The organism is Pseudomonas sp. AC255 (genome assembly GCF_979258175.1).
On sequence record NZ_OZ409841.1, the window covers coordinates 1,651,718 to 1,762,702 of the forward strand.

A 110,985-nucleotide genomic window follows, 5' to 3' on the forward strand; every position below is an offset into this window, starting at 1 on the left:
CATGCGCGCCAGCGGCACCGTCCTGGTGCCGGTGGTCATTTCGATTGTCTGCGTGGTCGGCGTGCAGTTGCCGGCGGCGTACTGGCTCGATGGGCAGTTCGGTTTGCAGGGTGTGTGGATGGCTTTTCCGGTTGCCTATCTGGGGATGCTGATACTGCAGACGCTCTATTACAAACTGGTCTGGAAACACCAGAAGATCGAGCGGTTGATTTAGGCACGGCGGACAAACATTTCTCTGTCCCCCGAGACGAAAGCATCGTAGCGTATGCGCCCACAACAATAAGGGAATGACGAGGGTTCAAGTGGGAGCTTTTCGACTGCTGTTGGCGGTGTTGGTCGCTGTATCTCATATGGGCAAAAAGTTCGCCGGACTGAATCCTGGTGTGATCGCCGTCATCTCGTTCCTGATCATCAGTGGATTCGTCATGGCTTCGCTCATCGAGCGAAACTACCGGGAGCCGAGGAAGATCGGTCTGTTCTATATCGACAGGGCTCTGAGGTTGTATCCGCAATTTCTGGTCTACTTCGTCGCCTCGTGTCTGGTTATTCATTTTCTGTTGCCCGGTACGCCCCAAGCGGCTGAGCTGACATGGAAGACCCTGTCCACCAGTTTGCTCATGCTACCGCTTGGCTATTACATGTTCGGCGTCGGCGGGACCGAGATCCTGCCACCGGGCTGGTCGCTGGGGCTGGAAATGAGTTTCTACATGCTGATTCCATTTCTGCTGATTTGCAAGGCGCAGGGTGTCGCCTTTGCTGTCTCGGTCGGGGTTTTTCTGCTGGCCTGCCTGGGCTTCATCAATACCGATGTCTATGGATATCGTCTGTTGCCGGGTGTGTTGTTCATCTTCCTGTGCGGCTGTTATCTATACCAACGCAATATCAGAGCAATGGTCGTTGTCACCGGCACAGCCGTTGCGGCGGGACTGCTGTTTCTAGCGATCATGGTCGGATGGATTGAGCGTCGTCCGTTCAATGCCGAAGTCACTCTGGGTATCGCCGTGGGCATTCCCTTGGTCTACCTGTTGACCAAACTCAAGTTCCACCGGATGGACGAGTTCCTGGGCAATATCAGTTATGGCGTGTTTCTTAACCACTTTGTGGTGATGTATCTACTGCGGGGTTTTTGGCCCGTCGCGTATGACGCCTACGTTGTCGGAGCGGTGCTGGCGTTGTCATTTTTCTGCAGTGGCCTGACGTATTACTGCGTCGAGCGACCGGCGCTGAAGTTGCGTCACCACCTGCGCGGCAGGGCGAAGGAAAGGCCGGTTCAACCGGGGAGCGCCGAGAAAATTGTATCCCCTTTGGGTGAGCGTGAACTGGCATAACGCTCGGCTGTTTGCTTAAGTCAACCAAGGCCCTCGACGACACACGCCGCCCGGAGAATTCCATGACGTCGCGATTGCTGCTGGTTGCCGCGTTTACATCCTTTGTCATGGCCTGTGCGCAGGCGGCTGAATATAACCGGGTCAACACCAGCGCCAGCCAGATCAGTTTCACCTACAACCAGATGGGCTCGCGAATGTACGGCACCTTTGGCAAGTTCGAGGCGGCTCTGGATTTAGATACCGAAAACCTTGCCAACGCCCGCACCACCTTGCATATCGACCTGAGCAGCATTGACGCCGGCAGCGAAGACGCCAATACCGAGCTGGTGAAACCCGCCTGGTTCGATACTGAAAAATTCCCGCTCGCGGTATTCGAGTCCCGTCGTTTCACCCAGGTGGCCGAGCATCGTTACCAGGTCGCCGGTCAGCTCACGCTCAAAGGCATCACTCGCGATGTCGAGGTGCCGGTAGAGCTGAAACCGGACAACGCCATTGGCATTTTCGATGGCGAGCTGGTGCTCAACCGTGAGGAGTTCGGCCTCGGCGCAGGCGAGTGGGCTGACAGCGTGGTGTCGAGGGACATCAACATCAAATTCAGGGTGGTGGCGCCACAACAGTGACGGTTCGATAGATTCGGCGCGGTATGATGTCGCGGTTCGTCGACGGCTCTGATCATCGGCAACGTTTTTTATCGCCGGAGTTTGCCCATGCCACGCATCACCCACTACACCTCCCCATGCCCGGAAAGCGTCAACAGCCAGATCCTGCAAATGGTCGTCGACTACCTGACCGACATCAGTGCGGTCGGCCTCGGCCCGAGCAATCTGCTGTACAACGTTTATCAGTACGCGGTGGGTTATGAGGTGCATCTGTACCTCGAGGCGTTGAACGGCCAGAAGGGCACCGAGGTGGAATTGCTGGTGGCCACTGACGATGAGGATCCAGAGCAAGTCATCGGATTTCTCATCTGTCTGCCGGTGCAGGGCGATTGGGAGGCGTGCAGCGTCGCGTACATGGCGGTGCGTGAAGGTCATCGGCGTCAGGGTGTGGCGCGGGCGATGCTCGCGGACATGGTCGGGCGCTATCCGCATGCGGAACTGGCCTGCAGCATTGGCAAGGTGCCGTATTTCGAGGCGCTGGGTTTCGAAGTGATCGGCCAGCGCGAAACGCAGGTGCTGATGAGCACGCGGCATTACCGCAGCAACGGCCTGCGCGGGTTCATCGACACCACGCCGATCTATCGCTCGCTGGAAGTGCAGCAGATTCACACCTATCTGCTGCAGAAGAACGGCAAGCGCGCGATGCTCGATGCGGAGAAACAACGCGATCGTCATCTGGATCAGACCAGCCGCCACGTAGAAGAATTTGTCCGTCAGCGCCTGACTCTGCACTGACCCGGCCAATAAAAAGCCCTTGCTGCGCATTGCGCAACGAGGGCTTTTTTGTGCCTGCAATCTCAACCGATCTTGACGTTCATGGTGATGCGCGCGGTGAAGACTTTTTTGCCCTCGGTATCGTGAATGTCGACGTTGACCACCTTGTCGCCATCGCTTTGCCAATCCACACCTTCGGCGCTGGCCACGGCGGTGACGTCGGTTTTCGCCTTGGCCAGGTATTCCACGGTCATGCCCTTTGGAATCCAGCGCGCGCCGGACGGGATCGAGACGTCGGTCATCATTCCGCCGGCCAGTTCCGCCGCGTTGCACAGGGCGATCGCATGCACCGTGCCAAGGTGATTGGTAATTTCCTTGCGAAACGGCACTTGTACGGTGGCGGCGTTCGGGCGCAATTCGCTGATCAGCGGATTGATGGTGCTGAAGTACGGGGCGAACTGACAGGCCATTTTGCTGAATGCATCCGCGCCGACGCTGTTGAACATGCTGAGAGATTGACTCATGGAAGCCTCACTGGGTGGTTTGCAGAATGATGTTCCGTTACAGAATAATGTTCTGTAACGGAACGGTATTCTGTTCGCGGCAAATCTGTCAACCTAGGCGCGATTTGTTCACGGGCACGTGACGCCTTTATCAACCTCCGTTTTTGGACCCGAGCAGCATGGACACCGCCGATCTACTGGAACGCAGCTACCCCGGCCGCCGCGCCGAACTCAAACGCGATATCTTTCGCAAGGCCCTGAGCCTGTTCAATGAACAGGGGATCGAAGCCACCACCATCGAAATGATCCGTGCCGAGTGCGACACCAGCGTTGGCGCGATCTACCACCATTTCGGCAACAAGGAAGGGCTGGTCGCGGCGCTGTTTTTCACCGCGCTGGAGGATCAGGCGTGTCTGCGTGATGCGTATCTGGACGCGGCCAATACCACTGAAGAAGGCGTGCAGGCGCTGGTCTTCAGCTATGTCGACTGGGTCGAGCAGCAGCCGCAGTGGGCGCGTTTTCAGTACCACGCACGATTCGCAGTGACCAAAGGCCCGTTCAAGGAAGAGCTGGCCGAGCGCAACAAGACGCGCAACCTGCGCTTGGGCCAGTGGTTGGCCGAATCGGGTCGCGCCGCTGAGCTTAAGGATTTGCCTGCGGAGTTGCTGCCATCGCTGATCATCGGCCAGGCGGACAGTTACTGCCGGGCCTGGCTGGCAGGGCGAGTTAAGGGCAGTCCGATGGCTTATCGCGAAGTGCTTGCGCAGGCGGCATGGCGGTCGATTCGCGCCGAAGGTCTCGCCGAGAACTGAAATACGCAGACAAAAAAAGAGCCTCCAAGCTCTTTGATGGGGAGGAAGTAGAGCCCGTGAGGCTCAAGAGGCGTGTGAAGCAGAACTTGGGCTTGATTGGGAGTCAGTACACCCACGCCTACGCAGCGCCGGATCAATCCAGGCACCGCGTAGCTTCATCCTGGGAGCGTGCAATGGACGACTCAAGTACCGCCAGTCGTCCCTGCACAATGCCGGTTCATGCCGGACGCGATCCCGGCCAACCGGATTTTTTCAGCGCCGCCAGAAGCGTCTGCGCATCCAGGCCCGGCACCGAATGGCCGTTGCCCTCGCTGCTGTCGCTGGCGAGCAGGGCATTGATGATCGCTTCTTCAACGGCTTCGGTCGCGGCCAGAAACAGCTCGCTGATGTGGTCGTTGTTGACCATGCGCAAGCCGTCGCAGGTGGCTGCGCGTTTAGCCTCATAAGCGGCGGGCGGGACGTGATCATTGCCGGTGGCGAAGGCAATGAAGATGTCGCCGCTGTGGTCTTCGTTACCGCCGCCGGTACGCGCCAGGCCCAGGCTGGCACGCTGTGCCAGGCGCGTGCATTGATGGGGCAGCAGCGGCGCATCAGTCGCCAGGCAAACGACGATCGAGCCCATGCCCGGGTGCGGCAGCGCTGCCCGCAGGAACGGTGAATCCTTCTGTTCCATATAGCGCCCGACCGGGTAACCATCGACGCGTAGTTCACTGCGAATGCCGTGGTTGGCCTGCACGATCGCGCCAACGGTCCAGCCACCCTGGGCAGCACTCAAACGGCGCGATGCGGTGCCGATACCGCCCTTGAATTCATGGCAGATCATGCCGCTGCCACCACCCACCGCACCTTCGACTACCGGCCCATCCACGGCGCCGTTCAGTGCCTCGGCGACATGCTCGGGCTTAACGTGAAAGCCGTTGATGTCATTGAGCAGTCCATCGAAGGTTTCCAGCACCACCGGCATATTCCAGTAAAGCCGCCCATCATCCGGCTGTTGCTCACGGTCCAGCACAATCAGCGCATCCCGCACCACACCCAGGCTGTGGGTGTTGGTAAAGGCAATCGGACTGGTCAGCAGACCGGCCTCGCGAATCCATTCCAGGCCGGTCGCATCACCGTTGCCATTGAGTACATGCACGCCGGCAAAGCACGGTTGCTGGCTGGTCGAGCCGGGGCGCGGCTCGATCAGCGTGACGCCGGTGCAGATGTCACGGCCGCTGCTGCTGCGACCGCGTACATTGCTGTGACCGACGCGCACGCCCGGCACATCGGTGATGGCATTGAGCGGGCCGGGTTGCATCTGGCCAATCAGGATATCGAGATCACGGGCACGCGGATTCATAAGGTTCAGTCTCTTGATTCAAAAGGTCGGGCGGCTTACCGCTCGGATTAGGCAGGCAGATTTCTCGCGCGGACTACTGGCCGTTCTTGACCTTGCTCCACACCCGCGTACGCACGCGTTCGGCGGCTTTGGGCAAGGGTTCGAGGGTGTAGAGGGTGGCCATGGCGGCAGGGGACGGGTAGACCGCCGGGTTGTCGCGAGTTGCTGCTGCCACCAGCGTTGTCGCGGCGCGATTGCCATTCGGGTACGACAGGTGATCACTGACCGGCGCGATCACCTCCGGCCGCAGCAGGTAATCGATAAACGCCAGGCCCTGGGCGCGATTGGGCGCGTCCTTGAGCAATACCAGAGTGTCGAACCACACCGGCGCGCCTTCCTTTGGCAGGCTGTAGGCGATCTTTACGCCATTATTGGCCTGCTCGGCGTTGGTCTTGGCTTCGAGCATCGCCCCGGACCAGCCAACCGCCACGCAGATATTGCCGTTGGACAGATCGCTGATGAACTTCGAAGAGTTGAAGTAGGCGATGTGCGGGCGCAGCCTGAGCAGCAGTGCTTCGGCTTTTTTGTAGTCCTCGGGATCGGTACTGTTGGGCGGCAAGCCCAGGTAATGCAGGGCGACCGGCAGCATTTCCGACGGCGAATCGAGCATCGCCACGCCGCACTCGGCCAGTTTGGCCAGATTGGCTTCGTTGAACAGCAACTCCCAGGAGTCCACCGGCGCTTTGTCACCCAACACGGCGCGGACTTTGTCGACGTTGTAGCCGATGCCGTTGGTGCCCCACAGGTAAGGCACGGCGTACTGATTACCCGGATCGTTGACCGCGAGTTTTTTCAACAGCTCGGGGTCGAGATTCTGCCAGCCTGGCAGTTGATCGCGAGGCAAGGGGGCGAGGGCGCCGGCCTTGATCAGGGTCGGCAGGCTGAAGTTGCTCGCCACGACAACGTCGTAGCCGCTGCGGCTGGTCATCAGTTTGCCTTCGAGCACTTCGGCGCTGTCGAAGGTGTCGTACACCGGCCGGATGCCGCTGTCGCGCTGGAAATCGTGCAGCGTGTTCGGCCCGATGTAGTCGTACCAGTTGTAGACATGCACGCTCGGTACGTCTGCCGCCATGGCGACCGAGGAGAGACAAAAACAGGCCAGCAGGCCCGGGTTGATAGATCCACGGTGACGACGCATGATGCGGCACTCCTGGCCTGTCGCAGGCCGGTGAGGAACTGGAGTGGTCAGGCTAACGGGCCGGTCACACCAGCCCCATTCCCATCATGGGTTACTCGAAAGGGGTAGTGCGTGGACGCGTTGTTGCAGGAATTGCCGGTGCATCAGAGTCTGGCGCGGGTATTTTCCCACCTCGGGCAGGAGGGTTTCTGGCGGGCGCTGGTAGACACTCTGCGCCTGCTGGTGCCGCTGGACAATGCCCTCGTCGCCCTGATGCAGCCCGGCCAGCCGCCGCGTTTGCTGATCGACTTCGACAGCAAGGGGGCGTGGACGACCAGCAGGAGCTGGCCGGTTATACCGCCGGCATGTACCTGCTCGATCCGTTCTATCAAGCCGCCGTCAGCGGGATCAGCGACGGCCTGCACAGCCTGGCCTCTGTTGCGCCGGATCAGTTTCTGCACAGCGAGTATTACCAGAGCTACTTTCGTGCCGTGGTGGGCGAGGATGAATTGCAGTTTCTGATCAACGTCGAAGGCGCGGTACTCGGCTTGTCACTGGGCCGCTCGACCGCGTTTGGCATGGCCGAGCAGGGCCGACTGTTGTGCATTCGTGATTGGGTATTGGCGGCGATGCATCGCCACATGCAGTTGCTGCCGCCGCAAGGGCCGGTGGCTGACGCGGTGGTAGGTGATCTGGCGACGCTGCTGGACCGTTTCGATGCCCGGCTGACCGCGCGCGAGATCGACACGGCGCGCCTGATCCTGCAGGGCTTTTCCAGCAAGGCGATGGCCCAGCAGATGGGGATTTCACCGGAGACCGTGAAGGTGCATCGACGCAATCTCTATCACAAGCTCAACGTCACCGGGCATGGTGAGTTGTTTGCGCTGGTGCTGCGGCCGACGTCTTTGTGACCAACGCAGAATTTGTGTGGGAGTGAGCCTGCTCGCGAAAGCGGTGTATCAGTCAACAAAATTGTTATCTGACACTGCGCTTTCGCGAGCAGGCTCGCTCCCACAGGTGAACTTACGCTGTGTTAGTGGCTGCGCTGGAAGACCAGGGCTTTCAGGCCGCTCTCTGGATCGATATCGGGAAACTCCGGCGGGTTGTCCAGCCGATGATCGAAGCGCAGGCTCGGCGCTTCCTGGGTCACGCCATCAATGAGAAAGTCGGAACCGAACGACGGATCGTTCATGCACGCCAGCACTGTGCCTTGCGCAGTCAACAGTTCCGGCAAGCGGCGCAATACGCGTTGATAGTCCTTGGTCAGCAAAAAGCTGCCTTTCTGAAACGACGGCGGGTCGATGATCACCAGATCGTACGGGCCGCTGTTGATCACTTTGCCCCAGGATTTGAACAGGTCGTGGCCGAGAAAGCTGACCTTGCTCAGGTCGTGGCCGTTCAAACGGTGATTGTCGCGACCTCGGCTCAGCGCGGCGCGGGACATGTCGAGGTTGACCACATGGCTGGCGCCGCCCTCGATTGCCGCCACGGAAAAGCCGCAGGTGTAGGCGAACAGGTTCAACACCCGCTTGCCCGCTGCCTGTTCGCGCACCCAGTTGCGGCCGTAACGCATGTCGAGAAACAGTCCGGTGTTCTGCTTGCGTCCCAGGTCGACGCGGTACTGCAAGCCGCCCTCGACGATGGTCATTTCTTCGATTTCCTCACCGATCAGCCATTCGGCCGTGCTTTGCGGCAGGTAACGGTGCTGGATCAGCAAACTGTGCGCGCCGGACTGCTGCCACTCGGCCGAGGCGGCGAGGTGCAATAGCCAATCCCGCAGATCTTGCAGCTGCTCAGGCGCCGGTTCCTTGAACAGCGACACCAGCACCACGCCCTGCAACCAGTCCACGGTCAGTTGCTCCAGCCCCGGCCAGCAGCGTCCGCGCCCGTGAAACAAACGGCGGGTTTCGCTGGGCGCCGTTGCCAGTGCGGGCAGCAAATGAGCGTGGAGGGTAGCGAGGGCTTCAGGGTTCATGGATCAGGATCGGACAGTCAAAGGGCCGGCATTTTAACCACAAATGAGGGGATTCGATGGGCGCCGCGCTTCGAAAAACAACACCTTGGCGAAATCCTCTGTATCAAAAATGAATTTCTACAGGGCGCGCTGCTCATACCAGATAAGCAGCGGATTCAAAACCGCTTATCAAAAATGTAATTCGGGGGAGTGCTGTTCATGTGCCCTACACCTACGTCGAGCGCGCACCTTCCTGGCGGGTTGATTCTGGTTGTCGAGGACGATCCGTTGATTCTGGAGTTTCTTTGCGAAATTCTTCAGGAGGAAGGGTTCAAGGTCGAACCGCAAACCAGCGCCGACGCCGCCTCACTGTATCTGGAAGAACACGCGGCGAACGTCGCGCTATTGCTGACCGACATCACCATGCCCGGCACGCTTAACGGCGCCGACCTGGCGAATCTGGTCGGCGATCGCTGGCCGGAAAAACCGGTGATGGTCATGTCCGGCTATGAAACGCCGGAGACCTCCGGGGTCAAGCATTCGGTGGCGTTCATCAAGAAGCCGTGGGCGATCGGTCAATTGCTCGACTGTGTGGAAAGTGCGTTCAAATCCAAGGCCCCGCAGTTGCACTGACAAGTGCTACATTGCCGGGCCAGGCTGTCCGGCCAACTGTCAGAGGATTTGTTCTTTTGTCTGCACAAGCATCGGTTTTTGATCGCGCATTCGGCGCGTTCCTGTTCGACATGGACGGCACCGTCCTCAATTCCATCGCCGCCGCCGAGCGCATCTGGTCAGCGTGGGCGGTGCGCCATGGCGTGGAGGTCGAGACGTTTTTGCCGACCATCCATGGCGCACGGGCGATCGACACCATCACCCGGCTGAATCTACCGGGCGTGGATGCCGAGGAACAAGCGGCGTTCATCACCGCAGCGGAAATCAATGACGTTGAAGGCATTGTCGAGATCCCTGCGGCGGCGGCATTTCTCAATGCTCTGCCGAAAGATCGCTGGGCAATGGTGACGTCTGCGCCTCGCGATCTGGCGTTGCGGCGGATGGCGGCGGCGGGTATCCCCGAGCCGGCGGTCATGATCACGGCGGAAGATGTAAAGGCTGGCAAACCTGATCCTGCGGGGTATCTGCTGGCGGCAAAAAAGCTCGGTGTCGAGCCAGCGGATTGCCTCATTTTTGAAGACGCCACGGTTGGCATTCAGGCTGCGGAAGCGGCGGGCGCTGCACTGATGATCATCACCACCACGCACCAGCACCCGATCGAAACGGCGCATGCGACGTTGGCCAGTTACGATGCGATCGGCGTCAGCGTCGGCGCCGATGGTCTGCTTCGTCTGACGGAAATATGATCTGTTCCGAAATGCCCCTCACCCTAGCCCTCTCCCGGAAGGAGAGGGGACTGACCGGGGGATATTCAGGTAATACGCCGACGTGAAAAGTCTTCTCTGAATCCATAATCGCTATGGTCTTTCAGGTCGAGGGCAAACTCAGCACAACTCGATCGGTTCCTTCTCCCCCGGGAGAGGGCTAGGGTGAGGGGCTACGGTCTGCCAGACACAGGGGATCGTCGATCAAACAACATCCCCGTCACCGGTCGGCAGCTCAACCATGCCGGCAATATCGCAACTACGCTGATCCATGCTTGTGAAATCGTCGCCAAAGTCGAGCGCGGTGGAACTCCTTGCTAATGAGGTAAACGCATGAAGATCGATCTGAGTGGAAAACTGGCCATCGTCAGCGGCAGTACCGGCGGCATCGGTCTGGGCATCAGCCAGTCGCTGGCCGAAGCCGGGGCGACGGTGGTGGTCATCGGTCGCGACACGGCTAAGGTCGAGCAGGCGCTGGCGAGCATACGCCAAGCGGTGCCCAGCGCGCAGTTGCGCGGTCTGACCGCTGATCTGGGCACGGCCGAGGGCGCGGAAAAGCTGTTCGCCGCCGAACCGCGCGCGGACATTCTGGTGAACAACCTCGGCATCTTCAACGACGTCGATTTCTTCGAGACTCCCGACAGTGAGTGGACGCGCTTCTACGAGGTCAACGTGATTTCCGGCGTGCGCCTGGCGCGGCATTATGTGCCGGCGATGGTTGAGCAGGGCTGGGGCCGGGTGATCTTTCTGTCATCGGAATCCGGCGTGGCGACGCCGGCGGACATGCTCAATTACGGCGTGACCAAAAGCGCCAACCTGGCGGTGTCCCACGGCCTGGCCAAACGTCTGGCTGGTACCGGTGTCACGGTCAATGCAATCCTGCCGGGACCGACCTTCACCGACGGCCTGCAAGACATGCTCAGAGACGCGGCCGCCGAATCGGGGCGCGAGCTGCGCGACGAAGCCGACGCCTTTGTACGCAAGGCCCGTCCGACTTCGATCATCCAGCGCGTGGCGGATGTTTCGGAAGTGGCGCATCTGGTCACGTACATTGCTTCACCACTGTCCTCGGCCACCACGGGCGCAGCCTTGCGCGTCGATGGCGGTGTGGTCGACAGCCTGACGATCTGAATTTTCCAAAAGAGAGGTTTTATGCCAACTGCATCTGCAACCATCGACATCCCGGCCTCGGCCGATCAGGTCTGGCAGTTGATCGGCGGCTTCAACACGCTGCCGGACTGGCTGCCGTTGATCACCAACAGTGAACTGAGCGAAGGCGGGCGAGTGCGCACCCTGCACACCGCTGACGGCGGCGTAGTGGTCGAACGTCTGCAGACTTTCGACAACGCTGCCCGAACGTACAGCTATTCGATCGAACAGGCACCGTTTCCGGCCAGCGATTACCTGGCGACGATCAAGGTTGAAGCCCAGGGGCAGGGGGCGCGGGTGACGTGGTCGGGGCGCTTCAATGCGGTCGGCGTGAGCGATGAAGAAGTGGTGGCGCTGTTCAACGGCATCTACCAGGGCGGGCTCGAAGCCTTGCGGGCGAATTACCCGACCTGAGACGCAGATCGTTCCCACGCTCTGCGTGGGAACGATCGGCGCGAGACGTCAGGCCTGACTGATCAAACTCTGCCGACAATCCAGCACCAGTTTCGCCCCACCCAGATCACTGCTGCCGACTTCAAGACTGAAGCCGTGCAAGCTGACAATCGCCGCGACAATCGACAGCCCCAGACCAAAGCCACTCTGCGGCTGGCCACCCTCGGTGCGATAAAACCGCTGGAACACCGCCTCACGTTCCGCCTCGGGAATCCCCGGCCCTGAATCGTGCACCTCGATCCGCGTCTCCCCACCGGCATTGACCCCACGCAACATCACCGTGCCGCCGGGCGGGGTGAATTTGATCGAGTTGCTCAGCAGGTTCGCCAACGCTTCGAACAGCAGCGCGCGGTCGCCGTTGAGCGGCGGCAGCGTCTCCGGCATGTTCAACTGGAAACGCAGATCGCCTTCCTCGGCCAGCGGCAGATAGAACTCGTGCAACTCCTCCAGCAAACGCACCGGATCAAGTTCGACGAAACCTGAACGGCGCTGGCGATCCTCCAGCTCGGAAATCCGCAACAAACCGCGAAAGCGCGCCATCAGCGTATCCGCTTCAGCCAGTACCAAGTCCAGTTGCGCCGCTTCTTGCGAACCTTCGCCGGCCTGTTGCTGCATGCGATACAACTGCGCGCGCAGGCGGGTCAGCGGCGTGCGCAAATCGTGGGCGATGTTGTCGCAGACGCCCTTGACCTCGTTCATCAAGCGCTCGATGCGCTCGAGCATGGCGTTGACGATGGCGGCGAGCATGTCCAGTTCATCGCGGCGATTGGACAGCGGCAAGCGGTGCGTCAGGTCACCGGCGACGATGGCTTGGGCGCTGTTCTGAATCGCGCGGATGCGCTGCAACGGTCGACGCCGCAGCAGATGCCAACCGGCGACCCCGGGAATAATCGTCAACGACACACCCCAGAACAGCGCGTGCAAAATGATCCGCGTCACCGCGAACAGCGAGCCATTGTCACGCAGCAGCACCAGCCAGCGCCCGTCACGGGTTTGCGTGGCCACGGCATCGCAGCTGTCGCTCGGCAGGGTCGGGTCATCGGAATCGGCGCACTCGGCGAGCATATGGATCTTGCCATCCAGCGGCAGTCCTTCGGGAATTTGCTGGAGTGCGCCGCCCAGGTAAACACCGTCAGCGCTGAACAGACCATAGGCGTCGATACCGCGAATATCGAAGGTCATGCTGGCCGCGAGGGCGTCTTCGAGTTGCTCGCCGCGAAAATGCGAGAACAGGTGCTGACGTTGCATCAACGAATGTTTGGCCAGTTTGTCGAGGTAGCCGGACACCTCGTAATACATGACCCCCATGAGGATCGCGCTCCACGCCACGAACAGCGAACTGTACAGTGCCAGCAAGCGGCTGCTGGAGGAGCGCCAGCCGTCAGACGGGTTCGGCAATGACATAGCCCGAGCCCCGTACCGTGCGGATCAGCGGAACGTTGCCGGCTGCGTCGATCTTCTTGCGCAGACGGCCGATGTGCACGTCGATGAGGTTGGTGCCCGGGTCGAAGTGATAACCCCAGACCTCTTCGAAAATCATCATCCGCGAGAGAATCTGGCCGCTGTTGCGCATCAGAAACTCGAGCAGTTTGTATTCGGTGGGCAACAGCGTCAGCACCTGCTCGGCGCGGCGGGCTTCGTGGCTGATCAGGTCGAGTTCGAGGTCGGCGACTTTCAGCGTTGTGGCCTGGGTGGCGACGCTGTTCTGCCGGCGCAGCAACACTTCAACCCGCGCGGCCATTTCATCGGTGGCGAACGGCTTGGTCAGGTAGTCATCGCCACCCGCGCGCAAGCCGCGCACGCGCTCATCGACGTCGGAGAGGGCGCTGATCATCAGAATCGGCGTCGCCACGCCCATGGTGCGCAGGGTGGTGACGATGGCCAGACCATCAAGCTCGGGCAACATGCGGTCGAGGGTAATCAGGTCGTAGTTGCCGCTCACGGCGCGGTCGAGGCCTTCGCGGCCATTGTCGACCCAGTCGACGTCCAGCCCGTGGCTGCTCAGTTCGGCAACGATTTCCCGCGCGGTCACGGCGTCGTCTTCGATGGTCAAGATACGAGTCATAGGCAGGCCTGCTGATCGGTTCAAACGGAATGGCAGCATTTTGCCAAGAATTTGCCGTGACGCTTTAAATTAACTTTCATCTTCATCGCCTGTTGAATCAGAACTGATCGGATTTGCCACGCTTTGGTTAATGCAGAAAACCCGCAATCGTATGCGCTTTATTGCAAGTTGCACGGTCCGAGGAAGTTCAAGTTTTGTAACTCATTGAAAGAAAAGGAGTTATTAAAAGTGCTTGACTGGCACGGTCACTGCAATTCCTCACACGACGACTTGTAACACCATTTTTCATGCCTGGAGCACTACAACAATGAATAGATCCCCTGATGGCTATTATCCTGCCTTGGAAGAGTCGAGCAGCGTGTCAGGCGTGTCCTGGGGCGCGATCTTCGCCGGTGCTGCGGCTGCCGCCGCGCTGTCGATGATTCTGGTGCTGCTCGGGTTTGGCCTGGGCTTTTCGGCTGTATCACCGTGGGCCGGAGAAGGCGTCAGCGCCAAGGGCCTGGGCATTTCAACGATCGTCTGGCTGGCGGTGACGCAGATCATCGCTTCCGGCATGGGCGGCTACATTGCCGGCCGTCTGCGCGTTAAGTGGGCCAACATGCACGGTGACGAAGTCTACTTCCGCGACACCGCCCATGGTTTCCTCGCTTGGTGCGTCGCTACTTTGGTGACCGCTGTGCTGGTGGTCGGTTCGGTCAGCAGCGTCGTCAGTGGCGGTGTGCAGGCGGGTGCCAACGTCGTCGGCGGTGCTGCCGGTGCGATGAGCCAGGCCGCCGGCTCTGCCGCGGCCAATACTGACAGCGATCAGTACGGCTACTTCGTCGACAGCCTGTTCCGCGATGATCGTCCTGCTGCCGTCAGCGATGACGCTGCACGCGGCACTGTGACCCGCATCTTCACGCAAAGCCTGGCCAACGGTCAGCTCAGCGCCGAAGATCGCACCTACCTTGCACAACTGGTATCGCAACGTACCAACCTGAGCCAGGCCGATGCTGAACGTCGTGTCGACGAAATCTACGCCAACACCCAGAAAGCCATCGCTGACGCCAAACTGAAAGCTCAGCAAGCGGCCGATACCGCCGCCAAAGTCGCTGCCTACACCTCGCTGTGGATGTTCGTCGCGCTGCTGGCCGGTGCGTTCTTCGCCAGCCTGGCAGCCACCTTCGGCGGTCGTCGTCGCGATGCAGTCGAGTACGTTGAAGTCGACACCTACACCACTACCACTCCGGTCCGTTAAAAAGGAGAGTCACCATGCGCTCATTACTGCTGTTTTTCCTCGGCGTACCGATCCCGATCATCATCCTGATCGCCCTGTTCGTACACTGATCCCTCTGAGGCAGGATGCCTCTGCCGCTTTCATCTTCGGGTGAAAGCGGCTTTTTCATTTATGGCTCACAGGGTCATGAATATGGCTCGCAAGGTAATCACGACTAGTATTTTTGACAGGTGGCGTCGCGGGCCTAAAGTGCTGGAATCGGGGCAGGAATGAACACAACGTTTGTTCGGATTTGCCTCGAGGGACTGGACGTGAATACGCGATTGAAATTTGAAAACGCAGGAACGTTTGATCCGGCTTTTGCTGATGCGGGGCTCTTGAGCTTTCCAGTGAACGGATTGCCTGGATTTGACGCAGCAGCTGTATTGGCAGTGTCTGGAAAAAAGACCCTTGTCGGATTTTATCCATCGGTAATTTATGGACCGGCAACCGTTGCACGTTTCCATGAGGACGGAGCGCTGGACACTGACTTCGGGAAGGAGGGTGTTGTAGAGATCGCTTTGGAAAACGCAACCATGGCGCATGTTCTGACGCTCAGCGCGCTGAACGATGGTGCCTGGTTGTTGCAGGGCACCTATGAGCAGGAAGGCTATGTAGAAGGTATTGCGCTGGTACGTTGTCTCCCTGACGGGCAGCAAGATCAGTCTTTCGGTGAGAAAGGTGTTCGTTACCTTCGTTTCGATCAAATGGACAAACCTGAGCCATATGAACCCGGCAACGCGAAGCCAGCCTTGCGACATGTGCAAAGAGCCTTTTCTTCGGGTGCGGCTGCGGGCTCCGGCATGTCCATGGTTGAGCAATCCGACGGCAAGTTGGTCGTGATCTTCCACGTCTATAACGATGAGTCCGAAAAGTCGCGTGGCATCGTGCTGCGACTGAACGCGGACGGGAGTAGCGACAAGACGTTCAACGATCACGGATTCGCCCTGATCGACTTCGACAACAGTTCCAATCATGCGTTGGGTGTTGCCGTTCAGTCAGACGGCAAGATCCTTGTCTGCGGTCGATACCATGACCAGACGCCGGGCCTTCAAGGCGGTTATCTGGTGCGTTTCGATGCATTCGGGCGTATCGATACCACGTTCAATGGCGGTGAGGTTTTCAAGTTGAAAACTCGCTATGAGGAATTCAACGCGGTATCGGTAAGAGAAAGCGATGGGCTCATCGTCGTCGCCGGCGCTGCCGCCCCGCAGGGCGCACTGCAAGGTGCACTGGTCGTTTTGAACGCCAATGGCAGCTATAACCTGGTCTTTAACCAAGGGAAACCTTTGTATTCGCCTTTGCTGAAGTCGGGCATTCATTGGAAAAATTGCGTAGTCCAGACCGACGGGTCGATTGTAGTAGGCGGGCATGGCAGCGGCGCATACATCAACGGTAGCGATTTGTACGTGGCTGCGCGTTTTCTGGCTGATGGATCTCTGGACAAGGCATTCAATAATGTAGGCTTTGCCATTTTCGGAGTTGAAGGAAAGCAGTGTTATTACAAGAGCATGAGCTTGATGGACGATGGACGAATCATTGCGTGCGGTTATCAGGCGCTCGAATACGGTTGGGGGCTGGTGACCGGTGGGTGGGTCATACGCTTTCTGGTTTGACAGAGCGCAAAGCTGAATGTCTGCTTTGGCCGCTTACACCTCGGTGAAGGCGCTTTTTGCTTCCTGCCAGCCAACAAGGCAAGAGTCCGCGCCGGAGGCGGATCGGCCGCTTCTCGCTGTGCCATTTTCACTGGCCTGGATCAATATTTCGTCTGGCGATATCGCCTACCGTAAATGATCCAGGCCTTTGCTGAGGTATGAGCTACAGTGCTTGTCGCGCACCTTGTTGCGCTGACGAAGTATCCGCGTCGACGTTGAAAACACAGCAATAAAAAGCGTCGACGAGGCGTAGTGCGGCAAGGAGCTGACACAACCTCAACTGAATCTTCACGGACGAACACCGTAATGAACTGCCTAGAAAGAACCTTCGATATCCAGCCCTTGGTGCAGGCGGACATGACCGTGCACATCAATGGCCAAGCGGTCAGCGCCGCCATCGGCGAAACCGTCCTCAGCGTCATCCAGTCCCTCGGCGTGCGCCAGATCGCACGCAACGATCACGATCAAATCAGCGGCGCCTATTGCGGCATGGGCGTGTGCCAGTGCTGCCTGGTGAAAATCAACGGTCGGCACAAGCGCCGCGCCTGCCAGACCGTGGTGCGCGACGGCATGCTGATTGAAACCCAAGTCAACCGCGTCGTCGGGCAGGAGGTTGTATGAGCCTGCAACCGTTGATTGTCGGCGGCGGGCCGGCGGGAATGGCGGCGGCCATCGAACTGGCGCGCCACGGCGTGCGCTGCACCTTGCTCGAAGAGGCTTCGCGCCTCGGCGGCGTGGTCTATCGCGGGCCGCTGCGTGATGGTGTGCAACTGGATTATCTCGGCCCGCGTTATTCCGAAGCACTGGACAAACTGCACGGCGAATTTCAGCAGCAATCGGGGCTGATTGACTTGCGCCTCATCCATCGGGTGGTCGGCGCCGAAGGCACCCGCGCAGTGGTGGTGCTCGACGGTGATGAGCAACTGCACGAGATCGCTTATCCGCAACTGCTGTTGGCCGCTGGATGTCACGAACGCAGCGTGCCGTTTCCCGGCTGGACGTTGCCGGGAGTGATTCTGCTCGGTGGTCTTCAATTGCAGATCAAGAGTGGCGTGGTCAAGCCGCAAGGGCCGGTGATCATCGCCGGCACCGGGCCGTTGCTGCCGCTGGTTGCGACCCAGTTGCATGCCTCTGGCGTGCGCGTCGCTGGCGTCTACGAGGCGTGTGCGTTCGGCAAGATCGCCCGCGAGAGTCTGGCGCTGCTGAACAAGCCGCAGCTGTTCCTCGACGGCTTGAGCATGCTCGCTTACCTCAAGTTGCACGGCATCCCGATGAAGTATGGTTGGGGCGTGGTTGAAGCCCATGGCGACGGCGAGCTGAAAAGCGTTAGCGTCGCGCCGTATTCGCCGACGTGGGAGGCAGATCTGTCGCGGGTCGAGCGTTTCGAAGCGCAGACGCTGGCGGTCGGTTACGGTTTTATTCCGCGCACGCAATTGAGCCAGCAGATGGGCCTTGATCACGGCTTCAGCGACGATGGCTACCTGCGTGCGCACGCCAATGTCTGGCAGCAAAGCAGCGTGGCGCATGTGCATCTGGCCGGCGACATGGGCGGGATCCGCGGCGGTGAAGCGGCGATGCTGGCGGGCAAGATCGCCGCCACTTCGATCCTGCTGCAACGCGGTGTGCTCGACGCCGAGCTGGCCCGGGTGCGCCGCGATCGTTACGCGAGCAAGCTCAGAGCCATCGTGCGCTTTCGTGCGGCGGTGGATCGCTACACCGAGCGCGGCGTTGGTCAGATCGCTTTGCCCGCAGCCGACACGGTGATCTGCCGCTGCGAACATGCGACCCGCGCCGACATCGATCTGGCGCTGGAGCAGGGTGTGCAAGACATCGCCAGCCTGAAAATGCGCACCCGCGTGAGCATGGGCGATTGCCAGGGGCGGATGTGCGTCGGTTATTGCAGCGATCGCCTGCGCCAGGCCACCGGACGTCAGGATGTCGGCTGGTTGCGCCCGCGCTTCCCGATTGATCCGGTGCCGTTTTCCGCGTTCCAGTCCCTCGGCAAGGAGGGCGCTTGCCATGAGTAAGTTCTACGACGTGGTCATTGCCGGTGGCGGAGTGATCGGCGCCTCCTGCGCCTACCAATTGTCCAAGCGCAAAAATCTGAAAGTTGCGCTGATCGACGCCAAGCGCCCCGGCAACGCGACCCGCGCTTCGGCTGGCGGTTTGTGGGCGATCGGCGAGTCGGTCGGCCTCGGCTGCGGGGTGATTTTCTTTCGCATGATGTCGGCCAACCGCAAGCGCGAAACCCAGGGCGCAGCGGTGGCGGTGGACGCCAGTACGCCGCATATCTTGCCGGCGTCGTTTTTCGATTTTGCCTTGCAGTCCAACGCGCTGTACCCGGCGCTGCACCGCGAGCTGAAAGACAATCACGGCATGGATTGCAAGTTCGAGAAGACCGGGCTGAAATTCGTGATCTATGACGATGAAGACCGGCTCTACGCCGAGCACATCGTCGGCTGCATTCCGCATCTGGCCGATCAGGTGCGCTGGCTCGATCAGGCGGCGTTGCGCGCGGCGGAACCGAGCGTCAGCCATGAGGCGCGCGGGGCGCTGGAGTTTCTCTGCGATCATCAGGTCAGCCCGTTCCGCCTCGCTGATGCCTATATGGAAGGCGCGCGGCAGAACGGCGTCGACCTCTTCGTCAATACCAACGTCACCGGCGTGCTGCATCACGGCACTCGCGTGACCGGAGTGCAGACGGCGGAGGCGGGGGTGTTCCACTGCAAGACGCTGATCAACGCCGCCGGCGCCTGGGCGGCGGATCTGAGTGAGTGGGCCACGGGGATTCGCATTCCGGTGAAACCGGTGAAAGGGCAGATTCTGCTGACCGAACGCATGCCGAAAATCCTCAACGGCTGCCTGACCACCAGCGATTGCTACGTGGCGCAAAAGGACAACGGCGAAATCCTTATCGGCAGCACCACCGAAGACAAAGGCTTCGACGTCACCACCACCTACCCGGAAATCGCCGGGCTGGTGCAGGGCGCGGTGCGCTGTCTGCCGGAGCTGGCGGACGTCAACCTCAAGCGCACCTGGGCGGGATTGCGCCCGGGCTCGCCGGATGAGTTGCCGATCCTCGGCCCGATGCGTGGGGTCGAGGGTTATCTGAATGCTTGCGGGCACTTCCGCACCGGCATTCTGACCTCGGCGATTACCGGGGTGTTGCTGGATAAACTGGTGAATGACGAACCGCTGCCGCTGGATATCACGCCGTTTCTGGCGGATCGGTTTGCAGTCGCGCCGGTCGAGCCCGCCCCCGCGCTGGAACGGGCTTGACCCAATCCCTGTGGGAGCGAGCCTGCTCGCGAATGCAATCTGTCAGTGAAGTATTGGGTGACTGACACGACGCTTTCGCGAGCAGGCTCGCTCCCACAGTTGGATCTGCGCAAGGCACGATCAGGACTTGCGCGCTTCCTCTTCGAGCTGATCCGATTCAAACAGTTTGGCCAGTTCCGCCCGGGCTTCCTGGGCGGTCTGCAGGACTTTGGCGGCATCGTCGTAGACGGCGTGTTGCGCCTCCAGCACCTGTTCGTCGTGATGCTTGAAACGCTTGATCCGCGCATCGGCCTGGGCTTGGGTCAGACCGAGGCCGACCAGCGTGCGCCGGCTCATTTCCAGACTCGAATAATAGGTCTCACGAATCGCTTCCGCGCCGACATCCACCAGGCGATGCACGTGCTGACGGTTACGCGCGCGGGCGATGATTTTCATGTGCGGATAGAGCTTGTGTACCACTTCGGCAGTCTTGATGTTGGTCTCCGGATCGTCCGTGGCAATCACGAAATACTCCGCTTCGCCAACCTTCGCCGCGTGAAGGATTTCCGGGCGCATCGGGTCGCCGTAGAACACCGGTACGCCGCCGAAGCTGCGTGACAGTTCGATGGTTTCCACCGAGGTGTCCAGCGCGACGAACTTGATGTTCTGCGCGCGCAGAATCCGCGCCACGATCTGGCCCATCCGGCCCATGCCGGCAATCACCACGCGCGGTGCTTCGGTGTCGATTTCGCGGAATTTCTCCGGCACTTCCACCGGCTGCACTTTCGGGCTGACCAGACGCGCGCAGATCAACAGCAACAACGGCGTCAGCGCCATTGACAGGGTGATGGTCAGCACCAGCAGGTCGTACAGACGCGGCTCGAACAGGCCCTGATCGCGACCGATCTTGAACACCACGAACGCAAACTCACCGCCGGCAGCGAGGACGATGCCGAGGCGAATTGCGCTGATTTTGTTCAATCCTCCTGCCAGGCGCCCAACCACGAACAGCAGCGGCAACTTCAGACCGATCAGCAGCAGGGTCAGGCCCAACACGGTGATCGGCGCGCTCAACAACAGGCTGAGATTGGCGCCCATGCCGACGCTGATGAAAAACAGTCCGAGCAGCAGGCCCTTGAACGGTTCGATCTGCGCTTCCAGCTCATGCCGGTATTCCGAATCCGCCAGCAGCAGACCAGCGAGAAACGCACCCAGCGCCATCGACACACCGACCAGATCCATCAGCCACGCTGTGCCGATCACCACAAGCAACGCGGTGGCGGTGGACACTTCCGGCAGCCCGGTTTTTGCCACTACGCGGAACACCGGACGCAGCAGATAACGCCCGCCGATAACCACCACGGCAATGCCGCCGAGCACCTGCAAGCTGTGACGAATATCGTCGGCGGTGCTGGTGTGGTGATCGACGCCGGCGAGCATCGGCACCAGGGCGATCAATGGAATCGCGGCGATGTCCTGGAACAGCAGAATCGCAAACGCCAGCCGCCCGTGGGGACTGGTCAGTTCCTTGCGTTCGGCAAGGCTTTGCAAGCCAAAGGCCGTGGAGGAGAGCGCCAGACCGAGGCCCAGCACAATGGCGCTGTTCAGCGGCTGGCCGAACACCGACAGCGCCAGCACGCCGATCACCGATGCGGTCAACAGCACCTGCGCCAGACCGACGCCGAACACGGATTTACGCATCACCCACAAGCGGCGAGGCGAAAGCTCCAGGCCGATGATGAACAGCAGCAACACCACGCCCAGCTCGGAGATATGCGCAACGCTTTGCGGGTTGCCGATCAGGCCGAGCACCGACGGGCCGATGATCACCCCGGCAAACAGATAACCGAGCACCGCGCCCAGTTGCAGACGTTTGGCCAAAGGCACGGTGAGCACGGCCGCGAACAGAAACACGACAGCGGCTTGCAACAGATTGCCTTCATGGGGCATGGAACGACTCCTGACTACGGCTACGGCGGGGGCGACAAGGATAAGGGTTGACCCGATTTCAGATCCACCAACAACCCTTGTAGGAGCTGTCGAGTGCAACGAGGCTGCGATCTTTTGATCTTGCTTTTGCCTGCAGAGAATCAAGATCAAAAGATCGCAGCCTGCGGCAGCTCCTACAAGGGATCTTCATGTGCTCTGTAATAATTTGCATCAACTGGTTACATTTATAACCCCTGCGCATCAATTTCCGGAAACGCCATGGCCATCAACTTCGACCTAAACGACCTGCAAGCCTTTCGCGCGGTGGTCGAGCAGGGCAGTTTTCGCAAGGCTGCCGACACCGTGCGCCTGTCGCAACCGGCGCTGAGTCGGCGCATCGAAAAGCTCGAAGACGCCCTCGGCGTGAAACTGTTCGAGCGCACCACGCGCAAGGTCAGCCTGACCCAGGCCGGGCGCGGTTTCATGCCCAGCGTCGAGCGCTTGCTGGATGATCTCGACATTGCCTTGCTCGGCATCAGCGAAGTCGCCTCGACCCGTCTGGGCCATGTCACCGTCGCCTGCGTGCCCTCGGCGGCCTACTACTTCATGCCCCGCGTGGTCGCGCGCTATCACCAGCAGTTTCCGCGGATCAAGGTCAAAGTCCTCGATTCCAGCGCTCACGATGTGTTGAGTGCGGTGGTCAATGGCGAGGCGGATTTCGGTTTGAGTTTTCTCGGCACGCAGGATGCCAAAGTCGAGTTCGAACCGCTTGTGCAGGAGTGCTACGTTGTCGCCTGTCGTCGCGATCATCCGCTGGCCGGGCGCAGCAGCGTCAGTTGGGACGAGTTCTATCAGCAGGATTACATCGCGCTGGACAAGACCTCGGGTAATCGCTTTCTGCTCGATCAGGCCTTGGGCGGGGTGGTGCCGCATCGTCAGAGCATCTGCGAGACGCGGCATGTGACAACGATGATCGGTCTGGTAGAGGCGGGTCTGGGCGTGGCAGCGGTGCCATTGATGGCGATGCCCGGCCCGGATCATCCGATCCTGACGCGGGTGCCGCTGATTGAGCCGCAGGTGATGCGCAGTGTCGGCATCATCAAGCGCCGGGATCGCACGTTGACCCCGGCGGCACTGGAGCTGGAGCGGCTGGTCGTGGAGATGCGCGTCCAGCCGCCAACGATCAACGCTTGACCGAATCCAGCCCGGTGGCCTGTACGTCAGCCTGAGCGGCCGGTGCAGCGAGGTAGGCGAGCAGGGCCTTGGCCTCTTCCGGATGCTCCGCCTTGACCGGAATCCCAGCGGCGAAACGCGTCACCGACTGCACCGATTCCGGAATCTTCGCGACGAAGCTTACGCCCGGCACCGGCAGCAATTCGCTGACCTGCTGGAAGCCCAACTGATAGTCGCCAGTGGCAACCACCGAACCGACCGGGATCCTGGCAATCATTTTCGCCTTCGGTTTCAGCTGGTCTTCGATGCCGAGTTTCTTGAACAGCTGCTGCTCGATGTACACGCCGCTGGCGCTGTCGGAGTAGGCCACCGACTGCGCATCAAGCAGGGTTTTCTTCAGGCCATCGACGCTGCTGATGTCCGGTTTCGCCGCGCCTTCACGCACCACCATGCCGATCCGCGAATCTGCCAGTTCAACGCGGGAGGCCGGGTCGACCTTGCCTTGTTTGATCAGCTCATCGAGGGCGTAACCGACCATGATCACCACATCGGCGTGCTCGCCGCGTGCCAGACGATTGGGAATCGCTTCCGGCGCCTTGCCCATCGACGGGCCGAGGCTGGTGGTGAGCGTGTTGCCCGTTGCGGCGGCGAATTTCGGCCCGAGGATCTTGTAGGCGGCGGTGAAGCCACCGGAGGTCATCACGCTGAGTTCTTCGGCCTGGGCCGCGAAGTTGAAGGCGAGACCGGCGAGCAGGGCGGTGACAGTAAAAAGTTTTTTCATGGCGAGTTTTTCCTCAGGCCGCGACAGGTTGCAGACGACCACCGGCACGGCGGTACAGATAAAGCGTGGCGCACAGCGCGCACAGGGCACCGATGCTCATCCAGTAACCTGGCGCGGCTTTGTCGCCGGTGTACTGGATCAGGAAGGTCGACATCGCCGGGGTGAAACCGCCAAAGATCGCGGTGGCCAGGCTGTAAGCCAGAGAGAAACCGGCGACGCGCACTTCAACCGGCATGATTTCGGTCAGCGCCGGAATCATCGCGCCGTTGTACAAGCCGTAAATGAAGGACAACCACAGCAGCGACAGCAGCATGTTGGTGAAGCTCGGCGCCTGCACCAGGAACGACAGCGCCGGATAAGTCGTGGCCAGTGCCAGCACGGCCATGCCGATCAGCACCGGACGACGGCCGATACGGTCGGACAACGCGCCGCCAATCGGCAGCCAGAAGAAGTTCGACACGCCCACCAACAGCGTTACCAGCAACGCGTCGGAAGTGCTCAGGTGCAGCACGGTCTTACCGAAGGTCGGTGCGTACACGGTGATCAGGTAGAACGCGGTGGTGGTCAGCGCGACCATCAACATTCCGCCGAGTACCACGCCCCAGTTCTGGCCGAGGGTGCGGAACACTTCGCGCATGCTTGGACGGTGTTTGCGCGCGGCGAACTCTTCGGTTTCCGCCAGGTTGCGGCGCAGGAAGAAGATGAACGGGACGATCATGCAGCCGACGAAAAACGGAATGCGCCAGCCCCAGGCGGCCACGGCTTGCGGCTCCATCCACTGGTTCAGACCGTAGCCCAGCGCGGCCGCGACGATGATCGCCACTTGCTGACTGGCCGACTGCCAAGCGGTGAAAAAGCCTTTGCGGCCCGGCGTAGCGATTTCGGACAGATACACCGAGACACCGCCCAATTCCGCACCGGCCGAGAAGCCTTGCAGCAGCCGCCCGATCAACACCAGCGCCGGGGCGAACAGGCCAATGGTTTCGTAGCCGGGCACCAGCACGATCAATATCGTGCCGCTGGCCATGATCGACAGGGTGACGATCAGACCTTTGCGCCGGCCGACGTCATCGATGTAGGCGCCGAGCACAATGGCGCCCAGCGGACGCATCAGGAAGCCTGCGCCGAACACCGCGAACGTCATCATCAGCGAGGCGAACTCGCTGCTCGCCGGGAAGAACACCGCCGCGATCTGCGTGGCGTAGAAGCCGAACAGAAAGAAGTCGAACTGTTCGAGGAAGTTGCCCGAGGTCACCCGGAAGATGGCACCGGCCCGCGAGCCGTTGGTTGGGATTGAGGCTGTCATTGAAAAGTACTCCACCGCTTTTATGACGTGCGCTACGGAGAGGCGGCGCACGGTTTTTATTGAGGTGGATGGTGGCGCAGATGTAACAATCTGTTAATTGCATTGTTGGCATGGATTGATGCGTGGGGCGGATCAATGGTTTCGGTGTTTGGCGCATTTGTGGGAGCAAGCCTGCGTCGCGTCGGGCGATGATTTGTTCTGGCTGACCGGGTACATATCCGTTGCTGCGGTCATGGCCGCTTAGGGTTTCGCCCTTACGGCGACTCACTTTTTTACAAACGCCTAAAAAAGTAAGCAAAAAAACGCTTGCTCCTGCGTTCGGCCCTCGCAGGCTCGGGTTCCTTCGCTGCGGGATCGATCCGGGCGCAGCGGCTACGGTTTGCTTCGCTGCACCTCCTTCCGCTGTGTCTGGCTGCGCCAGACGGTCGCTGCGCTCCCACCCCCGGATCAATCCCTCCACTCAGCCTTCCGACGTCGCCGGTGGATCAAAAGCAGGATCAAAAGCACTCGAGCTTGCGCTCATTGTTGAGTGGGGCGGCTTCGCCGCGGGCAGCTGCGCTGCTTTGCTTTTCTGGTGGGGGCGAGCCTGATCGCGACGACGGCCTGCAGGTGAACCCGTTTCCATCGAATTCACGCGATCCAACTGTAGGAGCTGCCGAAGGCTGCGATCTTTTGATCTTGCTTTGCTTTGCTTGGTTTTGTAGGAGAGGACCGGAGCTCAGGTCAATAATTGCGCTGTAATACAAAACCCTGCGGGAGCTGGCTTGCCAGCGATGGCGGTCTGATGGGCAAAGCCTTCTAACGGCCACATCCGGCAAAAAACAAGGAATGTTTCCCGCGCCACGCAGTCGGAGTTCAGGTACTACCCATCTGAAAGAGGTTCACCGATGAACAGCAAAACCCTAATCGCCAGCCTGGCCCTCGTTGCCGGCATTGCCGGGATCACGCCCGTTGTTCAAGCGGCGCAAACCTCCAGCGAACCCGCCGTGCAATCGCCGACCAGCGACCGCCAGTTGAAGGTCAACGACCGCGCACCGGAAATGTACCAGCGCGAAGACAAGGCGTTGAAGAACTGGAAAGCCAAAGGTCTGAAAGCGCCGATCGAGCAGGCGCAGTGGGTGCAGATCAATGACAAGTACGTGATGGTGATGATCACCAACGGCACGATTGTCGAGATGCAGCCGGTCGAGCGATAGGCCCGGTTTTACAATTGGCCACGGATGGCTGATTGCATTCAAACGCCGTTCCGGTAAAACAGCGGACGTCTGGATGAGGAATAAGGGATTGGACAAGAAACCGCTCTACCGCAGAGTGAACACTCGTACGTGGGGTGTTCGTCGCCATGAATCAGTTGCGCATTATCGCGATCAGCGCAACAGCAAAGCTGCAAGCCGTGACGAAGGCATGCGAAGTTCGATGCACGCAGGCAAACAATACGGGCGAGATTACACGCCATTGTTTCGCTTCCTGCTCTCTCGGGTTGGCGGTTCTTGGGATGCCATTTTCAGCGAAGCTGTGGCGCGACTGGATCAATCAGCGCCGGTGTTCTGGATGGTTGCCATCCATGAGAAGGATCGCGAAGAAGTCGTGCGACTGGGTGAGTCCAGTTATTACAACGGGCTGTACGTCGACGAGCAAAATTTCCTGCAAATGGTCAATCCGAACCTGAAGGCGCAGGACATGACGCCGAGCTGCGAGTGCTGTACGCACACGTTCAACGGTGTCGTATTCGGCCAGACCGCGGGCTTTGGCCCGCGCACATCGTCAGTTGGCGACGCAGAAGAGCCGCCAGCGTGAATCAGAGCAGCTCCCCCTTGTCCCAAAGCTGCACCAGCTCCCCAGGCGCCCGATCCTCTGGCACCTTCAACACCATTTCCCCTGACGGGTAGCGCACCTCAATCTGGTAGAAGCGCTGATCCCCACGGCCGGATTCGCTGCTGTCCAGTGGCAGGCAACCCTCAAGCACCGAGCATATTCTCGAACGCTGACTGATGTCGCATTGCGCGAATTCGATTTCCCGTGGGCGGCTCAGGCTGTGAATCGCTGCAACGCCACCCTGGCGAGATACGCGCAAAACGGAATCTTTATCCAGCTCGGGTAGCGTTTTCATACGGTCTCCTCAGATTATTCGATACCGACCTGTGCCCAGGCTTGCTGCACCGTGTCGGCTGCTTCGGCGCCGAAGCGCTGGCCAGCATGGTCGATCGTCAGTTTCGCGAACGCGTCGAACGTTGCGTCCTGTTTCAAACGGTCATCACACAGCGTGTCGTACCAGATGTGTCCGGCCTTTTCCCAAGCGAAGCCGCCAAACGCTCGCGCTGCCAGGTAAAACGCGCGGTTGGGAATGCCGGAGTTGATGTGCACGCCGCCATTGTCTTCGCTGGTGATGACGAACTTGCGCATGTGATCCGGTTGCGGATCCTTGCCCAGCATCGGGTCGTCGTATGCCGTGCCGGGGTGCGACATCGAGCGCAGGCCCTTGCCTTGGATCTGTGGCATCAGCAGGTCGGCACCGATCAGCCAGTCTGCCTGCTCGGCGGTTTGGCCGAGGATGTATTGCTTGATCAACACGCCGAATACATCCGAGAGCGACTCGTTCAGCGCGCCGGACTGGTTGGCATAAATCAGCCCGGCTTCGCTTTCGGTGACGCCGTGGGCCAGTTCATGGCCGATGACGTCTAGCGAGCGGGTGAAGCGCTGGAAGATCTCGCCATCGCCGTCACCGAAGACCATCTGCGCGCCGTTCCAGAATGCGTTCTCGTAGCCTTGGCCATAATGCACGCTGCCGATCAGCGCGAATCCCTGATTGTCGATCGAGTCGCGACCAAGCACCTTCCAAAAGAAATCATAGCTGGCGCCCAGCGCATCGTAGGCCTCGTCGACCGCCGGATCCCCCGACGCCGGCTGGCCCTCGAGGCGCACCGGCATGCCCGGCAAGAGCATTTTGTTCTGCGCATCATGCACACTGCGCCGCGCCAGGCCAGGCTTGCTCGCTTCCGGCAGAATCGCCCGCGCCGGCGGCTGCGAAGGGCGGCCGGGGTTGGGTAGCAGGCTGCGCACATGGTTGAGCGTCTGCATCGCGGCGTTGCGCTGCGGCTCGGAACCGTGGGCGATGATGCGGTTGAGGATGTAGGGCGGGATGAAACTGCGCAGCAATCGAGAGTCGGTCATCTAAGCATCCTTGTCGTCATACGATGTCGATACACATGTGAGCGGCTAGGCGTGTTTTCGGTTCCATGGATTGCCATCGACGCCGGATTCTGCGAAAAACGCCGCCTGCGAACATCTCGAGAGCCAACGACATGACAGACGAACTGCAAATCATCGACCTGCAACCGGGCGACGGCAAAGCCGCGGTGAAAGGCGCGCTGATCACCACCCAATACACCGGCTGGCTGGAAGACGGCACTGAATTCGATTCGTCCTGGAGCCGGGGCAAACCGTTTCAGTGCGTGATCGGCACTGGCCGCGTGATCAAAGGCTGGGATCAGGGGCTGATGGGCATGCAGGTCGGCGGCAAACGCAAATTGCTGGTACCGGCGCATCTGGGCTACGGCGAGCGGACCATGGGCAAGATTCCGCCGAATTCGAATCTGGTGTTTGAAATTGAGTTGCTGGAGGTTTTGACGCGGGAGGATTGAAGGGGAGGAATCATCCAGCGGAACTCCTGTGCAGCTGGATGATGTCGATGGTTAACCGCGAAGTTGAATGCTATTCAACTCCCTCGATTTCAAAACTCGGAATGCAGGGTGGACATTGCCACGCAGAGCCAGTGTCAGGCCCATTGCAACGGGCCTGACGGAAAGCAAATGTCCACCTCCAGCCTTGCAGCAGCTGACAGGTTGACCAATGCATCGAGCGAGAATTTGTCGATTTTCCCGTTGAGTACATCATTGAGGCGTGGCTGCGAGATTCCCAATCTTTGTGCCGCGTCCTTTTGAGGAAGCTCCCACGCTCGAATGGTCTCGCAAAGCGAACGCATGAGCTTGGCTCGCAGACGCATGTTGGCAGCTTCCTGAGGCGTGTCCTCCAATGCATCCCATACACTGGAAAATCGTTGGGATGAGTCTTGATGTTCCTTCATGGCTTAACCTATTTCCTGATATCTGGCCCGGGCCAGTTCGATGTCTCTAATTTCCGTTTTACGTGTGGTTTTGTGCATGGCGTGAAGCACATAGATTGCTTCAGGTCGATTGACTACATAAAACACGCGAAACGCCCCTGAGTCCTCGGTGATCCTGATTTCGTTAACACCGCGTCCTACGGTTTTCATAGGGCGCCAATCGAGTGGGGCATCACCCTGTTGCAACAGGTCCAGCTCAAACCCCGCCGCTCTTCGGGCATCAACCGGGAACGCTTTGAGATCTTTCAACGCGCTTCCCACGAACACCACATCCTTGTGTTTCGGCATCGGCTTGTCCTGTGTCAAAAGGAAAAGCGTAATAGCTGAACGTAAGCGGCGACGGTGAGTTTTATTGCAAGAAATGCCAGTGCCCGTTTGATTTTCAGGTTATATCAGAATCAATATAAAGCAAGCCGCATTTTCCGTTTCACAATTTTCACCGCGAGCGTTTCTGCCGGCCTCGCCGTCAACGTCAGCGCTTAAAACGCTGCGGGATGGAGCGAAAGCTTGTTGCTTCGCCAAACCGCTCCCGATAAACCGACGGCGGTACGCCCACCACGCTGCGGAACGCCACACGAAAACTTTCCACCGAGCGATAGCCGCAGCGCTGCGCGATTTGCTCGGTGTGTTGATGGGTGCTCTCGAGCAGCTCCCGCGCTCGCGCCAGGCGTTCATGTTGCAGCCATGCCTTGGGCGTTTGCCCGCTGGCTTCGGTGAAGCGCCGCAAAAACGTGCGCTCGCTCATTGCCGCTTCACTGGCCAGGTCGCGCACTTCCAGTGGTTCGTGCAGGCGTTCGCGGGCCCATTGCATGACGCGCGACAGGTCGCTGCGGGGCGTCGGGCTGACCGGGGTGGGGATGAACTGGGCCTGGCCGCCGGTGCGTTGTGGCGACATGACCAGTCGCCGCGCGACGGCGTTGGCGACCTGCGTGCCGAAGTCACGTGTCACCAGATGCAGGCAGGCGTCGATGCCGGCGGCGCTTCCGGCGGAGGTGATCAGTTGGCCCGCGTCGACGTAGAGCACGTCCGGATCGACCTCGATGGCCGGGTAGCGTTGCGCCAGTTCGCTGGTATAGCGCCAGTGAGTGGTGGCGCGGTGGCCGTCGAGCAGGCCGCTGGCGGCGAGGACGAACACCCCGGAGCAGATCGACAGCAACCGCGCGCCTCGGTCATGCGCCCGACGCAACGCGTCGATCAGCGCAGGCGGTACCGAGGCGTTGCGGTCGCGCCAGCCGGGAATGACGATGGTGCGCGCTGCGGCGAGCAATTCCAGGCCACCATCGGCAAGTACCTGAATGCCACCCATGGCGCGCATCGGGCCTGGATCGACTGCGGCAATCGCGTGTTCGTACCAAGGGAAGTCGAACTCTGGCCGGGCCAGGCCGAAGATCTCCACGGCAATGCCGAACTCGAATGTGCAGAGGCCGTCGTAGGCCAGAATGGCAACCAGATTGGGCTGAGTGAGCATTTGGCGGAAATCTCCCGGTCGGTGTCTTGCGCGCCACTGTAGCGGCAAGCGCCGTCTCGATAAAGTCTGTTCATCGCCCACAGACAAAGGAGCAACACAACATGACCAGCCTGGTTCGCGAAATTCCCGCCGCCCCTTCGGCGATTGCCCTGATGCATTTCAGCAATCGTCTGACCTTCGAAACCGATTGTTCCGACGTGTTCAGTAGCCAAGAGGCCGGTGAGGTCGACTTCGTTCTGGTGGATGTGCGCGGCCCATTGGCGTTCGAGCGCGGCCATGTACCCAGCGCGATCAATATTCCGACACGCTTGCTCACGGCGGATCGCTTGGCCGATTACCCGAAAAGCACGTTGTTCGTGGTCTATTGCGCCGGGCCGCATTGCAATGGGGCGAACAAGGCTGCGGTGAAGCTGGCGGCATTGGGCTATCCGGTCAAGGAGATGATCGGCGGCGTCACCGGATGGCTCGATGAAGGTTTCGAACTGAGCGCGGCGTCAGTCGCCAATACACCTGTCGCCTGCGAATGCTGACGTTTCTGTAGGAGCCGCCGGAGGCTGCGATCCTCTGATCTTGATCTCAAAAAAACAAGATCAAAAGATCGCAGCCTCCAGCAGCTCTACGGGGGATCGGCGTTTCTTGCTCTGAAAACAGTCTTGTTCTACATCCTTCGCACCAACACGGCGCACGCGTTTACTCTCGTCAAAGTGATCGCCGATGTTCTGTAAGTATTTGTCGCTTAAAAACAATTGCCTCCGTGCGCGCCGCCATAGACTGCCGGCCACTTCGGTTTTTGCCGTTAGAACGCCATGACCGAACGCTGACTCGAAAGCTGCCAATAAAAGCCTCCGCACGGGAGTAATAAATGAAAAAGCTAGTGATGTTCGGTGCCCTGGCACTGTCGATGTTGTCCCTGACCGCTGTGGCCGAAGACGCCAAGCCGATCCGCATCGGTATCGAAGCCGGGTACCCGCCATTCTCGATGAAAACCGCTGACGGCAAACTCACTGGTTTTGACGTGGACATCGGTGACGCACTGTGCACGCAGATGAAAGTCAAATGCACGTGGGTCGAGCAAGAGTTCGATGGCCTGATCCCGGCGCTGAAAGTGAAGAAGATCGACGCGATCCTGTCGTCGATGACCATCACTGACGATCGCAAGAAAAACGTCGATTTCACCATCAAGTACTACCACACCCCGGCGCGCTTCGTGATGAAGGAAGGCTCGGGCGTGAAAGACCCGCTGACCGAACTCAAGGGCAAGAAAGTCGGCGTGCTGCGTGCCAGTACCCATGACCGCTACGCGACCGAAGTGCTGGTTCCGGCCGGGATCGAACTGGTGCGCTACGGCTCGCAGCAGGAAGCCAACCTCGACATGGTTTCCGGGCGTATCGACGCGATGCTCGCTGACTCGGTCAACCTCAGCGATGGTTTCCTGAAAACCGACGCCGGCAAAGGCTTCGAATTCGTCGGCCCGACCTACGAAGACGCCAAATACTTCGGCGGCGGCGCTGGCATTGCCGTGCGCAAGGGCGATACCGCACTGGCTGAGCAATTCAACAAAGCCATCACCGAAATCCGCGCCAATGGCGAGTACAAGAAAGTCCAGGACAAGTACTTCGACTTTGACGTGTACGGCCATTAATACGCCGTGAAAAAAGTGGCCCCGTTTGCGCGGTGGCCACTTTTTTATGCTTTTTATTGATGGAAATTCTCTGTGGGAGCGAGCCTGCTCGCGAATGCGGTCTGACATTCGACATCGTCATCGTCTGACCTGACGCATTCGCGAGCAGGCTCGCTCCCACAGGGTTTTACGTAACCCAGCTATTCAGGAGTTTTTCATGCAACGCATCGACCACGTTCTGCCCTGGAGCCATTTGGGCAGCGAGCGCTCCCTCAGCGTTTTCCGCTACGGCGCCGGCAGCCGCAAGGTGTATATCCAGGCCAGCCTGCACGCCGATGAATTGCCGGGCATGCGCACCGCATGGGAACTCAAGCTGCGCTTGAATGAACTGGAACAGCAGGGCCGTTTGCAAGGCGTTATCGAGCTGGTGCCGGTGGCCAATCCGATCGGCCTTGATCAACATCTGCAAGGCAATCACATGGGCCGCTTCGAATTGGGCAGTGGCAAGAACTTCAACCGCGCGTTCGTCGAGCTCAGCGCCCCGGTGGCGGCACTGGTTGGCGAGTGTCTGGGCGCGGATGCCGAGGCCAACGTCGCGCTGATTCGCCAGGCCATGGCTCAAGTCTTCGAAGAATTGCCGGCGCCGGCCTCGCAACTGGAGGCCTTGCACCGCTTGTTGCTGCGCCACGCCTGCGACGCCGACATCACCCTCGATCTGCATTGCGACTTCGACGCTGCGATTCACCTCTATGCGCTGCCGCAACACTGGCCGCAGTGGCAATCGCTGGCGGCGCGGCTGAAGGCGGGCGTGGCATTGCTCTGCGAGGACTCCGGTGGCAGCTCGTTCGATGAGTCCTGCTCGACGCCATGGTTGCGTCTGGCCAAAGCATTCCCGAACGCGGCGATTCCGGCGGCGAATCTGGCGACGACGCTGGAGCTGGGCAGCATGGGCGACACCCGCGTCGATCAGGCTCAGGCCAATTGCGAAGCGATTCTGGGCTTTCTCGCCGAGCAGGGTTTCATCAGCGGCGAATGGCCGGCGGCGCCGAGCGAATGTTGTGAAGGTCTGCCGTTTGAAGGCACCGAATACCTGTTCGCCCCGCACCACGGCGTGGTCAGTTTCTTGCGCAATGCCGGCGAGTGGATAGAGCAGGGCGATGCGCTGTTCGAGGTCGTTGACCCGTTGCAGGATCGCGTGACCACCGTGCGCGCCGGCACCAGCGGGGTGCTGTTCGCGATTGATCGCGGGCGTTATACCGAGCCGGGGATCTGGCAGGCGAAAGTGGCGGGGCGAGTGCCGTTTCGTACCGGCAAGCTGACCAACGACTGATGGCTCTTCGCTGAATTTGCTGACCCCATCGCTGGCAAGCCAGCTCCCACAGGGTTGCGGTTGATCCCAGATTTTGTAGACGCCGTAATTCTTGTGGGAGCTGGCTTGCCAGCGATAGCGGCATCAGCCACTCCACAAAATTTGGATCCTCAGCCGAGAATGTTAGGCTCCCCCGCGAACCCGACACTCTGTGAAGGAACGCTGCAATGCTGAAATTGTTCGCCCTGCTGACCCTGCTCGCATCCACCGCCGTTCACGCGCAAACCACCCTGCAATCCGATCTGCCACTCAAGTACCTCGAACAGGTCCACGCCGACGCTGAACCACGTCCGCTGGTGATTTTCCTGCACGGTTACGGCAGTAACGAGGCCGATCTGATCGGCATGAAATTTCAGCTGCCGGCGCAGTACAACTACCTTTCCGTGCGCGCGCCGATGACGTTGGGTGAAGGACGTTTCCAGTGGTTTCGCAAGAAAGGTGAAGGCGCCTACAACGGCGAGACCGATGATCTGAAGGTCAGCGGCCAGAAGCTGCGCGACTTTATCGCCCAGGCGGCGAAGAAATATCACGCCGCGCCGGACAAGGTGTACCTGATCGGCTTCAGCCAGGGCGCGATGATGAGCTACGAAGTGGGCCTGCGCGCGCCAGCGGTCGTGGGCGGGTTTGCCGCGTTGAGCGGGCGCTTGTTGCCGGTGCTCAAAGCCGAACTCAAGCCTGGGCAAGCGCCGCTGCCGCTGCGCATTTTTATCGGCCATGGCACCGCTGATGATCCGGTGCCTTACCGTCACGGCACCGAGGCCAACGCGCTATTGCAGAAACTCGATTACCAGCCCGAGTTTCACGCTTATCCGGGCGTCGGCCACAGCATCAGTGCGGCCGAATTGCGCGATCTGAATGGCTGGTTGCAGCGACTCAATCCTTGACGATGGCTTTGATCAAGGCATCGTGAGCTTTCTTGTCGCTGGCGCGGGAAATCACCTGCACCAGCGCCATCTTCGTCCCCGAGCCGGCCAGCAGCGTGGTGTTCAGGGTTTGGCCACCGCCCTGAGTGGCGGTGCTGTCAACCTGACGCAGCCCCAGGCCGGTGCCTTTCTGGGTCAGGCTTTTCTCGCTGAGCTTGTTGAAGTCCGGCAGGGCCTTGCGCTGATCGTCGATGAAACTCGACACGCTGCCGTCGAGAAACTCACCGTCGTTGTCCTTGACGTTCTGCCCTGCGGGAATCTGGTTTTCGGCGGCGATGACCACGGTCTTGGTGGTCTGGTTGGTGTACATCGTGCCCTTGGCACCGCTCGGGCTGGCGGGCAGCGGGTCGGCGGCAAAGCCTTTGGGCAGGACAAAGGCAAACTTACCGTCGAGCAGCGAGACCTTCTCGGTTTTGACTTTTTCCTTGGCGGCGTGCGCGTTGATCGCGGCGAAACCAGCGATGGCCGCCAGCATCAGGACGACGGCTTTTTTGCTCAACAATGACATGTGAATCTCCGGTGAATGGTCGCGCGAGGCGGGCGATCATCCCACGGAGCGTGCCGGGCGTTCCAGCGCGATTCGTCCAGGCGGTTATTGTGCTTGCGCCTTGGCCCTTGGCCGAGCCAGCAGCCGCCGGGTCACCCCGAGCATGGCCACCGACACTGCCACTCCCACTGCGAAGCCGCTGAGGCCCATGGTCGGCAGCGTCAAGGCCGACACCAGGCAGAACGCCGAGAACGAATACATGCCGGTTGCCGTTGCGCGCAATAACGCAGCGGTAAACGCAGGGCCGCGGGTTTGTTGCGAGAACACCGCCATGACGCTGCCAAGCACCGGGAACACCGCGAGAAGGCCGCTCCAGCGTTCGCCGACGGTGCTGGCGAGCATCGTCACCACCAGCGTCAGCGCCGCACCGGCGATCATCCGCCAGATCAGTTTGTCCGACTTCGGTGCTGGCCCGTTCAATACTGGATGCACCTCAGGGAACAGATAAGGCGAAGCGAGCAGTGCCACCGCTGCCGCAATCACCGAGAACGGCAAGGACGCCGGGATCACCGACAAGACTGCCGCCAGCGCGGCCCACACCGCCAGTGAAATGGTCAACGCCCACGGCCAGTTCGCCCGCTGCGCCACCTGCGCATAGGTGATGCAGAAAGCGATCATCGCGAACATTGCCGACAGCGCCGCGACCGCTGATTGCGCGGCAAACTGCGGCCCTTGTTCGATCGCCAGAAAAAACAGAATCGGCCCGACCACCACCGGCAATCCCGACAGCCACCCGGCCACGCTCGGCCCCCAACGTTTGCCCGCCAGGGAAATCAGCAGGAGAAAACCGGGAATCAGCAGCAATTTCAGGATCAGCACGCGGGTGTCTCCATCGGGTCAGGATGAGCCACGTTAGCACTGCCGATTGAAGATTGCTGCCTATGTTCGCAATTTTTGTATACAAAAATTCAGGCACGAATCCGGCTATGCTTTGATCATCAGAATGCAGCGGAGACGATACGGCGATGAACAGAACACCCAAGCTCGTACGTGGCTGTTGTGGCATCGGTTTATGGGCACTGTTGCTGACGCCGACGTGGGCCAATTGGCAGGACGCAGTGCCAGGGGCGCAAATCATCGGCAGTGGCGATTTCAGCGTGTTCGGCTTCGATGTTTACAGCGCGCGCTTGTGGAGTGCCGCGCGGCCTCTGGCGGACGGCCAGCCGTTTGCCCTGGAGCTGATCTACCGGCGCAACATCTCGCGAGACGATCTGGTCAGCACCAGCGTCGATGAGATCAAACGCCTGGCCGGTCCCCGGGTCACTTCAGCGCAATTGGCCGGCTGGCAGAAGCAGATGCAGCAATCGTTTGTCGACGTTCAGGCCGGCACGCGGATTACCGGCGTGTATCTGCCGGGGCAGGGCGCGCGGTTTTTTGTCGGCCAGAAGCTGCAGCATGAGATTGAGGACCCACAGTTTGCCAAGGCGTTTTTCGATATCTGGCTGGATCCGCGAACACGCAGTCCCGAGTTGCGCGAGCAGTTGTTGGGGGTGAACCCATAGGTTCAGTGATCTTTGCGCTTCAAGGCATCAGGCGAAACGACTAAGCTGCCGGGCTCCCGTTTTTGTTTCTGGATGTGTGCGTGAAATTCAGTCTGCCCAAAATCGCCACCGCGCCGTTTTGCCCGCCGGAAGTGGCTGGCAGTGTTGCGGTTGATCCGACTGCCTCGTTCTTCAAACGTGTGCTGCGTTTCGCCGGTCCCGGTTTGCTGGTGTCGATCGGCTACATGGACCCGGGCAACTGGGCGACCGCGATCGAGGCCGGTTCGCGTTTTGGCTACAACCTGTTGTTCGTCGTGTTGCTGGCCAGTCTGGCCGGTATGGTGGTGCAGTGCCTGTGCTCGCGGTTGGGCATCGCCACCGGGCGCGATCTGGCGCAGCTGTCCCGCGAGCGCTACAGCACGCCGACCGCGCGCCTGCAATGGATACTGGCGGAGATCTCGATCATCGCCACCGACCTCGCCGAAGTGCTTGGCTGCGCTCTCGCATTTCACTTGCTGCTCGGTTGCTCGCTGACCTTCGGCATCGCTCTGACGGCTTTCGACACGCTGCTGGTGCTGGCCCTGCAGAACCGGGGATTCCGTCGTCTCGAAGCGATCATGCTGGTGCTGGTCGCGACCATCGGTGTTTGTTTTTTCGTCGAATTGTTGTTGATCAAACCGTACTGGCCAGACGTGGCGCTGGGCTTCAAACCCTCGCTGTCCGCCATCAGCGATGCCGCGCCGCTGTATCTGGCCATTGGCATCCTCGGCGCCACAGTGATGCCGCATAACCTTTACCTGCACACCTCGATCGTGCAGACGCGGATGATCGGCAAGGACCTGGCGAGCAAGCAGGACGCGGTGAAACTCGCGCGTATCGACACCATTGGTTCGCTGGCCCTGGCGCTGCTGGTCAACGCGGCGATCCTGATTCTCGCGGCGGCGGCGTTTCACCAGTCCGGACACACCGATGTGGTCGATATTCAGGACGCGTATCACCTGCTCGACCCGCTGGTTGGCGGTGCGCTGGCCAGTGTGCTGTTCGGCGTGGCGCTACTCGCGTCGGGGCAAAGTTCGACCTTCACCGGGACCATCGCCGGGCAGGTCATCATGGAGGGCTATCTGAACCTGCGCATCCCGTGCTGGCAGCGGCGTTTGATCACTCGCGGGCTGGCGCTGATTCCGGCGTTCATCGGCGTCTGGCTCATGGGCGATAACGCGATCGGCAAGTTGCTGGTGTTGAGCCAGGTGGTGTTGAGTCTGCAGTTGCCGTTTGCCCTGTTCCCACTGATCCGCATGACCAACGACAAACGGCTGATGGGGCCGTTTGTGAATCGCTGGCCCACGCGGGTGCTGGCCTGGGGGCTGTTCGTGTTGATCAGCGGGGCGAACAGCTGGTTGATATTGCAGTGGGCGGTTTGATCGCTGAGTTGCGGTGACTGGCAGGGCCTCTTCGCGAGCAGGCTCGCTCCCACAGGTTTTCGCGGGCGGCCACAATTCAGCTGGCCAGCCGACGAGGGGTCATCCATCAACTTGTTTCGCGGCGGGCGAGCCTATACTGTATATGCACACAGTAAAGAGTCCGTGCCATGCAAATCATCGACAAGCTCAGCATCCTCGCCGACGCCGCCAAGTACGACGCCTCCTGCGCCAGCAGTGGTGCGCCCAAGCGCAGCTCCGAGGGCAAGAGCGGGCTCGGTTCGACGGATGGCATGGGCATCTGTCACAGCTACACGCCGGACGGGCGCTGTGTGTCGTTGCTGAAAATCCTGCTGACTAACTTCTGCCTTTACGATTGCCAGTATTGCGTCAACCGCCGTTCCAGCGATGTGCCGCGTGCGCGCTTCACCCCGGAAGAAGTCGTGACGCTGACCATGGATTTCTACCGCCGCAACTGCGTCAGCGGCCTGTTTCTCAGCTCCGGGATCATTCGCTCGGCGGACTACACCATGGAGCAACTGGTGCGGGTGGCGAAGTTGCTCCGTGAAGAGCACGAATTTCGCGGCTACATCCATTTGAAGACCATTCCGGAAGCCGATCCGGCCTTGATAGAGGAGGCCGGGCGTTATGCCGACCGCCTCAGCGTCAACATCGAACTGCCCACCGATGCCAGTCTGCAGACGCTGGCGCCGGAGAAGGACATCACCTCGATCAAGCAAGCGATGAACACCATCTACACCGGCGTGCAAACAGTGTTGAACGAGCCGCGCTCGGCGAAATTCGCCCCGGCCGGGCAAAGCACGCAGTTGATCGTCGGTGCCGATGACACCGACGACAGCACCATCCTCCACAGCGCCCAGTCGCTGTACGGCAACTTCCGTTTGCGCCGGGTCTATTACTCGGCGTTCAGCCCGATCCCCGACAGCCCGAAAAGCGTACCGCTCGCCGCGCCGCCGCTGATGCGCGAGCACCGTTTGTATCAGGCTGATTTCCTCCTGCGCAGCTACGGCTACAGCGCTGACGAACTGCTCAAAGGCCCGGGTAATCTGGCGCTCGATATCGACCCGAAGCTGGCCTGGGCGCTGGAAAATCGCGAAGTGTTTCCGCTGGACCTGAACCGTGCCGACGCGACGTTGATCGCGCGCATCCCCGGCATCGGCTTGCGCACCACCGAGCGCCTGGTCGAGTTGCGTCGCCAGCGCCGCATCCGTTACGAAGACGTGGCGCGGATGCGCTGCGTGCTGGCCAAGGCGAAGCCTTTCATCATCACCAGCGATTACCACCCGCAACAGGCGGAAGTCACCAGCCACATGCTCTATCAGCAATTGCGCGACCGACCGATGCCGCAGCAGATGGGGTTGTGGGGATGATCAGTCTTGATTGCGATGACCTGTTCGACACATGGCGTCAGCAGGCGCGCTGGTTGCTCAGCCATGAAATCGATCCGAGTCTGGTGAGCTGGGCGGCGGAAGGGGTGGGCGATCTGTTTGCCAGTGATGAGCACGTGCCCGAAGGGCAGGGGCCGTTTCAGGCGCGTATTCCCCGAGCGCTGCTCGCCACCCTCGAGCAAGCGGCGCGCTATCGCGGCGAACAGCGCTGGAGCCTGTTGTATGAAGTGCTCTGGCGCGTCAGTCACGGCGACCGCACGGCGATGATGGCAGGCGACAAACTCGGCAGCGAGTTGCAGCGGCGCATCAAACAGGTCAGCCGCGAGGCCCATCATCTGCATGCATTCGTGCGTTTCATCGAGCGGTCGAAGGATTTGCCCGGTCCACAATACGTGGCGTGGCACGAGCCGGCGCATGACATTCTGCACAGCGCCAGCGAGCACTTTATCGGGCGCATGGGCCAGCATCGCTGGTTGATCGCCACACCGCGTGACGGCGTTTATTACGACGGTGAGCAATTGATTCACGAGCGGCAGTGCCCGATTGAGTGGCAGCAACTGGCGCAGAACGTCGACGATCCCCACGGCGATTTGTGGTTGACCTACTACAGCCACATCTTCAACCCGGCGCGGTTGAACCCGAAGGTCATGCAAGGGCATCTGCCGGTGCGGTTCTGGAAGAATCTGCCGGAGGGGGAGTTGATACCGGGATTGATCACCCAGGCGCGGATGGGCAAGCAGCAGAATGGGCAGGCGAGCGGGATTGCTGATCGACTTGGTAAACGGATTGCCTTGAAGAGCGAAAAGCCTACCCTCACCCCAGCCCTCTCCCGGAGGGAGAGGGAGCCGACCGAGGTGTTCTTGCGAACTCCATCGACCTGAATGGCCGAGGTGAACGCGATTTTTGAAAAGCGCGCAAGTCGGCTCCCTTTCCCCCTCGCCCCCTTGGGGGAGAGGGCTGGGGTGAGGGGGAAAAGATCTCCAGCCCTACACAAAAAAACCAACAACCACCATCAAAAAAGCCCCCCACCAATCACTCGGTGGAGGGCTTTTGAGCATCAGCAGTCGTCAGATCAAACCTTGACGATCCAGCCCGCTGGCGCTTCGATGTCGCCGGTCTGCACGCCAGTCAGCTCTTTGTAGAGCTGCTGGGTTACCGGGCCTACCTCGGTTTCGCTGTGGAACACATGCAGGTGGTCGTTGTAGCTGATGCCGCCAATCGGCGTGATCACCGCAGCGGTACCGCAGGCACCGGCTTCCTTGAAGTCCGACAGCTTGTCGATCAGCACGTCGCCTTCAACCACTTCCAGGCCCAGACGCGATTTGGCCAGTTCGATCAACGACAGGCGGGTGATGCCTGGCAGGACCGATGGCGAGTTCGGGGTGACGAACTTGTTGTCGTGGGTGATCCCGAAGAAGTTGGCCGAACCGACTTCCTCGATCTTGGTGTGGGTCATCGGATCGAGGTAGATCGCGTCGGCGAAGTTGGCTTTCTTGGCTTTCGAGCCCGGCATCAGGCTGGCAGCGTAGTTGCCACCGACCTTGGCCGCACCGGTGCCTTGCGGGGCCGCGCGGTCGTAGCTGGAGATCTGGAAGTTGTGCGGGGTCAGGCCACCCTTGAAGTAGGCGCCGACCGGGATGCAGAAGATCGAGAAAATGAATTCGGGGGCGGTGCGCACGCCGATGTTGTCACCGACGCCGATCACGAACGGGCGCAGGTACAGCGCGCCGCCAGTGCCGTACGGCGGGATGAAACGCTCGTTGGCGCGGACCACGGCTTTGCAGGCTTCGATGAACTGCTCGGTGTCGACCGTCGGCATCAGCAGACGCGCGCAGCTGCGTTGCATGCGCAGGGCGTTCTGGTCCGGGCGGAACAGGTTGATCGAGCCGTCCTTGCAGCGATAGGCCTTCATGCCTTCGAAGCACTGCTGACCATAGTGAAGGGCGGTGGAGCCTTCGCTGATGTGCAGGACGTTATCTTCGGTCAGGGTGCCTTTGTCCCACTCGCCATCGCGAAAGTACGACAGATAGCGCTTGTCGGTCTTGATGTAGTCAAAACCCAGCTTGTCCCAATTGATGCTTTCGTTACCCATGACACCCTCTATCACTGAACAACCGCCGAAACGGTTCAAGGCTTCTGACGTTTTTTTGGATGGGCACAACAATACTTCATTCTTGAGCGGTTTCGCAGCCGGAATTCGCTCCGCTGATCGTTCCCACGCTCTGCGTGGGAATGCCTCATCGGACGCTCCGCGTTCGGCTGTTGGGACGCAGAGCGTCCCGGGCTGCATTCCCACGCGGAGCGTGGGAACGATCAATTTGACGGATTTACAGATGCAGCGCATGCCCCAGCGCCCGCAACGCCGCTTCCTGCACCGCCTCACCCAAGGTCGGGTGGGCATGGATGGTGCCGCCGATGTCTTCCAGTCTCGCGCCCATTTCCAGGCTCTGCGCAAACGCCGTCGACAATTCGGAAACACCGACACCGACCGCTTGCCAGCCGACAATCAGATGATTATCCCGACGTGCGACCACGCGCACGAAGCCGCTTTTCGATTCCAGGGTCATCGCCCGGCCGTTGGCGGCGAACGGGAAGCTGGAAACGATGCAGTCCATCCCCGCAGCCTTGGCCTCATCCGGAGTTTTGCCGACCACCACCAGTTCCGGGTCGGTAAAGCACACGGCGGCGATGGCGGTCGGGTTGAATTCGCGGCGCTTGCCGCTGATCAGCTCGGCGACCATCTCGCCCTGAGCCATGGCGCGGTGGGCCAGCATCGGTTCGCCGCTCACGTCGCCAATGGCGTAGACGTTGCGCATGCTGGTCTGGCAGCGGCTGTCGATCTTGATCGCCGAACCGTTCATGTCCAGATTCAGCGCTTCGAGATTAAATCCCTGCGTATTGGGTTTGCGGCCGACGGCAACCAGTACCTGATCGGTTTCCAGATTGAGGGTTTCGCCTTCGGGATCGCGCACCTGCAACGTGCCGTCGAAACCGAGCACGCTGTGCTTGAGGTACAGCTTCACGCCCAACTGCTTCAGCGCGTCGTGGACCGGTTGTGTCAGCTCCGCGTCATAGGCCGGCAGGATGCGGTCCTGTGCTTCGACCACGCTGACTTCGGCGCCGAGCTTGCGATAAGCGATGCCCAGCTCCAGGCCGATGTAACCACCGCCGACCACCACCAGACGTTTCGGCACAGCCGTTGGCGCCAGCGCTTCGGTGGAGGAAATGATCGGCCCGCCAATCGGCAGGATCGGCAGATTGACGCTGGTCGAACCGGTGGCCAGCACAAGATGTTCGCACTGGATGCGCGTATCGCCGACTTCCACGGTTTTGCCGTCGATGACTTTCGCCCAGCCGTTGATGACCTGAACCTTGTTCTTCTTCAACAGCGCGGCGACGCCAGTGGTCAGGCGATCAACGATGCCATCCTTCCACTCGACGCTTTTGCTGATATCCAGGGTCGGCGCGGCAACGCTGATGCCCAACGCCGAATGCTGGCTGTGATGTTGCGTCTGATGAAACTGCTCAGCCACATGAATCAGCGCTTTCGACGGAATGCAGCCGATATTCAGGCAGGTGCCGCCCAACGACTGGCCTTCGACCAAAATGGTCGGAATACCCAATTGCCCGGCGCGGATCGCGGTCACGTAACCGCCGGGGCCGCCGCCGATAATCAGCAGCGTGGTGTTCAGAGATTGCATTCGGGCTTACTCCACAAACAAGGTAGCGGGTTGTTCGAGCAAGCCACGAATGGCCTGAATGAAGAGCGCCGCGTCCATGCCGTCGACCACGCGGTGATCGAAGGAGCTGGAGAGGTTCATCATCTTGCGGATCACCACTTGGCCTTTGACCACCATTGGCCGTTCGACAATTTTGTTCACGCCGACAATGGCCACTTCCGGCAGGTTCAGCACCGGCGTGCTGACAATGCCGCCCAATGCGCCGAGGCTGGTCAGAGTGATGGTCGAACCGGACAGCTCATCGCGGCTGGCCTTGCCATTGCGCGCGGCGTTGGCCAAACGCGAAATTTCCGCGGCGCTGTCCCACAGGCTGCGCGCTTCGGCGTGACGCACCACGGGCACCATCAGGCCGACATCGCTTTGCGTGGCGACGCCGACATGCACCGCACCGAGGCGAGTGATGACTTGCGCTTCGTCATCGTAACGGGCGTTCATCTGCGGGAAGTCGCGCAGGGCGACGACCAGCGCGCGAACGAGGAACGGCAACAAGGTCAACTTGCCACGGCTGGCGCCATGTTTTTCATTCAGATGCGCGCGCAGTTCTTCGATTGCGGTGACGTCGATTTCCTCGACATAACTGAAGTGCGCGGCACGCTGAGTAGCATCCTGCATGCGCTGAGCGATCTTGCGGCGCATGCCGATCACTTGAATCTGTTCTTCGTCGTGGCGCTGGGCATAAGCGGCAGCGGCCGGCGCCGAAGCGTTCGACTGACCTTGCGCCAGATAGGCCTCCAGGTCGTCATGCAACACACGACCGGCCGGGCCGGTGCCGCGAACCAGACGCAATTGAATACCCAGATCCAGGGCATGTTTGCGCACGGCTGGCGAGGCTAGCGGGCGTTCATCCGCTTCGCGAGCGACCATCGGGCCCTGGCAAACGGCAGCCGGACGTGGTGCGGCGGCTGCGGCGGGCTTGCTTTCGACAGCAGTCTCAACGTTCGGCGCAACCGGTGCTTCTTTGACATGCGCGGGTGCGGCGGACTCTTTAAGGTTGCCAGCACCTTCAACCTCGATGCTGATCAACACACTGCCAACCGCCATGACTTCACCCGGCTGACCACCGAGCGCAATCACTTTCCCGTGCACCGGCGACGGAATATCGACCATCGCCTTGTCGGTCATCACATCCGCCAGCACCTGGTCTTCAACCACCAGATCGCCAACCTTGACGTGCCACTGCGACAGTTCTACTTCTGCGATGCCTTCGCCGATGTCCGGCATCTTGATAACGTGCGTGCCCATTCAGACCTCCATGACCCGTTTCAACGCCGCGCCCACGCGGGACGGCCCTGGGAAATACGCCCACTCCTGCGCGTGCGGGTAGGGCGTGTCCCAACCGGTGACGCGTTCGATCGGCGCTTCCAGGTGATGGAAGCAATGCTCTTGCACCAGCGACACCAGCTCGGCGCCGAAACCGCAGGTACGGGTGGCTTCGTGAACCACCACGCAGCGGCCGGTTTTCTTCACCGACTTGACGATGGTTTCCAGGTCCAGCGGCCACAGGCTGCGCAGGTCGATGACTTCGGCATCGACGCCGGATTCTTCGGCAGCGACTTGCGAGACGTAGACGGTGGTGCCGTAGGTCAGCACGGTCACGTCCTTGCCCGGGCGAGTGATCGCGGCAACGTCCAGCGGCACGGTGTAGTAACCGTCCGGCACCTGGGCTTGCGGATGTTTCGACCACGGGGTTACCGGGCGGTCGTGATGGCCATCGAACGGGCCGTTGTACAGGCGTTTCGGCTCGAGGAAGATCACCGGGTCATCGTTTTCGATGGAGGCGATCAGCAGGCCTTTGGCGTCGTACGGGTTGGACGGCATCACCGTACGCAGACCGCAGACCTGAGTGAACATCGCCTCGATGCTCTGGCTGTGGGTCTGGCCGCCGTAGATACCGCCGCCGCAAGGCATGCGCAGGGTCATCGGTGCGGTGAATTCGCCGGCCGAGCGATAACGCAGACGCGCTGCTTCGGAGATGATCTGGTCGGAGGCGGGGTAGACGTAGTCGGCGAACTGGATTTCGGCGACCGGACGCAGTCCGTAGGCGCCCATGCCGACGGCCGCGCCGACGATGCCGCTTTCCGAAATCGGCGCGTCGAACACCCGCGAGGTGCCGTACTTGGTCTGCAGGCCTTCGGTGCAGCGGAACACACCGCCGAAGTAACCGACGTCCTGGCCGAAGACGACGACGTTGTCATCGCGCTCAAGCATCACATCCATGGCCGAGCGCAGGGCCTGGATCATGGTCATGGTGGTCGTGGTCATGGCGGTTTCCAACTGAATATTGTTGTTGTGATCGTTCATGTCAGATCCCCAACTGCTGACGCTGGCGCTTCAAATGCTCCGGCATCTCTTTGTAGACGTCTTCGAACATGGTCGCGGCGCTTGGAATCTGACCGCCGGCGAGGGTGCCGTACTGTTCGGCCTGTTTCTGCGCGGCAATCACTTCGGCTTCAAGTTCAGCGCTGACGGCGGCGTGCTCTTCCTCCGACCAGTGGCCGACCTTGATCAGGTGCTGTTTCAGACGCGCGATCGGATCGCCGAGCGGGAAGTGGCTCCAGTCATCGGCAGGGCGGTATTTCGATGGATCGTCGGAGGTCGAGTGCGGGCCGGCGCGGTAGGTGACCCATTCGATCATGGTCGGGCCGAGGTTACGCCGGGCGCGTTCGGCAGCCCAGGCGGAAGCGGCGTAGACCGCATAGAAATCGTTGCCGTCGACACGCAGCGAGGCGATGCCGCAACCGACGCCGCGTCCGGCGAAAGTCGTGGCTTCACCGCCGGCGATGGCCTGGAAGGTGGAAATCGCCCACTGGTTGTTGACCACGTTGAGGATCACCGGCGCGCGATAAACGTGGGCGAAGGTGAGGGCGGTGTGGAAGTCCGATTCGGCGGTGGCGCCGTCCCCGATCCATGCCGAGGCGATTTTGGTGTCGCCCTTGATCGCCGAGGCCATCCCCCAGCCAACGCCCTGGATGAATTGAGTGGCGAGGTTGCCGGAGATGGTGAAGAAACCGGCGTCCTTGACCGAGTACATGATCGGCAACTGGCGGCCCTTGAGCGGATCGCGCTCGTTGGACAGCAACTGGCAGATCAGGTCGACCAGCGGTACATCGCGGGCCATGAGGATGCTTTGCTGGCGATAGGTCGGGAAGCACATGTCATCGATGTTCAGCGCCAATGCCTGGGCGCTGCCGATGGCTTCTTCGCCAAGGCTCTGCATGTAGAACGACATCTTTTTCTGCCGCTGGGCGACGACCATGCGGTTGTCGTAGATGCGCGTCTTGAGCATCGCGCGCATGCCTTTGCGCAGGATCTCGACCGGCACGTTTTCGGCCCACGGGCCGAGGGCGTTGCCCTGATCGTCAAGCACGCGAATCAGGCCACGGGCGAGGTCGGCGGTATCGGCAGGTTCTACATCGACAGGGGTTTGCGCACCGTACCGGCATCGGTCAGATGCAGGTAGGAAAAATCGGTTTTGCAGCCGGGACGGCCCGAGGGTTCAGGGACGTGCAGGCGCAGCGGTTCATACGCTTGGGTCATGGCTTCTACGCTCGATCTTGTGAATTTCTTGTAGTGAGCTGGCAGTCATTCCCGGGTAGGGGAAATCTTGTCCTACAACAATCATAGGCGTGGCCAAGAAGAATATTTCTCTGTGTTTCGTTGCGCTGGCGACCATTTGCAGATAGAAATTCTGCATAAACATAAAAAACAGGTGGTTTTGTCTCATGCGCAAACTGGACCGTACCGACATCGGCATTCTCAACAGCCTTCAAGAGAACGCGCGGATCACCAATGCCGACCTCGCCCGTTCGGTGAACCTGTCGCCGACGCCATGCTTCAACCGGGTCAAGGCCATGGAAGAATTGGGCTTGATTCGCGAGCAGGTCACGCTGCTGGATGCCGATCTGCTGGGGCTGCATGTGAATGTGTTCATTCACGTCAGCCTGGAAAAGCAGGTGGAGGAAGCGCTGCAGCACTTCGAGGAGGCGATTTCTGATCGGCCGGAGGTGATGGAGTGCTATCTGATGGCCGGCGATCCGGATTATCTGATCCGTGTGCTGGTGCCAAGCATTCAGTCGCTGGAACGCTTCATGATGGATTTTTTGACCAAGGTGCCGGGGGTGGCGAACATCCGCTCCAGCTTTGCGCTGAAGCAGGTGCGTTATAAGACCGCGTTGCCGTTGCCGGCTAATGGATTGACGTTGGGAACCTGAAGATCAAAGATCGCAGCCTTCGGCAGCTCCTACAGTTGCACCGTATTCCAAATGTAGGAGCTGCCGAAGGCTGCGATCTTTTGACGTTAAAGTTTGTTGAGCGGAATCTTCAGGTAAACCACGCCGTTGTCCTCAGGCGCCGGCATATTCCCCGCCCGCACGTTCACCTGAATCGCCGGCAGCAGCAACGTCGGCATGCCTAACCCACCGTCACGTGTCGTGCGCATCTCGACGAACGCCGCTTCATCGATCCCGTCATGCACATGAATATTGCTTTTGCGCTGTTCGCCGACCGTGGTCTGGCACTGCGAGGCGCGGCCCTCGGGCGGGTAATCGTGGCAAACGTAAAGCTTCACGCTGGCCGGAAACGCCAACAGCTTCTGGATCGACTTGAACAAGTGCTGCGCATTGCCACCGGGGAAATCACAGCGCGCGGTGCCAACATCGGGCATGAACAGCGTGTCGCCGACGAGGATCTGTTCGCCGTCGATCAGGTAGGCCATGTCCGCTGGCGTATGGCCGGGGACGTGCAGGGCGGTGGCCTTGAGGGTGCCGATCATGAACGACTCGTTCGGCGCGAACAGGTGATCGAACTGCGAGCCATCGACGCAAAATTCCGGCTCCAGATTGAACAGCGCCTTGAACACATTCTGCACTTTGCTGATCGATTCACCGATGGCGATCTTGCCGCCCAGTTCTCGACGCAGGTGCGGCGCGGCGGAGAGGTGGTCGGCGTGGGCGTGGGTTTCCAGCAGCCATTGCACTTGCAGCCGGTGCGCACGCACGAAAGCGATGATCTTGTCCGCTTGCGCGGTGCCGGTGCGCCCGGCGGCGCCATCGTAATCGAGCACCGGGTCGACGATCGCGCACTGGCCGCCGTCGGCTTCGTAGACCACGTAGCTGTAGGTCGAGGAGGCGGGGTCGAGGAACGCTTCAATCAGGGCGGGCATGGCGAAAACCTGTGCTGGGTAATTTCGGGTTGCAACACTTTATGTAAAAACATAATGTTCGCAGCTTAAGTGACCTTCAAGGCCTCGTGCAAATGCAATCCAGTCTGACCGAATGTGAAGTCGCCCAACTGCGCGCCTCGGCGTCCAAAGCCTGCGCCTTGCTCAAAGCCCTGGCCAATGAGGATCGCCTGTTGATCCTCTGTCAACTGACCCAGGGCGAACGCAACGTCGGCGAACTGGAAAAAATGACCGGCGTACGCCAGCCGACGCTGTCCCAGCAACTGGGCATCTTGCGCGATGAAGGCCTGGTCGCGACCCGCCGCGAAGGCAAATACATTTTCTATGGCCTGGCCAGTCACGAAGTGATCCAGGTGATGAAAACCCTTTCGGGGCTGTATTGCGGAGCGGTACTCAAGAGCTGGGAACAGCCATAAATGCCAGCCCTAACACTTACTTACCCTGTGGGAGCTGGCTTGCCAGCGATGAGGACTTATCAGCGAACATTTATGTGACTGACACACCGCTATCGCTGGCAAGCCAGCTCCCACAGGTTCTTTGGTTTGACCCGAACAAATCCTTGCGTGCAGCAAAAGGAACAAGCAATGAACGATCAACACTGGGGCCTATCCATCAGTGCGGACATCGTGGTCATCGGCGGTGGCACGGCCGGCATCGGTTTTGTCGCCAGCCTGCTCAAGCGTGACCCGCAGCTCCAAGTCACCGTGATCGAACCGAGTTCGCAGCATTACTATCAACCGGCGTGGACGCTGGTCGGCGGTGGCGCGTTTGACGTGAAGGACACGGTCAGGCCGATGAGCAAAGTCATGCCGCGTCAGGCGACGTGGATTCAGGCCAGTGTCAGCGCCATCGACCCGCAAAGCCGCCAACTCACCCTCGACGACCAGCGCACCGTCAGCTATCGAAACCTGATCGTCTGCCCCGGCCTGCGCCTGGCCTGGGAGAAAATCGAAGGCTTGCAGGAAAGCCTCGGTCAGCACGGCGTCACTTCCAACTACAGCTATCAACACGCCCCGTACACCTGGGATCAAGTGCAGAAACTGCGCGATGGCCGGGCGCTGTTCACCCAGCCGGCGATGCCGATCAAATGCGCCGGCGCGCCGCAAAAAGCCCTGTACCTGTCTTGCGATCACTGGCGCAAATCCGCCGTGCTGAAAGACATCAAGGTTGAATTCAATCTCGCTGGCGCTGCGCTGTTTGGCGTGCCGACCTTCGTGCCGCCGTTGATGAAGTACATCGAACAGTACGACGCGCAACTGGCGTTCAACTCGAATCTGGTCAAGGTCGACGGCCCGGCAAAAACCGCGTGGTTTGAAGTCAAGGACGCCGACGGCAATGTCAGCCGGGTCGCGAAAACCTTCGACCTGCTGCACGTCGTGCCGCCACAAGTCGCGCCGGATTTCATCGCACAGAGTCCGCTGGCCGATGCCGGCGGTTGGTGCGAAGTCGATCCACACAGCTTGCAGCATCCGCGCTATCCCGAGGTGTTCGCACTGGGCGATATCTGCGGCACCAGCAATGCGAAAACTGCCGCAGCGGTGCGCAAGCAGGTTGTCGTCGTTGCGCAGAACCTGCTGGCCGCGCGCAAACAACAGCCGCTGCCGCTCAAGTACGACGGCTACGGTTCCTGCCCGCTGACGGTGGAGAAGGGCAAGGTGATCCTCGCCGAGTTCGGCTATGGCGGCAAACTGCTGCCGACCTTCCCGCTGGACCCGACCGTGGCCCGCCGTTCGGCATGGTGGCTGAAGGCGACGCTGCTGCCGTGGTTCTACTGGCACGGCATGCTCAAGGGCCGCGAGTGGCTGACGCGTCTGTCCAGGGTCGACTGAGAAAACTCCTATGTTGCTGGCAAGTCTGTTTGGCGTGGTGATGGGTTTGGTCCTCGGCCTGACCGGCGCGGGCGGCGGGATTCTCGCGGTGCCGGCGCTGGTGCTCGGGCTCGGCTGGACGATGACGCAAGCGGCGCCGGTGGCCTTGTTTGCGGTCGGCAGCGCGGCAGCGGTCGGGGCGATCGACGGTTTGCGCCATGGCCTGGTACGTTACCGCGCGGCGCTGTTGATCGCCGCGTTGGGCGCGGTGTTTTCGCCGCTGGGGATCTACTTCGCGCATCAGTTGCCGGAAAAGATTCTGATGATGCTGTTCAGTCTGCTGATGGTCCTGGTCGCCTGGCGAATGTTCAGAAAGGACCGTCAGCAAGCGGGGCCGAGCGATCACGGCCACGCCAGTTGGGGCCAGAAAAACTGCATGCTCAACGAGCAGACCGGGCGCTTCGACTGGACCGCCAAATGCACCGCTACCCTGGCTGCATTGGGCGCGATCACCGGTGTGGTCTCGGGCTTGCTCGGCGTCGGCGGCGGCTTTCTGATCGTGCCGGCGTTCAAGCAACTGACCGATGTGCAGATGCGCGGCATCGTTGCGACGTCGTTGATGGTGATCAGTCTGATTTCCGCGATCGGGGTGATCGGCGCGTTTCATGCGGGGGTGCGTATCGACAGTCAGGGCGCGGCGTTCATCGTTGCCAGCATCGTTGGCATGATCGTCGGTCGCAGGCTGTGCGCGCAGGTGCCGGCGCGGGCGTTGCAGGTGGGGTTTGCCAGTGTCTGTCTGGTGGTGGCGGGGTACATGTTGGTGCGGGCGTGAAGATCAACAGATCGCAGCCTCGTTGCACTCGACAGCTCCTACAGGGGTATGCGATTCCTGCAGGAGCTGCGATCTTTTCAGCGGGTTACAACACCAGGTGCGGCAGCCACAGCGAAATCGCTGGAACGTAGGTCACCAGCAGCAACACCAGGAACAGCACGCCATAGAACGGCAGCAGCGCTTTTACGGTGCTTTCGATACTGACCTTGCCCACCGCCGAGCCGACGAAGAGCACGGCGCCTACCGGCGGTGTTATCAATCCGATCCCCAGGTTGACCAGCATGATCATGCCGAACTGCACCGGATCGACACCGATGCCCATGATCACGGGCATCAGGATCGGCGTGAGGATCAGGATCAGCGGCGCCATGTCCATCACTGTGCCCAACAGCAGCAACATCACGTTGATGCACATCAGGATCACGTAGCGGTTGTCCGACAGGGTCAGGAACAGCGTGGTGATCTTCGCCGGGATCTGCATCAGGGTCATGATGTAGCCGAAGCTGGCGGCGAAACCGATCAGGATCATCACGATGGAGATGGTGCGCACCGTGCGGTGCATCAGCTTGGGCAGCTCGCTCCATTTGTAGTCGCGGTAGATGAACATGGTCACGAAGAATGACCACAGCACCGCGATGGCCGCCGATTCAGTGGCGGTGAAAATACCCGAGAGAATGCCGCCGAGGATGATCACCATCGCCATCATGCCCCACAGGGCTTCGCCGACGATCTTCAGCGCCTGGCGCATCGGGATCACTTCGCCCTTGGGGTAGTTGCGCTTTTTCGCGAAGATCAGGCACAGCACCATCAGGCAGGCGCTCATCAGCAGGCCCGGGACGATGCCGGCCATGAACAGCGAAGCGATCGACACCGTACCGCCTGCAGCCAGGGAGTAGAGCACCGAGTTATGGCTTGGCGGGGTCAGCAGGGCTTGCACCGAACCGCTGACGGTCACGGCGGTGGAGAAGTCGCGCGGATAACCCTTGCGCTCCATCTCCGGAATCAGCACCGAACCCACCGATGCCGTGTCGGCCACTGACGAACCGGAGATCGCACCGAAGAAAGTCGAGGCAACAATGTTGACCAGCGACAGGCCACCGCGCACGAAACCCACCAGCACCCCGGCACACGCCACCAACCGCCGTGACATGCCGCCCTCGGCCATGATCGCACCGGCGAGGACGAAGAACGGAATGGCCAGCAGCGAGAATTTGTTCACCCCCGAGGCGACCTGGATCATCACCGCCTGGAAGGGAATGTCGATCCACCATGCGCCGATCAGCGCAGCGGCGCCCAACGCGTAGGCGACCGGCATGCCGATCAGGATCAATACGATAAAACTGCCCAGCAGAATCAGAGCGTCCATTAAGCGGCACCTTCACTTTCTTCAACCAGGTCGAACTGCACGACCCGACGTTTGCTCTGGTCACCGAGCAAGAGTTTTTCCACGACAAAAATCAGCGTCAGCAAACCGCCCACGGGGATCGGCAGATAGGTCACGCCAACGCGCAGATCGGGCAGGGCGGCCATGAACTGGTTCCAGGTGGAGATGCACAGCTTGGTGCCCCAGATGGTCATGAAGATGCAGATTGCCGCCATCAGCAGTTGCGAAAAAATCGCTGCTGCGGATTTCAGCTGCGGTGGCATGCGGTCGGTGAGCATGGCCACGGCCATGTGCGCACCGGCGCGGTAACTGGCGGCGGCGCCGATGAAGGTGAACACCATCATCAGCAGGATCGCCGTGGGCTCAGGCCAGCTCGAACCGGTGCCGAGCACGTAGCGGGCGAAGACGCCCCAGGGAATCATCAGGGAAATCGCCAGGACGGAAAGGCCGGCGACCCAGATGCACGTCATGTAGATCTTGTCGTTGATACGCAGCAGCAGATTCTTCATCGGGTTCCACCGTAACCGGGCGCGCCTGAACCGCTGGCGCGCCGGGCCTTTTTCATGAGTACGGAGCGGGAGGTGTTACTGAACGGCTTCGATCTTTTTGATCAGATCTGCGTACTTCGCACCGTACTTTTCACGTACCGGAGCGGTGGCGTCGTAGAAGGGTTTCTTGTCAACGGTGATGAACTCGACGCCGGCGGCCTTGAGTTTTTCTTCACTGGCGGCGGACTTCTTGTCCCACAACACGCGTTCTTCAGCCTGGGCAGCCTTGGCCGCCGTTTTCACCATCTTCTGTTGATCCGGAGTGAGTCTTTCCCAGGTGATTTTCGACATCACGATCGGCTCTGGCAGGATCAGGTGACCGGTCAGGCTGTAGAACTTGGCGTTCTGGAAGTGGTTGTGTTCGAGCAGGGTCGGCGGGTTGTTTTCCGCGCCGTCGATCACGCCGGTTTGCAGGGCGCTGAAGATTTCGCCGGTGTCCATGGCGATGCCGTTACCGCCCATGGCGTTCATCATGTCGATGAACATCGGGTTGCCTTGTACGCGGATTTTCATGCCCTTGAGGTCTTCGAGCTTGCGCACCGGTTTCTTGGTGTAGATGTTGCGCGTGCCGCCGTCCATCCACGCCAGGGCCACCAATTTGAATTCGGAGTTGGTGATCTTGTCGAGAATCTCATCGCCCACCGGGCCATCGATGACGTTACGCATGTGTTGCTGGTCCCGGAAAATGAACGGCATGTTGAACACGTTCACATCCGGCACCACGGGGCCGACGATACCCAGGCTGACCCGGGACATCTGTATCGCGCCGACTTGCATCTGCTCGATGACTTCCTTCTCGGAACCGAGCACTCCGCCCGGGAAGTACTGGAACGTCAGCTCGCCGTTGGTTTCCTTTTCAAGCGTTTTGCCCATGCTCTTTTCGGCCACCACAGTTGGGTAACCGTCTGGATGAATATCAGCGAATTTGAGTTTCATATCTGCCTGAGCGCCACCTGCAAAGGTAAACATCAGCGGAAGTGCAGCGGCGAGCAAGGTGCGTTTGAAGTTCATGAGGGGTGAGTCTCCAGTCTTGTTATTTTTGTGTTCAAGGCGCAGCGGTGCAGCAGAGGGTCTAAAGCAAATCGTTGAATTGCGGTTCGGCGAGGCCCTTGACGCCTGGCTTCAGGGCGAACACGCCGCCGGCCAGGGATTGCGGGTCGTGGTCATCGCCGGGGCGAATCGAGGCGACAAACAAGGTATCCAGGTTGCTGCCGCCGAAAGCGCACATGGTCGGTTTCTTCACCGGTACTTCCAGCGAGAAATCCAGTCGGCCATCCGGGGCGAAGCGGTGGATCAGGCCGGCGTCGTTGGCGCAGATCCAGTAGCAGCCTTCGGCATCCACGGCAGCGCCATCGGGGCGGCCGGGGAAATGATTCATGTCGACGAAGATTCGGCGATTCGATGGCGTGCCGGTCTCGGTGTCGTAATCGAAGGCCCAGATCAGTTGCACGTTGGGGTGCGAATCCGACAGGTACATGGTTTTGCCGTCGGGGCTGAAGGCGAGGCCGTTGGGTACGATGAAGCCATCCAGCTGCGCTTCGATCACGCCAGTCTGCCCGGCGCCGTAGCGATAGAGCCGGCCTTCAGGCGCGTTCTGGCCCATATTCAGCACCATGCTGCCCGCCCAGAAACGCCCTTGGCGATCACAGCGACCGTCGTTGAGGCGCATGTCCGCGCGGCTGTGCCCGACGGTGGCGAGCAATTCGCTGTCGAGGCTGCCGTCGCTGTGCGGGTGCAGGCGATAGAAACCGCTTTCCATGCCGGCGACCCAGCCGCCACTGCGGTGGCGGCTGATGCAGGCGAGCATTTGCGGGGCTTTCCACGAGGCGACGTGCCCGGTGTCAGCGCTCCAGCGTTGCAGCCCGCCGTTGGGAATATCGACCCAGTACAGGGCGTTTTCCTGCGGCACCCAGACCGGGCTTTCACCGACCGCGTTGCGGGCGTCGACGATCAATTCGGCTTGCATACTCATTCCCATGGTTTTTATTGGAGGGGGATCAAGTCGAACGGTCAGTCGCCGAACGGGCCTGCTGCGACGAAGGCGCCGCCCTGATAGATCCGCGCCGGATCATCGTCGGCTGGCATCGGTTGCGCTTCGACCTTTTCGCGGAAGATTTCCGAGGTGTCCTTGGCTTCGAAACCGAGGTGGTTGGCGTAGCGGTTGTCCCACCAGACGTCTTTGTTGGCGGACATGCCGTAGACCACGGTGTGGCCGACGTTCGGTGTGTACAGCGAGCGTTCGAGCAGTTGCGTGAGGTCGTCGAAGCTCAGCCAGGTGTGCATCATCCGGCGGTTCTGCGGCTCGGGGAACGAGGAGCCGATGCGGATGCTGACGGTTTCGATGCCGTAGCGATCGAAGTAGAAACTGGCCATGTCTTCGCCGTAGGACTTGGACAAGCCGTAGTAACCGTCGGGGCGGCGTGGAGATATGGCGTCGAGTTTCTCGTCCTGTTTGTAGAAACCGATGACGTGGTTGGAACTGGCGAAGATCACCCGTTTCACACCGTGCTTGCGTGCCGCTTCGTAAATGTGGAACACGCCGCTGATATTGGCGCCGAGGATTTCTTCGAACGGCCGCTCGACCGAAACGCCGCCGAAATGCAGGATCGCATCGACTCCTTCGACCAGTTGATGCACGGCTTGCTTGTCGGCGAGGTCGCAGAGCACGACTTCTTCGTGGTCATCGACGGCCGGGGCGAGGGCGGCGATGTCGGACAGGCGCAGCACATTGGCGTAAGGGCGCAGGCGTTCGCGCAGGACTTTGCCCAGGCCTCCGGCGGCACCGGTCAGCAGCAGGCGGTTGAAAGGAGCGCGGGGGTAGAAATAGACGTCATGGCAATCCCTGAACACATTGTTATTAGGTTTGTTGTAGGTTGTCGTATGACTGCGCTGAAGTATCGGTAGGGTTTCCGGATCTTGTCAACGCGACTTTTGGTGTAGATGACGGAAGGGGCGATTCATTTTTTCAACACCCGATACCTGCCTTGCAATGCAATCCCCTTGTGGGAGCGAGCCTGCTCGCGAAGGCGTTGTGCCAGTCAGAACAAGTCGACTGGTCCGGCGCTTTCGCGAGCAGGCTCGCTCCCACAGGGCAAACCGCCAACCCTTACAACAACGAAATCGGATAGCTGATAAAAATCCGGTTCTCGTCAAATTCGTTGGTGCTGAAGTCCCGGCGAATGGTCGCGTTGCGCCATTTCACGTTGAGGTTCTTCAGCGGGCCGCTCTGCACGGTGTAGGCCAGTTCCGATTCGCGGCCCCATTCCTTGCCGTCGTTGGTGGTGGCGGTGTGTACGTTATCGCCGCTGATATAGCGGTTCATCAGGGTCAGGCCAGGCACGCCCAGCGCAACGAAGTTGTAGTCGTGACGCACCTGCCAGGAGCGCTCTTTGGCGTTGTCATAACTGGCGTTGTAACTGTCGTTGGCCAGGGTGCCGCCACTGGTGCCGTTGACGCGCATCCAGGCATCGTCGCCGGTGAGTTTCTGCAGGCCGACGTAGAAGGTATTGCCGCCATACTTGGCCGAGAGCAGGGCGAACGCGGTCTTGTTGTCGAGATCGCCGGCCTGAGCGCTGCCGTCTTCCTTGCCGGTGAAGAAACCGAGGTTGGCGCCCAGCGTCCAGTCGCCCATCGGCTGGCTGTGGCTGAGGTTGAAATACTGCTGCTGATAGATGTCGGTGAGCTCGGCGTACCACACGCCGACCATGGTGCGTTTTTCGTTGAAGCTGTATTCGCCGCCGCCGAAGTTGAAGCGATCGGAGGTGAATGCACCGCGGCCGTTCATCGACATGTCTTCCATGCTCGCGTCGTTGCGCGGGCTGTTGCCACGGAACTGGCCGCCGTAGACGGTCAGGCCGTTGATCTCGGTGGACGTGATCTGCCCGCCGCGAAAGGTCTGCGGCAGGGAGCGGCCGTCGTCGGAGCGCAGGATCGGCAATACAGGCATCCATTCACCGACCTTCAATTCGGTCTTCGAGACTTTGGCTTTCAGCGCCACGCCGAGGCGACCGAAATTGTCGGCCGGGCGACCGTCATCATGAATCGGCAACAGTTGCGTGCCGCCAGTGCCTTTGCCGCCATCAAGCTTCTGCGAATACAGCCCGAGCACATCGAGGCCGAAGCCCACCGTGCCTTGGGTGAAACCGGATTTGGCGTCGAGAATGAAGCTCTGCGTCCACTCTTCAGCCTTGCCCTGCGGATAGGCCGGGTTGACGAAGTTGCGGTTGAAGTAGGCGTTGCGCAGGTTCAGCGTGGCTTTGCTGTCGTCGAGGAAGCCTTCGGCATCAGCGCTCATGGGCAGGGCCAGGGCTAGGCTGCTGCAACCGATCAGGCTGAGGGTCGAACGCGGCTTGAAATGGGCAAAACGTGAAGGGCGGACGGAATTGCGGGCGAGTGGGCTCACTGTGACGCTCCCTGGATCATTTGTTGTTTTTATTATTTGTCATACGTCGTCGTACAACATCGATGCGGATATTTCCCAGATTTTCAGGGATTGTCAACTGGAAGTTATACGATGACCTCCCATGCGACGCCGAACCCATGTGGGAGCGAGCCTGCTCGCGAATGCGGACTTTCAATCAATGAAGTTGTCGACTGACACAGCGCTTTCGCGAGCAGGCTCGCTCCCACAGGGTTCCTTGGTGTCTGTCGAGTCGTGTATTGCCCGTCAAATTGCGGCAAACTTCCTTCACCCCCAGCACCAGGCCGATTCATGGATAAATACGCCCCGCGCAACTGGCAACCCCACGAAAAGCCCAGCCTGCCCGGTTCTCCGTCGACACCGCTGCACTCCACGCCCAAGCGCCTGGCGTACGCGGCGGTTGGCGTGCTGGTGGCGGTGACCGGTGGGTTGGGCAACTCGCTGGTGGTTGCCAACCTGCCTTACCTGCAAGGCTCGCTCGGCGCGACCACGGCGGAGATGGCCTGGCTGCCGGCGGCGTATGTGATGACCAACGTGTCGATGAACCTGCTGCTGGTGAAGTTTCGCCAGCAATTCGGCTTGCGCGCGTTCACCGAAGTGTTTCTGGTGCTGTATGCGCTGGTGACCTTCGGCCATTTGTTCGTCAACGATCTCAACTCGGCAGTGGCGGTGCGGGCTGCCCACGGCATGGTCGGTGCGGCGCTGAGCTCGCTGGGTCTGTATTACATGGTGCAGGCGTTCCCGGCGAAGTGGCGGCTCAAAGCGTTGGTGCTCGGCCTCGGCACGTCGCAACTGGCGTTACCGCTGGCGCGGCTGTTTTCCGAAGACCTGTTGCAGATCGCCGAATGGCGCGGTCTGTACCTGTTCGAATTGGGCATGGCCCTGCTGTCACTCGGCTGTGTGTTGCTGCTGAAGTTGCCGCCCGGTGACCGCTTCAAGACCTTTGAAAAACTCGACTTCCTGACCTTCGCCATTCTCGCCACCGGTGTGGCGTTGTTGTGCGCGGTGCTGTCGCTGGGGCGCATCGACTGGTGGCTGGAGGCGGACTGGATCGGCGTGGCGCTGGCCTGTTCGATCGCGCTGATCATTATGGGCCTGGCCATTGAGCACAATCGCAGCAACCCGATGTTGATGACCCGCTGGCTGGGCAGCGGAACGATGATTCGCCTGGCGCTGGCGGTGACCCTGATTCGCATGGTCACCTCGGAGCAATCCACCGGCGCGGTCGGTTTCATGCAGAACCTCAACATGGGCTATGAGCAGTTGCACAGTCTGTACGTGGTGATGCTGATCGGCAGTATCGCCGGGCTTGCCACCAGCGCACTGACCATCGACCCCAAACACTTGCTGATGCCGTTGATCATCTCGCTGGCGCTGATGGCCACCGGTTCGGTGATGGACAGTTTTTCCAACAACCTGACCCGCCCGCAAAATCTCTACTTCAGCCAGTTCCTGCTGGCATTCGGCAGTACGTTTTTTCTCGGCCCGACCATGGTCTTCGGCACGCGCAACGTGCTGACCAATCCGCGCAACCTGGTGAGTTTTTCCGTGCTGTTCGGGATCTGCAACAACCTCGGCGGGCTGCTCGGCGCGGCGTTGCTTGGCACTTTTCAGATCGTGCGGGAGAAGTACCACTCCAGCCACATCGTCGATCATCTGGTGATGTCCGATCCGTTGGTGGCGGCGCGCGTGCAGAGTGGCGGTTCGGCCTACGGCGGTTTGCTCGCCGACCCGAGCCTGCGCAATCTGGCCGGCATTCGCAGCCTCGCCAATGCGGCAACACGCGAAGCGAACGTGCTGGCCTATAACGATGTCTTCATGCTGATCGCGGTCATTGCCGTCCTGACCATGATCTGGCTTTCGATTCGTGCGTTGTGGCTGATGAGCACCACCAAAGCCATTGAGCCGACACCTTCCGTACCACCCAGCGGTGCCACTTCTTCATGACCGAACCGACCACCACAACCACCAATGCCATCGCCGCCACGCCTGAAGGGGAAGCGCCGCCATCGTCGCCGAACACTGCGCCGCGTTCGCTGCGGGTGCGGATCATATCTTCGCTGGGCTTTGCCGCAATCGCCATCGTCGGCGTGCTGATCGTGCTGTATGCGTGGCAACTGCCGCCGTTCAGCAGTGCGGTCGAAACCACCGAAAACGCCTTGGTGCGCGGGCAGGTGACGATCATCGGCCCGCAGCTCAGCGGCTATGTGTTCGAGGTGCCGGTGCAGGACTTCCAGTACGTCAAGGCCGGGGATCTGCTGGTGCGTCTGGACGACCGCATTTATCAGCAACGCCTCGACCAGTCCCTGGCACAACTGGCGGTGCAGAAGGCCGGGCTGGCCAACGTCGTGCAGCAACGCAACAGCGCCGAGGCAACGATCAAATTGCGTCAGGCGGTGCTCGCCGACAGCCAGGCGCAGTTGCGCAAGAGCGAGGCCGATCTGCGGCGTAATCAGGAACTGGTGCGCGACGGCTCGGTGTCCAAGCGCGAATTCGACGTGACCCTTGCTGCCAACGCGCAGAGCACGGCTTCTGTGGCGCAGGCCAAGGCCAATCTGGAAATCGCCCGGCAGGATCTGCAAACGGTGATCGTCAATCGCGGCTCGCTGGAGGCCGCCGTGGCCAGTGCCGAAGCGGCGGTGCAACTGGCGCGCATCGATCTGTCGAACACGCGAATTGTCGCCCCGCGCGACGGCCAGCTCGGGCAGATCGGCGTGCGCTTGGGCGCCTACGTCAACTCCGGCGCGCAGTTGATGGCGCTGGTCCCGGACCAGAAGTGGGTGATCGCCAACATGAAGGAAACCCAGATGGCCAACGTACGTGTCGGGCAACCGGTGCGCTTCACCGTCGACGCCTTGAACCACCGCAGATTCACCGGCCATGTGCAGCATATTTCGCCGGGCACCGGCTCGGAATTTGCCTTGCTGCAGGCCGACAACGCCACCGGCAACTTCGTCAAGATCGCCCAGCGCGTGCCGGTGCGCATCACCATCGATCCCGATCAGCAGGAAGCAGAACGCTTGCGGCCGGGGATGTCAGTTGTTGTCAGCATCGACACCGCCGCCGGCGACACCCAACCCCACTGATCAATGCATAACCCTGTGGGAGCGAGCCTGCTCGCTCCCACAGGATTAGTGCTCACGGGGCACTATTCATTCGGGCGAGGGGGTGACCCGGCAACTTTTGCGGTTGCGAATCTGCTCGTCGCTGGGCCTCTCGCGGACGAATTCGAAGCGCGGTTCGCCTTCGCTGTAATGCACCAGCCAGCCCCATTCCAGTTCGCTTTCTTCCTGTCCGGGATGTGGTGGCCGGGCCCACCAGGGTTCTTTGCTGAGGATCTCGCGCATGGCAGCCTCCGGTTGATGGCAATCCCTGAACTATAGCTTCCTGTCGCGAGTCGTCAGCACAGGCTGTGTAGAATCGGCGCGATCATGACGATATGGGGGCAGGGCGATGATGGATGAAGTGCGCAGGCAGGAACCGTCGAAACGGCTGTTTTTCGCTTTGGATTGCCCGCCGGCGCAGCGCAAGGCAATCGCCCAGTGGCGCGCGGAGCTGGGCCTGCGCAGCGGCAAACCGGTGCCGGCGGATAACTTTCATCTGACTCTGCTGTTCCTCGGTGCGGTGCCGTTGGCGCAGATTCACGGCGTCTGCGAAGCAGCGGGCAGTGTGCGTATTCCGGGCGAAACGTTGCGTATTGAGCTGGATCGCTTGCAGGTCTGGCATCGCGCCGGTGTGCTGTCGCTGGCGCCCGAGCAGGCACCGCCGGCGCTGTTGCGCCTGGTCTACGCGCTGGAGCAGGCGATGCTGCCGTTCGGTTTTGAACAACCCACCCACGAGTTCCGGCCGCACTTGACGCTGGCCCGCGAGTACCGCGCGCCGGAGCCGGAAGCGCGCACGCCGCCGGAGTTCTTTCTGCGTGCTGAACGCTTCGCTCTGTTCGAATCGCACAAGGGTCGCTATCGAGTTGTGCAGGACTGGTCGCTGATCTGAACGGACAAAAAAGGCGCCCGAAGGCGCCTGCAAATTCACCCGAGCCGAGGGAGCCGGGTGAGGCCGTTCAGAGTAGGGTGCAGCGGTGGTAAGGCGCTGCGTGAACGGAAATCTGGCAATGTCCGAATTCGATCGAAAACCTGTGGGAGCTGGCTTGCCAGCGATGGGGCCAGCGCATCTAGCGTCATCGTTGTCTGACCCACCGCCATCGCTGGCAAGCCAGCTCCCACAGGGTTTATCAGTGTTGACTGGTGGGCTTATTTACCGAGCTTCACCCGCGTCCAGCCGCGCGTCATGATCCGCTGTGTGGCAATCGGCTGATCCGGCACTGCATACAAAGTCGCCATCACCGCTTGCGACGGATACGAGCCCGGTTCGTTGCGGATCGCTTCGTCCACCAGTGGCGTGGCCGCTGCGTTGGCGTTGCTGTAGCCGATGCTGTTGGTGACTTCGGCGATGATGTCCGGGCGCATCAGGAAATCCATGAACAGGTAGGCGTTGTCGACGTTCGCCGCATCCCGGGGGATGGCGACCATGTCGTAGAAACTGCCGGCGCCTTCCTTGGGTATGCTGTAGTCGATCACCACCTTGTTGCCCGATTCCACCGCGCGGGCCTTGGCCTGCAGGACGTCGCCGGAGTAACCCACCGCCACGCAGATGTTGCCGTTGGCCAGATCGGAGATGTACTTCGAGGAATGGAAATACGCCACGTAAGGGCGGATTTTCATGAACAGCGCTTCGGCTTCGGCGATGTGCGCCTTGTCCTTGTCGTTCACCGGATAGCCCAGGTAGTGCAGGGCAGCCGGAAGCATTTCGGTTGGCGAATCGAGGAAACTGATGCCACAGGCTTTGAGTTTTTCCGCGTTCTCCGGTTTGAACAGCAAGTCCCAGGAGTTGGTCGGGGCGTTGGCGCCGAGCACTTCCTTGATCTTCGCCGGGTTGAAACCGATGCCGATCGAGCCCCACATGTACGGGAACGCATGCGCGTTGTCCGGATCACTGGCGGAAGCGTTTTTCAGCAATACCGGGTTGAGATTCTTCCAGTTCGGCAGCTTCGACTTGTCCAGCGGCTGGTAGACGCCGGCTTTGATCTGCTTGGCCAGAAAACTGTTCGACGGCACGACGATGTCATAGCCGGATTTGCCCGCGAGCAGGCGCGCTTCAAGGGTTTCGTTGCTGTCGAAGACGTCGTAGGTCACGCGAATGCCGGTCTCGTCTTCGAACTTTTTCACGGTGTCCGGCGCGATGTAATCGGACCAGTTGTAAACACGCAGCACCTTGTCGTTGGCCTGGGCGCCCATGATCATCGCGCCCATTAAGGACAGTGTCAGCAGAGTCCTGCCAAACATTTTCATCGGTACAACTCCCTTCTTCTTATTCAAAAACACAAAGCCAAAACCTGATCAACTGCGCCCGTTCATGTAGGAGCTGTCGAGTGAAACGAGGCTGCGATCTTTTGATCTTTCACATCAAGATCAAAGATCGCAGCGTGCCGCAGCTCCTACACAGTCAGGCGCTGGCGGCGCGTTGCGGTTGCTGCCACGACTCGCTCGCCGTCTGCTCCATCGCTTCCTGAATCGCCCGTTTGCGGTTGGCTTCGGCCTTGCGGCCGAAGTACCAGACCAGGAAAGTCACCAGCGATACCGCCAGCAGAATCAGGCTGGCCACGGCGTTGATCTCAGGCTTCACGCCCAGACGCACCGCCGAGAACACTTCCATCGGCAGCGTCGTCGAGCCCGGCCCGGAAACGAAACTCGCCAGCACCAGATCGTCCAGCGACAAGGCAAACGACATCATTCCGCCGGCGGCCAGCGACGGCGCGATCATGGGAATGGTGATCAGGAAAAACACCTTGAATGGTTTGGCGCCGAGATCCATCGCCGCTTCTTCGATCGACAGATCCAGCTCGCGAAGGCGCGCGGAGACTACCACCGCGACATAGGCTGCACAAAACGTGGTGTGGGCGATCCAGATGGTGACGATGCCGCGCTCCTGCGGCCAGCCGATCAGTTGCGCCATCGCCACGAACAGCAGCAACAGCGACAGACCGGTGATCACTTCCGGCATCACCAACGGCGCGGTCACCAGACCACCAAACAGCGTGCGGCCCTTGAAGCGCGTCACCCGCGTCAGCACGAACGCCGCCAGCGTCCCCAGTGCCACAGCGGCAATAGCGGTGTAGCAGGCGATCTCCAGCGAGCGCAGCACCGAGCCCATCAGTTGCGTGTTGTCGAGCAGGCCGACATACCACTTCACTGACCAGCCACCCCACACCGTCACCAGTTTCGAGGCGTTGAACGAGTAGATCACCAGAATCAGCATCGGCAGATAAATGAACATCAAGCCGAAGATCAGCATGAACTTGGAAAAGTTGAAGCGTTTCATCCCCGTGCCTCCATCTCTTTGGCCTGGCTGCGGTTGAACAGCAGAATCGGCACAATCAGGATCAACAGCATCACCACCGCCAGCGCGGAAGCCACCGGCCAGTCGCGGTTATTGAAGAACTCCTGCCACAGCACGCGACCGATCATCAGCGTCTCCGGGCCACCCAGCAGTTCCGGAATCACGAACTCGCCGACCACTGGAATGAACACCAACATGCAGCCCGCGATGATGCCGTTCTTGGCCAGCGGCACGGTGATCTTCCAGAAGTTGTTGAAGTTACTCGAGCCCAGATCCTGCGCGGCTTCCAGCAGGCTGTTGTCGTGCTTGACGAGGTTGGCGTAGAGCGGCAGAACCATGAACGGCAGATAGGCGTAAACCACACCGATATAGACGGCAGTGTTGGTGTTGAGGATCTCGATCGGGTGGTCAGTGAGTCCGGTCCACATCAGAAATCCGTTGAGCAACCCGTTGTTGCTGAGGATGCCCATCCACGCATACACGCGGATCAGGATCGCCGTCCAGGTCGGCATCATGATCAACAGCAGCAGGACGTTTTGCGTTTCCTTGCCGGTCTTGGTGATCGCGTAAGCCATCGGGAAACCGATCACCAGGCACATCAGCGTGCTCAGTGCCGCGACCTTCAGCGAGCCGAGGTACGCCGACAGGTACAGCTCGTCTTCGCCGAGCAGGGTGTAGTTGCCGATGTTCAGCAGCAGCTGGAATTTCTGTTCGGCGAAGGTGTAGATCTCCGAGTACGGCGGGATCGACAGCGCGGCTTCCGAGAAGCTGATCTTCATCACCAGAAAGAACGGCAGCATGAAGAACAGGAACAGCCAGATGAACGGAATGCCGATCACCAGTTTTCGTCCGCTGGGCACCAGGCGCAAGAATTGCTGATTGAAAGTTCTCATGAGCGCAGCACCACGCCGCTGTCGTCTTCCCACCAGACATAGACCTTGTCGTCCCAGGTCGGCCGCGCGCCACGGCGTTCGGCATTGGCCATGAACGACTGAACGATCTTGCCGCCGGGCAGCTCGACGTAGAACACCGAATGGCCGCCGAGGTAGGCGATGTCGTGGACCTTGCCTTCGGACCAGTTGTAGCGGAACTCCGGTTGGGAGGTGCTGACGAGCATTTTCTCCGGGCGGATGGCGTAGGTGATCGATTTGTCCTGCACCGACGTGCTGACGCCGTGACCGACATAGATCTTCTGCTGCAAGTCGGGGCTGTGAATGATCGCGTGGCCTTCGAGATCTTCCACCACAGTGCCGTCGAAGGCGTTCACGTTGCCGATGAATTCGCAGACCATGCGGCTGACCGGCGCTTCATAAATGTCCACCGGGCTGCCGATCTGCGCGATCCAGCCCAGGTGCATGATCGCGATGCGCTGGGCCATGGTCATGGCTTCTTCCTGGTCGTGGGTGACCATGACGCAGGTCACGCCGACGCGCTCGATGATCTCCACCAGCTCCAGTTGCATCTGCGAACGCAGCTTTTTATCCAGCGCGCCCATCGGCTCGTCGAGCAGCAACAGTTTCGGCCGTTTGGCCAACGAGCGGGCGAGGGCCACGCGCTGACGCTGGCCGCCGGACAACTGGTGCGGGCGGCGCTTGGCGTATTGGGTCATGTGCACCAGACGCAGCATTTCTTCGACGCGGGCATCGATTTCGCTGGCCGGCAAACGGTCCTGTTTGAGGCCGAAGGCGATGTTCTGCGCCACGGTCATGTGCGGGAACAGCGCGTAGGACTGGAACATCATGTTGATCGGCCGCTCGTACGGCGGCATGTCGGTGATGTCCACGCCATCGAGCAGAATCCGCCCCTCGGTCGGCCGCTCGAAACCGGCGAGCATGCGCAGCAGAGTCGATTTGCCCGAACCGGAACCGCCCAGCAGCGCGAAGATCTCGCCCTGATGGATCTCCAGGGACACATCGTCCACGGCCACGGTTTCGTCGAACTTCTTGGTGACACGATCGACTTTCACCAACACCTTTTTCGGTTGCTGATGACCTTCGAGTGCCTTGCGGTAAGTGCTGGAGGCGTTTGCCATGTGAAACTCCCAACAGGTGTCGTGTGCCTGGCCAATGTGGCCGGGCTTAAGTGGATTGCAAGCCTGTAAGCGCTGCCCCGGTCGAATCGCCGCAATACCCTGTGGGAGCTGGCTTGCCAGCGATGGCGGTGGGTCACTCACCATTAATGTTGAAGGTGACGGCCTCATCGCTGGCAAGCCAGCTCCCACAGGGTTTTGCATTGTTCTGACAGGTATTGCACTTACCGATCCGGCTTGTTCGGCGCCGCCGTCCTGGCTGCGTGGGTCGTACTTGTTGTTATCACGGGTGTTGCGGTTCACGGCTGGCGGATGTGCAGATGCACATCCGCCAGCCGTGGGGGCAGTAAATTGTTATCGAGTCTGGGATTGCGTCAGCGCTGACTGCGCTTCGCCGCCCGTTGCCGGCACGCTGCGCCGAACGCCTGGAAAATCTTCAGGTAGTTCGGGTTGTCCAGCACTTGCCATTCCGGGTGCCATTGCACGCCGAGGGCGAAGGTCGGGCTGTGCTCGACCGAGATCGCCTCGATCAAACCGTCCGGCGCCACGGCTTCAGCACACAGGCCGGGAGCGAGGCGGTCGATGCCTTGGCTGTGAATCGAATTGACCTGAAATTTGTCGGGCAGCCCCAACGCTTCGAACACGCCGCCAGCGATCACGCTGACCGCATGGGCCGGTGCATATTGCACGGCCACATCCGGGCTGTCGGCTTCGCGGTGATCAAGCATGCCGGGCAGCTCATGCACCTTCTGATGCAGGCTGCCGCCGAACGCCACATTCATTTCCTGGAAACCACGGCAGATGCCGAGCACCGGAACGCCCGCCGCGATGGCTGCACGCAATAAAGGAAGGGTAGTGGCGTCGCGGGCCGGATCGTGATCCGTGCCGGGCGCACTGGCCGCGCCTTGATAGTGGAAGGGCTCCACGTTCGAGGGTGAGCCGGTAAGCAACAGACCGTCGAGCTGACCGAGCAGGTCATCGATTTCAGTCAGGTTGCCGAGGGAAGGAATGACAACTGGCAACCCTTGAGCGCCAACGCTGACAGCACGTACGTACTTGTCGCCGCTGATGTGATAGGGGTGCAGGCCAATCTGTTTGACGCACGCAGTAACGCCGATCAATGGCTTGAATGCCATTTTTATTCACCTCGAAGTCTGTCGCTTGAACGAGCTTTTCCGGAGCTTAGCTTCGTTGATTTTAATTAACAACTGTCATGTAAAAAATTCTAAACGCGGTTCATCAAATCGCTTAGGTTTACCGGGGTTTACCGGCGGATATGGCATGAGAGTGTTAAGAAAAGCCCGAAAAATAAAGGCTGCAGGGCAGGGTGTTCGCTATTGACTTCACTTTGCCTTTCGGATTGACTGGCTGCGCAACACAGTGGTGAACATAATAATTAACAGCTAAATAGGTGCATCATGTCGGTCCCTCTGCGTACCGTTCAACTCAACGAAGCCAACGCATTCCTTAAGAAATATCCTGAGGTTTTGTACGTCGACCTTCTGATTGCGGATATGAACGGTGTGGTGCGCGGCAAGCGCATCGAACGCACCAGTCTTCATAAGGTGTACGAAAAAGGCATCAACCTGCCGGCGTCGCTCTTTGCGCTGGACATCAACGGCTCGACGGTGGAAAGCACCGGCCTGGGCCTGGATATCGGCGATGCCGATCGCATCTGTTACCCGATCCCCGGCACCCTGAGCATCGAGCCGTGGCAAAAACGCCCGACCGCTCAACTGCTGATGACCATGCACGAGATCGAAGGTCAGCCGTTCTTCGCTGACCCGCGTGAAGTACTGGCCAACGTTGTGCGCAAATTCGACGACCTCGGCCTGACCATCTGCGCGGCGTTCGAACTCGAGTTCTACCTGATCGACCAGGACAACGTGAACGGTCGTCCGCAGTCGCCACGCTCACCGGTATCCGGCAAGCGTCCGGTGTCGACTCAGGTGTACCTGATCGACGATCTCGACGAATACGTCGATTGCCTGCAAGACATCCTTGAAGGCGCGAAAGAGCAGGGCATCCCGGCGGATGCCATCGTCAAGGAAAGCGCCCCGGCGCAGTTCGAAGTCAACCTGCATCACGTCTCCGACCCGATCAAGGCGTGCGATTACGCGGTCCTGCTCAAGCGTCTGGTGAAGAACATCGCCTACGACCACGAGATGGACACGACTTTCATGGCCAAGCCTTATCCGGGCCAGGCCGGCAATGGTTTGCACGTGCACATTTCGATTCTGGATAAAGAAGGCAACAACATCTTCGCCAGCGAGGATCCCGAGCAGAACGCCGCACTGCGTCACGCGATCGGCGGTGTGCTCGAGACCCTGCCGGCGCAAATGGCGTTCCTCTGCCCGAACGTCAACTCGTACCGCCGCTTCGGCGCGCAATTCTATGTGCCGAACTCGCCGAGCTGGGGCATCGACAACCGCACCGTGGCCGTGCGCGTGCCGACCGGTTCAGCGGACGCCGTGCGCATCGAGCACCGCGTCGCCGGTGCCGATGCCAACCCGTACCTGCTGATGGCGTCGGTGCTGGCCGGTATCCACCACGGGCTTACCAACCAGATCGAGCCTGGCGCGCCGGTCGAAGGCAACAGCTACGAGCAGAACGAGCAGAGCCTGCCGAACAACCTGCGCGACGCCTTGCGCGAGCTCGACGACAGCGAAGTCATGGCGCGCTACATCGACCCGATGTACATCGACGTGTTCGTTGCGTGCAAGGAAAGCGAGCTGGCCGAGTTCGAGAACTCGATTTCTGACCTTGAGTACAACTGGTATCTGCATACGGTGTGATCACAGACACCACCGATCCAATGTGGGAGCGAGCCTGCTCGCGAATGCGGTATGTCAGCCAGAATATTGTTGCCTGACACGACGCTTTCGCGAGCAGGCTCGCTCCCACAGGGGATCGGGTTATCAATTTGGATGAGTGGGTGATCACCCGCCGTCGCCCAATCCGCCCTTGTCGAGCTCAAAACAATGACCACAACCCGCAACGACTGGGAACAACGCTTCCAGTCTCTGTCCATCGAATCCCGCGCCTTCATCAACGGCGAATACCGCCCGGCGATCAGCGGCGACACTTTCGAATGTCTGAGCCCGGTCGACGGCCGCTTTCTTGCCGCCGTCGCCAGCACCGATGAAGCCGACGCCAACCTGGCCGTCGAAGCCGCGCGCCAGTCGTTCAACTCCGGCATCTGGGCGAAAAAGCCCCGGCCGAGCGCAAGCGCGTCCTGATCCGCTTCGCCGATCTGATCCTGCAACACCAGGAAGAACTGGCACTGCTGGAAACCCTCGACATGGGCAAACCGATCAGCGATTCGATGAGCATCGACATCCCGGCGACCGCCAACGCGATCCGCTGGAGCGCCGAGGCCATCGACAAGATCTACGACGAAGTCGCCGCCACGCCGCACGACCAACTTGGCCTCGTCACCCGTGAGCCCTCGGGTGTGGTCGCCGCCATCGTGCCATGGAATTTTCCGCTGATCATGGCCAGCTGGAAGTTCGCCCCGGCGCTGGCGGCGGGTAATTCGTTCATCCTCAAGCCTTCGGAAAAATCACCGCTGACCGCTATCCGCATCGCGCAACTGGCGCTGGAGGCGGGTATTCCGAAGGGCGTGTTCAACGTGCTGCCGGGCTACGGCCACACCGTCGGCAAGGCGCTGGCGTTGCACATGGACGTCGACGTGCTGGCCTTCACCGGCTCCACGGCGATCGCCAAGCAGCTGATGATCTATGCCGGCCAGAGCAACATGAAACGCGTCTGGCTCGAGGCCGGCGGCAAGAGCCCGAACGTGGTGTTCGCCGACGCACCGGACCTGCGCGCGGCAGTCCAGGCAGCAGCCAGTGCCATCGCCTTCAACCAGGGCGAAGTCTGCACTGCCGGATCGCGTCTGCTGGTCGAGCGCTCGATTCGCGAGCAGTTCATTCCGCTGCTGGTGGAAGCGCTGCAAGCGTGGAAACCGGGGCACGCGCTTGATCCGGCGACCACCGTCGGCGCCGTGGTCGACCAGCGTCAACTGGACAACGTGCTGCGCTACATCAGCATCGGCCGCGAGCAGGGCGCCGAGTTGATTGCCGGCGGCCAGCGCACCCTCGAAGAAACCGGCGGCCTCTACGTGCAGCCAGCGATTTTCGACGGCGTGACCAATGCGATGACCATCGCTCAGGAAGAAATCTTCGGCCCGGTGCTGTCGCTGATCACCTTCGACACTGCCGAAGAAGCCCTGCAGATCGCCAACGACAGCATCTTCGGCCTCGCCGCCGGGGTGTGGACCAGCAACCTGAGCAAGGCGCACACCTTCGCCCGCGGCCTGCGCGCCGGCAGCGTCTGGGTCAACCAGTACGACGGCGGCGACATGACTGCGCCATTCGGTGGCTTCAAACAATCGGGCAACGGTCGCGACAAATCGCTGCACGCGTTCGACAAGTACACCGAACTGAAAGCGACCTGGATCAAGCTCTGACTCTTTTACAGCGGCGGCCGCCCCTGGTTGGCTGCCCTCGGAGAAACCTATGAAACAGCAACACGTAAACAGCTACTACGCCGCCACCCGCAACGAAGTCATCGACTTCCCGATTCTCGAAGAAGCGCTGGACTGCGACGTCTGCATCATCGGCGCCGGTTATACCGGCCTGTCCTCGGCGCTGTTCCTCAGCGAAGCCGGCTACAAAGTCACGGTGCTGGAAGCGGCGAAAGTCGGCTACGGCGCCAGCGGTCGCAATGGCGGCCAACTGGTCAACTCCTACAGCCGCGACGTCGATGTCATCGAAGAGCGCTACGGCGACAAGACTGCAGAAATCCTCGGCAGCATGATCTTCGAAGGCGCCGATATCATTCGTTCGCGCATCAAGAATTACGACATCAAGTGCGACTACCGTTCGGGCGGTATTTTCGCGGCGATGAACAAGAAACAGCTCAACGGCCTGGCCGAGCAGAAGCGCAACTGGGAACGCTACGGCAACCGCAATCTGAAGATGCTCGATGCAGCGGATATTCGTCGCGAAGTCGGCTCCGACGCCTACGTTGGCGGCTTGCTGGACATGCAGGGCGGCCACGTTCATCCATTGAACTTGGCCCTCGGCGAAGCCGCCGCCATCGTGCGTTTGGGCGGCAAGATCTACGAACAGTCGGCGGCGGTGGAAATCACCTACGGCGAGCCGATCACCGTGCGCACTGCCAAAGGTCTGGTCCGCGCCAAATACCTGCTGATCGCCGGCAACGCTTATCTGCCACAAGGCCTAGACAATCGTGTTACCGCGAAAAGCATGCCGTGTGGTTCGCAGATCGTCGTCACCGAACCGCTGACCGAGCAGCAGGCGCGCAGCCTGATCACCAACAACTATTGCGTCGAAGACTGCAACTACCTGCTGGATTACTACCGCCTCACCGCTGACAACCGCCTGCTTTACGGTGGTGGTGTGGTGTATGGCGCGCGGGAGCCGGACGATATCGAGCAACTGATCCGGCCGAAGATCCTCAAGACCTTCCCGCAGCTCAAGGACGTGAAGATCGACTACCGCTGGACCGGCAACTTCCTGCTGACCATGTCGCGCATGCCGCAATTCGGCCGCATCGAAAAGAATGCCTACTACATGCAGGGCTACAGCGGCCACGGCGTCACCTGCTCGCACCTGGCCGGCAAACTGATCTCGGAAATGATCCGCGGCGACGCCGAACGCTTCAACGCCTTCGCCTCACTGCCGCACATGCCAATGCTCGGCGGCCGCACCTTCTCCGCACCGCTTACCGCGCTTGGCGCCGTCTACTACTCCCTGCGCGACCGTTTCGGCGTCTGACTTACCTCCCGGCGGCGGTCCGAAAGACCTCGCCGGTTTTTCACTTATGCAAAACCACTGATGTCCACTGTGGGAGCGAGCCTGCTCGCGAAGAGGCCATATCAGGCGACATCGATTCGCCAGACACTACGCTTTCGCGAGCAGGCTCGCTCCCACAGTGGCTGTATTGCCAAGGCCAACAGGACTTTTGCCGCACCATCCATCGAACCTGCTGAGCAACACCGGCAAACGTGATTTAATAGCCGCCTTTCACGGTTCCGGGACACGGGAGCAACGTGATCCGCGCGACCTGCGCGTCACCCGCCACCCACCCCCATTACCCTTAAGTACCTCAACATAAGGCTGTCATGGATACGGGTTCTCGACTCAAACTAGTACGCGAAAGCTACAAACTCTCCCAGCGCGAGCTCGCCCGGCGTAGCGGCGTGACCAACGCGACCATCTCGCTGATCGAACAGAACCGCGTCAGCCCCTCCGTCAGCTCGCTGAAAAAGCTGCTCGAGGGCATACCGATGTCCCTGGCCGACTTCTTCACCTTCGACCAGCCCCCGCGCGAACACCAATACGTGTTCCGCGCCAACGAACAACCCGACCTCGGCCGCCACGGCCTGCGTCTGCTGCTCATCGGCGCCTCCGTCCCTAGCCGGCAGATGCGCCTGCTCCGCGAACAATATGCCCCCGGCGCCAGCTCCGGCGAAGAACCGATCGTGCATGCCGAAGGCGAAGAGTGCGGACTGGTCACGCGCGGCACGGTGGAACTGACCGTGGACGGGCAGGTGAGTGTTTTGAGTGCTGGGGATGGTTACTACTTTCCGACGACGTTGCCGCATAAGTTTCGCAATATCGGAGCGGATGAGGCGGAGATTATTAGTGCGAATACGCCGGCGAATTTTTGATCGGATAACGCATTATTTTTTGTTGACCCGGCATCTTTACGAGGTGCCGGGTTGTTTGTTCCTGCCATTCGTCAGCCTTCCCGCATTTTCCCCGCGTACGCGCTTCCAATGCATAACTCACCCCCGCAGAGGAACCGCCGACATGCATAAATCCAGTCTCGCAGCATTCACCTTGGCCACGCTGTTATCCGCCACTTCGCTCTATGCAACAGCCGCCAGCGATACCCCGGCACCCACCGCTAACGACGGCAATAGCCAGACCAATCCGAGTGCGCCGGAAGACATTCATTCCAATGGCGCCACCGTGCCCAAAGGCACGCAGGGCAACACCACCAACAATGACGGCTCTACACCTTCGGGTTCCAAGCCCAGTGGTTCGAAGCAATCGAACGACAGCGGCACGAGCAGGGGTGCAGGTGAAGGTTGAAGCTGTTTGCAGATGCAGCAAGCCCGGCATCAAGCCGGGCTCTCTGTCAGGCAATCCTCGATAACCGAGACTATTTAGCCTTCCAGTTCCCGCCACTGTTTTCGCAATCAATCTTCGCCTGCGCCAAGTGCTCACCGTTGTAGTAATACGTGGTGACTTTGGCGTTGTCGGGCATGTTCAGCGGTTTGGCGCTTTTGTCTTTGCTGGTCGAGTGCGGGTTGGCGAGGGATTCCTGGGTGAGGCGAGCGGTGCAGGTGGCTTGGTAGTGGTCGTCGCAGCGTTGGACTTTCTTCTTGATGGCGTTGAGGGTGTCCTTGGTTTCGTTGCTGCATGACCAGTTGATGGAGTCCACCGGCATGCCTTCGTATTCGTAACAGCTATGGGTTTCCACGGCGGGCACTGCGGCGCTGGAGGAGCGGGTCTGCACGTCGCAGCCTTCGGCCATGACGCAGGTGGGGATGATGGCGAACGTGGCGATCAGGAGCAGCAGTCGGGTTTTCATCGGCAATTCCTCTCCAATGGCGCCGCGTCTGATCGGTGATTTGGCGCTTGTCTGGTTTCGAGGCGGCGAGGGCGGGCAAGGTTCAATCGGCTTTGCGCTGCGCGATCTTCGCGTACACTGCGCAACAATCAGAAACATAAAGCGCAGGATTCGATTCCCATGGCCCAAACCCTCGAACGCGCTATCGCCATTGCCGCCACGGCCCACAGCGGGCAGGTGGACAAGGGCGGGGCGCCGTACATTCTGCATCCACTGAAAGTCATGTTGCGCATGCACACGCTGGAGGAGCGCATCGTCGCTGTGCTGCACGATGTGGTCGAGGATTGCGGGGTAAGTCTGGATGACTTACGCGGGGAAGGTTTCAGCGAAGAGGTGCTGGCGGCGATTGCGGCGGTGACCAAAGTGCCCGGCGAGTCCTACGAGGATTTTGTCGACCGTGCCGCGCAAAACCCGATCGGCCGGGTGGTGAAGCTGGCGGATCTGGAAGAGAACAGCGATATCTCGCGGATTGCCTCGCCGAGTTGGGAGGATCTGGAGCGGATCGAGAAATATCGGCGGGCGATTGCACGCTTGCGTATGTAAGACGTATTGGATTCTTGTGGGAGCGAGCCTGCTCGCGAAGGCGATAGATCAGTTATTTATCTGTGACTGGCAGGATGCTTTCGCGAGCAGGCTCGCTCCCACAGGAAAATAGTGGTGTCTCACAAAATAGCCAGGAAGGCGAACCATGAAATCCATTGTGTGCTTGTTGATTGCGGCCGGTTTCGGCGCGTTGTTGCAGTTTGAAGGCGTACCCCACGGCTTGCTGCTGGGCTCGATTGTTGTTACTGCGTTGTTCGCCAGTAAAACCGGCATCGCCCCGGCAACTCCTTATGGACTGGGCTACATCCAGGTCACGCTGGGCATCGCCACCGGGTTGATGTTCGAAGCATGGGACAGCGAAACGGCCGCGACGATGTTGCCCAGCCTTGGCGTGTTGCTGATCTGCCTGACCGTACAAATCGCACTCGCCGGATGGTGGCTGACACGCGGCGCCGGCTGGAATCGCACCGATGCACTGCTGGCGGTGTATCCCGGCGCGTTGGCCGCAGTGTTCGATTTGCTCGAATCGGAAAAGGCTTCAAGCAAAGTCATCATCGTGCATCTGATGCGGCTGCTGTTGATCACCGTGCTGGTGAGTTTGCTCATTCCCGGGCAAGCAGCGGTGGCTGAAGTGGTCAGCGATCCGTTGACCACCGGCATGGCGCTGACCGCGTTCTCTGTCATCGCGCTGAGCGTATTGCTCGGCCGCCTGCTGTTGCTGATCGGCGTCCCGGCGCCGTTCATGCTCACTGCGATCATCATCACTGCTGTGTTTGTGAAGACGGGATGGCTGCACGGCTTTCACATGCCGGAGTGGAGTTTGAGCCTGGCCGCACTGATTCTTGGCATGCGCATCGGCTCACGTTTTCAGGGGCTCGGCATCGCAGAACTGGCGCGGCATGGGCGCACGGCGTTGGTCTCGGTGGGTTTGATGATCGTCGTTGCAGCGGTGTTTGCCGAGGTGGCCGCGCGCTGGCTGAGCAGTGATCCACTGTCACTGTGGCTGGCGTACATGCCGGGCGCGATCGAGACGATTGCGATTGTCGCGTTTGGCGGCGGGCTGAATGTGGTGTTTATTCTGACGCATCATCTGAGCCGGATGGTGCTGCTGCATTTTGCCCCGGCGTTGTTGGTGCAGGTCAGGCGTGGCCCAAGGCAATCGCGAACGACACGACGATCATGCAGGCGAAGGCGAAATTGAGATTCATGGGCTGTTCATCCTGAGCTTTTGAGAGTGGGGCCATTGTGAACAGGCGCAGCGCAAAGAAAAATTCGCCGTGTTGATTCCAATGATCGAAAGCATTGATAGCCGTCGCGTTTGTATTTGCCCGAGACTTTCGCTAGTGTCGCCGAAACCTGCAACTACAAGCACAAACAGGCATAACCATGCACGACCACTCCATCGCCGAATTGCCGTCCCTGCGCCGGCAGAAAATCCTTTTGCTTCTCGAACGTGACGGCAAGGTCATGGCCTCCGAGCTTAGCCAGCATTTCGCGGTGTCCGAAGACACCATCCGCCGCGACCTTGCCGAGCTGGACAGCGCCGGGCTGGTGCAGCGGGTGCATGGCGGGGCGTTGCCGCGACCGAAGGACTCGGGCAAGGATTACTTCACTCGTCTGGATGAGACCGACGAGGTCAAGGTGCGCCTGGCGCAATTGGCGGCGCAGCACATCGAGGATGGGCAGATTGTGTTGTTCGATTCCGGCTCGACCACCTTGCAGGTGGCGCGCGCGTTACCGTCCGATATCCGCATCACCGCCGTGACCGCTTCCCCACTGACGGCGATTGCCTTGTCCGAATATAAAGGTGTGAAAGTGATTCTGGCGGGTGGTGAATTGAATCCGCATTCGATGTCGGCCAGTGGTCAGGAAGCGCTGCGACTGTTGGCCGGAATCAAGGCGGATCTGGCGATTACCGGGGTGTGTGCGATTCATCCCGAGGTCGGGATTACCTCGCTGCATTTCGATGAAGTGCCGATCAAACAGGCGATGCTCGACAGTGCAGCGCGGGTGATTGCAGTGACTACGGCAGACAAGCTGGGTGCGGTGGAGCCGTTTGTGGTCGCGCCGTGCACGCGCCTGCATAGGTTGATTACCGAGCGGCATCCCGGGTCGGGGAATGTCGAGGATTATCGGCGGTTGGGGATTGTGGTGGAGCAGTTGCCGGATTGAATTTTGTGTGGGGTTTGAGGGCCTCTTCGCGAGCAGGCTCGCTCCCACAGGGTGTTGTGTCGTGCACAAATCCAATGTGGGAGCGAGCCTGCTCGCGATAGGGCCAGTGAATTCAGCGCAACCGCTCGAGCATCTGGTAATACCACATCCCCGCCGCCAGCAACGGATTGCCTAGCAGGTCGCCCATTGGCACGCGGATGTGCTGGCACGCGGCGAAGGTATCGAACTGTTCCATTTGCCCGGTGATTGCCCGGCTCATGATCTCGCCCATGATGTGTGTGGTGGCGATGCCGTGTCCCGAGTAGCCCTGGCAATACCAGACGTTGTCCGAGAGCTTGCCCAGTTGCGGGATGCGGTTGATGACGATGCCCATCGCGCAGCTCCACTGGTAATCGATCGGGACACCTTTGAGCGCCGGGAATGTGCGTTCGATACACGGGCGCAGTTCCGCAGTGATGTCGCGCGAATCCTTGCCGCTGTAGTTGGCGCCGCCGCCGAACAGCAAACGGCCGTCGGCGGTCAGCCGGTAGTAATCGAGGACGAAGCGGCAGTCGTACACGGCGAGGTCTTCGGGGTTGATCTGTTGCGCCAGATCACCGAGCGGCGCGGTGGTGACGATGCCGCCCATGGCCGGGAAAATCTTGCCCTTGAGCTGGCCCGGTTCGAGCTTGTGATAGACGTCACCGGCGAGCATCACCTGACTGGCGTCGATCTGGCCGTGAGCGGTGCGCACGCCAGGTGTGTCGCCGTGGATGATCTCCAGCACTTCACTGTTTTCGAAGATCAGCGCGCCCAGGCTTTCGGCTGCGCGTGCTTCGCCAAGGCACAGGTTGAGCGGGTGCAGATGCATGTTGCGGGTGTTCTTGATCGCGCCGTGGTAGAGCTCGCTTTGCAGCAGGTCGCGAACCTGGCTGCGGTCGAGCAGGCTCACTTCATCGCCTAATCCGCGACGCACGGCTTCGTCGTAATCCTTGCGCAGATCGACCATGTGGCTTGGCTTGTACGCCGCGTGCAAATGGCCGTGTTTGAGGTCGCACTGGATCGCATATTTCTCGACGCGCTCGCGGATGATTTCATGCCCGCGCCAGCGTAGATGCCAGATGAAATCGTCCACGTCATCGCCCAGTTTCGCGCGCATCTGCTTGCGCATCGCACCGTCGCCGGACAGGCTGCCGGTGACTTGCCCGCCATTGCGCCCGGTGGCGCCCCAGCCGATCTTGTGGCTTTCGACGATGGCGACTTTCAGGCCTTTTTCCGCCAGCTCGACGGCAGTGGCGACGCCAGTGAAACCGCCGCCGATGATCACCACATCGACCTTGTGCCGGCCTTGCACGGTCGGGTAGTCGGTGTCCTGGTTGAGTGTGGCGGTGTAGTAGGAATTGCAGCGAATGGTCATGTCAGGGTCCACAAAAAATTCAGGTTCGAAGTGCATTCCCTGTGGGAGCGAGCCTGCTCGCGAAAGCGGTGTGTCAGTCACCCAAAATGTTGAATGTGATGACGCCTTCGCGAGCAGGCTCGCTCCCACAGGTTCGGTGTCGGATCGTTAAGCCTCGGTCAGGTACCACCGCCAATCCTGCTCACCCACTTCAGCCATGAACTGCCGATACTCGGCACGCTTCACCGCCAGATACACACCAAGAAATTCCTGCCCCAATGCCTCTCGTGCCCACGTGGAATTTTCCAGCGCCTGCAACGACGTCAGCCAGTCGGTCGGCAGCAGTTCTTTCGCCTGGGCATAACCATTGCCCTCGACCGGTGCCCCCGGATCCAGCTCTTCACGAATGCCGCGATGAATGCCGGCGAGGATCGCCGCCGCTGCCAGATACGGGTTGGCGTCGGCGCCGCAGATGCGGTGTTCGATGTGTCGCGTAGGGGCCGGGCCGCCGGGTACGCGCAGGCTGACCGTGCGGTTGTCGACGCCCCAGGTCGGCGCCAGTGGCGCGTAGCTGTTGGCCTGGAAACGTCGGTAGGAGTTGGCGTTGGGGCAAAACAGCAGCAGCGAGTCGAGCAGAGACGCGAGCATGCCGCCAATCGCCGTGCGCAACAGCGGTGTGCCGGCCGGGTCTTGCGAGGCGAACAGATTACGGCCGTCGGCATCGGCGAGGCTGACGTGCATGTGCATGCCGGTGCCGGCCAGATCATCGAACGGCTTGGCCATGAACGTCGCCTGCATGCCGTGCTTGTGCGCCACGCCTTTGACCAGACGTTTGTAGCGTACCGCCTGATCCATCGCCTCCAGTGCGTCGCCATGTTCGAGGGTGATTTCGACCTGACCCGGCGCGTATTCGGAGATCGCCGTGCGCGCCGGAATGCCGTGCAGTTTGCACGCGCTGTAGAGGTCGGCGAGGAACGGCTCGATCTGTTCCAGCTCGCGCAAACCGTAGACTTGCGTGTGTCGCGGTCGCCCGCCGTCGGCGTCCAGCGCCGGTTGCGGGCGGCCGTTGTGGTCGCGTTTGGCATCGAGCAGATAGAACTCCAGCTCGCACGCCATGATCGGGTGATAGCCCTCGGCCTTGAGTCCGTCGATGACTTTGATCAGCAGGTGCCGAGGGTCAGCGATGCTCGCCGGCAGGCCCTCGCTCGGGTGCATGCTGACCTGCACGGCGGCGGTCGGAATCTGTCGCCACGGCAAGCGCACCAGACTGCCTTGCAGCGGATAGGCGCGGCAGTCGATGTCGCCCACATCCCAGACCAGTCCGGAGTTCTCGACGTCCTCGCCTTGTACGGTCAGGCCAAGGATGGTGCTCGGCAGCGGTCGACCGCTTTCGTATACGGCGAGCAGTTCTTCGCGGTGCAACAGCTTGCCGCGCGGCACGCCGTTGGCGTCGAGGATGAACAATTCGATCATGTCGATATCGGGGTTCTGTTCGAGGAACAGGCGTGCGTCTTCGATGGCTGCGAATTTCATGGCAAATCACTCACGATGGCGCCGCACAGGCGCGCAGATTCGGCCGGACACGACGCGACAAAAAGGCGCAAGTGTCCCGGCAGGGATATCAGGAAAATCGGGAAATTGACTGTCGCGGTTTCAGCTCACGCGATCAGACGGGAACGGCGATATCCGGCGGGCGTGCGGAGTGACGCAGCTTGGAGCGGCGCAGGGCCATGGGCAGATTGACGATGCGGTTCATACGCGGCCCCTGTTGCAGTGGGCGCGTACAGCAGAGACGTGCAACCTTTGGGGTTGTTGTGGTGACGTACTCATAACGCGTGTTTCCGTTGGCGGAAAGCGTCGGCGGCAGGGCAGGCCCGGCGACCGGTGTGCCCGGATAGTAAGGGGGAATTCGCGCGCGTGTAAACGGAAGATTCGTCGGTGGCGCTTTCCGGCGTTTGGTCTGATTGACCGAGTTGCCTTTTTCGCGAGCAGGCTCGCTCCCACAGGAGAATGCATTTCAACTGTGGGAGCGAGCCTGCTCGCGAATGGCCGCATCTCGGTCCCGAGCGGACGCGCCGGGCCATCTCGTTGTTTGCCGCTGAGCCATTCAGCGCAGCACGTAGTCGTCCGGCTCCGGCGCGGGGGGCAATGGCGAGACGCCCAGTTCGTACAGCACATCGCGCTCCAGGGTGCGCACCAGTGCATCGGTCGGCAGATCGTTTTCATCGAGCCCGAACGGGTCTTCGAGTTCATCGGCAATCGCGTCGAAGCCGAAGAAGGTGTAGCTGACAATTGCCGTGAACAGCGGCGTCAACCAACCCAGCGATTGCGCCATGGCGAACGGCAGCAGCAGGCAAAACAGGTAGATGGTGCGGTGCAGCAGCAGGGTGTAAGGGAAGGGCAATGGCGTGTTCTTGATCCGGTCGCACACCGCCTGGGCCTGGCTCAGGCAGGTCAGGTGATTGGCCAGCAACTGATAACGCCATGGCGACAGCACACCGGCCGTTTCCAGCGCTGAGCACTGGCGCCCGAGCTGATGAAGGATCTGTCCGCAGTGATCCGGCGCAGCCCCATCGATCGGTGGGCTGACCCAGTCGGCACTGGCCTGCTCCTCGCTGTCTCCACGCAGCCGTGCATTCAACGCGTGGGCGAAACCGCACAGGTTGCGCAACAGTTGTCCACGCAGGCGGGTGTCATCGAGGTCTTGGGTTTCGCGCATCACCGCGCGCACCCGCAACAGCACCTCGCCCCAGGCCTTGCGCCCCTCGTACCAACGGTCGTAACAAGCGTTGTTGCGAAAGCTCAGGAAAATCGACAGCGACAGGCCGAGCAGGGTGAACGGTGTCGAATTGATCTGGGCGAAGTAGCTCGGCACCAGAAGTTCGATCAGCACAATCGCCGCCGCCAGCAGTGTCAGCATCAAGGTGCGCACGGCGATGCGTTTGGCGATCGAGCCTCGGAGGGTGAACAGCACGGCGAACTGATTGGGTCTCGGTCTGACGATCATCTCGCGGTCCCGGTTGCGCGGCGTTTCAACCGCCGGTCATGTTCATGAAACGCACCACTTGTACGTCGTCGTTGACTTCGAAATTGTGTCGATACGGCTTGAGTTTCATCGCCTCGATGATCGCGTTTTCCAGGCGTTCCGGGTGGCCGGGATGGGCGCGCAACACCGCTTTGAGGTCCATCGAATGCTCGTTGCCCAGGCACAGCAGCAAGCGACCTTCTACGGTCAGGCGCACGCGATTGCAGGTGCCGCAGAAGTTGTGGCTGTGCGGCGAAATGAAGCCCAGACGAATGTTTGGTGCTTCCGCCACGCGCCAGTAGCGCGACGGCCCTTGCGTCGATTCGGTCGAGTCGATCAGGGTGAAGCGTTCGGCAATGCGTTCGCGCACTTGCGCGCTGGAGTAGAAGGATTCGGCGCGGCTGTGTTCGGCGATCGCGCCCAGCGGCATCTCTTCGATGAAGGAAATATCCAGATCACGCTCGATGGCGAAACTGACCAGATCGTTGATCTCGTGATCGTTGCGGCCCTGCATCACCACGCAATTGAGTTTGGTACGGGTGAAACCGGCGGCACGTGCGGCATCGATGCCGTCGATGACCTGCGCCAGATCGCCGGTACGGGTCAGCTCTTTGAAGCGCTGCGGATCGAGGCTGTCGAGGCTGATGTTGAGACGCTTGACCCCGGCGTCGAACAGCGGCCTGGCCAGTCGGCCCAATTGCGAGCCGTTGGTGGTCAGGCACAGCTCGCGCAGGCCGGGCAGGGCGGCGATCTGTTCGCAGAGTTGCACAACGCCGGGGCGGATCAGCGGCTCGCCACCCGTGAGGCGGATCTTGCGCGTGCCGAGGGCGACGAAGCTTTGCGCCACCTGGAACAGCTCTTCGAGGGTGAGGATCTGCTGGCGCGGCAGGAACTGCATGTCCTCGGCCATGCAATAGACGCAGCGAAAATCGCAGCGGTCGGTCACCGACAGGCGCAGATAATCCACGCGGCGGTTGTGACCATCGATCAATTCACGCTGTGTCATGGGCTCGCCTCGTGGATGTGGAACGCCGTCAGCGGGCGCAGATCGCGCAGGGTAGGCTGCGCTCGCCACGCCGTCCAATCACTCTGGCTGACCGAGTGATTGACGGCGTCGATGATGCCTTACGGTGCGCCAAACATTGCCGTCCAGTAAATGCCGGCGTTGCTTTTCGGATCGGTCGCGTAAGCGGCGCCCAGTTCCTGATATTGCGGATTCATCAGATTGGCGCAATGGCCTGGGCTGGCGAGCCAGCCGTCAACGACCTTGCCGACGGTGTCTTGCCCGGCGGCGATGTTTTCACCGACCAGTTGTCCGCTGTAACCGGACAGTTCGGCGCGGTCGCCCGGCGTGCGGCCGTCGCGGTCCTTGTGGTCGAGGTAATTGTTGTTGGCCATGTCGCGGCTGTGGTCCTGAGCGACCGTGCCCAGCGTGGCGTTCCACGCCAGCGGTGCTGCCGCCGCGAAGGACTGGCCGCCGCACTGGCGCGCCTGGCTGCGCGCGGTATTGAGTTGCGCCAGCAGCTTTTGCCCTTCGCTTTGTGCATCGCCGAGTTTCGCCGTCAGCAACGGCCGCGCGAGGACGATGCGCCAGTCGCGGTCAACGCGGTTGACACCGATATCGACAAACTGCGGATCGAGCACCACCTGACAGAAGCTTTCCTGAATCGCCTTCATTGCTGACGCCGCATCGCGGGGGCCGTTGAGGGTGATCGCCTGCACGTTGACCATCGGGTAGTGGGCGCTGGTCATGGCCTGCTGCAGATCAACCGCGCCGCTGGCCGGCAGGCGCAGCCGTGGATCGGCCGACAGCGGTGGCAACTCGTTTGACGCCTGCGTGCCGCAACGCTGGGGCTGGCTGCGATAGCTGTTGATCGACTCGATCAATTGCAGTTCATCGGCGGCCAGCGCCGAGGTGGCGAACACCACGCCCAGCGACAATGCGGCATAACGCAAAACGGACGGCATGAAGCGCATGGAAATCTCCCTTGAGCTGAATGCGCCCATGATGCGCGAAAGGCCCCCGGTGAGTGAATGTGTTTTTCTTTGCGGCGGATTTTTCTGCGCTGGTGTGCCCGCGCATTTGCTCGCTACACTCTGCGAAGACCCCGCAAACCGGGCGTCTCACCGACGTAACATCTTGCCCCGGGCGGGCGCTGACGGAAGAATCGACATGGGATCGAAAGGCTTGGCGGGCGGTTTGTTGTGGATCTTTTTGACCGGCGCAGCATGGGCCGGGGCGCAGGCGCCGATCGAGGCCAAGGCCGAACAGAAAGCCGAGGTGCTTGAAGAGAAAGCGGCGGATAAAGTCAGCGCTGCTCCGGCGCCGAAATCCGAGGCCATCACCCCCACCGAAGCGCAGGCGGTAGACCCGGCCGGCGCCGCGCCGCTGGACGATCCGCTGACCTGTCTGGCGCGCAGTATTTACTGGGAAGCCAAGGGCAAGGACACCCCGGAAATGGAAGCCGTCGCCAGTGTGGTGATGAATCGCCTCGGCCATGACGGCTTCCCCGACACGGTGTGCGCGGTGGTCAAGCAAGGATCGGAAAGCGGCAACTGCCAGTTTTCGTGGTGGTGCGACGGCAGGCCCGATCAGGTCAAGGAAGACGCCGAATACGCGCTGGCCAAGGAAATCGCCGGCAAGGCGTTGAACCGTCAGCTCAAGGACCGCACGCGCGGTGCCCTGTATTTTCACGATCGCGGCGTGCACCCGAGTTGGGCCAAGGCCTATCGCAACACGGCGCAGACCGGCAGGTTCCTGTTCTACAAACCCGCCGGAGGCGACGCGCGTTAACTGGCGTGGGTGTTGAGAATGCTCGCCACCTGCTGCGGCTGGCAGTTCAGGTACGGTGACTTCTGCAGCCAGCGTTGATCCGGATACCAGGAAAACATGAACTGGCCGTTCTTCAGGCGATCGATCACCTGTTTGGCAATCTGCGGCCGCACGGCGGGGCAACCCTGACTGCGGCCGATACGCCCCTGACGCTTGCTCCACAGCGGGTTCACGTAACTGGCGGCATGAATCACGATCGCGCGATCGCGGGCCAGGTCATTGAAACCGGGTTCCAGACCGTCCATGCGCAGCGAATAGCCGTGAGTACCTTCGTAGCTTTCCTGCGTGCGGAACAGGCCGAGACTGGACTGGTAACTGCCTTCGCGGTTGGAAAACTGCGTGGCGAAGTTTTCCCCGGAGTTGGAGCCGTGGGCAACCAGATCACGCAGCACCAGCTTCTTTTTGCTCAGGTCGAAGATCCACAGGCGGCGTTCGGTGGACGGTTGCGAGTAATCGATGATCGCCAGATGCCGCGAGGGTTTCGCGCCGTTGTTGACCGCGCATTGTATGGCACTCAATGCACCTTTGAGCGCTTGGGGATTGAGTTCCGGCGCGGCGTGGGCGAGGCTGTTGTAGAGAACCGGCGATGGCTTGCCGGCGGCAAATACTGGGCTGGTCACGGCGACAAGGGTCGCGGTGCTCAACAGAAGTCGGCGCAAAAACGTCAACATTTTATAAAGTGTCCTCAACTTGCTACATAAACGGCACTTTGGCTCCTGACTCCCAGTCAATACCCGCAGGCTCGCGGTTCGAGCCTGACTGTTCAGCGCACCTGATGTAAGGTTGACCGTCATCTGGACGGCCATGGATTGGAGTAAAGCAGTTGTTCAAAAAGTACGCATGCTACTTGAGCATTTGTTTGCTCGCTGCGCCGTTTGTCGCTTGCGCCGATGAGCCGCTGCCCCCGCTCGAAACCCTGCCGACGCCTGAAACGCAATTGCCGGTCGAGCCGCGCAGCCCGTTGCAGGCAGTTTTGATCAGCCTGGCGCAGTCGTGCCCGGCCATTGCACCGCGGCTCAATGGCCCGGCGTTGAGCCAGTTGCAGGCGTTTTATGAGCAGCAGGACTGGATGCCGGTGTGGGCGAGTGAGTCCGCACGCTTGCCGGCATTGCGCGCGCAATTGCAGCTGTTGGCCGACGACGGGCTGAATCCGAATCGATATGCGGTCGCGACGACACCGCCGCAGGATGGCGAGTTGTGTGCCGATATCGACATCAGCCGCAACTATCTGCAGGCCTTGCAGGATCTGCATTACGGCCGTCTGTTGCAATCGCATTTCGAACCGCTGTGGCGTGTCGACGGCCCGCCAACCGATCGTCAGGCGCAATTGCTCAGCATTGCCGTGCCGGGCATGAACGATATTGCTGCGGCGTTCAACCTGGCGCGTCCGCATCTGCCGCAATATCAAAGCCTGCGCCAGTTATATGCCGCGCAACGCTTGCAAGCCTTGCCGCAATGGCAGCCGGTGGGCAGCGGCCCGTTGCTGCGTCCGGCGATGGAAGACCCGCGCGTGCCGGAACTGGCCCGACGTCTGTACAACGAAGGTTATCTGGCACACGCACTGGTGACGCCGGACAACGCCTACGATGACGTGCTGGTGGAGGCAGTGAAGCACTTTCAGGCCAGCCATTCGTTGCAGGCTGACGGCGTGGTCGGGCCGGGCACCATTGCCGAGCTGAACATCAGCCCGCTGACCCGCCGCGATCAGTTGCGGGTCAATCTCGAACGTTTCCGCTGGATGGCCCAGGACATGGAACCCAGTGGTCTGGTGGTCAATGTCGCGGCCGCTGAGCTGACGCTGTATCAGGGCGGTCAGCCGGTATGGCAGACCCGCACCCAGGTCGGCCGCGCCGAACGACAGACACCGCTGCTCAAATCCCGCGTCACCCGGTTGACGCTGAACCCGACCTGGACCGTACCGCCGACTATCTGGAAGGAAGACAAACTGCCGGAAATCCGCAAGGACCAGACCTTCCTCAGTCGCCAGAACCTGCAAGTGCTCGACGCCAATGGTCAGCCTCTGGCAGCGGCCGATATCGATTGGGACAACCCCGGCAACATCCTCCTGCGCCAGGACGCCGGCCCGCGCAATCCGCTGGGGCAAATGGTCATCCGTTTCCCCAACCCGTTCTCGGTGTACCTGCACGACACGCCGAGCAAGGCGCTGTTTGAAAAAGGCCCACGGGCGTTCAGCTCCGGTTGCGTGCGGGTCGAGCACCCGCTGCAACTGCGCGATCTGCTGCTGTCCCCGGCAGAAAAAGCCCGCACCGATACTTTGCTGGCAACCGGTAGCACCCATGAATTTCGCCTGTCGGCGCCGGTGCCGATCCTGATGACCTACTGGACGGCGCAGGTCGACAGCAGTGGCCAGGTGCGTTATGCGCCGGACATCTACAGCCACGACAGCGCATTGCTGGCGGGGCTGGATCGGGCGCATTGAGTCCGGCATCAGCACGGCAGTCAAAGATCTGAGTTCGATGAGCGATTTCAGGTCGACGAATCCCGTACAAACACCTCGGTCAGTCCCCTCTCCCTCGGGAGAGGGCTAGGGTGAGGGGCCGATTTCAAGCCGAACCCATTACTCAAAATCTCACCGCCTCAGCTCCTCCACCAACCACGGCAAAAGCTCCTCACACGACCCTTCAATCTTCAAATCGAGCAAATCATCCGCCCGGGTCTTGCCCAGATTGATCGCCATCAACGGTTTGCCACGCTCGGCGATCACCCGACACAAGCGAAACGCCGAATACGCCATCAACGAAGATCCCACCACCAGCAACCCCGCCGCATTCTCGGCGGCGGCCAGCGCGCGTGCCGCTGTCGTCGGCGCCACGTTCTCGCCGAAGAACACCACATCCGGTTTCATCCGCTCACCCGCGCAATGCGGGCACTGCGGTACCCGGAAGCGCGCTTCAAATGCCGGGTCGAGCAAGGTATCGCCATCCGGCGCCTGCACCGCATCAACACCACTCAGGTAGGGATTCTGTGCCTCCATCTGCTGCTGGATCGCATCGCGCTCGCTGCGTTGCCCGCAATCCAGGCACAGCACTCGATGCAGACTGCCATGCAGCTCGATCACATCCTGGCTGCCGGCCTGATCGTGCAAGGTATCGACATTCTGCGTGATCAAATCGCTGATCCGGCCGCGCTGCTGCAACGTCGCCAGCGCCTCATGCGCCGCGTTCGGTCGGGCCTGACGGACGCGCGGCCAACCGAGCATGGCCCGCGCCCAATAGCGCCGGCGTGATTCCGGGGCGGCGAGAAACTCCTGATACATCATCGGCTGCCGCCCACGACGCACGCCGTCACTGTCGCGATAGTCCGGAATGCCCGATGGCGTGCTGATGCCGGCGCCGGTCAATATCAGCAAGTTATCATCGGCCATGGCCTGCAACAGCGTATCGAGATGTTCGCGGATCGGGCTATCGAGCATGCTCAGCACTCCAGAATGGGCAGTGCCCGCAGGTTAGCATGCGATCCGCTCGGGTTACTTGCGCGCCTCCAGTATCAGGTTGAACGGTGTCTGCGTGGCGCGACGGAACTGCTTGAACCCGGCCTCGACAAAAACTTTGCGCAGGCGCATTTCCCCAGCCTGCGCACCGAGCCCCAGGCCGACTTCCTGGGACAGCGAATTGGGCGTGCAGATAAACGTCGAGGCGGCGTAGAACAGGCGCCCGACCGCGTTGAGATTATCGTCCAGTTTGTCGTTGGCGAACGGTTCGACCAGCAACACCGTGCCATCGTCTTTCAGCGACTCATAAGCGTGGCGAGCGGCGCCGACCGGGTCGCCCATGTCGTGCAGGCAGTCGAAAAAGCAGATCAGATCGTAGTCGCCGCCGGGATAGTTTTTCGCCGTGCCCTCGAAGAATCTGGCGCGATTGCCCACGCCGCCTTCTTCGGCCCGTTGCGTGGCCACGGTGACTGACGGCGCGTGGAAGTCGAAGCCGACAAATTGCGATTTGGGAAACGCCTGGGCCATGATCACCGTCGAGGCGCCGTGACCGCAGCCGATGTCGGCAACCTTGGCGCCGCGTTCGAGTTTGGCCACCACACCGTCCAGGGCCGGAAGCCATTCGGCAATCAGGTGACCTTTGTACCCGGGGCGGAAGAAGCGTTCAGTGCCGCTGAACATGCACGGATGGTGATCGCCCCAAGACAAGGCGCCATTGCCGCGCATGGCCTTGACCAGTTTGTCCTTGTCATGGAAAAACGACGCCACCACGCCGAGACCGCCGGCGACGTACACGGGGGATTCCTCCACCGCCAGCGCCAAGGCCTGCTCTTCGGGCAAACGAAACTGACCGTCAGAGTGTTCCATGTAACCGGACGCGGCATGGGCGCTGAGCCATTCGCGCACCAGGCGCGGATTGCAGGTGGTTTTGGCAGCTAGGGCTTCGGGGCTGATCGGTTGGCTGTCGGCCATTGCCCGGTACAGGCCGAGTTCTTCGCCGACGATGACATTGGCCAGCATCGCCGCGCCGCCCATGTCGTTGACCAGTTTGCCCATGAATTCGTTGAGCTTCGCCTCATTCATCACGTGTGCTCCTGAAACAGGATCACCGTCCGGCGGCGTTGAATGTCGAGGCAGGCGCCACCGGGCGGTGGTCACGGATTGGGGCAGGGCACAGCAGACGTCCTGCGGCCCCCTCGACTGGGTAATGAATGAGTCTAGTCGGTGTTTTTCTCAGCGTGGCAGCGGCAACTTCAGTTCAGCGCACAACCCGCCACCTTCACGATTACTCAACAGCAGCGAGCCACCCAGCGCCAACGCCAATTGCTGGGCGATCGCCAGCCCGAGACCGGTGCCGCCGGTGTCGCGGTTGCGCGAATTTTCCACGCGGTAGAACGGTTCCAGCACCTGCGCCAACTCGGCCTCGGCGATGCCCGGGCCGCGATCGAGGACTTTCACCGACAGGCTGTTGCCCTGCGCTTCGACCTGCAATTGCGCGGCGCCGGCGAATTTCAGGGCGTTGTCGGTCAGGTTCACCAGGACCCGGCGCAGGGCCTGCGGGCGGGTTTCGATTACCGCCTTGCTCTTGCCGCCGAGCTGCACGTCCTTGCCCATGTCCTGATAGTCGAAGACCAGGCTGTCGAGGAACGAGTCGAGATCAGTACGCCGGCTCTCTTCGGTGGCGCCGTGAACGCTGCGGGCGTAGGCCACGCCTTCGCGCACCAGATGCTCGATTTCGCCGAGATCGCTGCTCAGTTTGTCTTTTTCGACCGAGTCGTCCATGAACTCTGCGCGCAATTTCATCCGGGTGATCGGCGTTTGCAGGTCGTGGGAAATCGCCGCGAGCAGTTGCATGCGTTCTTTCAGGTAGGCGGCGATGCGCGTTTGCATGGCGTTGAACGCCCGCGCGGCGTGGACCACTTCGGTCGGCCCTTGCTCGTCGAGTTTGATCGGATGGGCGTTGGGGTCAAGGGTTTCCACCGCATTGGCGAGGCGGGTGAGGGGGCGAATGGCGATGCGCACGGCGAGCCAGGTGCAGAGGATCAGCAATGCCAGTTGGCCCAGCAGCACTACCGGCAACCATGGTGACAGCGGCACCATCGCCGGACGGATATCGATGGTCACCGGGCTGCCGTCGCTCAGGCGCAAGTGGCCTTGGAAATGTTGTCTCGGACCACCGGGAACTTCGGTAAACACGATGGGATAAGTGTCGCCGATGGCCGCCGTAATCGAGGCGATCGCGACGGACTTTTCAGCCGAGGTCACCGGCATGCCCGGTTCGCCCTCGTTGAGCAGGTAGCCGTAATTGCGCCGGGCCAGTCGCGGCAGCCAGGCCTCGCGCTCGGCGGCGGGCAGGCGATCGAGGATCGCCATCGAAGTCGAGACGTCGGTTTCGAGGTTGCCGAGCATGGTGCTTTTCGCGCTCTGGTAACGCTCGTAATACTGCGCGCCGAACGACAGGCCCTGCGCCAGAATCAGTCCGATCAGGAAAATCAGCGACAGGCGCGAGGCGAGAGTGCGCGGCCATTGCAGCTTGAGTTTCATGCCGAAGCCCCAAGCAGTTCGACCGGCAGCGAGAACACATAACCTTCACTGCGCACGGTCTTGATATAGGCCGGCTCGCGAGCATCGTCCAGCAGGCGTTGACGCAGGCGACTGACCAGCAGATCAATGGAACGGTCGAACAGATCGGCCTCGCGGCCCTGGGTCAGGTTGAGCAGTTGATCGCGGCTGAGCACCCGTTGCGGGTGGTCGAGGAACACCCGCAGCAAGCGGTATTCGGCACCGCTGAGGGCAACCATGGTGCCGTCGCTGTCGAGCAGGTGCCGGGCCGAGGTGTCCAGCTGCCAACGACCGAAGGCCAGCAGGCGACCGGCTTCGGTGACCACCAGGTTCGGCGGCAACATGCGGGTACGGCGCAACACAGCGTTGATCCGCGCCAGCAGTTCGCGGGCGGCGAAGGGTTTGCTCAGGTAATCGTCCGCGCCCATTTCCAGACCGATGATGCGGTCGGTCTCATCGTTGCGCGCGGTGAGCATCAGCACCGGCGTGGCCTTGTGTTTGCCTACACGCAATTCGCGGCACAGCTGCAGGCCATCGTCACCGGGCATCATGATGTCGAGCACGATCAGGTCGACGGTGTTGGCGTCAAGGAAGCTGCGCATCTGCCGGCCATCAGCGACCACTGTCGTGCGCAGGCCGTTCTTCTTCAGGTAGTTGCCTACCAGTTCACGGATCTCGCGGTCGTCGTCGACGATGAGAATGTGATCGACATGTTCCATCGGTTCAAGCCTCTGTCAAAGGGGGAATGCCGTGCAGTCTATAGCGCCGCTGACCGCACGCCTGCCTGCCTTTGTATTGCAGTGTATCTGTCGCGACGGCGGATACACACCGACGCAAAAACGCGATTTTTACCGTGGTTTGTATCGCTGTGTATCTACACATGGCGTGGATACACAACGAGTGATTCTCGTCCTTTCCTGACACAGACGCGATACCTCAAGCGCCTCAAATAGGCTCCATCGAGGCACACACAGACCGCCTCGGCTCAAACCCACTGAAGCCTTGAGGACTACACCATGAACAACAAATCCGTATTCGCCGCCTGCCTGTTCGCCGCTCTGAACATCTGCACCCTGTCGGCCCACGCCGAAGCTGACGTCAGCCGGCAAACCTACACCTACGGCACCCATCTGGATATCCAGAAAGTGCTGTCGATGACCGAAGACACTTCCGTGACCTGCGGCATCACCGAGGCGCGCATGACCTACCTCGATTCCGCCGGCAAAACCCGCGAGCTGGATTACAGCAAATTCGCTGACGGCTGCAACAACCAGAACTGAGTCATCCCTACTTTTTCTGCAAGGAGTTTTGCCATGAACAACGTCTCGCGCTTTTTGACCGCAGCAGCCTTCGCCTTCACCGGTGCCGCCGCCCACGCCAACAGTGCTGTGGAGCAGAGCAGTTGCGCCAGCAGCACCTGCTTCCAGCTGACCACGGTGGCGAAGGAGGGCAGCGATGCACTGATCGCCGCTGACGGCTCCAGCCGCACGCCGCAGGGCCAGATGGTTGCCGCTGATGGATCGAGCCGTACACCGCAAGGCCAGATGGTTGCCGCTGATGGTTCCAGCCGCACGCCGCAAGGCCAGATGGTTGCCGCTGATGGTTCCAGCCGCACACCGCAAGGCCAACTGGTCGCGGAAAACGGTGCCAGTCGCACGCCTCAAGGGCAGCTGCTGGACGGCCAGACCGCATGAGCCACGGCGTAGATAAAGCAGGCTAGCGAGGGGCGTTTCCCTCGCTGCCCGGTTGCGTGCCCAGCCCCCACATTCAAGGTGACCCCGTTATGTACCTCATCGCATTTCTCGGCGGTCTGCTGACCGTTCTCAGTCCGTGCATCCTGCCGGTGGTGCCGTTTCTGTTCGCTGGCGCCAACCGTACCCGCTCCTCGATCCTCCTGACTCTCGCTGGCATGGCGCTGACCTTTGCGCTGATCTCCAGCCTTGCCGTGGTCAGCAGCGAGTGGGTGATTCAGGCCAGCAACACCGGCCGCCACGTTGCCTTGTTGGTCATGGCGCTGTTCGCCTTGTCGCTGATCTCGGCCCGCGTCGGTGACTGGCTGACCAGGCCCTTCGTCGCCCTGGGCAATCGTCTCGATCAGGACACCCGTAAAAGAGCCGGACCGATGGGTTCGATCATGCTCGGCGTCGCCACCGGCCTGTTGTGGGCGCCCTGTGCCGGGCCGATCCTTGGGGTGATTCTGACCGGCGCAATGTTGCAAGGCGCCAATGCCCAGACCAGCCTGTTGCTGCTGGCTTACGGCGTCGGCAGTGCCTTGTCGCTGGGCACGTTGATCTTCGCCGGGCGCGGTCTGGTCAATCGGCTGAAACCGTCGATCCCGTTCAGCGGCTGGTTGCGTCGTGGTGCCGGGGTTGCGGTGCTTGCTACAGTTGCGGTGATTTCCACGGGCGCCGACAAGGCTCTGCTCGCCAATACCTCTTCCGAAGGCGTGGCCAGCGTCGAGAAAAACGTCCTGGAAAACGTGCCGAAAGTGGTCGACTACTTTGTCAGCAAGGTCCGCGCCGATTCGATGATGGACGAGGCGCGGGGCGCGATGCCGTCGCTGTCGGGCGCTGTGCAGTGGCTCAATTCACCGCAGCTCAGCGCCGAATCCCTGCGCGGCAAAGTGGTGCTGGTGGACTTCTGGACCTACGACTGCATCAACTGCCAGCACACCCTGCCGTACGTCAAAGACTGGGCGAAGAAATACGAGAAGGACGGCCTGGTGGTGATCGGCGTGCACACACCCGAGTATGGCTACGAGCGCATCATCAACAACGTCAAGGATCAGGTGAAAAAACTCGGTATCACCTACCCGGTGGCGATCGACAACGACTACGCAATCTGGCGCAACTTCGACAATCAATACTGGCCGGCGCATTACCTGATCGACGCCAAGGGCCAGATGCGTTATAGCCACTTCGGTGAAGGTCGTTATGCCGAGCAGGAGCAGATGATCAAGCAGTTGCTGGAAGAGGCGAAAGCTCCGGCAGCCTGATCAAAAAACCAATGGCTCACAGGTCGCGGACCATGAGCCATTGTTGTTTTTCCCACGCCTGGAAACCCTCCAATAGCTGCCAGCCGCGTTTACCGTAGTAGTCGTGTTTGTCTTGCGTGTGCAAGTACAAGCGCGACACCCCACGCTGCTTTGCTGCCTCGCAAATCCCTTCAATCAGCTGCTCCGCCAAGCCTCGCCCGCGCGCCTCGGGGTCAACGAATACGCAGGCGAGCCATGGGCCGAGATCGGCGCGATCGGTCAAATCGTTGCGGGCAAGTGCGGCACCACCGAGCAGGCGTTCACCGTCCATGGCAATCAGGCACGACCATTCACCATTGCTTTGGCCCTCGGCAAATTCACGCTGCCATTGAGCCAGGGGCTGGTCGGCGTATTCGTAGTGGAATTGTTGGTGAATCCACGCCGCGTAGCGATCGCTGTGTTGCATGTGCGCGGCGAGCCAGTCGAGGTGCAGTGACATCGGTCGAGTCCTTTGCGTGGGCGAGCCCGCATCAGAAACCAATCCCGCGACGCTGACAATGCGCAAGGTGTATCAGGTGCTTGACAGATTCGCGCCGCTCATCGGCAAAGTGCCGGGTTTATGGGGCTGGCGGACGATTGACAGGGACGCCGTGCAGCCTCGGCGCGATAGTGACCAAGCACAGTCTGCGCCGCCGACTGTGCATTCTCTCTGCCACGGAGCTCGCTGTCATGAGTACCCCGCTTGATCTCACTGCCCTGAAGGAACGTCAGAAAGTCGCTTGGGCCAGTGGCGACTACGCCGTGATCGGCACCACCTTGCAAATCGTTGGGGAAAACCTCGCCGAGGCTTGCGATCTGCGCTGTGATGAACAGGTATTGGATGTCGCTGCCGGCAACGGCAATGCAACCCTGGCAGCGGCGCGACGCGGTTGTGTGGTGACTTCGACCGATTATGTGGCGGCACTGCTGGAGCGTGGTCAGGATCGCGCCCGGGCCGAACATCTGGAGGTGATTTTTCAGGTGGCCGATGCCGAGGCTTTGCCTTTTCCCGATGAAAGCTACGACGCCGTGTTGTCGACGTTCGGCGTGATGTTCGCGCCTGACCAGGTCACCGCCGCTAATGAGCTGGGGCGGGTCTGTCGTCGCGGCGGACGGATCGGTATGGCGAACTGGACGCCGGAGGGCTTCGTCGGGCAGATGTTCAAGACTCTCGGCCAGCATCTGCCACCGCCAGCGGTTGCACAGCCGCCATCGAACTGGGGCTCGGATGCGTGGCTGCACAAGCATTTCGATGACCGCGATTTTGTCGTGCGCGTGACCCGCAGCCACTTCAATTTCCGCTACCGCTCGGCGGCGCATTTCATTGATATCTTTCGGCACTGGTATGGGCCGGTGCACAAGGCTTTTGCAGTGTTGTCGGCGGAGGCCGGACAGGCGTTGGAGGATGATCTGACCGAGTTGCTCAATCGCTCGAATCGGGCGGGGGAGGCGTCGCTGGTGGTGCCGAGTGAGTATCTGGAGGTGGTGATTACCAAGCGCTAGTCCCCATCGGATCTCCTGATCGATGAAGATTTCTGTGGGAGCGAGCCTGCTCGCGAAAGCGGTGTGCCAGCCAACCTTGATGTTGATGGAACGACCGCATTCGCGAGCAGGCTCGCTCCCACAGGAATGTGCTTATTTCAAATGGCCGCGATCAAACCACTCCAGCGCCGTGCGCCAGATGCAGATCCCCAGGAAATAAGCCGACATCAGCAACCACAAGCCCATCACCAGCGGGTTGATCACCGGGTGATTTAGCACCAGCGACAGGCTGCACAACAGCCAGATCGCCGTCACCGCAATATTGATTGGCATGAAACGCCGCACGCGAAACGGGTGCAGGAACTTCATCCGCGTCACCGTCAGCAGCGCCAGCCCGATCACGGTGAGAAAGGTAATCCACGGCCCCGGGCCAATGATGTACAGGCACAGCGCTACCACGTTCCAGGCCGCCGGGAAGCCGACAAAATAGTTGTCCTTGCTCTTCATGTTGACGTTGCAGAAGCAGAACAGCGACGACACCAGAATCACCGACACCGTCAGCAACAGGGTGTAATCGGGCAGGGGAATGTAGCGGTAGATAAACAGTGCCGGGATGAATACATAAGTCAGGTAATCGATGACCAGATCGAGGATCGAACCGTCGAAACTCGGCAGCACCGATTGCACATTGACCTTGCGCGCCAGTGCGCCGTCCAGGCCGTCGACGATCAGCGCAACGCCCAGCCACATCAGGCAATGGATCGGCTGGTTTTCCAGCAGGGCGAGTGTGGCGAGGAAGGCGGTGACCACGCCGGTCGCGGTAAAACCATGGGCGCCCCATGCTTTCAGCCTGGCGATGTGTACGGTTGATATCACGGGGGCGTTCTCCAGAAAGTGAAGCAAGCCGGTTATCGCCCATCATCAGAAAGGGCGTCGGCAAACCGGGTCGGGTTGCAGCTATCGACCGGTTTAGCCGGGATAAGGTTCACCACCCCTGAATCTTAGCTGGCTGGCGAAAATTTTCTCGCGTGGCGATTCAACGGTGATCGGGCGTCAGCCCAACGGTGCTGGCGCTATGGCTGCGTCGGTCTATCGTTGCCTGACGCAATCTGGCCGTGGCCTCGGAGGATAACGTCATGAACACCAGCGATTTGCTTGAACAACTGCTCCGAGGCCAGGCCTCGGCGGGACAACAACGCGGAGCTTCGGCCGGTGACGGCCTGGGCGGTTTACTTGGTGGACTGTTGGGCGGCGGCAGTCAGTCCGGAGCGGGTGGCGCGGCTGCTTCGGGTGGCCTCGGCGGCCTGGGTGGTTTGCTCGGTGGCTTGCTCGGCGGCGGTGGCTTGGGAAGCGCCCTCGGTGGCGGTAGCAGAAGCCGTACCGGCGGGACCAGTTACGCGGCGCTCGCATCGCTGGGCATGATGGCTTACCAAGCGTATCAAGCCTGGCAACGCAGCCAGGCCAGCACCGCGCCGCAGGAGCTGCCACAAACCGCCGACCTGCTCGCCGGCCCGCAAATCGAAACCCACAGCCACGCGGTACTGCGCGCCCTTATCGCCGCCGCCAAGGCTGACGGCCGCATCGACGACGCAGAAAAGCATCTCATCAGCAGCGAAATCGGCAAACACACCGCCGACCCGCAGTTGCAGCAATGGCTCGACGCCGAAGTCGCCAAGCCGCTGGATGCCCGCGAAGTGGCGCAATCCGCTAACGGCGATCCGGCCGTAGCCGCCGAAATGTACCTGGCCAGCGTCATGCTGGTAGACGATCAACAGCACGCCGAACGCTGCTATCTCGATGAGCTGGCGGCAGCCTTACAGATCGATCCGGATTTGCAAGTGCATCTGGAACAGCAGGCGAAAGGGCAAGCCTGAAGCAACGTCAAAAGATCGCAGCCTTCGGCAGCTCCTACCTTTGAAATACGGTGCACCTGTAGGAGCTGCCGAAGGCTGCGATCTTTTGATTTTCAGAGCCAGATAGCGTCCCGCAAAGAATAATCTCCCAAGCGCGCCACCAGGCCGGCTCGCAAGGCATAGTCTTTGAGAACCATAAAGATCGCAGCCTTCGGCAGCTCCTACCTTTGAAATACGGTGCAACTGTAGGAGCTGCCGAAGGCTGCGATCTTTTGATTTTCAGAGCCAAATGGCATCCCACAAAGGGTAGTCCCCAAGGCGCGCCACCAGACCGGCTCTTACAGGATTCTTGACTACATAGAGCGCAGCGGCTCTAAGATCCTCATCCCGCCTCAAGGCGCGGTCGTAATAGCCTCGCTGCCATAGTTGTCCCTGGCGACCATGTCTTCGATTGTATGCCTGGCAACTTCGGGATTTAACGCGACACATCAAATCTGCAAGCGAGCCCTCGTTGAGCTCAACTAGCCAATGCAGATGGTCTGGCATTACGACCCAAGCCAGAGAGGTGGCTAACCCGGCTTCACTGCACCGTCGCAACTCGTTGACCACCAATCTCCCATCGTGCCAATCGTTAAAAACACGCTCATGTCGGTTAACCACAGCGGTCAGCAGATAAACTCTTCCGGTTTCAGAGTATCGGCCCGTTCTCAGACGACAGGCTTTTGCAGCAGCAGGCATTCCATTGCCTCCCTTTCAAGAACCTGAAAAAACCTTAGCGTCTGCACTCTGTTTAGCCAGTCCAGCCAATTACTGGATGTGTCGTGACAAGCCCGGGCCGTTCCATCCGTCCGGGGCTTTTTTACCTCGATTGAATTTTTCCGCCGCCGTGTCGCTCTTCTGCATAACAGAACCCGTCTGCCATCGGTGTGCTCATGAACAGGAACCTCGACGATTACAACCGCATGCGTGATTTTTCCGCGACGTCGGAACCGGCCGCAGTCAAGCGCTCGGGTCGTAAGTCGGCGAAGGATCATGCCTTGCAGTTCTGCATCCAGAAGCACGACGCTTCGCACCTGCATTACGACTTTCGCCTGGAACTCGACGGCGCGCTGAAAAGCTGGGCGGTGCCGAAGGGTCCGTCGCTGGACCCGTCGGTCAAGCGCCTGGCAATTCATGTCGAGGATCATCCGCTCGATTACGCGACGTTCGAAGGCAGCATTCCCGAGGGGCATTACGGCGCCGGTGATGTGATCGTCTGGGATCGCGGTGTGTGGATTCCGCTGGAAGATCCGCACAAGGCCTATGCCAAGGGCCGGCTCAAGTTTGAGTTGCAAGGCGAGAAGCTCGGCGGCGTGTGGAATCTGGTGCGCACGCACATGCCGGGCAAGAAGGAACAATGGTTCCTGATCAAGCATCAGGACAACGCCGCGCGCCCGCAGGATGATTTCGACGTCCTGGTCGCCGAGCCCGACAGCGTGCTCAGCGAGCGCACGATTGTCGGCAAATCGGCGGCTGCTGCCGATAAAGCCAAACCGGTGAAAAAGGCCCCGGCCAAGCCGCGCAAGCAGGCGTCCGGGCAGCTTACCGGCGCGCGCAAGGCCAAGCTCCCAGCGCTGATCAAGCCGGAACTGGCGACGCTGGTCGACAGCGCGCCCGAAGGGCAGTGGAGCTACGAGATCAAGTTTGACGGCTACCGGATCATGGCGCGGATCGATCACGATGAGGTGCAGCTGTTCACCCGCAACGGCCATGACTGGACGCACAAACTGCCGCAGCAGGCCAAAGCGCTGGCGGCGCTGGGTCTGGAATCGGCCTGGCTCGATGGCGAAATGGTCGTGGCCAACGAGCAAGGCGTGCCGGATTTTCAGGCGCTGCAGAATGCCTTCGATGCCGGGCGCAGCGGCAATATTGTTTATTACCTGTTCGACGTGCCGTATCTCAATGGCGTCGACCTGCGCGACGTGCCGGTCGAAGAACGCCGCGCCGCGCTGAGCACCATCCTCGGCGCGCAGAAAGAATCGTCAACGCTGCGCTTCTCCGAAGCCTTCGAAGAAACCCCGGACGCGCTGCTCAACAGCGCCTGCCAGATGCAGATGGAGGGCCTGATCGGCAAGCAGCTCGGCTCGCCTTATGTGTCGCGGCGCAGCGGTGACTGGATCAAGCTCAAGTGCAAGCATCGCCAGGAATTCGTCATCGTCGGCTACACCGATCCGAAAGGCGCGCGCAGTGCCTTCGGTGCCTTGCTGCTCGGCCTGCACGACGCTGACAGTGGCGAGTTGCGCTACGCCGGCAAGGTTGGCACCGGGTTCAACGAAACCACGTTGAAAAGCATCCTCGCCCAACTCAAGCCGTTGCATACCAAAAGCGCGGCAGTGGTCAATCCGCCCAGCGGTTTTGAGGCCAAAGGCGTGCACTGGCTCAAACCCAAACTGCTGGCCGAAGTGGCGTTCGCCGAGATGACCAAGGACGGCTCGGTGCGGCATGCCGTGTTCCATGGTTTGCGCGATGACAAACCGGCCAAGGACATTACCGAGGAGCGAGCGAAGCCTGTGAAAGCTGCCAAGTCCGAAAAAACCGAAAAGACCAAAACCGCCGACAAGCAGCCGGCAAAGAAAACCGCCGCCAGCAAAAAAGCCGAAACCGCGCCTTCGCAAGCAGGTCTGGCCGGCGGCAAGGTACGCATCACTCACCCCGATCGAGTGATCGATGCGGTCAGCGGCACAACCAAGATGCAACTGGCGCAGTATTACGCCAGCGTTGCCGAACACATCCTGCCGCAACTCAAGGATCGTCCCGTGGCCTTAGTGCGTGCACCGGACGGCATCGCCGGCGAACTGTTCTTCCAGAAGAACGCCGATCGCCTGGCCATTCCCGGCATCACCGCCCTGGACAAGGACGTCACCGGCCAGCCAGTGATGATGATCAACAATCCCGAAGCGCTGGTCGGCGCGGTGCAGATGAGCACGGTGGAGCTGCACACCTGGAACGCCACAACCGTGGATCTGGACAAGCCCGATCGCTTCGTCCTCGACCTCGACCCGGATCCTGCGCTGCCATGGAAAAGCATGGTTGAAGCCACCGCGCTGACCCTGACTGTGCTCGATGAGCTGGGCCTCAAAGCCTTCCTGAAAACCAGCGGCGGCAAAGGTATTCACCTGGTGGTGCCATTGACGCGCAAGCATGGCTGGGACGAAGTGAAGGACTTCAGCCACGCCATCGTCAGCCACATGGCCAAGTTGCTGCCGGACCGGATTTCAGCGGTGTCCGGGCCGAAAAACCGCGTTGGGCGGATCTTCATCGATTACCTGCGCAACGGCCTCGGTGCCACCACCATTTGCGCCTACGCCGCACGGGCACGGGAAGGCATGCCGGTGTCGGTGCCGCTGTACCGAGAGGAAGTCGCTGAAATCAAGGGTGGTAATCACTGGAACATCTACAACGTTCACGAGCGTCTGACCGAAGTCGGCGATGAGCCTTGGGCGGACATGAAGAAAACCCGTCAGACCATCACCGCCGAGATGCGCAAGCGCGTCGGCATGAAAAAGTGATCAGGCGTCGCGCAGCAAGTCGTGGGCGTTGAGCAGTTCGAAGGCGATTTGCGGGTGGTTTTCCAGGCCCTTGCGAATCGCTGCCGGGATTGCCGCGCGAGTCTTGCGACACAGGCCTGGCAGCTCGTCGATCTGAATGGCGATGCCGCGCATGGTGCGTACCTCGTTGAAACCGGGGGCGACATCGACACGGATGCCGAGTTGCTCGTACATGCGCTGTTGCAGGCGTTTGAGGTCGGCGAGGTCTTTGAGTTGTTCCAGGCGCGCCAGAAGAATTTTTTCTTCAGCGCGAGTCAAGCGCAGGATGCGCAGATCGGCGCCGGGCGTTTCCAGCAACGGGTCGCGCCCGCAAATGCAGGCGCCGGGTGGGCAGGGTGAGCGCAAGGGCACGTTTGTCGTCATGGCCTCCATCATAGAGGCCGTCGGACATGTTTGCCTATGTGCACTCAGCGGCCGTCCATCGGCCGCTGCTTCCCTCGTGACTACTGCTGCACGCCTTCGTATTGCACCAGAATGGCGTTGGCCAGGTCTTCATCACTGGCGTTCAAGCCAGGGTTGGCCTGGCGCACCTGTTGCAGTACTGACTCAAGATAAACCCCACGAATGGCCCCGCCGCTTGCAACGAACGCAGACACGTCGTCACGGGCCGGAATCACCATTTTGTCGTCCTTGAAGGTCGAGTACAGCGACGCGGAGACACCTGCCGAGGTGGCGACGTCACCCGCGTCAACGCGGGCCAGCGCCGAACCGACCGGCAGGCAAAGCATTAAAGAAGAAATCAGGACTAACTTGCGCATGACGTGTTCCTCCACAAGCGCTAAGCAAAAAGGGAAGGGACTACATAACGTCAGAGGTGAACGGCGCGCGGGAGTTCCGTGAGCGGTGAAAAGCCGTGAGTCAGAGTTTTCACCGCTCAGTCGGTTCAGATCACCCCACAGGCCATGCGATCGCCGCCACCGCCCAGTGGCTTGGGCATGTCGGAATGGTTATCGCCGCCGGCGTGAACCATCAGGGCGTGGCCCTTGATCTCGGAAATCTTCTTCAGGCGCGGTGCCAGCACCGGATAGTTGGCGACCCCGTCAGCCGTCACATACACCGCTGGCAGATCACCCAGATGCCCATCGGCGTAAGGGCCGAGATGCTTGCCGGTTTTCGCCGGATCGAAGTGTCCGCCAGCGGCCAGTGCTGCGCCTTTGACGCCATCCTTCATGCCCGCTTCGCAGCTGCCGTTTTCATGGACATGGAAACCGTGAATGCCGGCCGGCAATGATTTCAGCTCGGGTGTGAACAGCAGGCCGTACGGCGTTTCGCTGACAGTGACAGAGCCGATCGCCTGCGGCGCACCGTTGGCGCTGACCAGATTGATTGCGACTTTCTCCGTTGCTGCCTGTGCGGTGCCGATTGCCAACGTGCCGAGCAGACCAAACCACAGTGCGCGTTTCATAAGCGTTTCCTTCAGCTGCATGAATGTTCGTAGCCATGGATTGATAGCCTGCCGGGGTTAACCAGCGATGAAGGCGTTATCCATCGGCGCTGCAAGGTGTGACCGGGTTCACGCTTGAAAAGTTTTGCCGGATTCAAGTCGCCCCTGACATCAGCCGATACGCTCTGTGTCGGCAGTTCCCTGCACATAGGCTTAACTGAAATCCGACAAGCGCAATCCAGCGTGCCCACGGGAGATTCCACGGTGTCGATCAAACTGCGTTTGGTGTTGCTGATTGCGACCAGCCTGCTGACGGCGCTGATCGTGAGCCTGGTCAGTTACGTCGGCAATCTGCGGATGGCCACGGCGGTAGGCGATAACACGGTGAGCATGAGCGCGCTGCGCAATCACATGGAAGCGGACATGATGCACGACGCCCTGCGCGCCGATGTCTATTCGGCGATGCTGGTCGGCCTGGGCAAAAGCACCGCCACCGCCACAGAAGTGCGCGATTCGCTGGCCGAGCACGCAGGGCATTTTCGTGAAGTGCTGGATGACAACCTGAAGCTGCCGATCAACCCGCAGTTGCGCACGGCGCTGGAGCAGATCAAGCCGAGCCTCGACACCTACATCAAATCCGCCGAGCAGATCGTCGGCGTGGCGCTGGACAATCCGGATGCCGCCCAGCAGCAGCTCGGCACGTTCAATGCCGCGTTCAGCCAGCTCGAAGAGCAAATGGCGACGCTCAGCGAATTGATTGAAAGCAACACTCGGCAAACCAGCGAAGGCACCGAAGCGGCCATTAGCAATGCCAATCTGGCCCTTGGTGTGGTGCTGATCGCCAGTCTGTTGCTGCTGCTGATTCAGGGGCGCTGGGTGATCCTGAGTATCATGGGACCGCTGAAATCTGCCAGCCGCATCGCTGAAAGCATTGCGCATGGCAATCTCAGCGAACCGATTGTCGAACCCGCCGGCAAGGACGAAGCCAGTGTGCTGATCCGCACATTGGCGACCATGCAACGTGACTTGCGCAACATGATCGACGTGGTCCGGCGCAACGCCCACGGTGTCAGCGGCATGAGCGAGCAGCTCAGTCAGGGCTGCCATCAGGTCGCCGACAGCAGCCAGCAGCAAAGCGTTGCCGCCGGGACCATGGCGGCCGCCGCCAGTCAGATGACCGCCAGCATCGAGGAAATCACCCGCCACGCCGAACGTGCCCTGAGCATGGCCAATCAGGCGGAAACTCTAGCGAAGGAGGGCGGCGGGGTGATTCATCAAGTGGTCAGCGACATGGACGACATCGCCCGCTCGGCACAGCAGTCGGCGCAGGTGATCCGCACGCTGGATCAGGAATCCGAGGCGATCTTCAACATCATTCAGGTGATCAAGAGCATCGCCGACCAGACCAACCTGCTGGCGCTCAACGCCGCGATCGAGGCGGCGCGGGCAGGAGAGCAGGGCCGTGGCTTTGCCGTGGTCGCGGATGAAGTGCGCAGTCTGGCCGCACGCACCAGCGCCTCGACCCAGGAAATTGCCGCAATGGTCGCGCGCATCCAGAGCAGCACGCGCGAGGCGGTCAACAGCATGGAGGCCGGTGTGGCGCAGGTCGACAAAGGCATGGCGGTAACAGCGGAGGTTGAGCGGGCAATTCGGGAAATCCTCGACGCCACGCTGAACACCACGCAACTGGTCAACGACATCACCCGCACGATTGGCGAACAGAGCCAGGCCAGTAACGAGATCGCCCATCAGGTGGAGATGATTGCCGGGATGAGCGAGGGCAACAGTCGGGTGATCGGGCAAACGGCGACGACCACCGATGAATTGTCGAATCTGGCGGGGCAGCTGGCGCGGTCGGTGGATCGGTTTCGGTTGTGAACTTGAGGAGGGGCCGAGCGCGGCACTCGATTGTTAAAGCTCTAAGGAAGAGCTTTCATACGATGAGTACCGTTGTTTGTATGTCCAGTTTGAATTTATAAGTTCTGAAGAAATATTGTTTTCTATCCGTTTCAATAGTGACGAATGGCTTTTTCTTCCGATTACAGACAAATGCTTTTTTGGGGCTGAAACTATTGAGGTAGTCCTCGCCGTGTGTTGCCCGGAGAAACTGAATAGTTGATTCGAGTTGCTCTATCGCATGGTTTTTCCATGCACTACCGTTTCTTTCCTTCAGCTCTACTAGATAAAGCTGCTTCTCGGTGGTGAGCATGCAGTCACAACGCCCTCGACCAGGTTGTTCCATGTCGCTTATCACGCACTTGTCGATGGCTGTAAAAATAACTGCTTTGCGCTCCGGATTGCTGACCGTAGCGATCCAGTTTTCTTCTGACTCTGAATCGGCGTAAGCGATCGGACGAGATGTGTTATCACAAAGTCCAAACCGCTCTTGTACGAACGGGCCGCTTTGACATTGAGCATCGAGGAAATTCACGCCTCCAATGCCTCCTCGATATCGAGAAGTTGATCGAATAAATCGTTGCCTTCGCGAAGCGATTCGTTGAGGTAATTATGGTCCGAAGGAATTCCTCCCGACATAGGCAGCTTCTCGATGCTTCCAGTCATTTCATCAGCCTGATAAATCACGAGCTCGTCAGCGTCGACCAGTGAGTGAAGCGGAACTACCTTTGCGAGCCGGGCTAACAGTTCCTCCGCATTTCTCTCAATTATGGCGTCATGCAGATGCTTACCTTGGACAGCGATTGTGAGATAACTCACCACATAAGGGCTGTGAGTCGTCAATACCAACCGATTTTCCTTACCCTGATTATTGAATTGCAGAAGACTTTGCAATACGCCCCATTGCGAACGCGGGTATAGATTCTGTTCGGGTTCTTCCACGATGTTTATGAACGCAGTTTTATTGAATCTCGATGATAATGCGGACAGAGCAATGCGACGCTGCTCCTCCGTCAGCGTCTCGACGGAGAAAATTTCCATGACTTCTTTCCTGAAACGATCCAGCTCGTCAGTACTCATGGTTTCCGGACGTTCTTCGCTTCGTTCTTCAACAGTATTGGCCAGGTAGTGGCTCACGAGATGCAGAGGCACTGCCGATTGAAAACCGCTGGAAGCATCGGCCAATCTCAGTTTGTAATCTGATTCCCGAATGTTGAGTATGTCATTCAGTTTGTCGTATTCGAGTTCTGCCTGATTGATCGGAAGCAGCAATGAGCCTTTTATATTGGCTTTCGCCGCGTCGAATTCAGTCAAGAACTCTTTGAGAGAGTCCGAAGAAAGTTTCAATTCCCGAGGGTGCCTGACATAAGCAATAAAGTTGCGCTCGGCAGGCACGTACATGATCTGAGGCAGGTGGTACTTTTTACCCGTCAATTCGCTGATATGAAGCTGCCCGCGCAGATACTTGATGGCATACGCTTCACCTTCGTATTCGATTTCAGTTTCCGCAGAAAGATAATTTTCGAGCCGATGGTATGTCAGGTAAGGTTTGATAAATTTGTTTTTTCGCTCGAACCATTTGAAGTCATAGTCGCCTCGCACCAACGCCTTTTCAATCCATGAAAAAGTCGAATAAAGCTTGGCGAGTGTGCTTTTCCCCGAGCCTTGATTGCCCACAAAAACGGTCACGCGTTTGAACTCTATCCAGCCATTGTTCTTCACACCATTGCGGATAGGGCCAAAATGCTTGACGCGTAGTCGGGTCATTGATCACTCCATAAAGACGAACTGAGGCGGTATAGCGGTGCAGCATATCAGGGCGGGGAGGAAACGGGAGCGGGGAAATGCCAGGAGTACAGACAAGGCTTCATTTTATGAGGTAAGGACTCTGCTCGTTTTCCGGCAGAGTCCTTTGCGTCTATCAGAACCTGAACGCCTGCCGCCCCACCAACAACCATTTCCCGCCCTGTTTCTGCCAGATCTGGAAATTCTCGATCTCGGTCGGAATCACCTCGGTCCCCTTCAAAGCCTGCGCAGAAAAATGATGGCGCACCAGCGCTGTATCGCCGGACAGAGTAATGGTCTGCTTCTGCATCTCCAGGGTCTTGAATGCGCTGCGGCCGGTTTCGATGTCGGCGATGAATTCCTGCTTGTCCTGAATCTTGCCGCTGGAGTGGCCGTAGGTCAGGTTCGGCGCGGTCAGAGCGTTCAGTTCGGCGATGTCTTTGTGCAGCATCGCCTGGGTCAGGTGATCCACCGCTTGGGCCACTTCCTTTTCCGCTGGGGCAGGGGCGGCCATGGCGCAGGCGCTGAAGGCGCAGAACAAACCGATGAGGAGGCGGGATTTGGTCATGTTGTTTCCTTGTTGTTATTGGGTCGGAATGACTGGCTTAGTTTGTCAGTCATCGTACAACGTAGCAGGTTATTTTCTGCTTGAACAACGAGCCGTTCGCAATGATTTATCAAGTTGCGATGCGTATCGCGCAAAAAACTTTGCAGGCCAATGCCTGATCACGGTCATGTTTGGTGGCCCATGGCCGATAAGCCCCAGAGCGGAAAAAGACTTTCAAGTCGGGAACAGACGCGCGGGTTCGCCCTGACGTGATATTCTCCGCGCCAAATTTGCTTTGACTTAATTCGGTTGGCTGGCCTTTCAGGCGGGCCGACGGGATCCCTGTCGCTCAAGCAGCTGAAGCCAATAACGATAAGAAGTCAGTTCAGAAGGGACATTAACTGAGGTCGATGCCACATGTCGGCCTTGTGTGCCCACCCGTCAATATTGAAGTGTGCCGGATTGCGCGACGCCAGCCTGAGCGTCAACAAAGCGCAACGCAGACTGATAACAACGACGGGCGGAAGGCGTTTTATCATAGGTGCAACAGATGTTTAAGAAAGTGAACACAGCCTTGCTCGGTCTGGCTTTGGCGATGGGGATGTCGTCTGCCAATGCTGCCGAAGCCAAGAAAGTTGATGTCCTGCTGATCGGCGGCGGCATCATGAGCACCACCCTGGGTGTGTGGATCAATGAGCTGGAACCGACCTGGTCGATGGAAATGGTCGAGCGCCTCGATGGCGTCGCCCTGGAAAGCTCCAACGGCTGGAACAACGCCGGTACCGGTCACTCCGCCCTCGCCGAGCTGAACTACACCCCGGAAGACGACAAGGGCAACGTGACGATCCCGAAAGCCGTCGAGATCAACGAAGCGTTCCAGGTTTCCCGTCAGTTCTGGGCGTGGCAGGTTCAGCAGGGCGTGCTGAAGAACCCTCGTTCGTTCATCAACACCACACCGCACATGAGCTTCGTGTGGGGCGATGACAACATCAAGTTCCTGAAAAAGCGCTACGAAGCGCTGCAGGCAAGCCCGCTGTTCGCTGGCATGCAGTATTCCGAAGATCCGGCTGTGATCAAGAAGTGGGTACCGCTGATGATGGAAGGGCGTGACCCGAACCAGAAAATCGCGGCCACCTGGAGCCCGCTGGGTACGGACATGAACTTCGGCGAAATCACCCGCCAGTTCGCCGCTCACCTGCAAACCAAACCCAACTTCGATCTGAAACTGTCGAGCGAAGTTGAAGACATCACCAAGAACGCCGATGGCACCTGGCGTGTGAGCTACAAAAACCTCAAGGACGGTACCAAGACCGAAACCGACGCCAAGTTCGTGTTCATCGGCGCTGGCGGCGGTGCTCTGCACCTGCTGCAGAAGTCGGGCATTCCTGAAGCCAAGGAATACGCAGGCTTCCCGGTTGGCGGCTCGTTCCTGGTGACCGAGAACCCGACGATTGCCGAGCAGCACCTCGCCAAGGCCTACGGTAAAGCTTCGGTTGGCGCGCCACCGATGTCCGTTCCGCACCTGGACACCCGTGTCCTGGACGGCAAGCGCGTCATTCTGTTTGGCCCGTTCGCGACCTTCAGCACCAAGTTCCTCAAGGAAGGTTCGTACTTCGACCTGCTGACCAGTACCACCACCCACAACATCTGGCCAATGACCAAGGTCGGCATCAAGGAATACCCGCTGGTCGAGTACCTTGCCGGTCAGTTGATGCTGTCGGATGAAGACCGTCTGAACGCGCTGAAGGAATACTTCCCGAACGCCAAAGCCGAAGACTGGCGCCTGTGGCAAGCCGGCCAGCGCGTGCAAATCATCAAGCGTGATGAAGCCGCTGGCGGCGTGCTGAAACTGGGCACCGAGATCGTTGCTTCGCAAGACGGCTCGATCGCTGGCCTGCTGGGCGCATCGCCAGGCGCGTCGACTGCTGCACCGATCATGCTGAGCGTGCTGCAGAAAGTCTTCAAAGACAAAGTCGCAACCCCTGAGTGGCAGACCAAGCTGCACCAGATCGTGCCAAGCTACGGCACCCAGCTGAACAGCGATCCGGCCAAAGTGGCTGCTGAGTGGGCTTACACCGCGAAAATCCTCGAACTGCCGACGCCTCCGGTGATCGGTCAGGTAGCTGCTCCGGCGGCACCTGCGGCTGACAAAGCCGTAGCGCCGAAGGAAAACGCTGCACGTGACATGGCTCTGTAACCAGAACCCTGACACACAAAACCCACTGAACCGGCGACGGTCAGTGGGTTTTTTTATACGCCGGACCTGTAGGAGCTGACGAGTGCATTCGGTAGGGTCAGGCTTTCGCGTTCGCCAGGTAGGCCCCCAGGCGCCGACCCATTTCTTCGCCCAGTGCCTGCAACCCGCTCAGCGGCCGCACCATCACTTCAAACTCGACAATCTTGCCGTGTTCATCGAAGCGAATCATGTCGATGCCTTTGAGTTCCTTGCTGCCGACCCTGGCGCTGAATTCGAGAATCACGTTCAGGCCATCCGCCGTCGCCAACTCGCGGTGATAGGCGAAATCTTCGAAGACTTCAAACACGGTGTTGAGGATCATCGCCACCACCGGCGCGCCGGGGTAGGGCGTGTGGGCCATGGGCGAGCGGAACACAGCTTGCGGATCGAGCAGTTCAGGCAGGGCTTTGAGATTGCCGCTGCGGATCATCTCGTGCCAGCGCGCGAGGGATGCGGCGACGTTGGGCTGCAAGGCAAGGTCGGGCATGGTCACTCCGGTTTTTATTGTTGTCGGTCGGCAATGACTGTAGATCAACCGGGCCGAAAGTGAATCCCCAAGTCTCAGGCTGAATACCTGTTCATGCCCGAAGCGGATCAGATGTGCATCTGATCCGTATTTTTCTGTTTCATCTGCCTCTGTATTCAGTACAGCCACAGGCTCAGAATGCCCCGGCAGTGCGGCCAATCACCCTCCGACCTCATTCCGAAGCGTCCGGTGCACCGCACACCCGCATCAAGGAGCGCGACATGTACAAGATGGCAATTTTTCTCGGTGGTTTTCTGACCTTGACCATTCTGATCGGCGTGCTGGCGACGATCTCTCCAGTCTGATCCACGCGCATTTTTTCGAACTCCGCCGTTCTCCTGCTTTCAGTTGCAGAACAGGGCCAGCATGCGCCCGTTACTGAAGTTCGAGGAGTGAAACATGCGTACGACAACCTCGCAGGGACGTTGGGTTCCCATTGGTTTGATGGTCGCCGCGCTGACTGGTTGCGCGATGAGCAACACCGAGTCACCGGTGCAGACACCGGGTCAGGCCAAGGCCTCCGATACTGAAATGCTCGAAGTCGGCGCGCAGTGGTTGCAGGACAAACCGCCGATCCGCGCGTTGAACATGTACCTTGATGGCTTTCATTTTTACAACGGTCATCCCGGCGCGCAGATGGAAGCGCACCATTACTGCTCGGCGCTCAATGAGGAAGTGTTCCAGTGCGTGATCTACGACGGCAACACGGCTGAAGCTAAGTTGATGGGCGTGGAATACATCATCAGTCAGCGCCTGTTTACGCAATTGCCGGCAAAAGAAAAAGCCTTGTGGCACAGCCATGCTCACGAGGTGACTTCCGGCCAGTTGGTCGCGCCGGGCATCCCGCAAGTGGCGGAAAAGCGCTTGATGGAAAAACTCGCCAATACTTACGGCAAGACTTGGCACACCTGGCACACCGATCAGGACAAGCAACTGCCGCTGGGCGTGCCGCAGTTGATGATGGGCTTTACGGCTGACGGTCAGGCCGATGCGCAAATGGTCCGCCAGCGCGATCAGCGTCTGGGCATCGACAGTGCCGAGAAGAAGAACGCTCGCGCCGGGATCAAACCGGCGCCTGTCGCAACGGGGGCTGATGCGTGGCAGAAGGGTAATGTCATCCAGCTCAACGACCCGACCGGGCATCAGCACGTCACGCCGCGCTCGGCCACCTCTGGCGATGAAAATGCCCGGAGCGGCAGTCAGCCTTAGCTTTGGACAGTAGCTGGAAATGGTGTTGTCTGTACCGGCGTCATCGCGAGCAGGCTCACTCCTACATTTGAAATGCGTTCCCCCTGTAGGAGTGAGCCTGCTCGCGATGGCGTCCGTCTGATCGCTACATCCTTCAGCGATTCAACACATCCACAATCCACTGCAAATATTGCTCGCGCTCGGAAATCGAGTTATGCCCCGAGTCCGGCACCACCTTCAGCGTCGCCACGCCCGCAGGAAAACGCTCGAACAGCCGCTGCGTACTGCTGCGCCCAATCACTTCGTCATCACTGGCCGCCAAGAGCAACGTCGGTGCGCGAATATGCGCCGCGTATTTGCCTGATTCGAAACGATCCTTGAGCAACCACTTCACCGGCACCCACGGGTATTGCCGTTCGGCGATTTCCTCAAGGCTGTTGAACGGCGTCACCAGGATCAGATTCTGCACCGGCCGCTGACTGGCCAGGCGCACCGCCACCCCCGAACCGAGGCTGCGTCCGATGACAGCAATCTGCGGGTGGCTGGCATAGACCTGATCGAACAGCGCCAGCGCATCTTCGGCAATCGCGGCTTCCGATGGCGAGCCGGTGCTGCCACCAAAGCCCCGATAGTGCAGGAAATACAGCGCGTAGTCGGGAAACGCCTCGGCGAATTCCGGCAGATTTCGCGAGACGTCCTCGGCATTGCCCCCGAAATAGATCAGCGCCCGCGTTCCGCTGCGCTCTCGGTCAGTCACCCAGACCTCGGCATCCGGCATCGACAGTTTCAATCGCGAATCCGCTGCAACCACGGCGGCAGGCTGGGGAAACCAGATCAGCGAGCGCTGAAACACGAACAGCGCGGCGCACAGCACCAGGTAAACGGCAACGATGAAAACGACGAGTGACATCAGGGTTCGGGACATTCGGCTACTTTTAACGGGGAGAGAGGTTGGCTGTGGCAGTGTAGTTCAGCGCCTGCGCCTGACAGCCTGCGCACACACCATGCAACAGATCCGCGCAGCAGGAGGACACGCATGCGCCACACTGAGGGTTATTCCCGCCGCCGCTTGCTCACCCTGGCTGCCCAGGCTGCGGCGCTGTTCACCATTGATCGGGCGTTGGCCAGCAGCGTAGCGCCGACCGTCATTGCGCCGCCCACGGCAGGAGACCAGACCATGCAGACCCGCGCCATCCCTTCGAGCTCCGAGGCACTGCCCATGGTCGGATTGGGCACCTATCGCGGTTTCGACGTCGCGCCGGGCGATCCGGTTTACCGGCAGTTGCCCGCCGTCCTCGAAGCGCTGTTCAGAAAGGGCGGCACGCTGATCGACAGCTCGCCCATGTACGGCCGCGCCGAGCAGACCACCGGTGAACTGCTGTCGATCCACGAACCACGTTCGCCGGCTTTTCTCGCCACCAAGGTGTGGACGCGCGGGCGCAAGGAGGGTATCGCGCAGATGGAGCAGTCCTTCAGTCTGCTGCAAACCGAACGCATCGACCTGATGCAGATTCACAATCTGCTCGACTGGCAAACCCACTTGCCGACCCTGCGCGAATGGCAGGAGCAGGGGCGGATTCGCTACATCGGCATCACCCATTACACCTCGTCGGCCTACGACGAGGTCGAGGCCGTGCTGAAAGCCGAAAAGCTGGATTTTCTGCAGATCAACTACGCCCTCGATGATCGCGCGGTCGAGAAACGCATCCTGCCGCTGTGCCGTGAGCGTGGGGTGGCGGTGATTTGTAATCGGCCGTTTGGCGGCGGCGATTTGCTCGCCCGGCTCAAGGGCAAGCCGCTGCCGGCGTGGGTCTCGGATGTACAGGTCAACAGTTGGCCGCAACTGGCACTGAAATTTCTCCTGGCGCACCCGGCGGTGACCTGTGTGATTCCCGGAACCAGCAATCCGCGCTACATGGTTGACAACGCCGGAGCCGGTTTTGGGCCGATGTTGACCGATGCGCAACGGCATCAGTTGATTGCGTTGTTGGGCTGATCAGTCCTTAAACTTCGCAAAGCCCTCCCGGTTAATTGCAAATTGTTCTGAAAAACTGTCAAACCTGACAGTTGGCTGAGCTGTGCCCGATGCCAATCATGCAGTTCAAGCCAAACGGCAGAACAGTCATGAACTTGAAACCCCAGAGATTTCTTGGTTTGGCAGGCGTCTGCCTGATATTGACGTCCCTTGAGGTAATCGGCGAAACCGCAGAGTACGTGTGCATGGGCAGCCAGCGAGGCCAAATCGCAATCGTGCGGGCAAATTCTTTATTGGAGGCGAACCAGATAGCCAAGGCAG

The 110,985-nt window shown here is 60.3% G+C and carries 109 protein-coding genes and 5 pseudogenes (1 of these 114 running past the window's edge); 57 read left to right on the forward strand and 57 right to left on the reverse strand.

The window, feature by feature from the left end:
* From ACZZ0K_RS07655 to ACZZ0K_RS07670, 4 genes are all read left to right on the forward strand, one after another.
* On the forward strand, positions 1-214 hold the 3' end of the coding sequence (locus ACZZ0K_RS07655) for an MATE family efflux transporter (protein WP_095182040.1). 1,145 nt of this gene lie to the left of the window's left edge; the window shows 214 of its 1,359 coding nt (coding positions 1,146-1,359); its start codon lies beyond the left edge, outside the window; the stop codon is at positions 212-214.
* Positions 215-302: 88 nt separating this feature from the next.
* Entirely contained in the window at positions 303-1,328 is a 1,026-nt protein-coding gene (locus tag ACZZ0K_RS07660) for an acyltransferase family protein (RefSeq protein WP_258706902.1), read from the forward strand.
* 62 nt (positions 1,329-1,390) lie between these two features.
* Entirely contained in the window at positions 1,391-1,948 is a 558-nt protein-coding gene (locus ACZZ0K_RS07665; RefSeq protein WP_236168589.1) for a YceI family protein, read from the forward strand.
* Between the two features lie 87 nt (positions 1,949-2,035).
* The gene (locus ACZZ0K_RS07670) at positions 2,036-2,722 is read left to right on the forward strand and encodes a GNAT family N-acetyltransferase (RefSeq protein ID WP_110600861.1); all 687 of its coding nucleotides are present in this window, start codon (positions 2,036-2,038) and stop codon (positions 2,720-2,722) included.
* Between the two features lie 62 nt (positions 2,723-2,784).
* Here the strand turns inward: ACZZ0K_RS07670 and ACZZ0K_RS07675 are convergent, their stop codons facing one another.
* Positions 2,785-3,225 (reverse strand): hotdog fold domain-containing protein, encoded by a 441-nt coding sequence (locus ACZZ0K_RS07675; protein ID WP_258706901.1) that lies wholly within the window; start codon positions 3,223-3,225, stop codon positions 2,785-2,787.
* A gap of 158 nt (positions 3,226-3,383) precedes the next feature.
* Between ACZZ0K_RS07675 and ACZZ0K_RS07680 the strand changes: the two genes are divergently transcribed.
* Positions 3,384-4,016, forward strand: coding sequence for a TetR/AcrR family transcriptional regulator (locus ACZZ0K_RS07680; RefSeq protein ID WP_258706900.1), 633 nt, complete (start codon positions 3,384-3,386; stop codon positions 4,014-4,016).
* A gap of 217 nt (positions 4,017-4,233) precedes the next feature.
* Here ACZZ0K_RS07680 and ACZZ0K_RS07685 read toward each other — a convergent pair whose 3' ends face one another.
* Positions 4,234-5,358 (reverse strand): DmpA family aminopeptidase, encoded by a 1,125-nt coding sequence (locus ACZZ0K_RS07685; RefSeq protein WP_258706899.1) that lies wholly within the window; start codon positions 5,356-5,358, stop codon positions 4,234-4,236.
* A gap of 73 nt (positions 5,359-5,431) precedes the next feature.
* Positions 5,432-6,535: a polyamine ABC transporter substrate-binding protein gene (locus ACZZ0K_RS07690; protein WP_258706898.1), complete on the reverse strand. Its 1,104-nt coding sequence runs from the start codon at positions 6,533-6,535 to the stop codon at positions 5,432-5,434.
* Positions 6,536-6,646: 111 nt separating this feature from the next.
* Here ACZZ0K_RS07690 and ACZZ0K_RS07695 point away from each other — a divergent pair.
* Positions 6,647-7,425 (forward strand): annotated as a pseudogene (locus tag ACZZ0K_RS07695) (helix-turn-helix transcriptional regulator).
* A 122-nt stretch (positions 7,426-7,547) separates the two neighbouring features.
* Here ACZZ0K_RS07695 and ACZZ0K_RS07700 read toward each other — a convergent pair.
* Positions 7,548-8,489, reverse strand: a complete 942-nt coding sequence (locus tag ACZZ0K_RS07700; RefSeq protein WP_258706896.1) for a class I SAM-dependent methyltransferase — start codon at positions 8,487-8,489, stop codon at positions 7,548-7,550.
* A gap of 198 nt (positions 8,490-8,687) precedes the next feature.
* Here ACZZ0K_RS07700 and ACZZ0K_RS07705 point away from each other — a divergent pair, with 198 nt between their 5' ends.
* The 4 genes from ACZZ0K_RS07705 (at position 8,688) to ACZZ0K_RS07720 (ending at position 11,407) form a co-directional block, all read left to right on the forward strand.
* A complete protein-coding gene (locus tag ACZZ0K_RS07705) occupies positions 8,688-9,101 on the forward strand; it encodes a response regulator (protein WP_056788985.1) in 414 nt (137 codons plus the stop codon).
* A gap of 56 nt (positions 9,102-9,157) precedes the next feature.
* Entirely contained in the window at positions 9,158-9,826 is a 669-nt protein-coding gene (locus ACZZ0K_RS07710) for an HAD-IA family hydrolase (protein ID WP_258706895.1), read from the forward strand.
* Positions 9,827-10,177: 351 nt separating this feature from the next.
* Positions 10,178-10,975, forward strand: coding sequence for an SDR family NAD(P)-dependent oxidoreductase (locus tag ACZZ0K_RS07715; RefSeq protein WP_095182032.1), 798 nt, complete (start codon positions 10,178-10,180; stop codon positions 10,973-10,975).
* Positions 10,976-10,996: 21 nt separating this feature from the next.
* On the forward strand, positions 10,997-11,407 hold the full coding sequence (locus tag ACZZ0K_RS07720) for an SRPBCC family protein (RefSeq protein WP_150741115.1): 411 nt from the start codon (positions 10,997-10,999) through the stop codon (positions 11,405-11,407).
* Between the two features lie 48 nt (positions 11,408-11,455).
* Here ACZZ0K_RS07720 and ACZZ0K_RS07725 read toward each other — a convergent pair whose 3' ends face one another.
* Both ACZZ0K_RS07725 and ACZZ0K_RS07730 read right to left on the reverse strand, forming a co-directional pair.
* Entirely contained in the window at positions 11,456-12,850 is a 1,395-nt protein-coding gene (locus ACZZ0K_RS07725) for a sensor histidine kinase (RefSeq protein ID WP_150634970.1), read from the reverse strand.
* Positions 12,828-13,511, reverse strand: coding sequence for a response regulator transcription factor (locus ACZZ0K_RS07730; RefSeq protein ID WP_056788996.1), 684 nt, complete (start codon positions 13,509-13,511; stop codon positions 12,828-12,830). Before ACZZ0K_RS07730 ends, ACZZ0K_RS07725 begins: the two co-directional genes overlap by 23 nt.
* 307 nt (positions 13,512-13,818) lie before the next feature.
* On the opposite strand from ACZZ0K_RS07730, the gene ACZZ0K_RS07735 reads away from it, so the two are divergent.
* From ACZZ0K_RS07735 to hcnC, 6 genes are all read left to right on the forward strand, one after another.
* Positions 13,819-14,748, forward strand: coding sequence for a hypothetical protein (locus tag ACZZ0K_RS07735; protein ID WP_056788998.1), 930 nt, complete (start codon positions 13,819-13,821; stop codon positions 14,746-14,748).
* Positions 14,749-15,038: 290 nt separating this feature from the next.
* Positions 15,039-16,382, forward strand: coding sequence for an NHL repeat-containing protein (locus ACZZ0K_RS07740; RefSeq protein WP_463559035.1), 1,344 nt, complete (start codon positions 15,039-15,041; stop codon positions 16,380-16,382).
* A 16-nt stretch (positions 16,383-16,398) separates the two neighbouring features.
* Positions 16,399-16,560, forward strand: a complete 162-nt coding sequence (locus ACZZ0K_RS07745; protein ID WP_258706892.1) for a hypothetical protein — start codon at positions 16,399-16,401, stop codon at positions 16,558-16,560.
* Between the two features lie 167 nt (positions 16,561-16,727).
* A complete protein-coding gene (locus ACZZ0K_RS07750) occupies positions 16,728-17,042 on the forward strand; it encodes a (2Fe-2S)-binding protein (protein ID WP_056789002.1) in 315 nt (104 codons plus the stop codon).
* Positions 17,039-18,448, forward strand: a complete 1,410-nt coding sequence (gene hcnB, locus ACZZ0K_RS07755; RefSeq protein ID WP_258706891.1) for a cyanide-forming glycine dehydrogenase subunit HcnB — start codon at positions 17,039-17,041, stop codon at positions 18,446-18,448. The genes ACZZ0K_RS07750 and hcnB overlap by 4 nt, the downstream gene beginning before the upstream one ends.
* A complete protein-coding gene (gene hcnC / locus ACZZ0K_RS07760) occupies positions 18,441-19,700 on the forward strand; it encodes a cyanide-forming glycine dehydrogenase subunit HcnC (protein ID WP_258706890.1) in 1,260 nt (419 codons plus the stop codon). The genes hcnB and hcnC overlap by 8 nt, the downstream gene beginning before the upstream one ends.
* Before the next feature lie 120 nt (positions 19,701-19,820).
* Here the strand turns inward: hcnC and ACZZ0K_RS07765 are convergent, their stop codons facing one another.
* A complete protein-coding gene (locus ACZZ0K_RS07765) occupies positions 19,821-21,629 on the reverse strand; it encodes a monovalent cation:proton antiporter-2 (CPA2) family protein (protein ID WP_024013370.1) in 1,809 nt (602 codons plus the stop codon).
* 258 nt (positions 21,630-21,887) lie between these two features.
* On the opposite strand from ACZZ0K_RS07765, the gene ACZZ0K_RS07770 reads away from it, so the two are divergent.
* Entirely contained in the window at positions 21,888-22,802 is a 915-nt protein-coding gene (locus ACZZ0K_RS07770) for a LysR family transcriptional regulator (RefSeq protein WP_463559036.1), read from the forward strand.
* Here the strand turns inward: ACZZ0K_RS07770 and ACZZ0K_RS07775 are convergent.
* Both ACZZ0K_RS07775 and tcuC read right to left on the reverse strand, forming a co-directional pair.
* Positions 22,792-23,562 (reverse strand): substrate-binding domain-containing protein, encoded by a 771-nt coding sequence (locus tag ACZZ0K_RS07775; RefSeq protein ID WP_122612173.1) that lies wholly within the window; start codon positions 23,560-23,562, stop codon positions 22,792-22,794. The two genes, ACZZ0K_RS07770 and ACZZ0K_RS07775, sit on opposite strands and share 11 nt — an antisense overlap.
* A gap of 13 nt (positions 23,563-23,575) precedes the next feature.
* Positions 23,576-24,868 (reverse strand): MFS transporter, encoded by a 1,293-nt coding sequence (gene tcuC, locus ACZZ0K_RS07780; protein WP_041477012.1) that lies wholly within the window; start codon positions 24,866-24,868, stop codon positions 23,576-23,578.
* Between the two features lie 887 nt (positions 24,869-25,755).
* Here tcuC and ACZZ0K_RS07785 point away from each other — a divergent pair.
* Positions 25,756-26,064: an RcnB family protein gene (locus tag ACZZ0K_RS07785; RefSeq protein WP_252880463.1), complete on the forward strand. Its 309-nt coding sequence runs from the start codon at positions 25,756-25,758 to the stop codon at positions 26,062-26,064.
* A gap of 88 nt (positions 26,065-26,152) precedes the next feature.
* Positions 26,153-26,665: a hypothetical protein gene (locus ACZZ0K_RS07790; RefSeq protein ID WP_052392135.1), complete on the forward strand. Its 513-nt coding sequence runs from the start codon at positions 26,153-26,155 to the stop codon at positions 26,663-26,665.
* A gap of 1 nt (position 26,666) precedes the next feature.
* Here ACZZ0K_RS07790 and ACZZ0K_RS07795 read toward each other — a convergent pair whose 3' ends face one another.
* Complete coding sequence (locus ACZZ0K_RS07795) at positions 26,667-26,978, reverse strand: protealysin inhibitor emfourin (RefSeq protein ID WP_041477010.1); 312 nt, start codon at positions 26,976-26,978, stop codon at positions 26,667-26,669.
* A 14-nt stretch (positions 26,979-26,992) separates the two neighbouring features.
* Entirely contained in the window at positions 26,993-28,039 is a 1,047-nt protein-coding gene (locus ACZZ0K_RS07800) for a M4 family metallopeptidase (RefSeq protein ID WP_463559037.1), read from the reverse strand.
* Between the two features lie 131 nt (positions 28,040-28,170).
* Between ACZZ0K_RS07800 and ACZZ0K_RS07805 the strand changes: the two genes are divergently transcribed.
* On the forward strand, positions 28,171-28,509 hold the full coding sequence (locus tag ACZZ0K_RS07805; RefSeq protein WP_041477007.1) for an FKBP-type peptidyl-prolyl cis-trans isomerase: 339 nt from the start codon (positions 28,171-28,173) through the stop codon (positions 28,507-28,509).
* 134 nt (positions 28,510-28,643) lie between these two features.
* Here ACZZ0K_RS07805 and ACZZ0K_RS07810 read toward each other — a convergent pair whose 3' ends face one another.
* The 3 genes from ACZZ0K_RS07810 to ftrA all read right to left on the reverse strand — a co-directional run bounded on the left by ACZZ0K_RS07810 (position 28,644) and on the right by ftrA (position 30,459).
* Positions 28,644-28,952 carry a helix-turn-helix domain-containing protein gene (locus ACZZ0K_RS07810; protein WP_016775213.1) on the reverse strand — a complete coding sequence of 103 codons (309 nt, stop codon included), beginning with the start codon at positions 28,950-28,952 and terminating at the stop codon, positions 28,644-28,646.
* Positions 28,953-28,955: 3 nt separating this feature from the next.
* Entirely contained in the window at positions 28,956-29,279 is a 324-nt protein-coding gene (locus ACZZ0K_RS07815; RefSeq protein ID WP_463559038.1) for a type II toxin-antitoxin system RelE/ParE family toxin, read from the reverse strand.
* A 184-nt stretch (positions 29,280-29,463) separates the two neighbouring features.
* Positions 29,464-30,459 carry a transcriptional regulator FtrA gene (gene ftrA / locus ACZZ0K_RS07820; protein WP_463559039.1) on the reverse strand — a complete coding sequence of 332 codons (996 nt, stop codon included), beginning with the start codon at positions 30,457-30,459 and terminating at the stop codon, positions 29,464-29,466.
* Positions 30,460-30,560: 101 nt separating this feature from the next.
* Between ftrA and ACZZ0K_RS07825 the strand changes: the two genes are divergently transcribed.
* Positions 30,561-30,989: a rhodanese-like domain-containing protein gene (locus ACZZ0K_RS07825; RefSeq protein ID WP_252867836.1), complete on the forward strand. Its 429-nt coding sequence runs from the start codon at positions 30,561-30,563 to the stop codon at positions 30,987-30,989.
* A 60-nt stretch (positions 30,990-31,049) separates the two neighbouring features.
* On the opposite strand, the gene ACZZ0K_RS07830 is transcribed toward ACZZ0K_RS07825, so the two are convergent.
* The gene (locus ACZZ0K_RS07830) at positions 31,050-31,295 is read right to left on the reverse strand and encodes a hypothetical protein (RefSeq protein ID WP_095182018.1); all 246 of its coding nucleotides are present in this window, start codon (positions 31,293-31,295) and stop codon (positions 31,050-31,052) included.
* A 26-nt stretch (positions 31,296-31,321) separates the two neighbouring features.
* Between ACZZ0K_RS07830 and ACZZ0K_RS07835 the strand changes: the two genes are divergently transcribed.
* The 3 genes from ACZZ0K_RS07835 (at position 31,322) to ACZZ0K_RS07845 (ending at position 34,333) form a co-directional block, all read left to right on the forward strand.
* Complete coding sequence (locus tag ACZZ0K_RS07835) at positions 31,322-32,101, forward strand: ABC transporter substrate-binding protein (RefSeq protein ID WP_095182017.1); 780 nt, start codon at positions 31,322-31,324, stop codon at positions 32,099-32,101.
* Between the two features lie 196 nt (positions 32,102-32,297).
* Positions 32,298-33,410 (forward strand): succinylglutamate desuccinylase/aspartoacylase family protein, encoded by a 1,113-nt coding sequence (locus ACZZ0K_RS07840; protein WP_258706884.1) that lies wholly within the window; start codon positions 32,298-32,300, stop codon positions 33,408-33,410.
* A gap of 206 nt (positions 33,411-33,616) precedes the next feature.
* Complete coding sequence (locus tag ACZZ0K_RS07845; RefSeq protein WP_258706883.1) at positions 33,617-34,333, forward strand: alpha/beta hydrolase; 717 nt, start codon at positions 33,617-33,619, stop codon at positions 34,331-34,333.
* Here the strand turns inward: ACZZ0K_RS07845 and ACZZ0K_RS07850 are convergent.
* Together ACZZ0K_RS07850 and ACZZ0K_RS07855 are read right to left on the reverse strand one after the other, a co-directional pair.
* Positions 34,323-34,880, reverse strand: coding sequence for a DcrB/PsbP domain-containing protein (locus tag ACZZ0K_RS07850; protein WP_258706882.1), 558 nt, complete (start codon positions 34,878-34,880; stop codon positions 34,323-34,325). The two genes, ACZZ0K_RS07845 and ACZZ0K_RS07850, sit on opposite strands and share 11 nt — an antisense overlap.
* Positions 34,881-34,964: 84 nt before the next feature.
* The gene (locus tag ACZZ0K_RS07855) at positions 34,965-35,738 is read right to left on the reverse strand and encodes a hypothetical protein (RefSeq protein WP_252882245.1); all 774 of its coding nucleotides are present in this window, start codon (positions 35,736-35,738) and stop codon (positions 34,965-34,967) included.
* A gap of 146 nt (positions 35,739-35,884) precedes the next feature.
* Between ACZZ0K_RS07855 and ACZZ0K_RS07860 the strand changes: the two genes are divergently transcribed.
* The 4 genes and pseudogenes from ACZZ0K_RS07860 to ACZZ0K_RS07875 form a co-directional block, all read left to right on the forward strand.
* A complete protein-coding gene (locus ACZZ0K_RS07860; protein ID WP_041476996.1) occupies positions 35,885-36,421 on the forward strand; it encodes a chalcone isomerase family protein in 537 nt (178 codons plus the stop codon).
* A gap of 80 nt (positions 36,422-36,501) precedes the next feature.
* Positions 36,502-37,821: an Nramp family divalent metal transporter gene (locus tag ACZZ0K_RS07865; RefSeq protein WP_150741104.1), complete on the forward strand. Its 1,320-nt coding sequence runs from the start codon at positions 36,502-36,504 to the stop codon at positions 37,819-37,821.
* A gap of 167 nt (positions 37,822-37,988) precedes the next feature.
* Entirely contained in the window at positions 37,989-39,209 is a 1,221-nt protein-coding gene (locus ACZZ0K_RS07870; RefSeq protein ID WP_024013352.1) for a putative DNA modification/repair radical SAM protein, read from the forward strand.
* Positions 39,206-40,024, forward strand: a pseudogene (locus ACZZ0K_RS07875) (TIGR03915 family putative DNA repair protein); the annotation flags it as partial. The gene ACZZ0K_RS07870 and the pseudogene ACZZ0K_RS07875, both read left to right, overlap by 4 nt.
* A gap of 275 nt (positions 40,025-40,299) precedes the next feature.
* On the opposite strand, the gene ACZZ0K_RS07880 reads toward ACZZ0K_RS07875, so the two are convergent.
* The 5 genes and pseudogenes from ACZZ0K_RS07880 to ACZZ0K_RS07900 all read right to left on the reverse strand — a co-directional run bounded on the left by ACZZ0K_RS07880 (position 40,300) and on the right by ACZZ0K_RS07900 (position 46,504).
* Positions 40,300-41,319, reverse strand: a complete 1,020-nt coding sequence (locus ACZZ0K_RS07880; protein WP_016775201.1) for a branched-chain amino acid aminotransferase — start codon at positions 41,317-41,319, stop codon at positions 40,300-40,302.
* 235 nt (positions 41,320-41,554) lie between these two features.
* Positions 41,555-42,928, reverse strand: a complete 1,374-nt coding sequence (gene lpdA / locus ACZZ0K_RS07885; protein ID WP_258706881.1) for a dihydrolipoyl dehydrogenase — start codon at positions 42,926-42,928, stop codon at positions 41,555-41,557.
* A 6-nt stretch (positions 42,929-42,934) separates the two neighbouring features.
* Positions 42,935-44,209 (reverse strand): dihydrolipoamide acetyltransferase family protein, encoded by a 1,275-nt coding sequence (locus tag ACZZ0K_RS07890; protein ID WP_252882241.1) that lies wholly within the window; start codon positions 44,207-44,209, stop codon positions 42,935-42,937.
* Complete coding sequence (locus tag ACZZ0K_RS07895; RefSeq protein ID WP_258706880.1) at positions 44,210-45,268, reverse strand: alpha-ketoacid dehydrogenase subunit beta; 1,059 nt, start codon at positions 45,266-45,268, stop codon at positions 44,210-44,212.
* 1 nt (position 45,269) lies between these two features.
* Positions 45,270-46,504, reverse strand: a pseudogene (locus ACZZ0K_RS07900) (thiamine pyrophosphate-dependent enzyme).
* 185 nt (positions 46,505-46,689) lie between these two features.
* Here ACZZ0K_RS07900 and bkdR point away from each other — a divergent pair.
* On the forward strand, positions 46,690-47,178 hold the full coding sequence (gene bkdR, locus ACZZ0K_RS07905; protein ID WP_039762201.1) for a Bkd operon transcriptional regulator BkdR: 489 nt from the start codon (positions 46,690-46,692) through the stop codon (positions 47,176-47,178).
* An 86-nt stretch (positions 47,179-47,264) separates the two neighbouring features.
* On the opposite strand, the gene ACZZ0K_RS07910 is transcribed toward bkdR, so the two are convergent.
* Positions 47,265-48,128, reverse strand: a complete 864-nt coding sequence (locus tag ACZZ0K_RS07910; protein WP_258706879.1) for an MBL fold metallo-hydrolase — start codon at positions 48,126-48,128, stop codon at positions 47,265-47,267.
* A 92-nt stretch (positions 48,129-48,220) separates the two neighbouring features.
* Here ACZZ0K_RS07910 and ACZZ0K_RS07915 point away from each other — a divergent pair, with 92 nt between their 5' ends.
* The 3 genes from ACZZ0K_RS07915 to ACZZ0K_RS07925 all read left to right on the forward strand — a co-directional run bounded on the left by ACZZ0K_RS07915 (position 48,221) and on the right by ACZZ0K_RS07925 (position 50,786).
* Positions 48,221-48,562 (forward strand): ArsR/SmtB family transcription factor, encoded by a 342-nt coding sequence (locus tag ACZZ0K_RS07915; protein WP_016775194.1) that lies wholly within the window; start codon positions 48,221-48,223, stop codon positions 48,560-48,562.
* A 168-nt stretch (positions 48,563-48,730) separates the two neighbouring features.
* The gene (locus tag ACZZ0K_RS07920; RefSeq protein ID WP_258706878.1) at positions 48,731-49,975 is read left to right on the forward strand and encodes an NAD(P)/FAD-dependent oxidoreductase; all 1,245 of its coding nucleotides are present in this window, start codon (positions 48,731-48,733) and stop codon (positions 49,973-49,975) included.
* A 10-nt stretch (positions 49,976-49,985) separates the two neighbouring features.
* The gene (locus ACZZ0K_RS07925; protein WP_236168611.1) at positions 49,986-50,786 is read left to right on the forward strand and encodes a sulfite exporter TauE/SafE family protein; all 801 of its coding nucleotides are present in this window, start codon (positions 49,986-49,988) and stop codon (positions 50,784-50,786) included.
* Positions 50,787-50,871: 85 nt separating this feature from the next.
* On the opposite strand, the gene ACZZ0K_RS07930 is transcribed toward ACZZ0K_RS07925, so the two are convergent.
* The 6 genes from ACZZ0K_RS07930 to ACZZ0K_RS07955 all read right to left on the reverse strand — a co-directional run bounded on the left by ACZZ0K_RS07930 (position 50,872) and on the right by ACZZ0K_RS07955 (position 57,120).
* A complete protein-coding gene (locus tag ACZZ0K_RS07930) occupies positions 50,872-52,152 on the reverse strand; it encodes a TRAP transporter large permease (protein WP_016775191.1) in 1,281 nt (426 codons plus the stop codon).
* On the reverse strand, positions 52,152-52,679 hold the full coding sequence (locus ACZZ0K_RS07935) for a TRAP transporter small permease (RefSeq protein ID WP_252884426.1): 528 nt from the start codon (positions 52,677-52,679) through the stop codon (positions 52,152-52,154). Before ACZZ0K_RS07935 ends, ACZZ0K_RS07930 begins: the two co-directional genes overlap by 1 nt.
* A 75-nt stretch (positions 52,680-52,754) precedes the next feature.
* Positions 52,755-53,729 carry a TRAP transporter substrate-binding protein gene (locus ACZZ0K_RS07940; RefSeq protein ID WP_150634991.1) on the reverse strand — a complete coding sequence of 325 codons (975 nt, stop codon included), beginning with the start codon at positions 53,727-53,729 and terminating at the stop codon, positions 52,755-52,757.
* Positions 53,730-53,790: 61 nt separating this feature from the next.
* Entirely contained in the window at positions 53,791-54,684 is an 894-nt protein-coding gene (locus ACZZ0K_RS07945; protein WP_460061856.1) for an SMP-30/gluconolactonase/LRE family protein, read from the reverse strand.
* A gap of 44 nt (positions 54,685-54,728) precedes the next feature.
* The gene (locus ACZZ0K_RS07950; RefSeq protein WP_463559040.1) at positions 54,729-55,568 is read right to left on the reverse strand and encodes an NAD-dependent epimerase/dehydratase family protein; all 840 of its coding nucleotides are present in this window, start codon (positions 55,566-55,568) and stop codon (positions 54,729-54,731) included.
* 256 nt (positions 55,569-55,824) lie between these two features.
* Entirely contained in the window at positions 55,825-57,120 is a 1,296-nt protein-coding gene (locus tag ACZZ0K_RS07955; RefSeq protein ID WP_016775185.1) for an OprD family porin, read from the reverse strand.
* Positions 57,121-57,429: 309 nt separating this feature from the next.
* Between ACZZ0K_RS07955 and ACZZ0K_RS07960 the strand changes: the two genes are divergently transcribed.
* Both ACZZ0K_RS07960 and ACZZ0K_RS07965 read left to right on the forward strand, forming a co-directional pair.
* Positions 57,430-59,085 (forward strand): MFS transporter, encoded by a 1,656-nt coding sequence (locus tag ACZZ0K_RS07960; protein ID WP_236168615.1) that lies wholly within the window; start codon positions 57,430-57,432, stop codon positions 59,083-59,085.
* Entirely contained in the window at positions 59,082-60,224 is a 1,143-nt protein-coding gene (locus tag ACZZ0K_RS07965; RefSeq protein ID WP_041480937.1) for an HlyD family secretion protein, read from the forward strand. The genes ACZZ0K_RS07960 and ACZZ0K_RS07965 overlap by 4 nt, the downstream gene beginning before the upstream one ends.
* Positions 60,225-60,290: 66 nt before the next feature.
* Here the strand turns inward: ACZZ0K_RS07965 and ACZZ0K_RS07970 are convergent, their stop codons facing one another.
* Complete coding sequence (locus tag ACZZ0K_RS07970; RefSeq protein WP_125927669.1) at positions 60,291-60,485, reverse strand: hypothetical protein; 195 nt, start codon at positions 60,483-60,485, stop codon at positions 60,291-60,293.
* Positions 60,486-60,591: 106 nt separating this feature from the next.
* On the opposite strand from ACZZ0K_RS07970, the gene thpR reads away from it, so the two are divergent.
* On the forward strand, positions 60,592-61,131 hold the full coding sequence (gene thpR / locus ACZZ0K_RS07975; RefSeq protein ID WP_258706877.1) for an RNA 2',3'-cyclic phosphodiesterase: 540 nt from the start codon (positions 60,592-60,594) through the stop codon (positions 61,129-61,131).
* A 257-nt stretch (positions 61,132-61,388) separates the two neighbouring features.
* Here the strand turns inward: thpR and ACZZ0K_RS07980 are convergent, their stop codons facing one another.
* The 5 genes from ACZZ0K_RS07980 to ACZZ0K_RS08000 form a co-directional block, all read right to left on the reverse strand.
* Positions 61,389-62,486 (reverse strand): polyamine ABC transporter substrate-binding protein, encoded by a 1,098-nt coding sequence (locus ACZZ0K_RS07980; RefSeq protein ID WP_258706876.1) that lies wholly within the window; start codon positions 62,484-62,486, stop codon positions 61,389-61,391.
* A gap of 154 nt (positions 62,487-62,640) precedes the next feature.
* Positions 62,641-63,516, reverse strand: coding sequence for an ABC transporter permease subunit (locus tag ACZZ0K_RS07985; protein WP_258706875.1), 876 nt, complete (start codon positions 63,514-63,516; stop codon positions 62,641-62,643).
* Positions 63,513-64,427 (reverse strand): ABC transporter permease subunit, encoded by a 915-nt coding sequence (locus ACZZ0K_RS07990; RefSeq protein WP_024013334.1) that lies wholly within the window; start codon positions 64,425-64,427, stop codon positions 63,513-63,515. Before ACZZ0K_RS07990 ends, ACZZ0K_RS07985 begins: the two co-directional genes overlap by 4 nt.
* Entirely contained in the window at positions 64,424-65,566 is a 1,143-nt protein-coding gene (gene potA / locus ACZZ0K_RS07995) for a polyamine ABC transporter ATP-binding protein (RefSeq protein WP_042609314.1), read from the reverse strand. Before potA ends, ACZZ0K_RS07990 begins: the two co-directional genes overlap by 4 nt.
* Before the next feature lie 371 nt (positions 65,567-65,937).
* A complete protein-coding gene (locus ACZZ0K_RS08000; protein WP_258706874.1) occupies positions 65,938-66,699 on the reverse strand; it encodes a gamma-glutamyl-gamma-aminobutyrate hydrolase family protein in 762 nt (253 codons plus the stop codon).
* Positions 66,700-66,981: 282 nt separating this feature from the next.
* Between ACZZ0K_RS08000 and ACZZ0K_RS08005 the strand changes: the two genes are divergently transcribed.
* The 5 genes and pseudogenes from ACZZ0K_RS08005 (at position 66,982) to ACZZ0K_RS08025 (ending at position 72,690) form a co-directional block, all read left to right on the forward strand.
* Positions 66,982-68,358: a glutamine synthetase family protein gene (locus tag ACZZ0K_RS08005; protein WP_007918694.1), complete on the forward strand. Its 1,377-nt coding sequence runs from the start codon at positions 66,982-66,984 to the stop codon at positions 68,356-68,358.
* Positions 68,359-68,544: 186 nt separating this feature from the next.
* A pseudogene (locus ACZZ0K_RS08010) lies at positions 68,545-70,034 on the forward strand (aldehyde dehydrogenase).
* Between the two features lie 49 nt (positions 70,035-70,083).
* Positions 70,084-71,367 (forward strand): NAD(P)/FAD-dependent oxidoreductase, encoded by a 1,284-nt coding sequence (locus tag ACZZ0K_RS08015; protein ID WP_095181996.1) that lies wholly within the window; start codon positions 70,084-70,086, stop codon positions 71,365-71,367.
* 347 nt (positions 71,368-71,714) lie between these two features.
* The gene (locus ACZZ0K_RS08020; RefSeq protein ID WP_011333561.1) at positions 71,715-72,263 is read left to right on the forward strand and encodes a cupin domain-containing protein; all 549 of its coding nucleotides are present in this window, start codon (positions 71,715-71,717) and stop codon (positions 72,261-72,263) included.
* Between the two features lie 142 nt (positions 72,264-72,405).
* Positions 72,406-72,690, forward strand: coding sequence for a hypothetical protein (locus tag ACZZ0K_RS08025; protein WP_258706872.1), 285 nt, complete (start codon positions 72,406-72,408; stop codon positions 72,688-72,690).
* A gap of 70 nt (positions 72,691-72,760) precedes the next feature.
* Here ACZZ0K_RS08025 and ACZZ0K_RS08030 read toward each other — a convergent pair whose 3' ends face one another.
* Positions 72,761-73,192, reverse strand: coding sequence for a hypothetical protein (locus tag ACZZ0K_RS08030; RefSeq protein WP_258706871.1), 432 nt, complete (start codon positions 73,190-73,192; stop codon positions 72,761-72,763).
* Between the two features lie 159 nt (positions 73,193-73,351).
* On the opposite strand from ACZZ0K_RS08030, the gene ACZZ0K_RS08035 reads away from it, so the two are divergent.
* From ACZZ0K_RS08035 to ACZZ0K_RS08045, 3 genes are all read left to right on the forward strand, one after another.
* On the forward strand, positions 73,352-73,774 hold the full coding sequence (locus ACZZ0K_RS08035) for an HD domain-containing protein (RefSeq protein WP_258706870.1): 423 nt from the start codon (positions 73,352-73,354) through the stop codon (positions 73,772-73,774).
* A 145-nt stretch (positions 73,775-73,919) separates the two neighbouring features.
* Positions 73,920-74,975: an AbrB family transcriptional regulator gene (locus tag ACZZ0K_RS08040; RefSeq protein ID WP_258706869.1), complete on the forward strand. Its 1,056-nt coding sequence runs from the start codon at positions 73,920-73,922 to the stop codon at positions 74,973-74,975.
* A gap of 185 nt (positions 74,976-75,160) precedes the next feature.
* Positions 75,161-75,946, forward strand: a complete 786-nt coding sequence (locus ACZZ0K_RS08045) for a DeoR/GlpR family DNA-binding transcription regulator (protein WP_258706868.1) — start codon at positions 75,161-75,163, stop codon at positions 75,944-75,946.
* 112 nt (positions 75,947-76,058) lie between these two features.
* Here the strand turns inward: ACZZ0K_RS08045 and ACZZ0K_RS08050 are convergent, their stop codons facing one another.
* The 5 genes from ACZZ0K_RS08050 to ACZZ0K_RS08070 form a co-directional block, all read right to left on the reverse strand.
* On the reverse strand, positions 76,059-77,342 hold the full coding sequence (locus tag ACZZ0K_RS08050) for an NAD(P)/FAD-dependent oxidoreductase (protein WP_258706867.1): 1,284 nt from the start codon (positions 77,340-77,342) through the stop codon (positions 76,059-76,061).
* A 147-nt stretch (positions 77,343-77,489) separates the two neighbouring features.
* Positions 77,490-78,854, reverse strand: coding sequence for a glutamine synthetase family protein (locus ACZZ0K_RS08055; RefSeq protein ID WP_258706866.1), 1,365 nt, complete (start codon positions 78,852-78,854; stop codon positions 77,490-77,492).
* 574 nt (positions 78,855-79,428) lie between these two features.
* Positions 79,429-80,328, reverse strand: a complete 900-nt coding sequence (locus ACZZ0K_RS08060; protein WP_258706865.1) for a bestrophin family protein — start codon at positions 80,326-80,328, stop codon at positions 79,429-79,431.
* A gap of 25 nt (positions 80,329-80,353) precedes the next feature.
* Positions 80,354-81,352, reverse strand: coding sequence for a GTP 3',8-cyclase MoaA (gene moaA / locus ACZZ0K_RS08065; RefSeq protein WP_041480911.1), 999 nt, complete (start codon positions 81,350-81,352; stop codon positions 80,354-80,356).
* A gap of 119 nt (positions 81,353-81,471) precedes the next feature.
* The gene (locus ACZZ0K_RS08070) at positions 81,472-82,323 is read right to left on the reverse strand and encodes a CAP domain-containing protein (protein ID WP_095181988.1); all 852 of its coding nucleotides are present in this window, start codon (positions 82,321-82,323) and stop codon (positions 81,472-81,474) included.
* A gap of 196 nt (positions 82,324-82,519) precedes the next feature.
* Between ACZZ0K_RS08070 and ACZZ0K_RS08075 the strand changes: the two genes are divergently transcribed.
* Positions 82,520-83,140: a cell wall hydrolase gene (locus ACZZ0K_RS08075; protein ID WP_130929693.1), complete on the forward strand. Its 621-nt coding sequence runs from the start codon at positions 82,520-82,522 to the stop codon at positions 83,138-83,140.
* Here ACZZ0K_RS08075 and ACZZ0K_RS08080 read toward each other — a convergent pair.
* Positions 83,137-83,850 carry a murein L,D-transpeptidase catalytic domain family protein gene (locus ACZZ0K_RS08080; protein ID WP_463559041.1) on the reverse strand — a complete coding sequence of 238 codons (714 nt, stop codon included), beginning with the start codon at positions 83,848-83,850 and terminating at the stop codon, positions 83,137-83,139. The genes ACZZ0K_RS08075 and ACZZ0K_RS08080 overlap by 4 nt on opposite strands.
* 152 nt (positions 83,851-84,002) lie before the next feature.
* Between ACZZ0K_RS08080 and ACZZ0K_RS08085 the strand changes: the two genes are divergently transcribed.
* Complete coding sequence (locus ACZZ0K_RS08085; protein WP_258706863.1) at positions 84,003-85,619, forward strand: L,D-transpeptidase family protein; 1,617 nt, start codon at positions 84,003-84,005, stop codon at positions 85,617-85,619.
* A gap of 150 nt (positions 85,620-85,769) precedes the next feature.
* Here ACZZ0K_RS08085 and ACZZ0K_RS08090 read toward each other — a convergent pair whose 3' ends face one another.
* From ACZZ0K_RS08090 to ACZZ0K_RS08105, 4 genes are all read right to left on the reverse strand, one after another.
* Positions 85,770-86,612 carry an NAD-dependent protein deacetylase gene (locus tag ACZZ0K_RS08090; RefSeq protein ID WP_258706862.1) on the reverse strand — a complete coding sequence of 281 codons (843 nt, stop codon included), beginning with the start codon at positions 86,610-86,612 and terminating at the stop codon, positions 85,770-85,772.
* A 54-nt stretch (positions 86,613-86,666) separates the two neighbouring features.
* Positions 86,667-87,713 (reverse strand): class I SAM-dependent methyltransferase, encoded by a 1,047-nt coding sequence (locus tag ACZZ0K_RS08095; RefSeq protein ID WP_056789123.1) that lies wholly within the window; start codon positions 87,711-87,713, stop codon positions 86,667-86,669.
* A gap of 150 nt (positions 87,714-87,863) precedes the next feature.
* Entirely contained in the window at positions 87,864-89,174 is a 1,311-nt protein-coding gene (locus ACZZ0K_RS08100; RefSeq protein ID WP_071172820.1) for an ATP-binding protein, read from the reverse strand.
* Positions 89,171-89,911, reverse strand: a complete 741-nt coding sequence (locus ACZZ0K_RS08105; protein WP_024013314.1) for a response regulator — start codon at positions 89,909-89,911, stop codon at positions 89,171-89,173. Before ACZZ0K_RS08105 ends, ACZZ0K_RS08100 begins: the two co-directional genes overlap by 4 nt.
* Before the next feature lie 297 nt (positions 89,912-90,208).
* On the opposite strand from ACZZ0K_RS08105, the gene ACZZ0K_RS08110 reads away from it, so the two are divergent.
* The 3 genes from ACZZ0K_RS08110 to ACZZ0K_RS08120 all read left to right on the forward strand — a co-directional run bounded on the left by ACZZ0K_RS08110 (position 90,209) and on the right by ACZZ0K_RS08120 (position 92,187).
* Positions 90,209-90,472, forward strand: coding sequence for a DUF2790 domain-containing protein (locus ACZZ0K_RS08110; protein WP_016775158.1), 264 nt, complete (start codon positions 90,209-90,211; stop codon positions 90,470-90,472).
* Between the two features lie 33 nt (positions 90,473-90,505).
* On the forward strand, positions 90,506-90,886 hold the full coding sequence (locus tag ACZZ0K_RS08115) for a hypothetical protein (RefSeq protein ID WP_110600975.1): 381 nt from the start codon (positions 90,506-90,508) through the stop codon (positions 90,884-90,886).
* A gap of 89 nt (positions 90,887-90,975) precedes the next feature.
* Positions 90,976-92,187 carry a cytochrome c biogenesis protein DipZ gene (locus ACZZ0K_RS08120; protein ID WP_258706861.1) on the forward strand — a complete coding sequence of 404 codons (1,212 nt, stop codon included), beginning with the start codon at positions 90,976-90,978 and terminating at the stop codon, positions 92,185-92,187.
* 16 nt (positions 92,188-92,203) lie between these two features.
* Here the strand turns inward: ACZZ0K_RS08120 and ACZZ0K_RS08125 are convergent, their stop codons facing one another.
* Complete coding sequence (locus ACZZ0K_RS08125) at positions 92,204-92,665, reverse strand: GNAT family N-acetyltransferase (RefSeq protein WP_150741077.1); 462 nt, start codon at positions 92,663-92,665, stop codon at positions 92,204-92,206.
* Between the two features lie 230 nt (positions 92,666-92,895).
* Between ACZZ0K_RS08125 and ACZZ0K_RS08130 the strand changes: the two genes are divergently transcribed.
* Positions 92,896-93,708 carry a class I SAM-dependent methyltransferase gene (locus tag ACZZ0K_RS08130; RefSeq protein WP_258706860.1) on the forward strand — a complete coding sequence of 271 codons (813 nt, stop codon included), beginning with the start codon at positions 92,896-92,898 and terminating at the stop codon, positions 93,706-93,708.
* Between the two features lie 132 nt (positions 93,709-93,840).
* On the opposite strand, the gene pcsA is transcribed toward ACZZ0K_RS08130, so the two are convergent.
* Complete coding sequence (gene pcsA / locus ACZZ0K_RS08135) at positions 93,841-94,563, reverse strand: phosphatidylcholine synthase (RefSeq protein ID WP_039762346.1); 723 nt, start codon at positions 94,561-94,563, stop codon at positions 93,841-93,843.
* A gap of 260 nt (positions 94,564-94,823) precedes the next feature.
* Between pcsA and ACZZ0K_RS08140 the strand changes: the two genes are divergently transcribed.
* The gene (locus ACZZ0K_RS08140; RefSeq protein WP_463559042.1) at positions 94,824-95,561 is read left to right on the forward strand and encodes a tellurite resistance TerB family protein; all 738 of its coding nucleotides are present in this window, start codon (positions 94,824-94,826) and stop codon (positions 95,559-95,561) included.
* 258 nt (positions 95,562-95,819) lie between these two features.
* On the opposite strand, the gene ACZZ0K_RS08145 is transcribed toward ACZZ0K_RS08140, so the two are convergent.
* A complete protein-coding gene (locus ACZZ0K_RS08145) occupies positions 95,820-96,278 on the reverse strand; it encodes an REP-associated tyrosine transposase (protein WP_252882226.1) in 459 nt (152 codons plus the stop codon).
* A gap of 194 nt (positions 96,279-96,472) precedes the next feature.
* On the opposite strand from ACZZ0K_RS08145, the gene ligD reads away from it, so the two are divergent.
* A complete protein-coding gene (gene ligD, locus ACZZ0K_RS08150) occupies positions 96,473-99,088 on the forward strand; it encodes a DNA ligase D (protein ID WP_463559043.1) in 2,616 nt (871 codons plus the stop codon).
* Here ligD and ACZZ0K_RS08155 read toward each other — a convergent pair whose 3' ends face one another.
* From ACZZ0K_RS08155 to sodC, 3 genes are all read right to left on the reverse strand, one after another.
* Complete coding sequence (locus ACZZ0K_RS08155) at positions 99,089-99,490, reverse strand: hypothetical protein (RefSeq protein WP_258706857.1); 402 nt, start codon at positions 99,488-99,490, stop codon at positions 99,089-99,091.
* 80 nt (positions 99,491-99,570) lie between these two features.
* Positions 99,571-99,885 (reverse strand): DUF2388 domain-containing protein, encoded by a 315-nt coding sequence (locus tag ACZZ0K_RS08160; RefSeq protein WP_016775151.1) that lies wholly within the window; start codon positions 99,883-99,885, stop codon positions 99,571-99,573.
* Positions 99,886-100,010: 125 nt separating this feature from the next.
* Positions 100,011-100,532 (reverse strand): superoxide dismutase [Cu-Zn] SodC, encoded by a 522-nt coding sequence (sodC, locus tag ACZZ0K_RS08165; RefSeq protein ID WP_463559044.1) that lies wholly within the window; start codon positions 100,530-100,532, stop codon positions 100,011-100,013.
* 243 nt (positions 100,533-100,775) lie between these two features.
* On the opposite strand from sodC, the pseudogene ACZZ0K_RS08170 reads away from it, so the two are divergent.
* Positions 100,776-101,531 (forward strand): annotated as a pseudogene (locus ACZZ0K_RS08170) (MCP four helix bundle domain-containing protein); the annotation flags it as partial.
* A gap of 132 nt (positions 101,532-101,663) precedes the next feature.
* Positions 101,664-102,389 carry a methyl-accepting chemotaxis protein gene (locus tag ACZZ0K_RS08175; protein ID WP_423521531.1) on the forward strand — a complete coding sequence of 242 codons (726 nt, stop codon included), beginning with the start codon at positions 101,664-101,666 and terminating at the stop codon, positions 102,387-102,389.
* 55 nt (positions 102,390-102,444) lie between these two features.
* Here the strand turns inward: ACZZ0K_RS08175 and ACZZ0K_RS08180 are convergent, their stop codons facing one another.
* The 3 genes from ACZZ0K_RS08180 to ACZZ0K_RS08190 all read right to left on the reverse strand — a co-directional run bounded on the left by ACZZ0K_RS08180 (position 102,445) and on the right by ACZZ0K_RS08190 (position 104,760).
* Positions 102,445-102,942 (reverse strand): hypothetical protein, encoded by a 498-nt coding sequence (locus ACZZ0K_RS08180; protein WP_041480879.1) that lies wholly within the window; start codon positions 102,940-102,942, stop codon positions 102,445-102,447.
* Positions 102,939-104,174 carry an ATP-binding protein gene (locus tag ACZZ0K_RS08185; RefSeq protein WP_041480877.1) on the reverse strand — a complete coding sequence of 412 codons (1,236 nt, stop codon included), beginning with the start codon at positions 104,172-104,174 and terminating at the stop codon, positions 102,939-102,941. Before ACZZ0K_RS08185 ends, ACZZ0K_RS08180 begins: the two co-directional genes overlap by 4 nt.
* Before the next feature lie 154 nt (positions 104,175-104,328).
* Entirely contained in the window at positions 104,329-104,760 is a 432-nt protein-coding gene (locus tag ACZZ0K_RS08190; RefSeq protein ID WP_095181976.1) for a nuclear transport factor 2 family protein, read from the reverse strand.
* A gap of 529 nt (positions 104,761-105,289) precedes the next feature.
* Here ACZZ0K_RS08190 and mqo point away from each other — a divergent pair.
* Positions 105,290-106,936: a malate dehydrogenase (quinone) gene (gene mqo, locus ACZZ0K_RS08195; protein ID WP_252884404.1), complete on the forward strand. Its 1,647-nt coding sequence runs from the start codon at positions 105,290-105,292 to the stop codon at positions 106,934-106,936.
* Between the two features lie 97 nt (positions 106,937-107,033).
* Here mqo and ACZZ0K_RS08200 read toward each other — a convergent pair whose 3' ends face one another.
* Positions 107,034-107,462, reverse strand: coding sequence for a nuclear transport factor 2 family protein (locus ACZZ0K_RS08200; RefSeq protein ID WP_095180270.1), 429 nt, complete (start codon positions 107,460-107,462; stop codon positions 107,034-107,036).
* A gap of 113 nt (positions 107,463-107,575) precedes the next feature.
* Between ACZZ0K_RS08200 and ACZZ0K_RS08205 the strand changes: the two genes are divergently transcribed.
* Both ACZZ0K_RS08205 and ACZZ0K_RS08210 read left to right on the forward strand, forming a co-directional pair.
* Complete coding sequence (locus ACZZ0K_RS08205; RefSeq protein WP_256809309.1) at positions 107,576-107,806, forward strand: hypothetical protein; 231 nt, start codon at positions 107,576-107,578, stop codon at positions 107,804-107,806.
* Between the two features lie 94 nt (positions 107,807-107,900).
* Positions 107,901-108,710, forward strand: a complete 810-nt coding sequence (locus tag ACZZ0K_RS08210) for an OBAP family protein (protein ID WP_374046279.1) — start codon at positions 107,901-107,903, stop codon at positions 108,708-108,710.
* A 133-nt stretch (positions 108,711-108,843) separates the two neighbouring features.
* Here the strand turns inward: ACZZ0K_RS08210 and ACZZ0K_RS08215 are convergent, their stop codons facing one another.
* Positions 108,844-109,614 carry an alpha/beta hydrolase gene (locus ACZZ0K_RS08215; protein WP_056789165.1) on the reverse strand — a complete coding sequence of 257 codons (771 nt, stop codon included), beginning with the start codon at positions 109,612-109,614 and terminating at the stop codon, positions 108,844-108,846.
* A gap of 111 nt (positions 109,615-109,725) precedes the next feature.
* Between ACZZ0K_RS08215 and ACZZ0K_RS08220 the strand changes: the two genes are divergently transcribed.
* Complete coding sequence (locus ACZZ0K_RS08220; RefSeq protein WP_258706856.1) at positions 109,726-110,685, forward strand: aldo/keto reductase; 960 nt, start codon at positions 109,726-109,728, stop codon at positions 110,683-110,685.
* The last annotated feature ends 300 nt before the right edge of the window (positions 110,686-110,985 follow it).

Excerpts from the sequence above, each read along its gene's own strand:
- ACZZ0K_RS07805 (WP_041477007.1), top strand. The coding sequence starts at position 28,171 with ATGACAGACGAACTGCAAATCATCGACCTGCAACCGGGCGACGGCAAA.
- ACZZ0K_RS08125 (WP_150741077.1), bottom strand. The coding sequence starts at position 92,665 with ATGTCACTGCACCTCGACTGGCTCGCCGCGCACATGCAACACAGCGAT.
- ACZZ0K_RS08060 (WP_258706865.1), bottom strand. The coding sequence starts at position 80,328 with ATGATCGTCAGACCGAGACCCAATCAGTTCGCCGTGCTGTTCACCCTC.
- ACZZ0K_RS08050 (WP_258706867.1), bottom strand. The coding sequence starts at position 77,342 with ATGACCATTCGCTGCAATTCCTACTACACCGCCACACTCAACCAGGAC.
- potA (WP_042609314.1), bottom strand. The coding sequence starts at position 65,566 with ATGGCAAACGCCTCCAGCACTTACCGCAAGGCACTCGAAGGTCATCAG.
- ACZZ0K_RS07985 (WP_258706875.1), bottom strand. The coding sequence starts at position 63,516 with ATGAAACGCTTCAACTTTTCCAAGTTCATGCTGATCTTCGGCTTGATG.
- ACZZ0K_RS07700 (WP_258706896.1), bottom strand. The coding sequence starts at position 8,489 with ATGAACCCTGAAGCCCTCGCTACCCTCCACGCTCATTTGCTGCCCGCA.
- ACZZ0K_RS07925 (WP_236168611.1), top strand. The coding sequence starts at position 49,986 with ATGTTGCTGGCAAGTCTGTTTGGCGTGGTGATGGGTTTGGTCCTCGGC.
- ACZZ0K_RS08220 (WP_258706856.1), top strand. The coding sequence starts at position 109,726 with ATGCGCCACACTGAGGGTTATTCCCGCCGCCGCTTGCTCACCCTGGCT.
- ACZZ0K_RS08035 (WP_258706870.1), top strand. The coding sequence starts at position 73,352 with ATGGCCCAAACCCTCGAACGCGCTATCGCCATTGCCGCCACGGCCCAC.
- sodC (WP_463559044.1), bottom strand. The coding sequence starts at position 100,532 with ATGAAACGCGCACTGTGGTTTGGTCTGCTCGGCACGTTGGCAATCGGC.
- ACZZ0K_RS07835 (WP_095182017.1), top strand. The coding sequence starts at position 31,322 with ATGAAAAAGCTAGTGATGTTCGGTGCCCTGGCACTGTCGATGTTGTCC.
- ACZZ0K_RS07725 (WP_150634970.1), bottom strand. The coding sequence starts at position 12,850 with ATGTCATTGCCGAACCCGTCTGACGGCTGGCGCTCCTCCAGCAGCCGC.
- hcnB (WP_258706891.1), top strand. The coding sequence starts at position 17,039 with ATGAGCCTGCAACCGTTGATTGTCGGCGGCGGGCCGGCGGGAATGGCG.
- tcuC (WP_041477012.1), bottom strand. The coding sequence starts at position 24,868 with ATGACAGCCTCAATCCCAACCAACGGCTCGCGGGCCGGTGCCATCTTC.
- ACZZ0K_RS07880 (WP_016775201.1), bottom strand. The coding sequence starts at position 41,319 with ATGGGTAACGAAAGCATCAATTGGGACAAGCTGGGTTTTGACTACATC.
- ACZZ0K_RS08025 (WP_258706872.1), top strand. The coding sequence starts at position 72,406 with ATGCATAAATCCAGTCTCGCAGCATTCACCTTGGCCACGCTGTTATCC.
- ACZZ0K_RS07720 (WP_150741115.1), top strand. The coding sequence starts at position 10,997 with ATGCCAACTGCATCTGCAACCATCGACATCCCGGCCTCGGCCGATCAG.
- ACZZ0K_RS07745 (WP_258706892.1), top strand. The coding sequence starts at position 16,399 with ATGTCTGCTTTGGCCGCTTACACCTCGGTGAAGGCGCTTTTTGCTTCC.
- ACZZ0K_RS07670 (WP_110600861.1), top strand. The coding sequence starts at position 2,036 with ATGCCACGCATCACCCACTACACCTCCCCATGCCCGGAAAGCGTCAAC.
- ACZZ0K_RS07680 (WP_258706900.1), top strand. The coding sequence starts at position 3,384 with ATGGACACCGCCGATCTACTGGAACGCAGCTACCCCGGCCGCCGCGCC.
- ftrA (WP_463559039.1), bottom strand. The coding sequence starts at position 30,459 with ATGCTCACTCAGCCCAATCTGGTTGCCATTCTGGCCTACGACGGCCTC.
- ACZZ0K_RS08140 (WP_463559042.1), top strand. The coding sequence starts at position 94,824 with ATGAACACCAGCGATTTGCTTGAACAACTGCTCCGAGGCCAGGCCTCG.
- ACZZ0K_RS08215 (WP_056789165.1), bottom strand. The coding sequence starts at position 109,614 with ATGTCCCGAACCCTGATGTCACTCGTCGTTTTCATCGTTGCCGTTTAC.
- ACZZ0K_RS07945 (WP_460061856.1), bottom strand. The coding sequence starts at position 54,684 with ATGCAAGCCGAATTGATCGTCGACGCCCGCAACGCGGTCGGTGAAAGC.
- ACZZ0K_RS07940 (WP_150634991.1), bottom strand. The coding sequence starts at position 53,729 with ATGAACTTCAAACGCACCTTGCTCGCCGCTGCACTTCCGCTGATGTTT.
- ACZZ0K_RS08015 (WP_095181996.1), top strand. The coding sequence starts at position 70,084 with ATGAAACAGCAACACGTAAACAGCTACTACGCCGCCACCCGCAACGAA.
- ACZZ0K_RS07690 (WP_258706898.1), bottom strand. The coding sequence starts at position 6,535 with ATGCGTCGTCACCGTGGATCTATCAACCCGGGCCTGCTGGCCTGTTTT.
- ACZZ0K_RS07915 (WP_016775194.1), top strand. The coding sequence starts at position 48,221 with ATGCAATCCAGTCTGACCGAATGTGAAGTCGCCCAACTGCGCGCCTCG.
- ACZZ0K_RS07795 (WP_041477010.1), bottom strand. The coding sequence starts at position 26,978 with ATGAAAACGCTACCCGAGCTGGATAAAGATTCCGTTTTGCGCGTATCT.
- ACZZ0K_RS07980 (WP_258706876.1), bottom strand. The coding sequence starts at position 62,486 with ATGAAAATGTTTGGCAGGACTCTGCTGACACTGTCCTTAATGGGCGCG.
- ACZZ0K_RS07770 (WP_463559036.1), top strand. The coding sequence starts at position 21,888 with ATGGCCATCAACTTCGACCTAAACGACCTGCAAGCCTTTCGCGCGGTG.
- ACZZ0K_RS08095 (WP_056789123.1), bottom strand. The coding sequence starts at position 87,713 with ATGAATGAGGCGAAGCTCAACGAATTCATGGGCAAACTGGTCAACGAC.
- ACZZ0K_RS07730 (WP_056788996.1), bottom strand. The coding sequence starts at position 13,511 with ATGACTCGTATCTTGACCATCGAAGACGACGCCGTGACCGCGCGGGAA.
- ACZZ0K_RS07815 (WP_463559038.1), bottom strand. The coding sequence starts at position 29,279 with ATGCCGAAACACAAGGATGTGGTGTTCGTGGGAAGCGCGTTGAAAGAT.
- ACZZ0K_RS08105 (WP_024013314.1), bottom strand. The coding sequence starts at position 89,911 with ATGGAACATGTCGATCACATTCTCATCGTCGACGACGACCGCGAGATC.
- ACZZ0K_RS08130 (WP_258706860.1), top strand. The coding sequence starts at position 92,896 with ATGAGTACCCCGCTTGATCTCACTGCCCTGAAGGAACGTCAGAAAGTC.
- ACZZ0K_RS07890 (WP_252882241.1), bottom strand. The coding sequence starts at position 44,209 with ATGGGCACGCACGTTATCAAGATGCCGGACATCGGCGAAGGCATCGCA.
- ACZZ0K_RS08045 (WP_258706868.1), top strand. The coding sequence starts at position 75,161 with ATGCACGACCACTCCATCGCCGAATTGCCGTCCCTGCGCCGGCAGAAA.
- ACZZ0K_RS07825 (WP_252867836.1), top strand. The coding sequence starts at position 30,561 with ATGACCAGCCTGGTTCGCGAAATTCCCGCCGCCCCTTCGGCGATTGCC.
- ACZZ0K_RS08055 (WP_258706866.1), bottom strand. The coding sequence starts at position 78,854 with ATGAAATTCGCAGCCATCGAAGACGCACGCCTGTTCCTCGAACAGAAC.
- ACZZ0K_RS07935 (WP_252884426.1), bottom strand. The coding sequence starts at position 52,679 with ATGAAGAATCTGCTGCTGCGTATCAACGACAAGATCTACATGACGTGC.
- ACZZ0K_RS08110 (WP_016775158.1), top strand. The coding sequence starts at position 90,209 with ATGAACAACAAATCCGTATTCGCCGCCTGCCTGTTCGCCGCTCTGAAC.
- ACZZ0K_RS08075 (WP_130929693.1), top strand. The coding sequence starts at position 82,520 with ATGGGATCGAAAGGCTTGGCGGGCGGTTTGTTGTGGATCTTTTTGACC.
- ACZZ0K_RS07860 (WP_041476996.1), top strand. The coding sequence starts at position 35,885 with ATGAACAGAACACCCAAGCTCGTACGTGGCTGTTGTGGCATCGGTTTA.
- ACZZ0K_RS08100 (WP_071172820.1), bottom strand. The coding sequence starts at position 89,174 with ATGAAACTCAAGCTGCAATGGCCGCGCACTCTCGCCTCGCGCCTGTCG.
- hcnC (WP_258706890.1), top strand. The coding sequence starts at position 18,441 with ATGAGTAAGTTCTACGACGTGGTCATTGCCGGTGGCGGAGTGATCGGC.
- ACZZ0K_RS07750 (WP_056789002.1), top strand. The coding sequence starts at position 16,728 with ATGAACTGCCTAGAAAGAACCTTCGATATCCAGCCCTTGGTGCAGGCG.
- ACZZ0K_RS08175 (WP_423521531.1), top strand. The coding sequence starts at position 101,664 with ATGGCGGCCGCCGCCAGTCAGATGACCGCCAGCATCGAGGAAATCACC.
- ACZZ0K_RS07685 (WP_258706899.1), bottom strand. The coding sequence starts at position 5,358 with ATGAATCCGCGTGCCCGTGATCTCGATATCCTGATTGGCCAGATGCAA.
- ACZZ0K_RS08005 (WP_007918694.1), top strand. The coding sequence starts at position 66,982 with ATGTCGGTCCCTCTGCGTACCGTTCAACTCAACGAAGCCAACGCATTC.
- thpR (WP_258706877.1), top strand. The coding sequence starts at position 60,592 with ATGATGGATGAAGTGCGCAGGCAGGAACCGTCGAAACGGCTGTTTTTC.
- ACZZ0K_RS07965 (WP_041480937.1), top strand. The coding sequence starts at position 59,082 with ATGACCGAACCGACCACCACAACCACCAATGCCATCGCCGCCACGCCT.
- ACZZ0K_RS08000 (WP_258706874.1), bottom strand. The coding sequence starts at position 66,699 with ATGGCATTCAAGCCATTGATCGGCGTTACTGCGTGCGTCAAACAGATT.
- bkdR (WP_039762201.1), top strand. The coding sequence starts at position 46,690 with ATGCGCAAACTGGACCGTACCGACATCGGCATTCTCAACAGCCTTCAA.
- ACZZ0K_RS08080 (WP_463559041.1), bottom strand. The coding sequence starts at position 83,850 with ATGTTGACGTTTTTGCGCCGACTTCTGTTGAGCACCGCGACCCTTGTC.
- ACZZ0K_RS07705 (WP_056788985.1), top strand. The coding sequence starts at position 8,688 with ATGTGCCCTACACCTACGTCGAGCGCGCACCTTCCTGGCGGGTTGATT.
- ACZZ0K_RS07765 (WP_024013370.1), bottom strand. The coding sequence starts at position 21,629 with ATGCCCCATGAAGGCAATCTGTTGCAAGCCGCTGTCGTGTTTCTGTTC.
- ACZZ0K_RS08115 (WP_110600975.1), top strand. The coding sequence starts at position 90,506 with ATGAACAACGTCTCGCGCTTTTTGACCGCAGCAGCCTTCGCCTTCACC.
- ACZZ0K_RS07895 (WP_258706880.1), bottom strand. The coding sequence starts at position 45,268 with ATGAACGATCACAACAACAATATTCAGTTGGAAACCGCCATGACCACG.
- ACZZ0K_RS07910 (WP_258706879.1), bottom strand. The coding sequence starts at position 48,128 with ATGCCCGCCCTGATTGAAGCGTTCCTCGACCCCGCCTCCTCGACCTAC.
- lpdA (WP_258706881.1), bottom strand. The coding sequence starts at position 42,928 with ATGCAATCTCTGAACACCACGCTGCTGATTATCGGCGGCGGCCCCGGC.
- ACZZ0K_RS08070 (WP_095181988.1), bottom strand. The coding sequence starts at position 82,323 with ATGCGCTTCATGCCGTCCGTTTTGCGTTATGCCGCATTGTCGCTGGGC.
- ACZZ0K_RS07850 (WP_258706882.1), bottom strand. The coding sequence starts at position 34,880 with ATGTCATTGTTGAGCAAAAAAGCCGTCGTCCTGATGCTGGCGGCCATC.
- ACZZ0K_RS08030 (WP_258706871.1), bottom strand. The coding sequence starts at position 73,192 with ATGAAAACCCGACTGCTGCTCCTGATCGCCACGTTCGCCATCATCCCC.
- ACZZ0K_RS08145 (WP_252882226.1), bottom strand. The coding sequence starts at position 96,278 with ATGCCTGCTGCTGCAAAAGCCTGTCGTCTGAGAACGGGCCGATACTCT.
- ACZZ0K_RS07970 (WP_125927669.1), bottom strand. The coding sequence starts at position 60,485 with ATGCGCGAGATCCTCAGCAAAGAACCCTGGTGGGCCCGGCCACCACAT.
- ACZZ0K_RS07990 (WP_024013334.1), bottom strand. The coding sequence starts at position 64,427 with ATGAGAACTTTCAATCAGCAATTCTTGCGCCTGGTGCCCAGCGGACGA.
- ACZZ0K_RS08200 (WP_095180270.1), bottom strand. The coding sequence starts at position 107,462 with ATGCCCGACCTTGCCTTGCAGCCCAACGTCGCCGCATCCCTCGCGCGC.
- ACZZ0K_RS07785 (WP_252880463.1), top strand. The coding sequence starts at position 25,756 with ATGAACAGCAAAACCCTAATCGCCAGCCTGGCCCTCGTTGCCGGCATT.
- ACZZ0K_RS08210 (WP_374046279.1), top strand. The coding sequence starts at position 107,901 with ATGCGTACGACAACCTCGCAGGGACGTTGGGTTCCCATTGGTTTGATG.
- ACZZ0K_RS07810 (WP_016775213.1), bottom strand. The coding sequence starts at position 28,952 with ATGAAGGAACATCAAGACTCATCCCAACGATTTTCCAGTGTATGGGAT.
- ACZZ0K_RS07665 (WP_236168589.1), top strand. The coding sequence starts at position 1,391 with ATGACGTCGCGATTGCTGCTGGTTGCCGCGTTTACATCCTTTGTCATG.
- ACZZ0K_RS07840 (WP_258706884.1), top strand. The coding sequence starts at position 32,298 with ATGCAACGCATCGACCACGTTCTGCCCTGGAGCCATTTGGGCAGCGAG.
- ACZZ0K_RS07920 (WP_258706878.1), top strand. The coding sequence starts at position 48,731 with ATGAACGATCAACACTGGGGCCTATCCATCAGTGCGGACATCGTGGTC.
- moaA (WP_041480911.1), bottom strand. The coding sequence starts at position 81,352 with ATGACACAGCGTGAATTGATCGATGGTCACAACCGCCGCGTGGATTAT.
- ACZZ0K_RS07800 (WP_463559037.1), bottom strand. The coding sequence starts at position 28,039 with ATGACCGACTCTCGATTGCTGCGCAGTTTCATCCCGCCCTACATCCTC.
- mqo (WP_252884404.1), top strand. The coding sequence starts at position 105,290 with ATGTTTAAGAAAGTGAACACAGCCTTGCTCGGTCTGGCTTTGGCGATG.
- ligD (WP_463559043.1), top strand. The coding sequence starts at position 96,473 with ATGAACAGGAACCTCGACGATTACAACCGCATGCGTGATTTTTCCGCG.
- ACZZ0K_RS07735 (WP_056788998.1), top strand. The coding sequence starts at position 13,819 with ATGAATAGATCCCCTGATGGCTATTATCCTGCCTTGGAAGAGTCGAGC.
- ACZZ0K_RS07870 (WP_024013352.1), top strand. The coding sequence starts at position 37,989 with ATGCAAATCATCGACAAGCTCAGCATCCTCGCCGACGCCGCCAAGTAC.
- ACZZ0K_RS07775 (WP_122612173.1), bottom strand. The coding sequence starts at position 23,562 with ATGAAAAAACTTTTTACTGTCACCGCCCTGCTCGCCGGTCTCGCCTTC.
- ACZZ0K_RS07960 (WP_236168615.1), top strand. The coding sequence starts at position 57,430 with ATGGATAAATACGCCCCGCGCAACTGGCAACCCCACGAAAAGCCCAGC.
- ACZZ0K_RS08120 (WP_258706861.1), top strand. The coding sequence starts at position 90,976 with ATGTACCTCATCGCATTTCTCGGCGGTCTGCTGACCGTTCTCAGTCCG.
- ACZZ0K_RS07715 (WP_095182032.1), top strand. The coding sequence starts at position 10,178 with ATGAAGATCGATCTGAGTGGAAAACTGGCCATCGTCAGCGGCAGTACC.
- ACZZ0K_RS08020 (WP_011333561.1), top strand. The coding sequence starts at position 71,715 with ATGGATACGGGTTCTCGACTCAAACTAGTACGCGAAAGCTACAAACTC.
- ACZZ0K_RS07845 (WP_258706883.1), top strand. The coding sequence starts at position 33,617 with ATGCTGAAATTGTTCGCCCTGCTGACCCTGCTCGCATCCACCGCCGTT.
- ACZZ0K_RS08040 (WP_258706869.1), top strand. The coding sequence starts at position 73,920 with ATGAAATCCATTGTGTGCTTGTTGATTGCGGCCGGTTTCGGCGCGTTG.
- ACZZ0K_RS08160 (WP_016775151.1), bottom strand. The coding sequence starts at position 99,885 with ATGCGCAAGTTAGTCCTGATTTCTTCTTTAATGCTTTGCCTGCCGGTC.
- ACZZ0K_RS08155 (WP_258706857.1), bottom strand. The coding sequence starts at position 99,490 with ATGACGACAAACGTGCCCTTGCGCTCACCCTGCCCACCCGGCGCCTGC.
- ACZZ0K_RS07675 (WP_258706901.1), bottom strand. The coding sequence starts at position 3,225 with ATGAGTCAATCTCTCAGCATGTTCAACAGCGTCGGCGCGGATGCATTC.
- ACZZ0K_RS08185 (WP_041480877.1), bottom strand. The coding sequence starts at position 104,174 with ATGACCCGACTACGCGTCAAGCATTTTGGCCCTATCCGCAATGGTGTG.
- ACZZ0K_RS08190 (WP_095181976.1), bottom strand. The coding sequence starts at position 104,760 with ATGACCAAATCCCGCCTCCTCATCGGTTTGTTCTGCGCCTTCAGCGCC.
- ACZZ0K_RS07930 (WP_016775191.1), bottom strand. The coding sequence starts at position 52,152 with ATGGACGCTCTGATTCTGCTGGGCAGTTTTATCGTATTGATCCTGATC.
- ACZZ0K_RS08090 (WP_258706862.1), bottom strand. The coding sequence starts at position 86,612 with ATGCTCGATAGCCCGATCCGCGAACATCTCGATACGCTGTTGCAGGCC.